The organism is Streptomyces sp. NPDC048523 (assembly GCF_043199815.1).
GTDB lineage: Bacteria > Actinomycetota > Actinomycetes > Streptomycetales > Streptomycetaceae > Streptomyces.
This window is the reverse complement of sequence record NZ_JBICWQ010000004.1, coordinates 283,694-398,078: the sequence shown is the minus strand read 5'-3', so window position 1 is coordinate 398,078 and position 114,385 is coordinate 283,694. Positions and strand designations below refer to the sequence as shown.

The window sequence follows — 114,385 nt, the reverse complement described above, 5'->3', positions numbered from 1 at the left end:
CCGCCGCCACGACGTCCGCGTCCCGGACGAGCAGCACGAAGTTGTGTTTCTTGTTCAGTCCCGCGATTGCCGACATGCGGTCATCGTGGCGGTCATGTCCCGCGTCCGCCAAGCGACTTGAGGAGCCTCAGAGGCTCAGCCCAGCTTTTTCAGCAGTTCGACGGCGAGCGGCGCGGAGGACGCCGGGTTCTGCCCGGTCACCAGGTTGCCGTCGACGATCACATGCGGAGCCCACGGCTCGGCCACCTCGACCTGCACGCCGGCCTCGGTGAGCCGGTCCTGGAGCAGCCACTTGGCCTTGTCGGCGAGGCCCGCCTGGGTCTCCTCGGCGTTGGTGAAGGCGGCCACGCGGCGCCCGGCGAACGCGTTGGAACCGTCGGCCTTCGTGGCGGCGAGCAGCGCGGCCGGGGCGTGGCAGACGACCCCGAGGGGCTTGCCGCTCTCCAGGGCGCTGCTGAGCAGTCGGCCCGAGACCGCGTCGACCGCGAGGTCCTCCATCGGCCCGTGGCCGCCGGGGTAGAACACGGCCGCGTAGTCGTCGAGGTTCACCTCGTCCAGCCGCAGCGGGGCCTGGAGTTCGGGGGCCGAGGCGAGCACCCCGGCGATACGGTCGGCGTTCTCCTGCCCACCGTTGACCTCGGCCGCGAGGCTGCCCTTGTCCACGGTCGGCACGACACCGCCCGGCGTGGCCACGACGATCTCGTGTCCCGCGGCCTTGAACGCCTCGTACGGGGCGACGGCCTCCTCGGCCCAGAAGCCGGTCGGGTGCTGGGTGCCGTCGGCCAGGGTCCAGTGGTCGGCACCGGTCATTACAAAGAGGATCTTCGACATGATGAAACCGTAGTCCTCTCGTGTCATAGAAATCCAATAGGCTCACACATATGAGGGATAGGAACACCAATGGCTCCGAGGATGCGGGCCAGACCGTCAGCACCCCGCCCGACCTGAACCTGCTGCGGACCTTCCTCACCGTGTACCGCACCGGCTCCTTCACCGCCGCGGCCCGTCTCCTCGGCCTGTCCCAGCCCACCGTCACCACCCAGATCCGCACCCTGGAACGGCAGTGGGGCCGCGAGCTGTTCGAGCGCCGGGCGCGGGGCGTGACCCCGGCACCGTACGCGGACGAGCTCGCCGCCCGGATCGTGCACCCCCTGGACTCGCTCGCCGCGGTGGCGGGACCCGCCGGGGACGCGGAGGACGCCCCGGCCGAGCCGGTGCATCTGGCCGGCCCGGCCGAGCTGCTGTCCCGCAGCGTCCTGCCCGGCGTCGCGCCCTTGGTGGACAAAGGGGTACGGCTGCGCATCACACCGGGTCTGACCGAACCGCTCCTGGACGACCTGCGCACGGGGCGGCACGACCTGGTGATCGCCACGTACCGGCCGCGCGGCCGTGCGCTCACCGCCCTGCCGCTCAACGACGAGGAGTTCGTGCTGGTCGCCTCCCCCGCCCGGGTCCAGCGGCTCGGCGCACCGGAACACCTCGCGACCGCGCTGCACGGCGTCCCGCTCGTCGCCTACGCCGAGGACCTGCCCATCGTGCGCCGCTACTGGCGGCACGTCTTCGGGCGGCGCCTGGTGCAGCAGCCGGCCGTCACCATGCCCGACCTGAACGCGGTCAAGGCCGCGGTGGTCGGCGGAGCCGGATTCACGGTGCTCCCCCGTTATCTGTGCGCCGAGGAACTGGCGTCGGGGGTGCTGGTTCTGCTCCACGACCCCGACGACCCGCCCATCAACACGGCCTACCTGGTGCAGCGCCCCGGCACCTCGGGCAATCCGCACGTGGCACTGGTCCGCGACCACCTGCTGCAGGCGGCCCGCGACTGGTAGCCCGGCGGTGCCGCCGGCCGGGTGTCGTCAGGCACACTCCTCCCATGGAGACAGCCGAGTTCATCCGGATCCTGGACCGCGAAGGCCAGTTGCTCGCGTCGGCAGCCGAGGAGGCCGGTCCCGACGCCAAGGTGCCGACCTGCCCCGAGTGGCAGGTGCGGGACCTGCTGCGGCACACCGGCGCGGTGCATCGCTGGGCGACGGCGTTCGTGGCCGAGGAGCAGACCGCCTTCCGCCCCCTCGACGACGAACCCGCCCTGGACGGTGAGGAGTTGCTGGCCTGGTTCCGCAACGGTCACCGCCGTCTGGTCGAGACGCTGGGCTCCGCCGCACCCGACGTCCGCTGCTGGCACTTCCTGCCGGCCCCCTCACCGCTCGCCTTCTGGGCCCGGCGGCAGGCGCACGAGACGGCCGTGCACCGCTTCGACGCGGAGGCGGCCCGAGGCGGTACACCCGGGGAATTCGGGCGGGACTTCGCGGCCGACGGCATCGACGAGTTGCTCCGCGGCTTCCACGCCCGCGACAAGAGCCGGGTCCGCAGCGCCGAGCCCCGGGTGCTGCGGGTGCGGGCGAGCGACACGGACGGCGCCGTGTGGACCGTACGACTCACCGAGGAGCCGCCCGCAGCCGAGTACGGCGAGGCGGGGGACGTCGACTGCGAGGTGTCCGGGCCCGCCGCGCGACTGTATCCGGCCCTGTGGAACCGGCTGCCGTTCCCGCGGGTGACCGGGGACGTGTCGGTAGCCGAGCTGTGGCGGGGGAAGTCCGCCGTGGGCTAGGAGGGTTCCAACATCCGTGTGAGGACCGCGCGTTGCACCGGCAGGGCGTCACGGTGCAGCGCGCGCCCCTTGGAGGTGAGTGAGACGCGTACGCCCCGCCGGTCCTCCGCGCACATCCCGCGCTCGACGAGCCCGTCCTTCTCCAGCCGGGCGACCAGCCGTGACAGCGCGCTCTGGCTCAGGTGGACCCGCTCGGAGATCTCCTGCACGCGGTAGTCGCAGCCGCCGTGGGCCAGGACGTCCAGCACCTCGAAGTCACTTGCGCACAGGCCGTGTTGATGAAGAGCGCGGTCCAGTTCGCACTGCGTGCGCGCGTGCAGCGCCAGGATGTCCCGCCATTGCTCCGCGAGTGCCTGCTCGGGCTTCTTCGCCACCATGCGCGGCACCGTAGCAGAGAAGACGGATTATTGCATCGGAATTAAATGCGTTTGCATTCGATGCATGCGCATGTAGTGTCTTCGCCATGACCTCTCCGCTCACCACCCCCGCGGACCCGTCCTCAGCGGTCCGCTGGACACCCAGGCTCTGGGGCACCCTGCTGGTGCTGTGCGCCGCGATGTTCCTGGACGCCCTGGACGTGTCCATGGTCGGCGTCGCGCTCCCGTCCATCGGCGCCGACCTGGGCCTTTCCACCTCGACGCTGCAATGGATCGTCAGCGGCTACATCCTCGGCTACGGCGGCCTGCTGCTCCTGGGCGGTCGCGCCGCCGACCTGCTGGGCCGGCGCCAGGTCTTCCTGGTGGCCCTCGGTGTCTTCGCGGTCGCCTCCCTCCTGGGCGGCCTCGTCGACTCGGGCCCGCTGCTGATCGCCAGCCGGTTCATCAAGGGCCTGAGCGCGGCCTTCACCGCGCCCGCGGGCCTGTCCATCATCACCACGACGTTCCCGGAGGGCCCGCTGCGCAACCGCGCGCTCTCCATCTACACCACCTGCGCCGCCACCGGCTTCTCCATGGGCCTGGTCCTGTCCGGCCTGCTCACCGAGGCCAGTTGGCGGCTGACCATGCTGCTGCCCGCACCCATCGCCCTGATCGCGCTCGTCGCCGGTCTCAGGCTGCTGCCGCGCAGCGCCCGCGAGAAGGACCACAACGGCTACGACATCCCCGGCGCCGTTCTCGGCACCGCCTCGATGCTGCTGCTGGTCTTCACCGTCGTCCAGGCTCCGGAGTCCGGCTGGACTTCGGCCCGCACCCTGCTCTCCTTCCTCGCCGTGGCCGTACTGCTGACGGTGTTCGTCCTGGTCGAGCGACGTTCGCCGGGCCCGCTGGTCCGGCTGGGCGTGCTGCGCTCCGGCACCCAGATCCGCGCCCAGCTGGGTGCCATGGCCTTCTTCGGTTCGTACGTGGGCTTCCAGTTCCTCGTGACCCTGTACATGCAGTCGCTGCTCGGCTGGTCGGCGCTGCACACCGCGCTCGCCTTCCTGCCCGCGGGCGCGCTGGTGGCGGTGTCCTCGACGAAGGTCGGCTCGATCGTCGACCGGTTCGGGACCCAGCGGTTGATCCCGGCGGGCTTCGCCCTGATGGTCGTCGGATACGCGCTGTTCCTGGGGGTCGACCTGCACCCCGGTTACGCCGCCGCGATCCTGCCGTCGATGCTGCTCATCGGCGCCGCCTGCGCACTGGTCTTCCCGTCGCTCAACATCCAGGCCACCAACGGCGTCGAGGACCACGAGCAGGGCATGGTGTCCGGACTGCTCAACACCTCGGTCCAGGTCGGCGGTGCGATCTTCCTGGCCGTCGTGACCGCCGTGGTGACCGCGGGCGCTCCCGAGAACGCCACCCCGCAGGCCGTCCTCGACAGCTACCGCCCCGGCCTCGTCGTGGTCACGGCCATCGCCGCGGCCGGGCTGCTGATCACCCTCACGGGACTGCGCACCCCGCGCCGCCCGCAGCGGTCCGTCGTGGTCGCCAAGTCCCGTGTCCAGGAGGCGGAACGCGTCACCGTACGCGACTAGGGGGACGCCTCCGACACCGTGTGCCCGGCCGAGCTGCTTGCTCCGCCGGGCACACGGCTGTGAGACTCGGGGAGTGGAGACTTACGGGGGACGCCGCAACCAGGCGGAGCGGGACGCCATCACCGTCGAGATCGGATACGCGCTGTGCAGTGCGCTGTTCGCGGCGGCGGTGCTGTTCGGGGCGGTGGCCGGACCGGCGCTGCTGTTCGAACTGCCGGGAACCGTGGAGACGTTGCTGTTGCGCATCGGGCTCACGATCGCGCCGGTGGTCTTCGTCGCCCGGGTGATCAGTGTGCTCGTGCGCTTCCGGCAGCAGCGCCCTCAGCCCAGCCAGCCCGGCCGCACCAACCCCGACTCGTAGGCCAGCACCACCAGTTGGGCGCGGTCGCGGGCGCCGAGCTTGACCATCGTGCGGCTGACGTGGGTCTTGGCGGTGAGCGGGCTGACGACCAGGCGGCGGGCGATCTCCTCGTTGGACAGACCGATCCCGACCAGAGCCATCACCTCCCGTTCCCGCTCGGTGAGCCCGGCGAGGGCGCCTTCGGCCGCGGGCTCCTTGGAGCGGGCCGCGAACTCGGCGATGAGACGGCGGGTCACGCCGGGCGAGAGGAGCGCGTCGCCGTCGACGACCGCCCTTACCGCGCGCAGGAGTTCCTCCGGTTCGGTGTCCTTGACCAGGAAGCCGGAGGCGCCGGAACGGATCGCCTCGAAGACGTACTCGTCGAGTTCGAAGGTGGTGAGCATGACCACCTTCACGTCCCTCAGAGCGGTGTCCTCGGTGATGCGCCGGGTCGCGGCGAGACCGTCGAGCAGCGGCATCCGGATGTCCATCAGGACGATGTCCGGCCGCAGTTCGCGCACCTTGCGCAGCGCCTCCTCACCGTCCGGGGCCTCACCGGCCACCTCGATGTCCGGCTGCGCGTCGAGCAGGGCCCGGAAACCGGCCCGCACGAGTGACTGGTCGTCGGCGAGCAGTACGCGGATCACCGGTCGTCCTCCTCGGCCTTCACCTCGAGCGGCAGTACGGCGAGCACCCGGAACCCTCCGTCGGGACGCGGGCCCGCCTCGATCGTGCCACCGAGTGCGGCGGCCCGCTCCCGCATTCCGGCCAGACCGTTGCCGCTGCCGCCCGCGTCGGTGCCGGTCGCGGGCCCGTCGTCGTCGATGCGCAGCCGTAGCGCGTCCCCGCCGTGATCGAGCCGTACGCGCGCGTGCCGCGATCCCGAGTGCCGTACGACATTGGTGAGCGCCTCCTGGACGATACGGAAGGCGGCGAGGTCCGCGCCGGGCGGCAGGGCCGGCGCCGCCCCCTCGACCTCGACGGTGAGGCCCGCGTCGGCCGCCTGGGACACCAGCTCGGGCAGGCGGTCGAGGCCCGGTGCGGGGGCGCGCGGCGCGTCGCCGGGGGTGCGCAGCGTGTCGAGCACCTGGCGCACCTCGCCGAGCGCCTCCTTGCTGGCGGCCTTGATGGTGGTGAGGGCGGTGCGGGCCTGCTCGGGGTCGGTGTCGAGGAGGGCGAGGCCGACGCCGGCCTGGACGTTGATGACGGAGATGCTGTGCGCGAGGACGTCGTGCAGTTCGCGGGCGATCCGCAGCCGCTCCTCGTCGGCGCGGCGCCGAGCGGCCCGGGCCCGCTCGGCCCGCTCCCGGGCCCACTGTTCCCGGCGGGTCCGGGCCAGCTCCGAGACGGCGACGATGGCGACGACCCAGGCGGCGATCACGCCCTCCTGCCCCCAGGGCGCGGCCGGGTCTCCGGCCGGGGGCAGCCACCGGTAGAGCCAGTGGGCCACCAGGACGTGCCCGGCCCAGAGCATGCCGAGCGCGGTCCAGGCGGCCTTGCGGTGTCCGGCCACGACCGCGCTGAAGCAGGCGAGGGCGACGGTGAGGAACACCGGCCCGTACGGATACCCGGCCCCGAGATACAGCATCGCGGCAGCCGCCGTGCCGAAGACGACGAGCACCGGCTGCCGATGCCGCCACAGCAGCAGCCCGGAGCCGGTCACCAGGAGCACCCGTGCGAACACATCGAGCGCGGCCCGGTCACCGACCTGCTGATGGGCCGCGTAGTTCGACCCTCCGAGCACGAAGAAGGTGAGCAGCAGAGTGGACGGCCACGGCCACCGGGCGCCCTGCCCGCCGTCGCCGGCTCCGCGCCACCACGACGGCCCGTGCCGCCACCACCGCGGCGGACCGCCCCCGCGCACGCCCTGCTCACCGTCCATGACAGCCACGCTAGACGCCGCCGCCCGGCCGGGGCGTCAGCCGAGCGTGGTGATCACGGATACTCCCGGCGGCGTACGCCCGCTCCCGTCCCGGCCGGTCATCGGAGGCCCACGTCCCGTGCGAGCCGGGTGACGGCGTGCCGGAAGAACGTCTCCCGGTCCGCCACGATCCGGTTGAACTGACCGAACAGCTCGAATCCGACCAGGCCGAACAGCTGGGCCCAGGCGGCCACCAGCGCGGTCACCGCCTCGGCCGGGAGGTCGGGGGCGATGTCGGCGTTCATGCGCTCGGCCTCGGGGCGCAGCTCGGGGGGCAGTGCGGGCAACGACAGACCGGGGCCCGTGTGCGCGTCGCGTGCGATGCCGATGAGAAGCAGGCCCACCCGGGACGCGGCGGGAATGGTCGTGGCGGGGGCGGTGTAGCCCGGGACCGGGGATCCGTAGATCAGCGCGTACTCGTGGCTGTTCCCCAGCGCCCACCGACGCACCGCCTCGCACACCGCCACCCAGCGCTCCACGGGGGCCGCGTCACGGACCGCGTCGTGCGCCCGCTCCGCGCTCTCGCCCAGCGAGTCGTAGGCGTCGATGATGAGAGCGGTCAGGAGGTCGTCGCGGCTGGCGAAGTAGCGGTACAGCGCGGAGGAGACCATGCCGAGCTCACGGGCCACGGCCCGCAGCGAGAGCTTGGCGGCGCCCTCGGCGGCGAGCTGTCTGCGCGCCTCGTCCTTGATGGTGGCGGTGACCTCGATCCGGGCCCGGGCGCGGGCGCCTTGTGCGGTACTCATGGGCCTCAGTCTCCCATGAAATGAGAGCGGTGCACACAAACGAGAGCACCGCTCTTGCCCCGACGCCCCGGCCGTGCCAGACTGAACACCGGAAGAGAGCGGTGCTCACAAAAGAGAGCGACGCTCTCCCGAATCCTGGGGGTCACATGTCCACGCACGTACAGAAGCCCGGCTGGTTCACGGTCAACATCCTCAACCGCTCGGTGGCCTTTCTGACCCGCCGCGGCTTCAGCGTCTGGGGCTCACGGGTCCTGGCCGTCCGGGGACGCAAGAGCGGCGAGTGGCGCACCACCCCGGTGAACGTGCTGACGGTGGACGGCGAACAGTATCTGGTCGCCCCACGCGGCCACGTCCAGTGGACCCACAACATGCGTGCGGCCGGCGGCGGCGAACTGCACCTGGGCAAGAAGTCGGAGGCCTTCACCGCCACCGAGGTGACCGGCGAGGAGAAGGTCCCGCTCCTGCGCGCCTACCTCAAGCGCTGGAAGGCCGAGGTCGGCGTGTTCTTCAAGGGTGTCGGTCCCGACTCCCCCGACGCCGACCTGCTGCGCATCGCCCCCGACCACCCCGTCTTCCGCGTCACGCTCACGAAGTGACTCCGTCGTCCGCGGCGCGCTCGGCCGGACGCGGGTCCAGCGCGGCCAGCGCCCGCTGGGCCATCGGCCGGCCCCGGACCAGCTCGCCCAGTGAGGTCGCGCCCTGGGTGATGTCCTTGAACGCGTTCCACGCGGGCCGGAAACCCGTCAGCGCCGCGTGGAACAGTCCGGGCCGGCGCTCGAACGCGGTCAGCATCCGCTTGCCGACGCTCATCTCGACGCCGAGGCCCGCCTTGACGGCGAACGCGTAGTTCAGCGCCTGGCGCCGGGCGTCCACCGCGTCGTGGGCCTCGGCGATCCTGACCGCCCACTCCCCCGCGAGCCGCCCGGAGCGCAGCGCGAAGGAGATGCCCTCGCGGGTCCACGGCTCCAGGAGCCCCGCCGCGTCACCGCACACCAGCACCCGCCCGCGCGAGAGCGGCGAGTCGTCGGCCCGGCAGCGGGTCAGGTGGCCGGAGGAGATGCTCGGTTCGAACCCGGCCAGGCCGAGCCGCCCGATGAAGTCCTCCAGGTACCGCTTGGTGGCCGCGCCTTCGCCGCGCGCGGAGATCACGCCGACCGTCAGGGTGTCCCCCTTGGGGAAGACCCAGCCGTAACTGCCGGGCATCGGGCCCCAGTCGATGAGCACCCGCCCCTTCCAGTCCTCGGCGACGGTCTCCGGCACCGGGATCTCCGCCTCCAGGCCGAGGTCCACCTGGTCGAGCTTCACCCCGACATGTGCGCCTATCCGGCTGGCGCTGCCGTCGGCTCCGACGACCGCCCGCGCGAGGAGCGTCTCGCCGCCCTGGAGGACCACGGCGACGGTACGCCGGTCGGGCACCGCCGAGCCGTGCTGCTCGACGCGCTGCACGGTGACGCCCGTGCGCAGCTCGGCGCCCGCCTTCTGCGCGTGCTCGACGAGCTGCTGGTCGAACTCGGGCCGGTTGATCAGCCCGAACAGCATCTGCTTGGAGCGCCGGGTCCGCGTGAAGCGGCCGTTGTTCGAGAACGTGACCGCGTGCACCCGGTCCCGGAACGGCAGCTCGAAGCCGGGCGGCAGCGAGTCCCGGGAGGGGCCGATGATCCCGCCGCCGCACGTCTTGTACCGCGGCAGCTCGGCCTTCTCCAGCAGCAGCACGCGCCGCCCTGCCACCGCCGCCGCGTAGGCGGCCGAGGCCCCCGCGGGACCCGCGCCCACGACGACGACGTCCCACACCCGCTGTCCGTCGTCCCGCACGCCGTCCGCCGAAGAGTCGTCCGCCGGGGAGTCGTCCGTCGAGGGGTCGTCCGCCGAAGGGTCGCCCGCCGAAGTGTTCTCGCTGCTCACGATGGTCTGCTGCTCCCGATCAAGCCATTGCCGCACCTGTCTCCCGCATCCTACGGCGGGCCCGCCCACAGGCCACTGTGGGAGGATCTACGGCACTCACAGGTACAACGTCGCACCCACAAGGAGCGTGCCCATGTCGTCGAATCCGGTCGCCGAGACCGTCGCCTCGCTGATGCCCAGGGCGCGGGCGGAGCTCAGCGAACTGGTGGCGTTCAGGTCGGTGGCGGACTTCGACCAGTTCCCGAAGAGCGAGAGCGAGGCCGCCGCCCGCTGGGTCGCGGACGCGCTCGCCGCCGAGGGATTCCAGGACGTGGCACTGCTCGACACCCCGGACGGGACCCAGTCCGTCTACGGCTACCTGCCCGGCCCGGCGGGCGCGAAGACCGTCCTCCTGTACGCCCACTACGACGTGCAGCCGCCGCTGGACGAGGCCGGCTGGACGACCCCGCCCTTCGAACTGACCGAGCGCGACGGCCGCTGGTACGGGCGCGGGGCCGCCGACTGCAAGGGCGGCGTGCTCATGCACCTGCTCGCGCTGCGCGCCCTCAAGGCCGACGGCGGGGTCCCGGTCCACGTCAAGTTCATCGCCGAGGGCTCGGAGGAGCAGGGCACGGGCGGCCTGGAGCGGTACGCCGAGGAACATCCCGCGCTCCTGGAGGCGGACACCATCGTCATCGGCGACGCGGGCAACTTCCGCGTCGGTCTGCCGACGGTCACCGCCACCCTGCGCGGCATGACCATGATGCGCGTCCGGGTCGACACCCTGGAGGGCAACCTGCACTCGGGCCAGTTCGGCGGCGCCGCTCCCGACGCGCTGGCCGCGCTGATCCGCGTACTGGACTCGCTGCGCGGGAAGGACGGCACGACGAGGATCGACGGGCTCACGCCGGACGCGTCCTGGGACGGCCTGCAGTACGACGAGGAGCAGTTCCGGGCGGACGCCAAGGTCCTGGACGGCGTCGAGCTGATCGGTGACGGCACGGTCGCCGACCGCCTCTGGGCGCGCCCGGCCGTGACGGTCCTCGGCATCGACTGCCCGCCGGTCGTCGGCGCCACCCCGTCGGTGCAGGCGAGCGCCCGCGCCCTGATCAGCCTGCGGGTGCCGCCGGGCATCGACACCGACGAGGCGACCAGGCTGCTCGAGGCCCACCTGGAGGCGCACACCCCGTGGGGCGCGCGGGTGAGCACCGAGCGGATCGGCCACGGCCAGCCGTTCAGCGCGGACACCACCAGCCCGGCGTACGCGGCGATGGCGGAGGCGATGGCGGTGGCCTACCCGGGCCAGGAGATGCAGTACGCCGGACATGGCGGCTCCATCCCCCTGTGCAACACCCTCGCGGCGCTCTACCCGCACGCCGAGATCCTGCTCATCGGCCTGAGCGAGCCGGAGGCCAAGATCCACGCCGTGAACGAGAGCGTCTCCCCCGAGGAACTGGAGCGCCTGTCGGTGGCGGAGGCCCTGTTCCTGCGCAACTACGCGGCGAGCTGACCCGACGGCTCTGCTGCCGGCAGAAGGCCCTCGTCCACGGACGGGGGCCTTTCTACGGTCGTCCCATGGACGTCATCGAGCTGTTTCCGCACCTCCACCTCCTGCGCTTCCCCGTCGGCCAGGCCTACCTCTGGCGCGACGGCGACGCGTCGACGCTGATCGACGCCGGCCCTGCGGGTTCCGCCGCGCCGATCGCCGCCCGCCTCCAAGGACCCCTACGACGGATCGTGCTCACCCACTTCCACGAGGACCATGTGGGCGGGGCGGCCGAGTTGGCCGCGGTGACCGGCGCCGAGGTACTGGCGCACCGGCTCGACGCCCCCGCCGTACGGGGTGAAGTGGCGGGCCCGCCACCGGTGTTCGAGGACTGGGAGCGCCCCCTGCACGCGGAAGCTCTACGGCACCTGCCGCAGGGCGGGTTCGCGAGGCCGCCGAAGCTCACCGAGCTGTCCGAGGGTGATGTCCTCGACTTCGGCGGCGGAGCCCGGGTCGTCCACGTCCCCGGCCACACCCCCGGCAGCATCGCGCTCCATCTCCCTGCGCACGGGGTGCTGTTCACCGGGGACGCGGTGGCCGCGTCCCCGTTCGACGGAAAGGTGATGCTCGGCGTGTTCAACGTCGACCGGGCCCAGGCCGTGGACTCCTTCGCGAAGTTGGCGGCACTCGACGCGAACATCGCCTGCTTCGGGCACGGGGACCCGACCATGGGGCCATGGACACCCTCCCCCGTCTCCGCACCCACGCCGACACCGCCACCTCCCTCGCCCTCCTGAGCGACCGGGAGCTCACCGACCTCGTGGCGTCGGGCACCCCCGCGGGCACCGGGATCGGTGGCCGGGCGACCCTGCTGGAGGTGGACGGCGTACGGGTCTTCGTGAAGCAGGTGCCACTCACCGACACCGAGCTCCACCCGGACCACGTCCGCTCCACCGCGAACCTCTTCGGCCTGCCCGCCCACTGCCACTACGGCATCGGCGAGATCGGCAGCCCCGGCTTCGGTGCCTGGCGCGAGCTGGCCGTCCACGAGATGACGACCAACTGGGTGCGCTCGGACCGCTTCCCGGGCTTTCCCTTGCTGCACCACTGGCGGGTGCTGCCCGACACCCCGCAGCCGCTGCCCGAGGCGCTCGCCGACGTGGGGCGGGCCGTGACCTACTGGGGAGGTTCACCAGGCCTCAGGGAGCGCATCGAGGCCCTGCGCACCGCGTCCGCGAGCCTGACCCTGTTCCTGGAGTACGTGCCGCACACCCTCCACGACTGGCTCTCCGCCCGACTGCGCACGCCTGACACCGACTCGGCGTGCGCCCTCGTGGAGCGGGGCCTGGAAGCCGTCACCGGTTTCCTTGGCGCACAACAACTCGTCCACTTCGACGCCCACTTCGGCAACATCCTCACCGACGGGCACCGGCTCTACCTCACCGACTACGGACTGTCCCTGTCCAGCCGCTTCCAACTCACCGCCCGGGAACGCGAATTCCAGGTCCGCCACAGCGGCTACGACCGCGCCTACGCCCTCTCCTACCTGGTGCACTGGCTGGTCGTGGACCAGTACGGCCTCCCCAGGGACGAACGCGAGGACTTCATCCGCGCCTGCGCCGACGGCAGGCGCCCCGAGGGCATCCCCGGGGCGGCCGCCGCGCTCATCTCACGTCATGCCCGACTGGCGACCGTGGTCGGTGACTTCAACCGGCGGTTGGTACAGCAGAGCAGGCTCACCCCCTACCCTCACGACGAAGTCGACGCGCTGTCCCCCGACGCGGTCAGCGCCGGGTCGAGCACGATGTCCTCGTCCCGGGCCCCGACGCTCGGTTCCTCGGGGAAGTGACAGGCGGTCAGGTGGTCCTCGGCGTTGCCCGTCAGACGCACCAGGGGCGGCTCCTCCGTCGCGCACCGGTCCTGCGCCTTCCAGCACCGGGTACGGAAACGGCAGCCGGAGGGAGGGTCGACCGGGGACGGGACGTCCCCGGCGAGCCGGATGCGCTCGCGGCGCCGGGTGCCGTCCGGGTCGGCCTCGGGGACCGCGGACAGCAGTGCGTGGGTGTAGGGGTGCCGGGGCCTCGTGTACAGCGTCTGCCGGTCGGCCACCTCGACGATCTTGCCGAGGTACATCACCGCGACCCGCTCGCAGAAGTGCCGTACCACGGCGAGGTCGTGGGCGATGAAGACGAACGCGATGCCGAACTCCCGCTGGAGGTCCTGGAGCAGATTGACGATCTGCGCCTGGATGGACACGTCCAGCGCCGACACCGGCTCGTCGGCCACGATGAGCTTGGGCCGCAGCGCGAGGGCGCGGGCGATCCCGATGCGCTGGCGCTGGCCCCCGGAGAACTCGTTCGGATAGCGGTTGTAGTGCTCGGGGTTGAGTCCGACCGTCTCCAGCAGTTCCTGGGCGCGCTTCTTGTGACCCTGCGGCGGGTTGATGCCGTTGAGCCGCATCGGTGTCTCGACGATCGTGCCGACCGTGTGCCGGGGGTTCAGCGAGGAGTACGGGTCCTGGAAGATCATCTGGAGGTTGCGGCGGGCCTCCTTCATCCGGTTCTCCGGGGTGTGGGTGATGTCCTCGCCGTCGAAGACCACCTTTCCGGCCGTGGGTTCCAGCAGCCGGGTGACCAGCCGGCCCGTGGTCGACTTGCCGCAGCCTGACTCGCCGACCAGGCCGAGCGCCTGACCCGCGCCGACCGTGAAGTCGATGCCGTCGACGGCGTGCACGGCCCCGATCTGCCGCTGGAAGACGATGCCGTGGCGGATCGGGAAGTGCTTGGTGAGGCCGCTGACCTCGAGCAGGTGCTCCCCGGCGGCGGGCTGTGTGGTGCTCACGGCATGCTCCTGTTCGTCCGCCGCCCTCACTGCGCGGCCCCGGCGGCCGTACGACCGCGGATCTCTGTTCTGGTCTCCGGGGTGAGGTGACAGGCGGCGAGGTGCCGGCCGGTTCCGGCGACGGCCACCAGTTCGGGCCGTTCCGCCGCACAACGCCCGCCGGTCACCCAGCCCTTGTAGGTGCAGCGGGGGTGGAAGGCGCAGCCGGAGGGAGGGTTGATGAGGCTCGGCGGGGAGCCCGCGATGGGGTTCAGCCGCCGCTCGACGTCCCCGGTGATCTGCGGCATCGACTCCAACAGGCCCCAGGTGTAAGGGTGCTGGGGCTCCTTGAGCACATCGTGCACGGTGCCGTACTCGATGCGGCGGCCGCCGTACATCACCAGGATGTCGTCGGCGATGTCGGCCACCACACCGAGGTCGTGGGTGATGAGGATGACCGCGGAGCCGAACTCCTCCTGGAGATCGCGGATCAGGTCGAGGATCTGCGCCTGGACGGTGACGTCCAGGGCTGTCGTGGGCTCGTCGGCGATGAGCAGTTCGGGGTCGCACACCAGCGCCATGGCGATCATCGCGCGCTGGCGCATGCCGCCGGAGAACTGGTGCGGGTAGTCCCGCTCCCGGCGTTCGGGCTGCGGGATGCCGACCCGTTTCAGCATCTCCACGGCGCGCTCCCGCGCGTCCTTCTTCGAGACCTTGTGATGGACCCGGTAGGCCTCGGCGATCTGGGCGCCGACGGTGAAGTACGGGTGCAGGGCGGACAGCGGGTCCTGGAAGATCATGGAGACCGTACGGCCGCGCAGTGCGCGCATGTCGCGCTCGGGAAGGGAGACCAACTCCCGCCCATCCAGCCGGATCTCGCCCGAGACGTCGGCGCGCGTGCCCTTGTGCAGTCCGAGCAGGGCCAGCGAGGTGACCGACTTCCCCGAGCCGGACTCGCCGACGATGCCGAGGGTGCTGCCCTTCTCCAGGGTGAAGGAGACGCCGTCGACGGACTTGACGATGCCGTCCTCGGTCGGGAAGTGCACCCGCAGGTCCCGTACGTCGAGGAAGGGCGCGGCCGCGGGATCGGCGGCCGCCGGTTGCGGTGAGGTCTGGAGGGACACGGCGTTTCCTTGCTGCGGTGAGGGGCTCAGGCGAGGCGGACACGGGGGTCGACGAGGCCGTAGACCACGTCGACGACCACGTTGGCGAGCACGACGAAGGTGGCCGCGAAGAGCGTGGTGCCGAGGATGACCGGCAGGTCGGAGTTCTGCACCGAGTCGACCGCGAGCTTGCCGATGCCGTTGATGCCGAACACCGACTCGGTGATGACCGCGGAGCCGCCGATCAGGGAGCCGACGTCCATGCCGAAGATGGTGATGATCGGGGTGATCGCGGCCCGCAGGCCGTGCTTGAGGACGACCCGGCCGGTGGACAGGCCCTTGGCCCGGGCGGTGCGCATGTAGTCCTCGGCGAAGACCTCCAGCATGGAGGAGCGGGTGAGCCGGGTGTACAGGGCGAGGTAGACGATGACCAGGGTGGCCCACGGCAGGATCAGACCCTGGAACCAGGCGCTGGGGTCCTGGGTGATCGGGGTGTAGCCGGAGGCGGGCAGGATCTGCCACTTGTCGACGAACAGGTAGAGCAGCAGCAGGCCGACGAAGTAGATCTGCACCGAGACGCCGAGCAGGGCGAGTCCCACCGCCGCCTTGTCGGCCGCCCTGCCCCGGCGGACCGCGGCGAGGGTGCCGAGGCCGACGCCCAGGATCAGGAAGAACACCGCGGCGCCGAGACCCAGCGACAGGTCCGCGGGGAAGTCGCCCAGCAGGGTCGACAGGACGGGGGTGTCGGTCTGGAAGGAGATGCCGAGGCAGGGCGCGCCGCAGTGCACGCGCACACTCTGGTCGCCGAAGTCCCGGCCGGCGAAGAGTCCCTTGAAGAACTCCCAGAACTGGGTGAGGAAGCTCTGGTCGAGCCCGAGCGAATGCTTGATCTCGACCAGCCGGGAGGGCGAGCAGGTCTTGCCGCAGGCCAGGAGCGCGGGGTCGGACGGCAGCGCGAAGAAGATCACGAAGGTGATCACGGTGATCACCAGCAGGATCGCGGCCGCTGCCAGCAGGCGCCGGATGAGGTAACGAAGCATGTCGTGCTGGACCCTGACGTGAGAGGGGGTGTGCCCGCCGGCCGGGGCCGCCGGCGGGACTGGGAGGGCTGCGTCGGCTCCTGACGCGTCAGCTCTTGACGTAGGCGTGGACCAGGCTGGGCTCGGCGAGGATGGGGTCGGAGATGACCCCACCGACCTTGGAGCCCGCCAGCTCGCTGAAGTTCATGTACATCAGCGGGACCACGGCGGCGTCCTTCATGATCTGCTCGTCCAGGGCGCCGTAGGCCGCGTCGGCCTGCTTGACGTCGGTCATCTTGGCGATCTTGTCGATCTGCGTGTTGACCGCGGGGTCGTTCAGGTACGACAGGTCCTGGTTGGACTGCGGAAGCTTCGCGATCTGCCGTCCGTCGAAGAGCACGGGCAGCACGGTGGAGGCGTTCGGCCAGTCCGCGATCCAGTCGCCCCACGTGAGGTCGTACTGGTTCTTCACGTTGTCGATGGTGCTGAAGTAGTTCGCCGCGTCGATCGGCGTGATGTTCACCGTGATGCCGATCGCGCCGAGCGAGGTCTTCACGGCGTCGGCGAAGTGCTCCTCGGTGGTGGTGTTCTCGACCGCCAGCGACATGGTGAGCCTGGGGTTGCCGGCCTGCTTCATCAGCGTCTTGGCCTTGGTGGCGTCCCCGGCGGGGTTGGTGCTGTAGAGGTTGAACTTCTGGTAGCCGCCGATACCGGGGCTGAGCATGGTGCTCGCGTAGCCGCCGTACGCCGAGCCGCCGAACGCGCCGCGCACGGTGGTCTTGTCGATCGCGTCCTCGATGGCCTGACGGACCTTCAGGTCCTTGACCCGGGTGGTGTTGATGGCGAGGTAGTTGATGCCCGGGGCCGGGATGTTGTAGAGGCGGGACTTCAGGGACGGGTCACCGGAGATCGTCGTCAGGTCGGAGCCCGCGATCGGCCACTGCATGATCGAGGTCTGGGCGGTACCGGCGTCGGACTTGATCTGCTGGTCGATCGCCGACTGGTCCTGACCGAGCTTCACGTCGATCTCGTTGACGTTCTGCTGCCGGATCGGGTCGGTCGACTGCTTCCAGGCGGTGTTCCTGACGAGGACGAGTTCCTTGTTCTTGGTGTACGACTTGATCATGTACGGTCCGTCGGACCAGACGTGCGTGTCGTACGTGGCACCCGTGTCGTGGGCCTTGGGCACCGCCGACCAGCCGGGCATGGCGGTCGTCTGGTTGAAGTCCGCGACGGGCTGGCCCAGATGGAACACGATCGTGGACGCGTCCGGTGTCTGGATCGAGGCGAGTTCCTTGCCCGAGTAGGGCCCCTTGTAGGAGGAGCCGCCCACCAGCCACTGACTGGCGTACGGGGGACCGCCGTTGATGTCGGGCGAGAAGGTCCGCTCGACGCCGTACTTGACGTCCTGCGCGGTGACCGCCTTGCCGTCCTGCCAGGTGACCCCCTTGCGCAGGTGGAAGGTCCACACCGTGTCGTCCTTGCTGGGCGTTCCGGTGTCGGTGGCCAGGTCGCCGACGAGCCTGGGCCGGGAGCCGGTCTCGTCCCACCCGGTCAGGGTGCGCACGAGCTCCTGGTCCATGCTCGACCCCTCGGTGGTGTAGACGCGCTGGGGGTCGAGGTGGTCGAAGTCGGCGTGGTCGAGGACGGTCAGCGTGCCGCCCTTGGCCGGGGAGCCGCTCCCGGTGGTGCTGGAGGAGCCCCCGCATGCGGTGGCCCCCAGTGCGATCGCCACGGCGGTGGCCGCGAGCGCGATCGAGCGCCTTCTGCGCGTCATGAGGTAACACTCCGTTCTTCTACGGGCTCGGCGGTGACCCAAGTGGGGCCGTGTACGCCGGTGTTGAGAGAGGACCGCGTCAGCCGCGGGCCGCGCGGGGATCCAGGGCGTCCCGGACGCCGTCACCGAGGAGGTTCAGCGCCAGGACGAGCATCAGCAGCAGGACTCCGGGGACGAACAGGTACATGGGGTCCTGGAGGAAGAACTGCGAGGCGTCCGACAGCAGCGCCCCCCAGTCCGGGTTGGGCGGGATGACGCCCACGCCGAGGTAGGACAGGGCCGCCTCGGTGGTGATGTTCTGCGGGACGGCCAGCGCGAAGGAGATCAGCACCGGCGCCCACAGGTTGGGCAGCAGTTGCCGGAACAGGATGTGCCACCGTCCGGCGCTCATGATCCGCGCGGCGTCGACGAACTCGCGCTCGCGCAGGGACAGGACCTGTCCGCGCACCAGCCGGGCGGTGTAGGCCCAGGCGAACACCGCGATGTTCAGGACGAGGACCAGCAGCCGGAGGTTCTCGTCGGTGCCGCCGTGGCTGTTGGTCTGCATCGCGTTCTGGATGACCGGGGTCAGCGCGATGATGAACAGCAGCTGCGGGAAGGCCAGCATCACGTCCATGATCCGCGACAGCACGGAGTCCACCCAGCCGCCGGAGTACCCCGCCGCGAGACCGGCCACGACACCGACGACGGTGGACAGCACGGCCGAGGCGAAGCCGACGAACAGCGAGGTGCGCAGTCCGTAGACGATCCGGGCGAACAGGTCGTAACCCGTGCCCGGTTCGACGCCCAGCAGGTGGGTGAGGCCGATGCCGCCCAGCGCCCCGCGCGGGAAGTTGCCGGTGTCCGGGTCGATCGCCCTGCCGTCGGGGGTGATCGGCCCCCAGCCGGTGACCGCCGTCAGGACCGGGGCCAGCAGCGCGATCAGGATGAAGAGCACCGTGATCACGAACGCGGCCATGGTGACCTTGTCCCGTCTGATGCGCCGCCAGGCCATCCGGGCGGGCGAGCGCCCGGTGATGACCGTGCCGTCGCTCCGCGGGTCCGGCGAGGGTTCACCGGCTTGCGTGGTGCCGGTGTCGGCGGACATCGGCTGCTGTTGCGTCGTCATCGTGCGGACGTCCCGGGTATGTGCTGGGGCTGGCGCGGAGTTTTCGCCGTCGCCAACGGACAGGGTCTCGTCATGGGGTGTTCCCTGAGGGGAAAGACGTCGGTCGCCGGCCGTTGTCGGCGCCGTGAGACTGAGCGGACTGTCGCAACCCGCCAAGAGGCCGGTCAAGGCGGAAAATGACCGGAAAGGGGATTGTTTGCGCTCCTTGCCAAGAGTTGACGAGGGTGGGACGTTTCGTTAGCTCTGACATGGAGGTATCGCGACGATTTACTTGACGGGCTCTCGCACCCCGCTTGCCTGAATCGAACGTGCCTCGAACATGACGAAGCCCCGTCGGCGGTGCGTACCGACGGGGCTCATCCGGAGGTCAACCGACCGGCACCCCGGCTTCCAGGTACAGCGCCGCCCCGCGCTCCCGGGCCCGCAGCGCCCACCTGAGCCGCTCGTAGCGCACCGGCGGCAGCAGCTCCGCGGCCTCCTCCTCGCTGGCGAAACACCAGCCGCGCAGTTCGGGACCGGGCAGCAGAACACCTCGCGCCAGGGTGGGGTCGAGCCGCCCGCCGTCGAAGAGGAGGCGCAGTCCGCCGTATCCGGGAGGGGCGGGCGGTTCCCAGTCGACGACCAGGAGACGCGGTACGTCGTCCAGTCGGATGCCGGTCTCCTCGGCGACCTCGCGCATCCCGGCCCGCGCGGGCGCCTCGCCTCGCTCGACGACGCCGCCGGGGAACTCCCAGCCCGCCTTGTAGGTGGGGTCGACGAGCAGCACCCTGTCCTGTTCGTCGAAGAGGAGGACACCGGCGGCCACGGTCTCGGCGGTGGGCTCGGGGGTCTGCACGATGTCGCACACGGGCACGGCCCCGGCGCCGAGGTCCTCGGTGATGCGGGCGGCCGTCTCGTACGGGGTGAGTGCGCTGGTGTCGACCGGATGGGCGTCGGCGGCGAGCCAGGAGGCGAGGGCGGCCCGGTAGGGCTCGATGTGGTCGTACGCCCAGTGCCCCTGCCCCACCCCGCCGAGCGGAAGGGTCGGCGGGGTCTCCCGCCCGGCTATTCGTTCACGCAGGATCGTTTCCGCCGGAGCCAGGAGAATGTGGTGGACAGCGATCCGGCGGGCGGCGAGCCCGCCGAAGATCTCGTCGCGGTACTCCTGGCGCAGCAGGGTCATGGGGACCACGAGGGTCCCGCCGAGTTCGGCGAGCATCGCGGCCGCCGTGTCGATCACCAGTCGTCGCCAGATCGGCAGGTCCTGGAAGTCGCCGACCTCGGCGAGGTGCTTGGCCGGCAGCAGCCGCACGACCGCCGCGCCGATGTCCTCGGGGTCGAAGAGCGTGCTGTTCGGGATCAGTTCGATCAGTTCCCGTGCGGTGGTGGTCTTCCCCGCACCGAACGCGCCGTTGATCCAGACGATCACGGACTCCCCCTCTTCTGTTTGGCCCCCTGAGGCTTGCCCGTTCCACCCTGCCACGGAAACCAGCCGCAGATGAGGGCACACAAAAGCGGCACCGGGGCCCTCGTGCCGAGAGCCCCGGTGCCGCGGTCCGTGCGGTCGCCCGCCGCCCTTGTCAGCCGCTCTGCCCGAGGACGGTCCCGTCCAGGCCGTCCAGGCTCTCGTCGGCGACGGTCTGATCGAGACTGCTGAGGCTCTTGTCGACGTCGAGGTGATCGAGTTCCTCGCCCAAGGCGTGCGAGGGGGTGATCGCCGCGACGACGAAACCGGTGGCGAGGGAGGCGATGGCGAGCATGCTGCGCTTCTTCATGGCCTGATCAACGGCACCGGACGGAATGAGTCACGCTGCCGTACGCCGCGCCGCTCCCTTCCACCAGAGTCCAACACGTCCTAACGTAAACGCCCACGACATGACGCGTACATGCCGTCATGACACCTTCCGCTGGTTCGGAGGAACGTAACGATGCGTAACCTTCACATCCGCACGACCCGCCGAAGGATGGTCACCGCGCTCACGGTGCTGCTGTTCGCGGCGGCCGGGGCGGCTCCCGCCGTCGCGGCCGAGGAGGGCAGCACGGGCTCCCCCGGCTCCCCCGCCCTGGCCGACGGCCTTGCCCTCACCCCTCCCATGGGCTTCAACAACTGGAACTCCACCCACTGCCGGGCCGAGTTCAACGAGTCCATGGTCAAGGGGATCGCGGACATCTTCGTCGACAAGGGCCTCAAGGACGCCGGGTACCAGTACGTCAACCTCGACGACTGCTGGGCCCTGCCGGACCGGGACACCGACGGCAGACTCGTCCCGGACCCGGCCCGCTTCCCGAACGGCATCAAGGCCGTCGCCGACTATGTGCACTCCAAGGGGCTCAAGCTCGGCATCTACACCAGCGCGGGCACGAAGACGTGCAGCAGCTCCGGTTTCCCGGGCGCGCTGGGCCATGAGTACAGCGACGCCCAGCAGTTCGCCGACTGGGGCGTCGACTACCTGAAGTACGACAACTGCAACAACCAGGGCGTGGACGCCGAGCTGCGTTACACGACCATGCGCGACGCCCTGAAGGCGACCGGCAGACCGATCGTCTACAGCATCTGCGAATGGGGCCAGAACAAGCCCTGGGAGTGGGCCGCCGACGTCGGACACCTGTGGCGCACCACCGGCGACATCAGCGACACCTGGGGCTCGATGCTCTCGATCCTCAAGCAGAACCTGCCGCTGGCGCCCTACGCGGGCCCCGGGCACTGGAACGACCCCGACATGCTGGAGATCGGCAACGGCGGCATGACGGCGACCGAGTACCGCTCGCACTTCTCGATGTGGTCGGTCATGGCCGCGCCCCTGCTCATCGGCAGCGACCTGCGCTCGGCCTCCGCGGAGACCCTCGAGATCCTCGGCAACAAGGAGGTCATCGCCGTCGACCAGGACCCGCTGGGCAAGCAGGGCAGCGTGGTCTCCTCCGGGGGCGGGCGCTGGGTCGTCGCCAAGGAGATGAAGGACGGCAGCCGCACGGTCGCCCTGTTCAACGAGTCGGGCAGCCCCCAGCGCATCGCCACGACCGCCGCGGCCGTCGGCCTGCCCGCCGCCGACGCGTACACCCTGCGCGACCTGTGGCAGCACCGGAGCTACAACACCGCGGGCACCATCTCGGCGACGGTCCCGGCGCACGGGACGGTTCTCGTACGGGTCTTCGCCGACCGCAGGTGGCACCAGCACCCGCCCGCCGTCGAACTCGGCCTCGACGGCGACACCTTGGTCCAGGCGGGCACGCCCGCCGCGCTGACGACGACGGTCACCGACCTGGGACGCACCCCGGCCACGCGGGTCTCCGTACGGCTGTCCGGTCCCGAGGGCTGGGCCGTGCGGGCCACCTCACCGACCTCCACCGCCGCCCTGCCCACGGGCCGTTCGCTGCGCACGAAGTGGTCGGTCACCGCGCCGCCGGGGACGCCGACGGGGTCGTACGACCTGACGCTCAGGGCGACTTACCGCTCACCGTCCGGCGTCCGGGCCGACAGCACCCTGTCCTTCGCCGCGACCGTTGTGGTCCCGCCGCCTTCGGGCACCTCGGGCCTCGGTGATCTGCCCTGGCTGTCGGCCGCCAACGGCTACGGTCCCGTCGAACGCAACACCAGCAACGGGGAGAGCGCCGCGGGCGACGGTCATCCGATCACCATCGGCGGGGTGGTGTACGCCAAGGGGCTCGGGGTGCATGCCGAGAGCTCGGTCGAGTACTACACGGGCACGGCCTGCGAGACGGTCACCGCGCAGGTCGGCGTGGACGACGAGAAGGGCGCGAACGGCACGGTTGCCTTCGAGGTGTGGGCGGACGGCACCAAGGTGGCGTCCACCGGCGTCCTGACCAACGCCATGCCGGCCCAGCCACTCACCGCGGACGTCACCGGCGCCCGGCTGGTCCGGCTGGTCGTCACCGACGGCGGCGACGGCATCGACTCCGACCACGCCGACTGGGCCGACGCGCAGTTGAGCTGCTGAGAGCTGCCGTAGGCACCTGACGGCCGGGCCCGTCCTCGGACCCGGCCGCCAGGTGAACGTTTCTCCAGACCCAGTCGGCCCGGAACCCCGGTGTCAGACCACGGCGGCCGTGTCGGTCCGCTTCGCCAGCGCCGCCGCGGCCGCGCCGACCAACCCGGCGTCCGTGCCCATCTGTGCGGGCACGATCGTCAGGCGCTGGACGAAGGACAGGGTCGCGTAGTCGCCCAGCGCCTTGCGGAGCGGTTCGAACAGGACGTCGCCCGCCTTGCCGACCCCGCCGCCGATGACCGCGATGTCGATCTCCACGAGGGTCGCGGTGGCCGCGATGCCGGCGGCCAGCGCCTGGGCCGCCCGGGCGAACGAGGCCACGGCGACCGGATCGCCGCCCCGGGCCGCGTCGGCCACCGCGGCGGCGGAGGTGTCGCCGTCGGGACCGGGCCGCCAGCCGTTCTCCAGCGCGCGCCGGGCGATGTTCGGGCCGCTGGCTATGCGTTCCACACAGCCGCGCGCGCCGCACGGGCACGGGTCACCGTCGAGATCGACACTGATGTGCCCGATGTGACCGGCGTTCCCGGTGGGTCCGGCGTGCAGTTGGCCGTTCAGCACCAGACCGCCTCCCACCCCGGTCGACACGACCATGCACAGCGCGTTGTCGTGGCCGCGCGCGGCCCCCTGCCAGTGTTCCGCCGCCGTGATGGCCACACCGTCGCCGATCAGCTCGACGGGAAGCCCGCCGGCCGCCTCCCGGACCCTGCGGACCAGCGGATAGTCGCGCCAGCCCGGCACGTTCACCGGGCTCACGGTGCCGGTGGAGGCGTCCACCGGGCCCGCGCTGCCGATGCCGAGAGCGCCTGCGCGCCCCCACAGCGGCGAGTCGGTGAGCTCGCCGAGGGTCTCCTCGACGGCCCGCATCACGCTCTCGCCGTCCTCCTGCGCGGGCGTGGCCCGCTGTGCGCGGAGCAGGATCCGGCCGTGGCCGTCCACCAGCGCTCCGGCGATCTTGGTGCCGCCGATGTCGAGCGCAGCCACGAGGTCGGTGTGCATCAGTGTCAGTTCTCCCCGGTCAACCGTGAGGGATGGACAGGCCGGTCTCGCGGTGGGGGCGCCGGCCGACAGATTGCGGTGGACAGTGTCTCCCGCATCTGACAACGTTGTCCAGGCTCTATGCTCGACGCCACATCCTCATACAAAATCATGGACCAGCGCATCCCCGTCGACGACAGGACAGGACGCCGTATCGTGCCCGACACCCACAGCCGAGCAGACCGCCTCGCCACGACCCGGTACGGCAACCGGCCGACCATGAAGGACGTGGCCGCGCGAGCCGGCGTCGGACTCAAGACGGTCTCGCGTGTGGTGAACGGCGAAGCGGGTGTCACACCGGAGACGGAACACCGGGTCCGGGAGGCCATCGAGGCCCTCGGCTTCCGCCGCAACGACAGCGCGCGCGTGCTGCGCAAGGGCCGTACCGCCAGCATCGGCCTGGTCCTGGAGGACCTCGCCGACCCGTTCTACGGCCCGCTCAGCCGCGCGGTGGAGGAGATCGCCCGGGCCAACGGCGCCCTGCTCATCAACGGTTCCAGTGCCGAGGACCCGGAGCGCGAGCAGGAGCTGGTGCTGGCGCTGTGCGCCCGGCGGGTGGATGGCCTGGTGGTCATTCCGGCCGGTGACGACCACCGCTATCTGGAGCCGGAGCTCAAGGCGGGCGTGGCCACGGTGTTCGTGGACCGTCCGGCGGGCCGGATCGACGCCGACGTCGTCCTCTCCGACAACTTCGGCGGCGCCCGCGACGCCGTGGCCCACCTCATCGCCCACGGCCACCGGCGGATCGGCTTCATCGGCGACATGCCCCGCATCCACACGGCCGCTGAGCGGCTGCGCGGATACCGGGCCGCCATGGAGGACGCGGGTATCGAGGTGGCGGACGCCTGGACGTCGCTGGGCGTCACCGACCCGCAGCGGGTGCGCCGGGCGGCGGAGGGGATGCTCACCGGCCCCTCCCCCGTCACCGCGATCTTCACCGGCAACAACCGCGTGACGGTCACCGTGATCCGGGTGCTCGCCGAACACACCCGCCGGGTCGCCCTCGTCGGCTTCGACGACATCGAACTCGCCGATCTGCTGCAGCCGGCCGTCACGGTCGTCGCCCAGGACGCGGCGACGCTGGGGCGTACGGCCGCGGAGCGGCTGTTCCGCCAGCTGGACGGCACGCTGCTGACGCCGGAGCGGATCGAACTGCCGACCCGACTGATCACCCGGGGCTCGGGCGAGCTCCCGCCGGCGGATTGAGCGGCCATGGAGAACTTCACCCTCGAGGCACTCGGCCTGGCCGAGGCTCCCCGCGAGCATCCGCTCCTCTATCCCGGCTCCTGGCCGGCGGACTCCGCGCTGCTCGACGGTGACCGGTTGGTCCCTCTTCCCCGTGACGGGAGGTGGCACGAGGAGCGCGCCCCCGTCCTCGCGGTCGGCTCCAACGCCAGTCCGGCACAACTACGCCACAAGATGGCGGAGTTCGGGATCACCTCGCCGATCCCGATGGTGAAGGCACGGGTGACCGGCGTCGGCGTGGGTGTCTCCGCGCACGTGAGCCGCATGGGATACGTGTCCGCGTCGCCCTTCGAAGCGCCGGACGCGGTGCGGGAGTTGTTCGTCCTGTGGCTGGACGCCGAGCAACTGGCGATCATCGACGCGAGCGAGGGGGTGCCCCTGGCGCACGGCAACTACGGGCGGGCCTGGCTGCCCGCACCCGAGGTGCGCATCGAGCTGCCCGGCGGCGTCACGCTGCCGGGCGTCCACTCCTACGTCAATCGCCACGGCGTCCTGCACGACGGCACCGGCGTCCCGCGCACCCACCCCGGCCAGCGGGAGCTGCTGACCGAACTCCTCGTGGGATCGGCCCGGTTGCGGGAGCTGTTCGGGGTCAACCCGGAGGAGTTCGTGGCACGGGCCCGCGCCGACCGGCAGCTGTGTGCGGCGGGCACCCGGTTGTTCGCCGACGAGAAGCGGGTCACGGAGTCCGGCCTGGAGCGGTACGTGACGGCTCAGCAGACCGGGAGTCCGGGCACCGGCTCGTCGTTGTTGCCGCCCTTGAGGTAGACGTCGCTGACGTAGACGCCGGTATTGCCGCTGTCGTCGTCCGTCTTCGCCCACCACACGTTGGTCCACTGGCCGGACGTCTCACGGCGGCCCAGGTTCGACTGGCAGAAGAAATAGTTGGTGCCCGCGTAGAGGACGCCGGCCTCGGCGCCGGAGGCGGTGTAGGACTTGGCGGTCTTCCAGACGGTGCAGTTGTACTTGCCCCCGCCGATGGCCGTGCAGGCCGGTGCCGGGGCCGGGGTGCCGGTGTCGTCGTCGCCGGTCGTACCGCCGTCCCCGGAGTCGCTGCCGCCGGCATCGTCGCCGGCCGAGCCGCCGCCCGAATGGTGCCCCGGGGAGGACGTGGAGGCACGGCTCGTGGGTTCGGCGCTGTCGTCCTCTCCCGACGTCTTCTTCGCGCCCGGGGTCTTCTTGGCCTGCCCGTCCGTCAGCGCGGCGTTGCCCGCATGGTCGCCGTCGGTCCGCGCGGAGGCGGAGGCCGAGGCCGACTCATTCGTGCCGGAGGCGGTCGGCCGGGCGTCGGCCTCGGTCGTGCCCGAGTTGTTCATGAACGCGACGGCCGTGCCGGCCACCGCGAGAACGACCACGACGGCCGCGGCGGCGAGCAGGACGCGCCGGTTGCGACGGGGCGCACGGGAGGGGTCCATGGGGCGCGTGTCGCGAAGGACGGGCGTCTCGTGGCTGTGCGCCAAGGGTGCCGCCGGTCCCGGAACAGGGCCCTGGGGTACCGCGGACGTCGCCGAGCCAGGTGCCGGAGCACCGCCTTGGGAGGCGGGTCCGAAGCCCTGCACCGGAGGGCCGGCCTGTCCCCCCGCATCGCCCTGAGCAGCGGACCCCACCCACCAAGGCGCCGGGGCCTCGACCTGGCCCGTGGCACCCACGGCAGGAGTCCCGGGCCCGGTCGGCTGGCTGACCGCCGGTCCCGGTGCCGCTGCGGGTCCTGCCGTCTCGTGCCGCCCAGCCGGCTCGGCCTCATCCCTCGCCGGCGATCCGGATCCCGGCGCCGCCGGGACGTCGGGTGCCGTCCCGGCCTGCCCCGCCGCGCCCGCCGTACTCCGCAAGGTCGTCGTGGCACTGTCCGCCCGGGTCTCGGCGCCGTCCGCCACCGCCTGCAGCAGCACGCGCGCCTCCTCGGCCCCCGGGCGGGCCTCGGGCCGCTTGTCCAGCAGCCGCTGGAGGACGGGTCCGAGGGGACCGGCACGGTGGGACTCGGGGAGCGGTTCGCCGACGATCGCGGTGAGCGTGGAGAACGTCGACGTACGACGGAACGGCGAGGCGCCCTCGATCGCCGCGTACAGCGTGGCGCCCAGGCCCCACACGTCGGAGGCCGGTCCCGGATCGGCGCCCTGGGCACGCTCGGGGGCCATGTAGTCCAGGGAACCGACGAGATGCCCGGTGCGGGTCAGGCTGGTGGCCGAGCCGTCGCCCGGGTCCTCCATGGTGGCGATGCCGAAGTCGGTGAGCAGGACACGCCCGGAGGGGTCGAGCAGGATGTTGCCGGGCTTGACGTCCCGGTGCAGTACGCCGACCGCGTGGGCGGCGGCCAGCGCGTCCATGACCTTGGCGCCGATCGCGGCCGCCTCACGCGGGTCGAGGGGGCCGCGGCTGCGCAGCACGGCGTCCAGGGACGGGCCGTCGACCAGCTCCATGACGATCAGGGGACGCCCGTCGACCTCGGCCACGTCGTGCACCGCGACGACGCCGGGATGCCGGACCCGGGCCGCCGCTCGGGCCTCGCGCTGCATCCGCAGCCGCAAATCGGCGAGTTCGGGGCCGTCGGCGTCGGTGTAGGTGCGCAGTTCCTTGACGGCGACCTCGCGGCCGAGGACCTCGTCGACCGCCCGCCAGACCACGCCCATACCGCCGCGCCCGAGCTGGGCCACGACACGATAACGCCCGGCCAGGAGCCGACCCGCCTCGTCCTGGCCCTTTCCGTTGGTCTCCCCCGAAGACACCGCTGCCCCGTTTCTGTGACCCGTCAATGCGTGCGAGACAGCCTACGGGGCAGGAGTGACAACTCCAGCCGCTGGTTGCGTCTGTGACAGGTCCGCTACGTCTTCCCCTACTTCGTGGAGGCCGTCAGATCACCGCGCCGGGGCGCCGCGTAGCCCTGCAGATCGGCCCGGGTCAGGCCGGTCAGCCGCGCGACCTCGCCGATGTCGAGGGCGCCGCAGTCGAGACCGCGCAGCAGATAGCCGCTGAGCGCCTTGGCGGTGGCGGGCTCGTCCATGACGTCACCGCCGAGACGGCCCGCGTACCGGGCGAGACGGCCGGCGGCCTGCTCGAAGCCCTCGCGGTAGAAGGCGAACACGGCCGCGTACCGGGTCGGGAGGTGGCCGGGGTGCATGTCCCAGCCCTGGTAGTAGGCGCGGGCCAGGGCGCGGCGGGTGAGGCCGTAGTGCAGCCGCCAGGCGTCGTGGACCTTCGCGGTCGGCCCGACCGGCAGGACGTTGGTGGAGCCGTCCGAGACGCGTACGCCGGTGCCCGCGGCCGCGACCTGCATGACGGCCTTGGCGTGGTCGGCGGCAGGGTGGTCACTGGCCTGGTGGGCGGCGGAGACGCCGAGGCAGGCGCTGTAGTCGAAGGTGCCGTAGTGCAGTCCGGTGGCGCGGCCCTCGGCGGCCTGGATCATCCGGGCGACCGTGGCGGTGCCGTCGGTGGCGAGGATGGACTGGCTGGTCTCGATCTGGATCTCGAAGCCGAGCCGGCCGGAGTCCAGGCCGTGCGCCTTCTCGAAGGCCTCCAGGAGCCGGGCGAACGCGCTGACCTGCTCGGCGTACGTCACCTTCGGCAGGGTGAGCACCAGCCCCTCGGGCAGGCCGCCCGCCGCCATCAGGCCGGTGAGGAAGACGTCGAGGGTGCGGATGCCCCGGTCCCGGACTGACGCCTCCATGCACTTCATGCGGATGCCCATGTACGGCGCCGCCGTGCCGTTCTCGTACGCCTCGGCGATCAGCCGGGCCGCGCGGGCCGCCGTCTCGTCCTCCTCGGCGTCCGGGCGCGGGCCGTACCCGTCCTCGAAGTCGACGCGCAGGTCCTCGATCGGCTCGCGCTCCAGCTTGGCGCGCACGCGCGCGTGGACGGGCTCGGCGAGTTCCTCGGACAGCCCGAGGACGGCGGCGAGGGAGGCGGCGTCCGGGGCGTGTTCGTCGAGGGCGGCGAGGGCCTTGTCGCCCCAGGAACGGACGGTGTCGGCGGTGAAGGCGTCAGCGGGGACGTAGACGGTGTGCACGGGCTGGCGGGTGCCGGGGTCTCCGGGGTAGCGGCGCTCCAGTTCGGCGTCGACCGGCGCGAGGGAGGCGCTGATCTCCTCGCTGACGGCACCCGCGAGGCTCGTCGCCACCTGCTCCTGCTGGCCCTGACCCATCCCACAGCCTCCTAGTTTCCGCGATACGGAATCAACAATCCGTAGAACGAAGTTATCCGCGAAGCTTCCCGACGGTCAACACCCCGTCCACAGCATGAGCCACCCGGTTCATTCAAGGTGCCGAGAACCTCTACGCCCTCTACCGCACTCCGGTTCCAACATTCATCCTGTCCCGTCGGGAGGGAACAACATGTCGGACACCCACAGAATGACGCGTCGCATGGGCCTGAGAACCGCCCTGGCCGCCGCCGTCACCGTGCCGCTGATGGGCACGCTGCCGGCCTCTGCCGCCAGGCCGTACCACCGCCGACTCGATGTCATGACGTTCAATCTGCGCTTCGCCAGCACCTTGGAACCCAACAGCTGGACCGCCCGCCGCCCGGTGATGCGCCGCCTGCTGCGCCAGGAGGCCCCCACCCTGATGGGCACCCAGGAAGGCCTCTACCAGCAACTGCTCGACATCCACGCCGACCTCGGAGCGCACTACGACTGGATCGGCACCGGCCGCGAGGGCGGCAGCCACGACGAGTCCACGGCGGTCTTCTACGACACCCGGCGCCTGGCCCCCGTCGAGCACGACACGTACTGGCTCTCCGACACTCCCAGGGTCATCGGCTCGAACACCTGGGGCGCCGCGCTCCCCCGGATCGTCACTTGGGTCCGCTTTCGCGACCGGGCCGCCGGCGGACGGGAGTTCCACGTCCTCAACACCCATTTCGACCATGTGGGCCAGTACGCGCGAGCGGTCCGCACAGTTCCTCGCCCAGAAGATCGCCGCGTTCGACCCGGCCCTGCCGGTCGTCGTGACCGGCGACTTCAACGCCGCGGCCCACGACAACCAGGCGTACGACACCCTGCTCACCACGGGGCTGGTCGACACCTGGGACGCGGCCGCCGAACGCAGCGCGCTGTACGCCACCTTCCACGGATACCGACCCCTCGTCCCCGACGGCGACCGCATCGACTGGATCCTGGCCACGCCCGGCACGACCGTGCACCGGGCCGCCGTCAACACCTATGAGAAGAACGGGCAGTTCCCGAGCGACCACCTGCCGGTGCAGGCCACACTCACCCTGGGATGAGCCGAGGCCCCCGCGACCGCGTCGGCGGTCACGGGGGCCTCGTACGCCCGGAGCGGGATCAGCCCTTGCGGGTCTTGACCTCCTCGGTGAGGGCGGGGACGACGTCGAAGAGGTCGCCGACGACGCCGTAGTCGACGAGGTCGAAGATCGGGGCCTCGGCGTCCTTGTTGATGGCCACGATCGTCTTCGAGGTCTGCATGCCCGCGCGGTGCTGGATCGCGCCGGAGATGCCGGAGGCGATGTACAGCTGCGGCGAGACGGACTTGCCGGTCTGGCCGACCTGGTTGGTGTGCGGGTACCAGCCCGCGTCCACCGCGGCACGCGAGGCGCCGACGGCCGCGCCGAGGGAGTCGGCGAGGGCCTCGATGATCGCGAAGTTCTCGGCGCCGTTGACACCACGGCCACCCGAGACCACGATCGCGGCCTCGGTCAGCTCCGGACGCCCGGTCGACTCACGCGGGGTACGGCCGGTGACCTTGGTGCCGGTCGCCTGGGCGGAGAAGGTCACGCTCAGCTCCGAGACCTCGCCGGCGGCCGGGGCGGCCTCGACGGCGGCGGAGTTGGGCTTGACGGTGATGACCGGGGTGCCCTTGGCGACACGGGACTTGGTGGTGAAGGAGGCGGCGAACACCGACTGGGTGGCCACCGGGCCCTCGTCGCCGGCCTCCAGGTCGACGGCGTCGGTGATGATGCCGGAGCCGATGCGCAGCGCCAGACGGGCGGCGACCTCCTTGGCCTCGGCGGAGGACGGCACCAGCACGGCGGCCGGGGAGACGGCCTCCACGGCGGCCTGGAGGGCGTCGACCTTGGGTACGACCAGGTAGTCGGCGTACTCGGCGGCGTCGTGGGTGAGGACCTTGACGGCGCCGTGCTCGGCGAGGGTGACGGCGGTGTCGGCGGCACCGGCACCGAGCGCGACGGCGACCGGCTCGCCGATGCGGCGGGCCAGGGTCAGCAGCTCCAGGGTGGGCTTGCGGACGGCGCCGTCCACGTGGTCGACGTAGACGAGAACTTCAGCCATGGGAATGCTCTCCTGCGGATTGCGAAGGCTTAAGGGGCGGTAAGGGGGGTGAGCCTCAGCGGGCCAGTGACCCTCAGATGAACTTCTGGCTCGCGAGGAACTCGGCGAGCTGCTTGCCGCCCTCGCCCTCGTCCTTGACGATCGTGCCGGCCGTGCGGGCCGGACGCTCCGCGGCGGAGTCGACCGTGGTGTAGGAGCCCTCCAGGCCGACCTGACCGGCCTCCAGGTCCAGGTCGGACAGGTCCCAGGACTCCACCGGCTTCTTCTTGGCCGCCATGATGCCCTTGAAGGAGGGGTAACGCGCCTCGCCCGACTGGTCGGTGACCGAGACGACGGCCGGGAGGGAGGCCTCCAGCTGCTCGGAGGCGGCGTCGCCGTCCCGGCGGCCCTTGACGGTGCCGTCCTCGACGGAGACCTCGGAGAGCAGGGTGACCTGCGGGACGCCCAGGCGCTCGGCCAGCAGGGCCGGGACGACGCCCATGGTGCCGTCGGTGGAGGCCAGGCCGGAGATCACCAGGTCGTAGCCGGCCTTCTCGATGGCCTTGGCCAGCACCAGGGAGGTGCCGATGACGTCGGTGCCGTGCAGGTCGTCGTCCTCGACGTGGATGGCCTTGTCGGCACCCATGGACAGCGCCTTGCGCAGCGCGTCCTTGGCGTCCTCGGGGCCGACGGTCAGGACCGTGACCTCGACGTCGTCGTCGGAGTTCTCCGAGATCTGCAGCGCCTGCTCGACCGCGTACTCATCCAGCTCGGAGAGCAGACCGTCCACGTCGTCACGGTCGACGGTCAGGTCATCGGCGAAGTGCCGGTCGCCGGTGGCGTCGGGCACGTACTTCACAGTGACAACGATCCTCAAGCTCACGCCGGCTCTCCTACTGCATCGTCATTTCTCGGCTGCCTCTTGCAGGCAGCATAGGCGCCCCAAGCGGCCGATCCCGGTCGGGGCGGGCTCTGCTCCGACCGCAATATTACTCACCAGTACATCCAGTTCCTGCCCGCTAAGCAAGCGCTTTGAACTGTGACCTTCGCAACGCAGCGTAATCGGAACTCGACGGCCCCGCACACCGGCGGAAGGGATGGATGAGCCGATCAGTCGCGCAGGCTGTTGAACCGGCCCTGGTGGTAGAGCAGCGGCCGGCCGGCGCCCTCGGGGTCGCCGAGCCGCACCTCCGCCAGCACGATGCGGTGATCACCGGCGGGCACGCGTGCGTGCACCCGGCACACCAGCCAGGCGAGCACGCCGTCGAGGAGGGGGACGCCCTCGGGCCCCTCGCGCCAGACGGTGGGGGCGCCGAAGCGGTCGGCGCCGCTGCGGGCGAAGGTGGCGGCCAGCTCCTCCTGGTGCTCGCCGAGTATGTGCACGCCGACATGGTCGGCCCGGGATATCGCGGGCCAACTGGAGGCGGTGGTGCCGATCCCGAAGGACAGCATGGGGGGTTCGGCGGAGACCGAGGCGAGAGAGGTGGCGGTGAAGCCGACCGGGCCGGCGTCACCGCTCGCGGTGATCACGGCGACTCCGGCCGCGTGCCGCCGGAAGACGGAGCGCAGGAGGTCGGGAGAGGCGAGGCGAGGGCTGCCGAGGTCGGGCGTGGCCGTCATGCGGTGTTCCTTCTGCGAGGAGTGTCGAGCTGGACCGTGGCTGCTCAACAGGCCGGACAGCGCGCGCTCGCGGTGCGGGCGAGGTCGACGTGGACCCGCCCGAACAGAAGGAGTTCCGTAGGCATACGGTCAGGCTGACGATAGGTGTGGTGCACAGTCAAGTGGGTCCCGGCATATGGGAGATGCCTCACCGCGGGCGCGTGGGGCGTCACACCGCCTCTCCGATCGCCGCGATGACGTCCGCCTTGCGCGGCTGGCCGGTGGCACGCCGTACGACCCTGCCGTCGGCGTCGAGGACCAGCACGGTCGGCGTCTTGAGGATGTCCAGTTCGCGGACCAGATCGAGGTTCTTCTCGGCGTCGATCTCGACGTGGGCCACACCCGGGACCATGTCGGCGACCTCACCCAGCACCCGCCGGGTCGCCCGGCAGGGCGCGCAGAAGGCGCTGGAGAACTGGACGAGGGTGGCGCGCTCACCGAGGTCCTCCCCCAACTCGGCCGCGCCGAGCCTCTTGCCGTCGTCGCGCCCACGCACCCGCACTCTCCCGCTCCGCCGCCGTTGCAGCACCCCATAGGCGCTCGCCACCGCGAGCACCACCACGCACACCACGAGTCCGGTCATCACCCGCGTAAGCATTCACGAGACTGCAAAGATTCCCGTCTCCCCACAGTCTTTCCGTTGCGGAATGCTTGATTCATGGACATTGATGCAAGGGGGCCGCGTTTCGGCGCGGCCGTGACGACGGTCGTGCTGGCGGCCGTTCTGATCACGGGCAACGTCTGGCTGCTGGCCTGGCAGACGCTGGCGTTCGCGCTGGGCGCGGCGGGCGGGGTGGGCCGCTCGCCGTACGGCTGGCTGTTCCGCAGAGTCGTCCGCCTGCGGATCGGGCCGCCGACCGAGTTCGAGGCCCCGGAGCCGCCGCGGTTCGCGCAGGCCGTGGGCCTCGCCTTCGCGGCCCTCGGACTCGTGGGATACGGGCTCGGGCCGGAGTGGCTCGGGCTCGCCGCCACCGGCGCGGCGCTCGCCGCGGCGTTCCTCAACGCCACGTTCGGATACTGCCTGGGATGCGAGATGTACCTGCTCGTGCGGCGGGTGACGGTACGCACGGAGTAAAGGTGACTTAAAACGCCGAGGTGGATCACCGGACGGACGTGACGAGAATCTCGCGCCGAGCGGGCACCAGGGCTGGCTCCCCGTCCGTTCTTGGGGCACGATCTGCGAGATGCCGTAAACCTACGGCTGCGTAACTTACCGCCGGGATCCCCCTTCCCGGGCAGAGCAGGAAAGGGCCCACCCCGCCCATGGCAGAGCTTGTCTACCGTCCCGTCATCGGATTCGCGCAGGCCTTGTTCAAGGCCTGGGATCTCAAGATCGACCTCAAGGGTTCGGAGAACATCCCGCGCTCGGGCGGCGCCGTGCTGGTGAGCAACCACATCAGCTACCTGGACTTCGTCTTCAACGGCCTGGCAGCTCTCCCGCAGAAGCGTCTTGTGCGGTTCATGGCGAAGGAGTCCGTCTTCCGCCACAAGGTCTCGGGTCCGCTGATGCGCGGGATGAAGCACATTCCGGTCGACCGCGAGCAGGGCGAGACGGCCTACGCGCACGCTCTGGAGTCGCTGCGGTCGGGCGAGATCGTCGGGGTCTTCCCGGAGGCGACGATCTCGCAGTCCTTCACGCTGAAGAGCTTCAAGTCGGGTGCGGCGCGGATGGCCCAGGAGGCGGGTGTCCCCCTGATCCCGATGGCCCTCTGGGGCACGCAGCGACTGTGGACCAAGGGGCACCCCCGCAACTTCAAGCGCAGCCACATCCCGGTCACGATCCGGGTCGGGGAGGCGATCGAGGCGTCCCGGGACAAGTACGCGGGGGCGATCACCCGACAGGTGCGGGAGCGGGTCAACGAGTTGCTGGAAGCCGCCCAGCGCGCCTACCCGGTGCGCCCCAAGGGACCGGACGACACGTGGTGGATGCCGGCGCATCTCGGGGGTACGGCGCCCACGCCCGAGCAGGTCCGCGAGGCCGAGGCCCGCTAGCGTTACTGAACGGCCGCCGTGATCCGCGCTCCCGGACTGAACTTCTCCAGCAGCTCGGCCAGTTCGGCGGCCGCCTTCTCCACGTCCGCCACCGGCATCGGCGCGAGGCTCTCCAGCAGGAAGATCCCCGAGACCGTCTCCTCGGTGAGCCTGGTGCGAGGACCCTGCCGCCAGTTCCAGCGGCGGCAGGTCACGCCTGCGTCGTCGCGCCATACGACCTCCCCCGCGTCGGGATGCTCGACGACCTCCTCGCCACCGGCCACCGTCACGAAGTCCTCGTCGCCGGTGGCCCTCACGAGGCGCATCCCGCCCCGGACGCGGTCGAGGTCCTCGCCGCCGACGGGGATGAGGTGCGCGACGCTGATCGCGTTGTAGAGGTCGACCAGGAGGTTGATGCGGGGCAGGCCCGCGTCCGACAGGGCCCTCTTCGCGAGCGCCTCCGCCGAGTTGCGGGTGCGTGAGGGCTTCGAGCCGAACGCCGTGTAGACCTCCCGCCAGGCCGCCATGTGCGGGTCCTCGTGCGGGGCACGCCCGTCCAGCCGTACGGCGAGACGGCGGGCCGCGTCGTCGAGCAGCGCGGAACTGGCTTCCGTGCTGGGCCCGTTGACGAGTCCGTGGGCCTCGATGGCGAGGTGCGTGAAGCCGGGCGCAAGAGCGCGCACCTCGTCGGACACGGTCAGGGAGAGGGTCATCGGGTGCCTCAGAGTGCGGTGGGGAGCGTTTTCCAGAGGTACGGCCGGTCGGGGGCGGCCTTGAGGACGCTCAGGACGGCCGGGTGCGGTTCAGCGTACAGGACCGGGTAGTCCATCTCGTTGGACTCCGGATCGGGCGTGAAGGCCAGCTGCTCGCCGTCCAGGGAGAACTGGGCGTCCACACCGGGCTTGTTGCCGCGGGGATCCTGGCGGTGCCAGGCGCCGTTGAACCGCACCGCGACCAGGCCGTGCACCACGTCGAACTTCTGATAACAGAGCGCGGTCGGAATGTCCTCGGCACGCAGCAGGGCGGCCAGCGCGTGGGCCTTGGCGTAACAGATGCCGGTGCCCTGCTCCAGGACGTCGGAGGCCCGCCAGGTGACGCGGAGGTCGCCGGAGTCCTGGGAGTGCGGGATCGCGTCGCGGACGAATTCGAAGGCGAGCCGCGCATAGGCATACGAGTCGTCCGCCTCCCTGGCGAGCCGTGCGGCCGTCTCCCTGATGACCGGGTGGTCATGGTCGATGGCCTCATCGGCGGCTAGGTAGGCGGAAAGGTCGGGGGTTTTCTGGATCAGCTCCATGCCCGCAGAGCATAGGAAGACGATCACCCCGCAGTCAATTATTTTACGTCACTTAGTATATTTATGCAGCATGGGGATCCCGTGCCCTCTCACCTGCGGGGCGACGAACAACCGGCCGATCACCGCGGCCGGTTCCCTGTTCGTGCCGTTGCGCTCGCTCCACAAAACGGGGGCCCCGTCGTTTTCGCCGGCGCGGGACAGGCTGACGTGGCCCGCCGGGGCATGCCGGCACAGGCAGCGTCCGGCCCGGTGGGCGCCTAGCGCGCCATCTCCTCCTTGAGCGCCGCCACGAAGGCGTCCACGTCGTCCTCCGTGGTGTCGAAGGCGCACATCCAGCGGACCACGCCCGCGGCCTCGTCCCAGAAGTAGAAACGGAAGCGCTTCTGGAGCCTCTCGCTCACGTCGTGCGGGAGCTTGGCGAAGACGCCGTTGGCCTGGACCGGGTAGAGGATCTCGACACCGTGGACGGCACGGACGCCCTCGGCCAGGCGCTGGGCCATCTCGTTGGAGTGGCGGGCGTTGCGCAGCCACAGGTCCTTGGCGAGCAGGGCCTCCAACTGCACCGACACGAAACGCATCTTGGAGGCGAGCTGCATGGACAGCTTGCGCAGATGCTTCATGTGGGAGACCGCGTCCTGGTTGATCACCACGACCGCCTCGCCGAACAGCGCGCCGTTCTTCGTCCCGCCGAGCGAGAGGATGTCGACGCCGACCGCGTTGGTGAACGTCCGCATCGGGACGTCCAGGGAAGCGGCCGCGTTGGCTATGCGCGAGCCGTCCAGGTGGACCTTCATGCCGTGCGCGTGGGCGTGCTCGCAGATCGCGCGGATCTCGTCGGGCGTGTAGAGGGTGCCGAGCTCCGTGGACTGGGTGATCGAGACGACCTGCGGCATCGCGCGGTGCTCGTCGTCCCAGCCGTAGGCCTGCTGGTCGATCAGCTCGGGGGTGAGCTTCCCGTCCGGGGTGGGGACGGTGAGCAGCTTGAGACCGCCCATCCGCTCCGGGGCGCCGCCCTCGTCCACGTTGATGTGCGCGCTCTCGGCGCAGATCACCGCGCCCCAGCGGTCGGTGACCGCCTGGAGCGCGACGACGTTGGCGCCGGTGCCGTTGAAGACGGGGAACGCCTCGGCCGTGGCCCCGAAGTGGCTGCGGATGATCCTCTGGAGGTTCTCGGTGTAGTCGTCCTCGCCGTAGGCGACCTGGTGCCCGCCGTTGGCGAGGGCCAGGGCGGCGAGCACCTCCGGGTGGGCCCCGGCGTAGTTGTCGCTGGCGAAGCCGCGAACCTGCGGGTCGTGGTGGCGACGAGCGTCGGTCTTCGGAGGGTTCACGGCTTCTCGGTCAGCCACAGACGGTTTCCGTTCACTTCGGCGGCGGGCTTGTCCCAGACACCGGCGATGGCCTCGGCCAGGTCCTTGACGTCGGTGAAGCCCGCGAACTTCGCGTTGGGGCGGTCGGCGCGCATGGCCTCGTGCACCAGTGCCTTGACCACCAGGATCGTAGCCGCGGACGTCGGCCCGTCGGCGCCCCCGGCCTTGCGGAAGGCGTCGGCGAGAGCGAGCGTCCAGACCTCCGCGGCGGCCTTGGCGGCGGCGTACGCGGCGTTGCCCGCGCTGGGCTTCGTGGCTCCGGAGGCGCTGATCAGCACGTACCGGCCGCGCTCGCTGCGCTGGAGGGCCTCGAAGAAGGCGAGCGAGGTGTGCTGCACGGTCTTGATGAGCAGCAGCTCCAGGAAGTCCCAGTCGTCCAGGCTGGTCTTGATGAACGCCTCGCTGCCCCGCCAGCCGCCGACGAGGTGGACCACGCCGTCGACCCGGCCGAAGTCCTTCTCGACGCGCAGCGCCCAGTCCCGGGTCGAGTTCAGGTCGAGCAGGTCGACGGGCTCACCGATGACGGAAGCGCCACCGGCCCCGTACCGGGCCGCGTCGACGGCCTCCGCCAGACGCTCCGGGTCGTTGTCCGCGCCGACGACGGTCGCGCCGGCCTCGGCGAGCCTGAGCAGCGTCGCCCGGCCCGCGGGTCCGCCCGCGCCGGCCACCGCGATCACCGCACCGCTGAGAGCCCCGTTCCCCATGTTCTTCGCCTCCTGAGCAGTGTTCTCGGTACGCGGCTCGCTCACGCGGCGATCCGCTCGGCGCTGTCCGCCGTGATGCCCCTGGTGGAGGCGATCACGTGCTTCAGCTTCTTGGACAGGGCCTCATAGAACATGCTCAGCGGAAACTCGTCCGGAAGCACGTCGTCGACGAGTTTGCGGGGCGGCAGCGACAGGTCGAGGGCGTCGGGGCCCTTGGCCCACTTGGAGCCCGGGTGCGGGGCGAGGTAGGTGGAGACCAGCTCGTAGCCGGCGAACCAGTGGACGAGCTTGGGGCGGTCGATGCCGTCGCGGTAGAGCTGCTCGATGTCTGCGCACAGCTGGTTGGTGACCTGGGGGGCGCGCTGCCAGTCGATGAACAGCTTGTTGTCGGTCCAGCGGACGACGTCGTGCTTGTGCAGGTAGGCGAAGAGGAGCTGGCCGCCGAGGCCGTCGTAGTTGCGCACGCGCTCGCCGGTGACCGGGAAGCGGAACATGCGGTCGAAGAGGACCGCGTACTGCACGTCACGGGCCTGCGGGACGCCGTCGGCCTCCAGCTTCACCGCCTCCTTGAAGGCGGTGAGGTCGCAGCGCAGCTCTTCGAGGCCGTACATCCAGAACGGCTGGCGCTGCTTGATCATGAAGGGGTCGAAGGGCAGGTCGCCGTGGCTGTGGGTGCGGTCGTGGACCATGTCCCACAGCACGAAGGCCTCCTCGCAGCGCTTCTGGTCGTGGACCATGGCGGCGATGTCCTCGGGCAGCTCCAGGCCCAGGATGTCGACGGCCGCGTCGGTGACCCGGCGAAAGCGGGCGGCCTCGCGGTCGCAGAAGATCCCGCCCCAAGAGAAACGTTCCGGCGCCTCGCGCACGGCGATCGTCTCGGGGAAGAGAACGGCCGAGTTGGTGTCGTAGCCGGCCGTGAAGTCCTCGAACTTGATGCCGCAGAACAGCGGGTTGTCGTAGCGGGTGCGCTCCAGCTCGGCCAGCCACTCGGGCCAGACCATGCGCAGCACGACCGCCTCGAGATTGCGGTCCGGGTTGCCGTTCTGCGTGTACATCGGGAAGACGACCAGGTGCTGGAGGCCGTCCGCGCGGTTCGCGGCGGGCTGGAAGGCCAGCAGGGAGTCGAGGAAGTCGGGCACCTCGAAGCCGCCCTCGGACCAGCGCAGGAGGTCCTTGGCGAGGGCCGCGTGGTAGTCGGCGTCGTGCGGCAGCAGCGTCGAGAGCTCCTGCACGGCCTCGACGACACGCCGTACGGCGGCCTCGGCGTCGGCGCGCGCGGGGGCGCCCTCGGCCTCGAAGTCGATCGCCCCGTCCTTGGACTGCCATGGCCGGATCCGCTCCACGGCATCCTTGAGCACAGGCCATGCCGGGTGCTCCACCACCCTGGTCACGGGAGAAACCTGGTCCCCCGACGCCGCCTGTTCAAGAATTTCCGTCATGTCCCATCCTCCACGGGAGAAGCTCTCGTACGGAGACCGTATATGTACGAGCTTCCGTCCAGCAAGAGCGGTCACGGGAAGTTATCCCGCCCGGCTCCATGGTCACAGAATTTTTTCCTGTCGCGGCCCATGAACACCGCCATTCCGGGTAAGCGAGATCACTTCCCCGCACCTCGCCACGTTCCCTCGTGTACGTACGGGTCCATCACACGGCGTAGCCATTAGGCTGCGGCTCTGCACCGAGCCGCCGTCGACGGAAGCGAGTTGAACCTTGAACTTCCTTACCATCGGTCATCGCGGAGTCATGGGTACCGAACCCGAGAACACCCTCCGTTCCTTCGTCGCCGCCCAGCAGGCCGGCCTCGACGTCATCGAACTCGATCTGCATCTGAGCAAGGACGGCGCCCTCGTCGTCATGCACGACACCGACGTGGACCGCACGACCGACGGCACCGGCCCGATCGCCGAGAAGACCCTCACCGAACTGCGCGCCCTGGACGCGGGCCGCGGAGAACGTGTCCCGGTGTTCGAGGAGGTCCTGGACGCCGTACGGTCGCCGCTCCAGGCCGAGATCAAGGACATCGCGGCGGCTCGCGCGCTGGCCGAGGTGATGCTCCGGCGGGACCTGGTCTCCCGGGTCGAGGTGTCCTCGTTCCACGACGAGGCGATCACCGAGATCGGCCGCCTCGTGCCCGGAGTACGGACCGCGCTGATCGGCAGCCGGTTCGGCCCCGACATCGTGGAGCGCGCCGTCGAGGCCGGGGCGGGGACGGTCTGTCTGAACATCCGCCGGCTGACCCTGGAGGTCGTGGAAGCGGCCCGCAAGGCGGACCTGAAGATCATCGGCTGGGTGGTGAACACCCAGGACCATCTGAAGCTGGTGCGGGCCCTGGAGCTGGACGGCGCGACGACCGACTACCCGCAGATCAAACGCACCGGCCGCTTCACCGCGTGAGACGGGGCAGGAACGTCACACCAGCGACTTGACCAGCAGCTCGAACTGCAGATCGTCACGCTGCGGAACGCCGAAGCGCTCGTCGCCGTACGGGAAGGGCGTCATCTCTCCCGTACGGCGGTAGCCGCGCCGCTCGTACCAGGCGATGAGGTCGTCGCGCACGGAGATCACGGTCATGTGCATCTCGGTCACGCCCCAGGTCTCCTGCGCGATCCGCTCCGCCTCCGCGATGATCACCTTGCCGAGGCCGCCGCCCTGGAGCGTGGGGCTGACCGCGAACATCCCGAAGTAGGCGTGGCTGCCCCGGTGTTCGAGCTGGCAGCAGGCGACCATCTGGCCGTCCCGCTCCACCGTGAGCAGCCGGCTGTCGGGCGACCTGATGACCGCGAGCACGCCCTCCGGGTCCGTCCGCTGCCCCTCGAGGATGTCCGCCTCGGTGGTCCACCCGGCCCGGCTGTCGTCCCCGCGGTACGCCGACTCGATGAGCGCGACCAGCGCGTCCACGTCGGCGTCGGTGGCGTCACGGAAGGCGAGGCCGGCGGTGGTCTCCATGGGGTGCGTCTCCACTTCAGGGGCACGATTCGGGCACGGTCGAGACTAGCGCCCCGGATAGGCTCGCCCGCATGGTGCACGTGCTGAGCGGCCGCGTCCTGCTGCGGCCCACGGATCCGGAACGTTCCCGGGTCTTCTACGGCGACCAGCTGGGCCTCGCGGTGTACCGCGAGTTCGGTACGGGGCCGGAGCGGGGCACCGTCCACTTCCTCGGCGGCGGGTTCCTGGAGCTGTCGGGACGCTCCGAGGCCCCGCCGGCTGCGGACGTCCGGCTGTGGCTCCAGGTCCCGGACGTGCCCGCGGCACACGAGGAACTGCTGGCCAAGGGTGTCGAGATCGTACGGCCGCCGGTGAAGGAGCCGTGGGGGCTGGTCGAGATGTGGGTCGCGGACCCGGACGGCATCCCGATCGTGCTGGTGGAGGTGCCGGCGGACCATCCCGTCCGGTACCGGCCGGGCATCTGAGCCCCGCACCACACACGCACGATGCCGGTCGTTCCGACGACTTGGATATGCTCCGCCGACCGCCGTGGCCCGAGGGCGCCGAGCAGTGGAGGAGCACATGAGCGTGGACCTGAACGCCGCGGCCTGGCGCAGTCAGCGATGGGCTGCCCGGACCTCCCTGGCGGCGGCCGCCCTCGCGGTGCTGCTCCCGCTCGGGTACGGCGGTCTCGGCGGCGTTCTGCTGCTGGCGGCCGGGCTCGCGGGCGCGGCCGGCACGGCGGCGGCGGTGTGGTGGACGCTGACCCGGCGCGGGCCGGAGCGCTGGCTGGCCGCGGGGCTCGCGGTCGTCACCCCCGCCCTCGTCCTGGTCCTCTTCGTGGTCACCCTGGGATGGGTGCTCGTGCTGGCGCCGGTGCTGTGGAGCGTGGCCGTGTGGAGCGGGCGGTACGCGCTGCGCAGCACCGGCACCCGCCCCAAGCGCATGAAGGAGCACCGGGCGCGGTCCGTGCGGCAGCCCGTCCTGATCATGAACCCCCGCTCCGGGGGCGGGAAGGTCGAGCAGTTCCGGCTGCGGGAGAGGGCCGAACACCTCGGCGCACGGGTCGTGCTGCTCGACCCGGAGGGGTACCAGGACGTGACCGCGCTGGCGCGGGCGGCCGTGGCGGAGGGCGCGGACCTGCTCGGGGTCGCGGGCGGCGACGGCACCCAGGCGCTGGTCGCCGCCGTCGCCGCGGCACACGACCTGCCGTTCCTCGTCGTCTGCGCCGGTACCCGCAACCACTTCGCGATGGACCTCGGCCTCGACCGCACCGACCCCGCGACCTGCCTCGACGCGCTCACCGACGGCGTCGAACTCCGCGTGGATCTCGGCTTCGTGGCGGACCATCCGTTCGTCAACAACGCCTCCTTCGGCGCGTACGCGGCGGTCGTCCAGAGTCCCGCCTACCGCGACGACAAGATCGGCACAACTCTGGAGCTCCTGCCCGATCTGCTCACCCGTCAGCGCGGCCCGCATCTGATCGCGCGGATCGAGGCCACCACGATCGACGGCCCGCAAGCCCTGCTGGTGAGCAACAACGCCTACCGCACCGGTGACCCCGTGGGCCTCGGCCGCCGCGAACGGCTCGACTCCGGGCTGCTCGGCATCCTGGGCGTCAGGGTGGACAGTGCGGCCGAGGCCGCCGCGCTGTTGCTCGATCCCGCCCCGGAGGGGCTGGCGGTCCTGTCCGCGCGGGAGGTGGTCGTCGACGCCGACCATCCGGAGATCGAGGTCGGCGTCGACGGCGAAGCCCTGGTCCTGCCGACCCCGGTGCACTGCCGCATCGCACCCGGGGCACTGCGCGTCCGCGTCCCGCGGAAACGGCCCGGGGTACCGACGGCACAACCTCGCCTGAACTGGCGCCGGTTGCGCAAGCTGGCGGCGCCCGCCGGGCGGGCCTGAGCCGGAGCGGCCCGCGCTCCCGGACCGTCGCCGGCGGGTCAGGCAGGTGCCTCCTCCGGGGCGAGCGGCGTCACCGTGACCTGGTCGATGACGGGGGCGTAGGCGGAGCGCCGGCCGAACTCGTTCGTGGTGTCGCCGGCGAAGTCGGGGAGCTCGTCGGCGGTGAGGGTGAGCGTGTTGAGCCCCGGGCGCAGAGTGACGGGTACGGACAGGTTCCAGAAGTTGTTGAAGTGGAAGGTGGTGGGGAACAGGACGCGGTGGGCAGGGGCGCCGTTGACGGAGACGTCGGCGTGACGGCAGACCGGGTCCGGGTTGTAGTGGGTGGAAGGGGGCTGCTCGCCGTTGGAGTAGCGGATCGTCAGCGCGTGGCGTCCGGCGCGGTCCGCCGTGACGGTCAGGGTGAGCGCGTTCGCGGGCCCGGCGCCGACGCCGTCGACCGCCTTGCCGCCCGTGGCGTACGGATATCCGGTGACCCTTGCCGCGCCGGTCAGGACGCCTTCCTCGGCGGCGTACGCGGTGGTGGGCAGGAGGCCGCGGGAAGGGGCGACCCGCAGCCGGTCGACGATCAGCCGGTCCGAAGTCCCGGTGACCGTGATCTTGTTGACGCCCCCGGCCAGGAAGAGGGGTGCGGCGCCACGCTCGATGCTCCCGGTCTCCTCGCCGTTGACGCTCAACAGGCCCTCTCCGGGCCCGAGCACGTCGACGGTCACGGAGGCCTCGCCGTCGTCGGCCGCGTACACCCAGAAGGTGACGGTGCCGGCCCTCGGGAGCACGGCGACCCCGGGTCCCGAGGCGCCGCGGTGGGCGTGGCTGACCCGGGCCCCGCCGCCGAGGTCCGCGAACTCGGCGTCGTACAGGGCGGTTTCCTCCTTCTCCCGCAGCACGACGTCCAGCTTGTCGATGACGGCGTCGCCCTTGGTGACCCCGAGGTCGCGGTCCTGGGCGGCGAGGGTGATCCGGTGGCGGCCCTCGGTGAGCTCGACCCGGGTGTCGGTGTGGCCCCACACCGCCCACTTGTAGCCGAGCGGCAGCCGCAGCTCGCGCGGGTCCTCGCCGTCCACGCGCAGGAAGACGTTGGTGGGACCCTGTTCGCGCACCAGTTCGGCGAGGTTGTGCGAGCCGGCGAACACCACGAGGTCATAGGTCCCGTCCTCGGGGACCTCGACGTCGAAGGCGAGCACACCGTCGGAGCCGGTGCGCAGGCCACCCACGTGGTAGCCGCCGGACGTGGCGAACCGGTCGACGGCGGACGGGGATCCCTCGGGCCCGTTCTTCGAGTAACCGCCGCCCGTGTAGCTCGCATCCTCGGCCTCGTAGGTCCGCCTCCAGCGCACCACGGGCGGCAGGGACACGGCTCCGTTGCCGCCCGGCGACAGGATCACCTGGTAGGCGGACATCTCGTCGAGGTCGGCCAGGCTCAGCGTCATCTTGCCGTCCGCGACCGGAAGTTCCTGGTCCAGCAGCCGCAAGGGCTGTGCGCCGGAGCCCACTTGGCCCGTCCAGGGGATTTCCACCAGACGTGCATGGACCACGGTGCCGAACACCTCCACGTCCACGCCCTCGAACACGATGTCCACCGCGCCGCCCGCACCCCCGAACACCGCCCTGGCCTGGCGCTTGTCCCGGTCGAGGGTGGCGACGCCCTGCAGGGTGTACTGCGCGTCGGGGTGCGGGGCGAGGACCCGGACGGTGTTCCCGGTCAGCTGTCCGTAGGCGTTGTACAGCCACCACTGGCCGTTGGCCTTGTTCGCCTCCACCGCCGAGTCGTTGAGATTGCCGGCGATGTTCCAGTACGCGAGGTCGGCGTCGACCTTCGACTCCTCGATCGCGGCGATCCACTGGATCATCTGGCCGGGGACGGAGACGTGGTAGTTGTGCGCGTACTCGTTGATGTTGACGGGCAGCGGGCCGATGCCCAACTCCCGCTCCAGTTCCCGGTACTCGGCTATGTTGGTGCGGACCTCGGCGGGCGAGGACAGCTCGTGCCAGGTGACGATGTCGGGCAGCACGTCGTGCGACTTCGCGAACTCCAGGAAGTCCCTGACCTCGGGGTACAGAATGCAGGTGTTCGGTCCGGCCACCCGGGCGTCCGGGTCGAGTTCCTTGATGAGGCGGTACGCGGTTTCCCAGGCGGCGAAGTAGTGGTCCGGCCGGGTCCGCCAGGAGACCCCGTCGTAGCTCCACTCGCCCTCACCGAACATGTTGCCCTCGGGCTCGTTGAACGGCACGTACACGACGTGGGACTTCAACTCCCCCAGGGTCAGGACGTGTTGGACCTGGCGGCGGATCACCCCCAGGTGCCCGGCGAGCCGCTCCTCACCGGTGGCACCCGGCCACTCGTACGGAAACCCCCGGTAGAAGTCGGGCAGGTAGACGTAGACGTCCTTGCCGCCCGCCGCGACGAACGGCGGCAGGATCTCCAGGGCGTCGCCGCCGGGATGCTGGGTACCGTCCTGGGCCTTGGTCGTCACCGTGCGCGGGTACATGCCCTCGACCACGGTGCGGCTGGGCACGCCGTCGCCGTAGAGGCCGTAGAGCGTGCCGCTCGCTCCCCCGTGGAAGGGGCCGGTCTCGGTGCCGAGGTCGATGGTGAGCTTCTCGGGGGCGGGACCTTCGGCTGCCACGGCATCCATCCTTCGTTCGACACTCCGTACGACAGTCGATGATCCGCACCGACCTGGTCGAACGTAGGAAGCGCGGGTGGACCGCGTCAACAGGCAGCGGGCTTCGAAACTTCCGAAACCGCAGGTCGGAGGGTCAGACGCGCAGCACTCCCAGGCTGCCCTCCAGGCGGCCGAGCAGCTCCCCGAGCCGCGCGGCGAGTTCGTCCCGCGCCTCGGGCGTCAGCACCGACAGTACGGCCGTCTCGTACGCCAGTTGCTCGGGCAGGATCCCGTCGACCAGCTCACGGCCGGCCTCGGTGAGACGGACGTGGGCCACACGGCGGTCGCGGGTGTCGCTCCGGCGCTCCACCAGGCCCCGTTCGGTCAGCTGTTTGACGCGCTTGGTGACGGCGGCGCCGGAGGAGAAGGTCTCGCGGGCCAGGTCGCCGGGGGTGAGTTCGTGGCCGGTGCGGCGCAGCGCGCCGAGCAGGTCGAACTCGGGGCGGCTGAGCCCGGCCCGGCGCAGGGGGGCGTCCTCGGCCTGCTGGAGGAGGGCGGCACAGCGGTTGACGCGGCCGATGATCTCCATGGGACCGGTGTCGAGGCCGGGATGGACGGTCTGCCACTGCCGGACGACGGCGGCGACGGTGTCGTTTCTCGTCGGGTCCGCCGGTCGGCCGTTCGGTGCCGTCATGGACGTACGCCCTCCGTTCTGTGGTGCCGGATCGTCGCGGCGAGCGTACGGTGTGCGGCCTGCTCGACGCGCACGACCCTCTCCTGGGGCAGGGCGCGTTGCCACCATTCGCCGGACGCGGCCTCGACGGTGGCCCGCAGGTCGACCAGGGCGGTGGCGAGGGTGCGGCGGGCCAGGTCGAGGGCGCCGGGGGCAGGGTGCGGCTCGGCCAGGAGGCGGGCCGTGCGGTCACGGGCGCCCTCCACCGCGGCCAGCGACCGCTCGACCCGGTCGCCCGCGCGCCGGTTGGTGACCGCTATGGCGGCGACGAATCCGACCAGCGCCCCGACGAAGGTGTCCACGACCCGTTCGGTGATCAGCCGGCCCGGCTCCTGGCGACCGGCGAACTCGGTGATGAGCAGGGCCATCGGGGTCACGCAGACGCTGCCGAGCCAGTAGTTGCGGGCGATGAGCGCCTCGGCGCCGAAGTTGAAGGCCAGGCAGCACAGGACGAGCGCGGCGGGCCCGAGATGGGCGAGCGGGACGACGGCGGCGAACACCAGCACCCCGACGAGGTTGCCGACGACCCGCTGGACGCCCCGGCTCCAGGTGAGGGTGATGTTGGCCTGGTAGAGGGAGGCCGCGGTGACCAGGGCCCAGTAGGGGCGGCCGATGCCGAGAGCGAGGGAGGCGTACCCGGCGAGGGCGCAGCCCAGGGCGGTGCGTACGGCGATCGGGGCGAGCATGCGCCACACCGGGTGGGCCGGGGCGGCGAGTTCGATGTCCACGCCGAGGAGTTCGTCGTCGTCCGGCGCCTGCGGGACGGGGGCTGTGCCGCGCAGGTCGCCGGCCCAGGCGCGCAGACGGTCCGGGTCCGCGTCGGCGGGGGCGGCGAGGGCGACCTCGGCGCGGACGACGAGGCGTTCGAGGGCGCGCCGGGTTGCGGAGCGGGCTCCGGCCGACAGGAGGGTCTGCCAGGCGGCCTGCACGGCGGCGTGGGCGGTTCCGCTCGCATGGGAGCGCGGGTTTTCCGCGTACGCGGCAGCCGCGTCCAGGGCGCGGGCGGTGGCCCGTCGCTCCGGACCGTGCGGCCGCAGCAGGCCGGGGGCCATGCCGATCAGCCAGGCCCAGGCACCCGCCGCGAGGGCCAGGGCGAGATGGCCGGGAACCTGGGCGAGGGTCTGCGGGGCGAACAGGGAGGCGGAGCTGATGAAGGTGAGGACCACATGGCCGGGCGGGCCGATCCGGGTGGCGTCGCAGAGGGTCTTCTGCACGGCGGCCACCAGCGCCCCGACGGTGACCAGCACCACCGCGCTGCCGGTGAGCGAGGCGGCGACCAGGCCGACGCCGAGGCCGGCGACCATGCCGAGCACCACCCAGGCCAGGGTGCGGGCGCGGGCGGCGTAGGGCCGGTTGTGGGCGTACAGCGCGCACAGGGACCCGGCCATGGTGTACATCGCCAGGTCGAGACGGCCGAGGGCCAGCAGGACCAGGTTGGACGGGGCGACCGCGACCACGACGCTCAGGGCGGGCTTGAACCAGATGTCGGAGGGCCTGCCGACGCGAAGCACGCCGGCCAGCGGGAGACGGCGTACGCGCGGGGTGTCGGTGTGGGGGGTCGCACTGCTCATGAGTCAATACTTTAACAGGTGTTTTACCTGTGAACGATGTCAGGAACATCACCCTGACCTGCCGTGCTCCGCCGCACGCTCCCCGCGTACACCCTTGCGCTCGATTGCGCACCGCGTGGCCCGGGCATTCCTTGACCGACCGTCGAGCGGGGAGGTGGGCGTGCACGGACCGGCTTCGCCCGGCTGGCTGCTGGTCGCGCTCTGCGCGGCGACCGGGGTGTACTGCCTGCTGCGGATGCGCAGCAGCGTCGAGGAGCAGCGCCGGGCCGCGGGCGGTGAGGCGCTGATGGGCTTCGGGATGGCCGCGATGGCCGTACCGGCGGCCGTGTTCACGCCACCGGCGTGGGTCTGGCCGCTGTGCACGGCTGTGTTCGGCGGGGCCGCGCTGCGCGCGCTGTGGGCGGCGCGCACGAGCACTCATCATCTGCATCACCTGGTGGGGGCGGGGGCCATGGTCTACATGGCGGTGGTGATGGCGGCCTCCCCCGGCCACCACGGCGCTTCGGGAGTCCCCGTGGTGACGGGCGTACTGCTCCTCTACTTCGCGGGATACGTCCTGCTGTCCGGCGCCCGTCTGATACCGGTGACCGCCGCCGGCGGCAGCGTCGGCTGGGGCGACCGCCCCGAACTCGCGCGGGCGTGCCGCCTGTCGATGGGCATCGCGATGGTGGCCATGCTGCTGACGCTCTGACGTACGCGGCGACGCGCCCCCCTACGCGAACACCGACCACTGGGACAGCGACAGGCGGCGTGGCATACACCCACGGATCCCGGGGAACCCGGCACGACCATGCCCCCCAACGCGAGCAGCCGGCCATGACCGCGGCCCCGGACCACGGACCGTCCGGCCCACCCGCGCCCCGGAATTCGCCCCCCACCGCACAGGTCGGCGAGGATCGCAGTATGCACACCCAGTCCGTCGACTCCCCGCCCCGTCCCCCGGAGCACCGGACCGCCGCCCGCGCGAGCGGTGTCCTCGCCCTGTGCTCGGTGCTGCTGCTCGTCCTGGTCGTGGCCAAGTGGCATCCGCTGCTCACCGTGGACGGCGACATCGCCGACACCACCCACCGCTGGGCGGTCGACGAACCGGGGCTCACGCATGCCTTCCGCATCCTCACGGACTGGGTCTGGGACCCGTGGGCGATGCGCATCCTGGCAGCGGTCGCGGCGATCTGGCTGGTGTGGCGACGCAATGCCCGCTGGACCGCCGTATGGCTGGTGGCCACATGTGCGCTGGGCACACTGCTCCAGCAGGTCCTGAAGGCCGCGGTCGGCCGCGAACGCCCCGTCTGGCCCGACCCTGTCGACACCGCGCACTTCGCGGCCTACCCGTCGGGCCACGCGCTGACGGCCACGGTCGTGTGCGGCCTCCTCCTGTGGCTCCTCCATCACTACGGCGTCGGCCGCGCCCTGTGGCTCACGGGCCTGACCCTCGCCGTGATCTCCGTCGTGGGCGTCGGCCTGACACGCATCTGGCTGGGCGTCCACTGGCCCTCCGACGTCCTCGGCGGGTGGTTCCTGGGCGCCCTGCTCGTGACCCTGGCGGTGATGGTCCACCGGCGCTGTCGGCCGTGAGGTACAGCCCCGGGCGGGTCTGCGGCCCTCGGGACCCGTCCGCGCCGAGCCGTAAGATCACCGTATGACTGCCGTCCTGTTCGACTTCTCGGGAACCCTCTTCCGGATCGAGTCCACCGACTCCTGGCTGAGGGCTGTCCTCGACGAGGCGGGACCGACCCTCACCGACGCCGAGTTGAGGCGGGCCGCGCGGGAGCTGGAGAACGTGGGGGCGTTGCCCGGCGGGGTGGCACCGCGGGTGCCGATGCCGGACGAGCTCGCCGCCCTGTGGGCGATCCGGGACGAGAGCGCCGAGCTGCACCGGGCCGCGTACACCGGGCTTTCGCGGCTCGTCACGCTGCCGGATCCCGCACTGCACGAGGCGCTGTACGACCGGCACATGCTCCCCGCCGCCTGGCAGCCGTATCCCGATGCCGCCGAGGTGCTGCGCGCGCTGCGCGAGCGCGGGATCAAAGTGGGCGTGGTCAGCAACATCGGCTGGGACCTGCGTCCGGTCTTCCGCGCGCACGGACTCGATCCGTTCGTCGACGTGTATGTGCTGTCGTACGAACACGGCATCCAGAAGCCGGACCCCCGGCTGTTCAAAACGGCCTGCACGGCGCTCGGTGTCGAGCCCCGGGACGTCCTCATGGTCGGCGACGACCGGCGGGCGGACGGCGGTGCCGCGGCCCTCGGCTGCGCAGTGCACTTCGTGGATCATCTGCCGGCCGCACAGCGGCCCGACGCACTGCGGTCCGTCCTCGGCCTGGTGGGCTGACGGGCGGGATCGACGCCCGCGACCGGCACCGGAAAAAAGTGGCCGAAAACCGGGTGGCCACCCCGCCGAGAAGGTCGCCTGAGCACACCATTGGGTCGTATGCTCGCCCACCCTGGACGATCCCCCGCGTCGCCCAGAGCAGGCGGCAGCCCCGACCATGCCTTTTTCGGGCCGGTCCGGACGCACTGAGTATAGTTGGCTGATAGCCAGTCAACGCAGGAGTTACAGCATGTCCCCGCGCAGCGCCTCGGTCAATGAAGAGCTGCGCCGTCGTTCCCGGGAGCGGCTCCTGCAGGCGGCGGTCGAACTGGTCTCCGAGCGCGGTTACGAGGCGACGACCCTCGGCGACATCGCGGACCGGGCCGGTTCGGCGCGCGGTCTGGTGTCGTACTACTTCCCCGGCAAGCGCCAACTCGTGCAGTCCGCAGTGCACCGGCTCATGCACCGCACGCTGGAGGAGGCGCTGGAGCGCGAGCCGCGCACCGAGGACGGCCGGGAGCGGATGGCCCGGGCCATCGACGCGGTCCTGGGTCTGGCCCGGGACCGGACGGTGCTGATGCGCCAGCACATGGCGGGTCTGCTGGACACCGAGGGCTTCGTGGAGTGCCCGGAGCAGCAGCGCCTCGCCGAACTGCTGCGGGACACGATGGAGCGGCACGGTTCGCAGACGGTCGGGACCGACTATCCGATGCTGCGCTCGCAGCTCATGGGCGCGGTCTACGCGATGGTCCTGCCGAACGTTCCGATGTCGCTCACGACCCTGCGCGCCGAGCTGTTCTCGCGTTACCGGCTCGACTGGGAGCAGGGCGTCCCGCCGGGCACCGGGGCACCCGACGGGACGTACGGCACGGACCTGTCGCGTTTCTTCGAGACGGGCGCGGAGCCCGTGGATCAGTCGAAGTAGTCCGGCTGCGTCTGGACGTTGAGCTCGCCGAGCCGCACCTTCCTGGCCGGGTCCGTGCGCTTGTCGCTGAGCTTCAGGACGTCGAAACCCTTGGCGATGTCGTTCGAGTAGATGTAGCCGTTGTAGTAGTACGCCGACCAGGAGCCGCCCACCGTGAGCGCGCCGGTGGTCAGCGGGCCGCGCTCGAAGTACGCGATCTCCTTGGGCTTCGAGGAGTTGGTGAAGTCCCAGACGGAGACGCCGCCCTGGTACCAGGCCTGGACCATGAGGTCCTTGCCCTTGACCGGGATCAGCGAGCCGTTGTGGGCCACGCAGTTCTCGGTGCCGGCCTGGTGGCGCGGGATCTTGTAGTAGCTGCGGAAGACGAGCTTGCGCTTGTCGCCCTTGCCGACGATGTCGTAGATGCCGTCGGCGCCGCGGTTCGGACCGATCTCCGCGTTGCAGGTGGCCGCACCGCCGCCGCCCAACTCGTCGGTGAAGACGACCTTGTTCGCCTTCTGGTTGAAGGTCGCCGAGTGCCAGAACGCGAAGTTCACGTTGTCCTGCACCCGGTCGATGACCTTCGGGTGCTCGGGGTCCTTGATCGAGAACAGGATGCCGTCACCCATGCAGGCGCCCGCTGCCAGGTCCTTGTCCGGGAGCACCGTGATGTCGTGGCAGCCGGTGGTCTTGGAGACACCCGGGTTGGTGGGCGAACCGGGGTTGCCGCCGCCGTCGGGGCCCTCGCCGGGGAAGAGCACCGGGAAGTTGACGACCGCCGCCTTCTCGGGGGCGTTGCGCGGCACCTTGATGACGGAGATGCCGTCATGCGGCGGTTGGCAGTCGGGATAGGCCGCGTTCGGCGAGTACGAGGAGACGTAGAGGTAGACGTTTTTGCGCTCGGGCACCAGGGTGTGGGTGTGCGAGCCGCAGGCGGTCTCCACGGCGGCGACGTATTTCGGGTTGCTCTTGTCGCTGATGTCGAAGACCTTCATGCCCTCCCACGACGACTTCTCGGTCGCGGGCTGGGTGGTGCTGCTGCAACTGCTGTCACTGCGCGAGGAGTCGGTGGACAGGAACAGCAGGTTCCCGGAGACGGAGATGTCGTTCTGCGATCCGGGGCACAGCACCTGGGCGATCGTCTTCGGCGCCTTCGGGTTGCTGATGTCGAAGACGCGGAAGCCGTCGTAGTTGCCGGCGAAGGCGTACCGGCCCTGGAAGGCCAGGTCCGAATTGATGCCGGGCAGGGCGTCCTTGGGGATGTTGACGAGGTGCTCGATGTTGTCGGAGTGGACGATCTCGTCCTGGCCGGGTATCTCGCCGTCGGCGATCGCCGCCTTCACCTCGGCCTCGGTGCTCTTGGAGACCTCCTTGCCCGCCGCCGGGCCGTCCCCGGGGTCGGGGGTCGCGGCGGCCGGGCCCGCGGTCAGCAACGCGGCCAGGAGACCCACGGCCGCCGTGGCAACTCCCAGTCGTCTGTGCCGGGTTCGGGACTCTTTCAACAGGATCACTGTTTCCTCCCTGTGCCGTTCATGTGGAACGGTTCACACGTCCCCGCAGTATCGTCTTCACCATGCACAGATCAACAGAGGGCAACGAACCTGTAATGAAGGGACCATGGGTGGCCACTGTGCTCCTCGGCCGCGCTCCGTACGCGACGGCCGCTCTGGCCGCTCTCGCAGCCCTGGCCCTCGGGGGCTGCGACTCGGGCGCGGACCCGAAGTCCGCCCCGGCGACCGGGCCTTCGGTGCTGGTGCCCGGCAAGCCCGGTGAGGCGAACCGCACTCTGTCCGCCGAGGACGCACAGGAGCAGCGGGCCGACGACGACACGCCCAACTCGGCGGACGTCTCGTATGTGCGGATGATGATCGCGCACCACGCCCAGGCCCTGGAGCTGACCGAACTGGCCCCGCGGCGGGCCGAGTCGGCCAAGCTCAAGGCCCTCGCCGAGCGGATCTCGGCCGCACAGGGACCGGAGATCAGCGCGATGAGGGCCTGGCTGAAGGAGTACGGCCAGTCCGAGAAGAGCGACGGCCACGCGCACGCCACGATGCCCGGCATGGCGACCGAGGCGCAGGTCAAGAAGTTGCGCGCGGCGAAGGGGAAGGCCTTCGACGAGCTCTTCCTCACCCTGATGATCACTCACCACGAGGGGGCGATCACCATGGCGACGGACGTGAAGGGGCAGGGCAACAACGTCCGGATCGAGGAGATGGCCGACGACGTGGTGGCCCAGCAGACGAGCGAGATCAACCGGATGCGGGACCTGCTCTGAACGGCGTGCTCCGGTGAACTCGGCAGTTCAGCGCCGTGCGTGACGTGGTGTCAGGAACCCCGCGTCGCGCGCCTGGGAGATGAGCCGGAGTGACTTGCGGCGGCTGTGCCCGGTCGCGCACATCACGGCGAGGACCGGGTCGACGCCGTCCTCCTGGGCGGCCCGGTACTCCTCGGCGATCAGCCGGCACCCTTCCATGCCACGCGGCCAGGCGGGCCGGGCACGGCTGCCCAACTGCTCCGCGGTGCCGGGAGGCACGACTCCACAGGCCTCGAACAGCGGGCCCTCGATCCAGTCGCCGAGGGCGCCCAGGTCCTCGAGCGACAGCGCCGGCTGCGCCCGTACGTCCTCCAGGGACACGCCGCCTTCGGCCACCACCGCGAGCGTGTCCACCCGGGCACCGTCGGCGAAGGCGAGCCGGACGTGGAACCACGCCATCGCGCCCCCGTCCTCCCGCACTTCCCACGCGGGCCATACGGACACGCTGCCGTCCGTCGGACAACGATCAGAAAGATTAAGAAAGGATGCTTCTAGCACACACGCAACGTAACCGCATGATCGCACCCCCTATGAACGGACACGCGTACGCGTGCCGCGCGCAGCACCCTGTCAGCGGAGCGGTGGCGGTGCGATCCTGGAAACATGCGTGTCGCCGTCGTCGGCTCCGGGCCCAGCGGGTGCTACACCGCCCAGAGCCTCGTCCAGCAGGACCCGGACGTGCTCGTCGACGTCCTGGACCGGCTGCCGTGCCCGTACGGCCTGGTGCGCTACGGCGTGGCACCTGACCACGAGAAGATCAAATCGCTCCAGAACAACCTGCGGGCCGTCCTGGAGCACGAGCGGGTGCGGTTCCTCGGCGGTGTGGAGATCGGCCCCGGCGGGGTGCCTGCCGCGCGGCTGCGCGAGCTGTACCACGCCGTCGTGTACTGCGTGGGCGCCGCGACCGACCGGCATCTCGGGATCCCTGGCGAGGAGCTGCCGGGCAGCTGGTCGGCGACGGAGTTCGTGTCCTGGTACAGCGCGCATCCCGACTCCACGGCCGACGGTTTCGTGGCCGGCGCCCGGTCGGCGGTCGTCATCGGTGTGGGCAACGTCGCCGTGGACGTGACGCGGATGCTGGCGCGCGGGACGACCGAGCTCAGCCCGACCGACATCCCGCATCCGGCGCTCACCGCGCTGGCGGCCAGCCGGGTGACGCAGGTCCACATGGTGGGCCGGCGGGGCCCTTCCCAGGCCCGCTTCACCACCAAGGAGCTGCGCGAGCTGGGTTCACTGCCGGACACCGAAGTGGTCGTCCAGCCGGAGGAGTTGGCGCTGGACCCGGCGTTCCTCGATCCCGCCCCCCTGCCGGCACCGCAGCGCCGCAACGTGGAGGTGCTGCGCGGCTGGGCGGCCGCGGAGTCACGGCCGTCCGCCCGCAGGATCTCGCTGCGCTTCTTCCTGCGTCCGGTCGAACTCCTCGCCGACGGCGGCCGCGTGGGCGCGGTCCGCTTCGAAAGGACGGTGCCGGACGGGCGTGGCGGTGTGCGCGGCACGGGGGAATTCGAGGAGATCGAGGCGCAGTTGGTGCTGCGCTCGGTGGGCTACCGGGGAATGCCGGTGCAGGGGCTGCCGTTCGACGCGGAGAGCGGCACGGTGCCCAACGTCGACGGCCGTGTCGTGCAGGGCGGTTCCGCGGTCCCGGGAGAGTACGTGGCCGGCTGGATCAAGCGCGGCCCGACAGGCGTGATCGGCACCAACCGCCCGGACGCCAAGGAGACGGTGACCTCGCTGCTCGAGGACGTCCCCACGCTCGTACACAAAGAACTGCGCGGGGACCCGCTCGACGCACTGCGGACAGCCGGGGCCGAAGTGGTGGAGTGGGCGGGCTGGTGCGCCATCGAGCAAGCCGAGGCGCAGCTCGGTGCGTCACTGGGCCGGGGCGTGGTGAAGCTCCCGGACTGGCAGTCCCTGATGAACGCGGTGCACGGCAGTGCTTCTTAGGGGCGCGTGCACCCCTTTGCCCGCACCGGGCAACCAACCGGCAACACCCCGGAAATCAACAAACTGTTCAACGCCCTTACGGTTTCGGACATGGCCCCAACCACTCCTGTGCATCCCGTGGACGAAGTACCCCCGGTACGGCAGCTCGCCGCCTTCGGCCTCCAGCACGTCCTCGCGATGTACGCGGGCGCCGTGGCCGTTCCCCTGATCGTCGGCGGCGCGATGAAGCTGTCACCGGCGGACCTGGCATATCTGATCACCGCCGATCTGCTGGTGTGCGGCATCGCCACCCTCATCCAGTGCGTCGGCTTCTGGCGCTTCGGCGTACGGCTCCCGATCATGCAGGGCTGCACCTTCGCGGCCGTGTCCCCGATGGTCCTGATCGGCACGACGGGCGGCGGACTCCCGGCGATCTACGGCTCGGTGATCGTCGCGGGTCTCGCGATCATGCTGCTCGCACCGGTCTTCGGCAGGCTGCTCCGCTTCTTCCCGCCGCTGGTCACGGGCACGGTGATTCTGATCATCGGCATCTCCCTGCTGCCGGTCGCGGGCAACTGGGTGGCGGGCGGCGTCGGGTCGGCCGACTTCGGCGCGCCGAAGAACATCGCGCTGGCCGTGTTCGTCCTGGCGGTGGTGCTGGGGGTGCAGCGGTTCGCGCCGGCGTTCCTGAGCCGGATCGCGGTACTGATCGGCATCGTGGTGGGCCTGGTGGTGGCCGTTCCCTTCGGGTTCACGGACTTCGACGGTGTCGGGGACGCGGACTGGGTCGGGATCAGCACGCCGTTCCACTTCGGGGCGCCCACCTTCGAGTTCTCGGCGATCGTGTCGATGCTGGTCGTGGCGCTGGTGACGATGACCGAGACGACCGGCGACCTGATCGCGGTCGGCGAGATGACGGACCGCGGGGTCGAGCCGCGCTCCCTCTCGGACGGTCTGCGCGCCGACGGCCTGTCGACCGTGCTCGGCGGCGTCTTCAACACCTTCCCCTACACCGCGTACGCCCAGAACGTGGGCCTCGTCGGCATGACCCGGGTGCGCAGCCGCTGGGTCGTCGCCACGGCCGGCGGCATCCTGGTCCTGCTGGGCCTGCTGCCCAAGCTGGGCGCGGTGGTCGCGGCGGTACCCGCGCCGGTGCTCGGTGGGGCGGGCCTGGTGATGTTCGGTACGGTCGCGGCGAGCGGTCTGCGGACCCTCACCCAGGTGGACTTCAAGGGCAACCACAACCTGACGGTGGTGGCCGTCTCGGTGGCCATGGGCGTGCTGCCGGTCGGCGTGCCGACGATCTACGAGAAGTTCCCCGACTGGTTCCAGACGGTGATGAACAGCGGCATCAGCGCGGGCTGTCTGACGGCGATCGTGCTGAACCTGCTCTTCAACCACCTGCCCTCGAAGACCGCGTCAGGCGCTCCCGACCCGGACGGCCTGGCGGGCGGCGGCGTCGAGGAGGGTGTCGAGAAGCCCCGGGAAGAGATCGTCTAGGTCGTCCCGGCGCAGACCGTTCATCTTGGCCGTGCCCCGGTAGATCTGCCGGATCACCCCGCTCTCGCGCAGCACCCGGAAGTGGTGGGTGGTCGTCGACTTGGTGACGGGCAGGTCGAAGTGCGAACAGGAGAGCTCGTCGCCGACCGCGGCGAGCTCTCGCACGATCCGCAGGCGCATCGGGTCGGAGAGGGCGTGCAGGATGCCCTCCAGCCGGATCTCGCCGCGCTCCGGGTGCGGAAGGGTACGACTGCTGACGGCGGGGGAGGTCACGGCGGCTCCACTTCTCCAGAGTTCCCGGGGCTCTGCTCACTTGGGGACCGGCCCCCGGAGACCCCCATTGTACGAGACCTCTCGTAGTTTGACATCCGACGTACTACGATGCCTATCGTACGAGTCGACCAGCACCGGTCCCGTGACGATTGGAGCCCGCCGTGAGCGCACTCTTCGAGCCCTTCACCCTCCGCGACGTGACGATCCCGAACCGGGTGTGGATGCCGCCGATGTGCCAGTACTCGGCCGCTCCGGACGGCCCCGGGATCGGCGCCCCGGACGACTGGCACTTCGCGCACTACGCGGCCCGCGCGACCGGCGGGACGGGCCTGATCATCGTCGAGGCCACCGGCGTCAGCCCCGAGGGCCGCATCTCCCCCTACGACCTCGGCATCTGGAACGACACCCAGGTCGAGGCGTTCCGCCGCATCACCCGCTTCCTGGTCTCGCAGGGCACGGTCCCGGGAATCCAGCTCGCCCATGCGGGCCGCAAGGCGTCCACCGACCAGCCGTGGAAGGGCGGCGCGCCGCTCGCCCCGGACGCGGGGGGCTGGCAGCCGCTGGGCCCGAGCGCGCTGGCCTACGACGAGAACCACCCGGTCCCCACAGAGCTGACGTCCGATCAGATAGCCGGGGTGGTCGGTCAGTTCGCGGACGCGGCCCGCCGCGCGCTCGCCGCCGGTTTCGAAGTCGCCGAGATCCACGGCGCCCACGGCTATCTCATCGGCAACTTCCTCTCCCCGCACAGCAATCACCGCACCGACGAGTACGGCGGCTCGTACGAGAACCGCACCCGCTTCGCGCTCGAGGTCGTCGACGCGGTGCGCGAGGTCTGGCCCGACGACAAGCCCCTCTTCTTCCGCATCTCGGCGACCGACTGGCTGGAGGAGGGCGGCTGGACCCCGGACGACACCGTCCGCTTCGCCCACGACCTCCAGGCCCACGGCGTCGACCTCCTGGACGTCTCCACCGGCGGCAACGCGTCGGGCGTCCGCATCCCGGCCGAACCCGGATACCAGGTCCCCTTCGCCGCCCGCGTCAAGGCGGAGACCACCCTCCCGGTCGCCGCGGTCGGCCTCATCACGGACACCGAACAGGCCGAGAAGATCCTCTCCAACGGCGAGGCGGACGCCGTACTGCTGGGCCGCGAGCTGCTGCGGAACCCGTCCTGGGCACGGCATGCGGCACGCGAGCTGGGCGGAGAGGTGCGGGTGCCGGACCAGTACCACCGGTCCGTGTGACGCCGTTTCCGTAGGGGAATGGGTCCGGCGTCCCATTCGGGCGCGTCCGCCGAGCGGATCGACGGCGCGTCAATCGCGACAACTTCGGCCTGCACGCCGGCAGGGCCTCAGTTGATCACCGTCGGTTCAGGGTGGTCGGCCTGAGACACCCTGCCATCCTGCCTGCGGCTCGCGCTCGGTTCGATCGCCCTCCCTCTCGGAGGAGGCCCCGAGCGTGGAGCCGCGAATCGTCCTGGACATTCGGGCGCGGCAAGCGCCACGCCGTCCGGCGGGACGCCCGCGCACTGCGCCGGACCGCCCCGCCGGAGGACCGCGATGGCCGGTGAGTCCTCAACTCGACGTGCAGGTCGCTCCGTTGAGAGTGAAGCCACCCGGAGCCGCGCTGTTCCCGCTGTGGTTCGCCTGATAGCCGATGCTGACACTCGCGTTCGGTGCGATCGTGCCGTTGTACGTCGCGTTCGTCGCCGTCACCGCCCCGGAGGACGGGGTGTAGGTGGCGCCCCAGCCGTTGGTGATGGTCTGTCCGGCGGGGAGGGAGAAGGCCAGCTTCCAGCCGTTGACCGTCGTCGTGCCCGTGTTGGTGACGGTGACCGATGCGGTCAGGCCGGTGTTCCAGGCGTTCGTCGTGGCCGTCACCTTGCAGGCGCCGGGTTGGGGCTGGGGCTCGGGCGCGGGGCCGCCGGCGTTCAGGCCGAAGAAGGTCAGGGCGCGGTCGGCCATGCCCCAGCTGTACAGGTTGTGGCCGACGCCCTGGAGGCTGATCGCCTCGACGGGGGCGCGGTCACCGGTGGCGCCGTAGCGGGTGCGGGTCCAGCCGGAGACGGGCGAGTCGGTGGCGGCGGGCGTCTGGCTGACGCCGAGGACGTTCGTCCACTCCTTGATCTCCTCGCCGAAGTTCGGGTAGCGCAGCACGTCGTCCTCGGTGCCGTGCCACACCTGCATGCGCGGCCGGGTGCCGGTGTAGCCGGGGTAGGCGGCGCGGACCAGGTCGCCCCATTGCTGCGGGGTGTGGGTGACGGTGCCGCCCGAGCAGGCACTGTTCCACTCGGAACCGTCCGTCGTCGCGAAGCAGCCGAAGGGGACGCCGGAGAACGCCGCGCCCGCCGCGAACACGTCCGGGTAGTCGCCGAGCAGGACGTTCGTCATCATCGCGCCGGAGGAGATGCCGGTGGCGTAGATCCTGCCGGTGTCGGCGGAGTAGGTGTTCACGGTCCAGTCGATCATCGACTTGATGCCGACGGGGTCGCTGCCGCCGCCCCTCCTGAGGGCCTGCGGCGAGGACACGTCGAAGCACTTGCTGGACCGGGTGACCGAGGGGTAGATCACCACGAAGCCGTAGGTGTCGGCCAGTTGAGCCCACTCGGTGCCGTTGTACATGGCCGGTCCAGAGCCGGTGCAGTAGTGCACGGGGACGACGACCGCCGGGTGCGCGGTGACGTTCTCCGGCACGTACAGGTACATCTGGAGGTTGCTGGGATTGGCACCGAAGCCGGTGACCTCGGTGAGGGTCGCCGTGGGGACGGCCTCCGTGCGGGCCGATGCGGTGGGAACGGCGGCGAAGAGCGCCGCCGCGAGTAAGGCCAGCAGGGTCGGCAGTACGGAACTCAGCGGTCTCCTGAGGGTGGTGGACACGTCCTTGCCCCTCTCTTTCGGAAGGATCGGCAGGATGAGTTGATCAGGGTCAACAGGGCGATTCGCCACGGCAGTTGGGGGTACCTGAGACAGCTCGACGTGTCGGGAGATCGTGCCGACCGAGCACAACCGCTTCGACCCGTTCGAGGTGAGCCACGTGTACCGCGCCGCCGGGACCGGCAGTTGCCTGACGCTGGTGGAGGCCCTGGCCACCGGCTCCGACCGGCGCCGCCGGCGCCGCTGGTTCCGCGCCTGGACCGCGGCTTCTTGCGCGCGATGGGGAAGACCGGGGGCACGGCCGCGTACCGGTCGCCGATGTCCGGGCAAGTGCCCAAGGGGGTCAGGGACGCCTCGGCCGCCTGCCACCAGCCGACGAGGCTCGTGTGGGCGAGGCCCCGCGCGCCGGCGGTGTCCGCGGTCGTCGTGTGGACGTGCCGGCGACTCCTGTACCGGAAGACAGCCGGGCCCTTCACGGAGACGATCGGCCGGTCGGCGTCCGGCTCCGGGCCGTTCAGCGGGTCGGCGGAGATCCAGCCGAAGAACTCCGGCAGCGGGTCGGCCCGGTCGTCCGCGGCTGCCGGTCCGTTGGCGAGCGACATGAGTCCCGGGGCGAGCAAGGTGAGCACCGGGCCGCCGACAGACGTACGCATGCGTGGAGTCGCCACCGACTCACCCCCTCGGAAGCTCTCGGAGGACCTCGGAAATCTCGCGGAAGGCAAGCGTCCGGCGAGCATCGTGGCATGCACATGGCCGCCATGGAAGCGCTCCCACACGTCGAAAGAATTCGCTCGCCCTCGCCGCCCCCTCCCCCACCTGGGCGACCGAATGTCTTCTGCGCAAAGCGTTGACCAGAAAGCGCTTACCCTCTACGTTCCGTTCAGCGATGTGATCGACCCTCCCCACCTGGGTCCCCCATTGCCGCACTGCACTGCGTACACGGTTCAGCATGGCGAACTATTTTCACGTACATGACCACCAGGCGTCAGGCAGGCGCCACGAAGGGACGCACCCCGCATGCGTACTCGCCCCCCACGTACACAAGCGCAAAGATCCGCTCTGGCCGCCGGTACGGTCGCGCTCGCGACGGCGGCCGCCCTGGCCGCCCCTCAGTCGGCCGCGGCCGCCGAGACCTCCCCCATCGGTTTCGGCGCCGGAACGACCGGCGGCGGCAGCGCCTCCGCGGTCACCGTCTCCACGCTGAGCGCCTTCAAGACGGCCGTCACCGGCAGCACGGCGAAGGTCGTCAAGGTCAACGGTCTGATCTCGCTGAGCGGCTCGGTCGATGTCGGCTCCAACACCACGGTGCTGGGCGTCGGTTCGTCGTCCGGGTTCACCGGCGGCGGGCTGCGGCTGAAGAAGGTCACGAACGTCGTGGTCCGCAACCTGAACATCAGCAAGCCGCTCGCGCCGGCCGACGGCATCGAGGTGCAGGCCTCGACGAAGGTGTGGATCGACCACAACTCCTTCTCGGCGGACCGCGATCACGACAAGGACTACTACGACGGGCTGCTGGACATCAACCACGGCTCCGACAACGTCACGGTGTCCTGGAACACCTTCAAGGACCACTTCAAGGGCTCGCTCGTCGGCCACAGCGACAACAACGCGAGCCAGGACACCGGCCACTTGAAGGTGACGTACCACCACAACTGGTTCAACAACGTCAACTCGCGCATCCCCAGTCTGCGCTTCGGCACCGGGCACTTCTACGACAACTACGTCGTCGGCGCCGAGACCGCGGTGCACTCGCGCATGGGCGCCCAGATGCTCGTGGAGAACAACGTCTTCCGGAGCACCGGAGTCGCTGTCACCACGAACCGGAACAGTGACGTGGACGGCTACGCCAACCTGCGCGGCAACGACCTCGGTGGAGCCGCCACCGAGATCTCCCAGGTCGGCACCTTCACCACCGCTCCGTACAGCTACACCGCCGAGCCCGCCTCCTCCGTCGTCACCTCGGTGACGGGCGGCGCGGGCGCCGGAAAGCTCTGACACCCCCACACATCCACCCCCAGCAAGGAAGAAGGATTCGGGACATGACTTCTTCGGCACGTCCACGCGCGCGCAGGCGCGCGCTGACCGGAGCCATGGCCGCACTCGGCCTCTCGGTTGGCATGATCATGACACTCAATGCACCGACGGCGACCGCGGCCACCTGGCCCACGGCCAACGGCAGCCAGGCGGTCTCCTCGACCATCGAGCTGTCCGGCACCAAGGACTACGGGATGAAGCGCCTGTACGGCACGGGCGACCTGGGCAGCGACAGCCAGGACGAGGACCAGGGGCCGATCCTGAACCTGGCCGCGGGCACCGTCCTGAAGAACGTCATCATCGGGGCTCCCGCCGCCGACGGCATCCACTGCGCGGGCAGCTGCACGCTCCAGAACGTGTGGTGGGAGGACGTCGGCGAGGACGCGGCGACCTTCCGCGGCTCCTCGTCGTCGAACGTGTACACCGTCTCCGGCGGTGGCGCGAAGTCGGCGAGCGACAAGGTGTTCCAGTTCAACGGCGCCGGCACGCTCAACGTCTCCAACTTCGCGGTGCAGGGCTTCGGCACCTTCGTCCGCTCCTGCGGCAACTGCTCGACGCAGTACAAGCGGACGATCAACCTCAACACCATCGAGGCGACCTACTCGGGCAACAAGCTCGTCGGCATCAACACCAACTACGGCGACAGCGCGACCCTGAAGAAGATCACGATCGTGGGCGACACCAGCAAGAAGATCATCCCGTGCCAGAAGTACATCGGGAACAACTCGGGCAAGGAGCCGACCACGAACGGCTCCGGACCTGACGGTACGTACTGCAAGTACGCGGCCTCGGACATCACCTACAAGTAGCCGCTCGGCTGCTGAAGGCGGCCGTACGAAGCGTCCCCGCACGGCGCTTCGCACGGCCGCCGTGTCATGTGCGGAGCTGGTGCTGGGGCACGGTGTCCGCCAGTTCCCGCTGATAGGCCGCGTACGCGGAGCGCAATCGCGCGCCCGGCCAGTCGGGCGGCAGGAGGCCGGGCGGCAGCACCGGATCGGTCAGCAGCTGCCGTACGACCGCCGCGAAGCCGGTGAGCCGGTCCGCGGGCCGGTCCGCGCGGGCGACATGGACGAGCAGCGCCCGGGAGTCGGCCGCCCAGCCGTCGAGGGGCCACAACGCGGCGGCCAGCTCGGGGCCGGAACCGTCCGGGCGGGCCGTGTAGCGCTGGGCGACCCCGTCGAGGCCGTCCGGGAGCGGTCGCAGCAGGTTGGCGGGGCGCAGCCAGACGCCCTCGCGGAGTTCGGCGAGCCGCAGGGCGGTCAGCCGGGCGCGCAGCTCGGCGCGTTCGGCCGGTCCACGGCCCGTCGCGGTGATCACGACCATCTCCCAGTCGCCGTTCCACGCGCGCGTGCGAGGGTGCACGGAGTCGTCCTGACGGCGCTGACGGGCCAGCAGCCGGTCACTGAGGCCGTAGACGGTGTCGGCGCGCCGCAGGTCGCCGGCGCTGACCATCCGGCTGAGCGCGGCACGCAGCGTGGACCCGCCCACCCCGAACGGCTCCACCGCGCGGACCAGGTCCTTCACCGCCATCTCCGGCGGATGCGCGCCGAGCAGCAGGCTCAGCACGACCGACCGGGCGGACAGCGGCCGCAGGTCGATCTCGCCGGGCTCCTCCGACACGTTCCTCCGCATGGTCACGTACTGTACGACCGCCTTCTTCTTGTTGCACTATTGCTACGATTGAAGGCGAAGTGCAACATGGACTCCATGGTCTCCCTCCCCGCGCCCGGTCACGCCGCCGCGACCCACGCCGTCACCAACCAGCCCCCTCCCCTGGCCCCCTACGACGCCTCCGACGACCCCGTCCTGCTGGAGGGGCTGCGCCGCGAGGGCGCCGACTGGGCCGAGGAGGGGCTGAGGCGGCTCGGTCTGCGGGCCGGCAGTGCCGAGGCCCAGGAGTGGGCGGACCAGGCCAACCGGCACGAGCCGGTGCTGCGCACGCACGACCGGTACGGCAATCGGGTCGACGAGGTCGACTTCCATCCGAGCTGGCACCACCTGATGCGGACCGCCGTCGCCGAGGGCCTGGCCGGCACACCGTGGGCGGAGGACCGTACCGGCGCCCATGTCGCACGCACGGCGGGCGGCCTGGTGTGGGGACACACGGACGCGGGCCACGGCTGTCCGACATCGATGACGTACGCGGCGATCCCGGCGCTGCGCAGGGAGCCCGAGCTGGCGAAGGTCTACGAGCCGCTGCTGACCGGCCGCGAGTACGAGCCGGAGCTCAGGGTGCCGACCGAGAAGCGGGGCCTGCTCGCCGGCATGGGGATGACCGAGAAGCAGGGCGGCTCCGACGTCCGGACGAACACCACGACGGCCACCCCCACCGCGGAGCCCGGCGTGTACACGCTGCGCGGGCACAAGTGGTTCACGTCGGCGCCGATATGCGATGTGTTCCTGGTGCTGGCGCAGGCGCCCGGCGGGCTGTCGTGCTTCCTCGTCCCGCGCGTCCTGCCGGACGGCAGCCGCAACACCTTCCGCATCCAGCGCCTCAAGGACAAGCTCGGCAACCGGTCGAACGCCTCCTCCGAGCCCGAGTTCGACGGGACGGTGGCCTGGCTGGTCGGACCCGAGGGCCAGGGCGTCAAGACGATCATCGAGATGGTCAACTGCACGAGGCTGGACTGCGTGATGATGTCGGCGACCCTGATGCGCAGGACCCTCGTCGAGGCGGGTCACCACGCCCGGCACCGCAGCGCGTTCGGCGCCCGGCTGATCGACCAGCCGCTGATGCGCAACGTCCTGGCCGACCTGGCACTGGAGTCCGAGGCCGCCACCACCCTCACGCTACGGCTGGCGGGCGCCGCCGACCGGGCCGTGCGCGGGGACACCGGCGAGCAGGCGTTCCGCCGTATCGCCACCGCGGTCGGCAAGTACTGGGTCACCAAGCGGGGTCCGGCCTTCACGGCCGAGGCCCTGGAGTGCCTCGGCGGCAACGGCTACGTGGAGGACTCCGGCATGCCCCGGCACTACCGGGAGGCACCCCTGCTGTCGATCTGGGAGGGGTCCGGGAACGTCAACGCCCTCGACGTCCTGCGGGCGTTGCGCCGGGAGCCGGACACCGCTCAGGCGCTGTTCGGCGAACTCGCCCTGGCCCAGGGGGCGGACGCCCGCCTGGACACGGCCGTCACCCGCCTCAAGGACCTGCTGGTAACGGCGTCCGAGGCGGGTGCGCGCCGACTGGTGGAGTACATGGCCCTGACACTCCAAGCATCCCTCCTGGTCCGGCACGCCCCGCCGGCGGTCGCCGACGCGTTCTGCGCGAGCCGGCTCGGCGGCGACTGGGGGCACGCCTTCGGCACGCTGCCCGACGCCGCGGACCTGGACGCGATCCTCGGGAGGGCGCTGCCCGGCGGCGACTGAGGCCGTGCCGGGGCGGTTCTGCTCGCGCTGATGGTGAGCGGGCAGGTCGCGGACCGATCCCCGACGAACCGGCCCGTCTGCCAGGCCTGTTGCGGGAGCGCTGCGCACCGGAGCGGGACGACCGGGTCCTTGACATCCTGACCGAGAGCCTGGGCCCTTTTTCGTACGGCGGTACCCCGAGAGCCTGGGCCTTTTCGTACGGCGGTACCCCGGGCACGCGTCCGGGGGGCTGGAGTTGCCGACGGCACTGAGCACCGCGCCGTAACGTCGTTCGCTCCACGCGGCCCCGCCCGCCGGTGCTACCTCCCGTCGGCGCGCCTCCCGCCCCACAACGGGCCGAAGTGCGCCCAGTCCGTGTCCCACTGGTCGAGGCGGCGGCGCTCCATGCGACCGCGGAGGACGCGGCCACCCACGAAGGGGACGGCCGCGGTACTGAGGCCCACCAGCGCGCCGATCATCCCGGCGCGGATCCGGGCCTGGCCCTCGGTGGCGGGCTGGGTCATCAGGCGGCCATGGGCATCGGTCCAGACGGTGACCGGAGTGCCCTGGGCACTGCCGGGATCGACGCGTACCTGCCCCTTGTGCGGCGAGCCGTCGGCCCCGGTCCAGGCCACCTCGCCCCACACCCGTTCACCGCTCGACGTGCCCGGATCGGCCGTGCCCGGCGCCTGGTCGGCGAGGCGGGCCACGACGGGCCGCCACTCGACGCGCTCCAGCGCCAACTGGTGCTCGACCGCCCGGCTCACCCCCAGACCGGCGAGCACCCCGGCCACCACGGTGAGCAGCCAGGCACCGAGCACGACCCACGCCTCGAGGGCGTCGGCGCGGCGTCGGAGCGGATTGCGCCGCCAGCGCCACAGCCAGACCTTCGGACCACGGAACGCCATCGAAGGCATCCTCCTCATGAGCGACGGGCGCACGAACATGCCGGACCGACCTCCCATACGGGAGATCCCCCGTCGATGCTCACGGCTCACGGCGAGTTCTCCGTCACGACGGTTCCACCAGCCTCCCCTCGCCGCCGGCATCTTGCCGAAAGCCGCCCGTCAATCGCCGGGGCCGGTTACCATCCCGGCCCTGACCTGCGGTGAAGCCTTTTCCGGAGGTGACTGTCAGTGGCGGGGTGCAGACTGGCCGGTGTCTGGGACAAAGACGTCACGGAGGTGATCGGTATGGCCGAGAAGCTGCTTGCCGTAGGGACGCGCAAGGGCCTGTTCATCGGGCGCGAGCGCGGCGGCACCTGGGAGTTCGACGAGAGCCCGTACTTCAACGCGCAGGCCGTGTACTCGGTGGCGATCGACACCCGGGGTGAGCGTCCGCGGTTGCTGGCCGGCGGTGACAGCGCGCACTGGGGGCCGTCGGTGTTCCACTCCGACGACCTGGGCCGCACCTGGGCGGAGCCGGCCCAGCCCGCTGTGAAGTTCCCGAAGGACACCGGGGCCTCCCTGGAGCGGGTCTGGCAGCTGCACCCGGCGGCGGCCGAGCCGGACGTGGTGTACGCGGGCACGGAACCGGCCGCGTTGTACCGCTCCGAGGACCGCGGGGAGAGTTTCGAGCTGGTCCGGCCCCTGTGGGAGCATCCGACCCGCTCGAAGTGGGTCCCGGGCGGCGGCGGTGAGGGTCTGCACACCGTGCTGACCGACAAGCGGGACCCGCGTGCGGTGACGGTGGCCGTCTCCACGGCGGGGGTGTTCCGCACCAGGGACGGCGGCGCGAGCTGGGAGCCGTCCAACTCCGGTGTCTCCGCGGTGTTCCTGCCCGACCCGAACCCGGAGTTCGGCCAGTGCGTGCACAAGGTCGCACGGGACGCGGCCGACCCCGACCGGCTGTACCTCCAGAACCACTGGGGTGTGTACAGAAGCGACGACGCGGGGGCGCACTGGACGGACATCGGCGAGGGGCTGCCGTCCACCTTCGGCTTCGCGGCGGTCGCCCATCCCCACCGCGGTGAGACGGCGTATGTGTTCCCGATCAACGCCGACGCGGACCGCGTCCCGGCCGGTCGCCGATGCCGGGTCTACCGCACGGCGGACGCGGGCAGGAGCTGGGAACCGCTCACTTCGGGTCTGCCGCAGGAGGACCATTACGGCACCGTGCTGCGGGACGCGATGTGCACGGACGACGCGGACCCGGCCGGCGTCTACTTCGGCAACCGCAACGGCGAGGTGTACGCCTCGGCCGACGACGGCGACAGCTGGCGGCAGCTGGCCTCACATCTGCCGGACGTGCTGTGCGTGCGGGCGGCGGTGGTCGGATGAGCCAACAGACCTTGGGGAGGTAGGGGGACCGATTGTCGGAACCCGTCCCCCAACCCCTTCCCGACAGGGTCTGCAGCGCCGAGGTCACGGCGGCGGCCATCGCGTGGCGCATCGCGTGCGAGCCGCCGACCGCGACAGCCAGTGCGCCGATCCCGGTGGCGGACACGAACTCGCGCGCCTGGTCGGGGTCCGTCCGTGCGTGTCGGGGGCGTGTGCACTCCGTCCTTTCCGCCGATCTCGCCGAGTTCCGCCTCCACCCACAGATTCTGGGTGTTCTCCCACTGCGCCGCCGCAGCGCGCCGAGGGCCCGTCCGTCCCGGCGGGCGAAGTTCTCCACCGCCGGTGGTGCGAAAAGTGCAGAGCATTGCTTGTTTGACGGTCATAAAACACCCAATCAAGCACTGTGGTTTCATGGTGCTGCGCACATCGCGGCGCATCCCACCGACAGGGAGTTGTGAGACATGGCGGCACCGCAGGCCCGGTGGAGCGCGCTGCTGGAGATGCTGACGCGCGACGGGCGGATCGAAGTCGAGCCGGCTGCCGAGGAGTTGGGTGTCTCCGCCGCGACCATCAGGCGTGACCTCGACGAGCTGGCCCGCCAGCAGATGGTCACTCGCACACACGGCGGAGCCGTGCTCAACGCGGTCGCCTACGACCTGCCGCTGCGCTACAAGGCCGCGCGCAACGCTCCCGAGAAGGAACGGATCGCGCACGCGGCCGCCGCCCTGGTGAAGGCCGGTGCCGTGGTGGGGCTGAACGGCGGCACCACGACCACCGAGGTCGCGCGGGCGCTGGCCACCCGCGCGGACCTGAGTTCCGGCGGCGCGGAGACGGCGGTCACCGTGGTGACCAACGCGCTGAACATCGCCAACGAGCTGGTCGTACGGCGCCACGTCAAGCTGGTGGTGACCGGCGGGGTGGCACGGCCGGCGTCCTACGAGCTGATCGGACCGCTGGCCACGGAACTGCTCGCGGAGATCGCGCTGGACCAGGTCTTCATCGGCGTGGACGCCATCGATGTGGCCCACGGGGCGACCGCCCACCACGAGGGCGAGGCCAGCATCAACCGGGCCCTGGCCCGCCGCGCGCAGCAGGTCGTCGCGGTCGCCGACTCCACCAAACTGAACAAACGGGCCTTCGCCCGGATCTGCCCGGTGACCGACATCGACGTCCTGGTGACCGACAAGGCCGCCTCCGACGAACTGACCGAGTCGTTCACGTCGGCCGGCGTGGAGGTCATCCGCGCCTGACACCGCGCCGCTCCCGTACCGGCCCCCCGCGACGGCCCCGGCCGCGACGCCGATCCCGGCGTCACCCCCGCACACCGCCCGCTGTCAGGCCGGCGACGAGGTAGCGCTCCACGAAGACGAACAGCACCACGACGGGCACGATCGCGACGATCGAGGTGGCGAACAGGTACTGCCACTGCTCGTGGTACGAGGTGACGAAGCCGGGGATCGCCCTGGTCAGGGTCATCCGGTTGCCGGACGAGGTGATCGTGAGCGCCACCACGTACTCGTTCCACGCGCCGATGAAGGTGTAGACGAGCGCGGTCACCACGCCGGGCATCGCGAGCGGCAGGATGACACGGGTGAGGGCGCCGAACCGCCCGGTGCCGTCGAGCCAGGCCGCCTCCTCCAGTTCCTTGGGGATGCTCGCGAAGTACGCGTTGAGGATCCACACGCAGAACGGCAGGTTGAACGCCGCGTTCACCAGGATGAGTCCCTCGGCGGTGTCGGTCAGGTCGAGGCTGACCATCTCCCGGTAGATGCCGACCAGGAGCGCGGTCGGCGCGAACATCTGGGTGACGAGGACGAGGATCAGGAAGGCGCCGCGCCCACGGAAGCGGTGCCGTGCGGTGTAGTACGCGGCGGGCAGTCCGACGGCCAGGGCGAGCAGGGTCGACGCCCCGGCGACGTACAGCGAGAACAGCAGCGCGTCCCCGACGCGCGGGTCGGCGAGCGACCAGATCTGCGTGAAGTTCGACCACTGCCAGTGCGAGGGCAGATAGGACGGCGGGGACTCCATCAGTTCGGGCGTCGGTTTGAGCGCCGTCAGCAGCATTTCCGCGTAGGGCGCGAGAAACGCGAGCGCCACCAGCCAGCCGGCGGCGGTGAGCAGGACGGTGCGCAGTTTCATCGGTCGTGGCCGCCTCCTGGGCGGCGTGGAGGTGCGGGGACTGACGGCGGTTCTGCTCACGCGGTGTCCTCCTGTCGGCGGACGACGCGCAGATAGACCAGCACCACGGCGAGGACCAGCCCGAAGTTGACGACGGCCATGGCGGCCGACTCCCCCACCGACTGGTTGTCGAAGGCGAGTTTGTACAGGTAGGTGGTGGTCGTGTCGGTGCTGAAGCCGGGGCCGCCGCGCGTCATGGCCCAGATGATGGGGAACGAGTTGAACACGTTGATGACGTTGATGATCGCGGCGACCACCAGCGAGGGCCGCAGCAGCGGCAGGGTGATGCTCCGGTAGGCGCGGACCGGTCCGGCGCCGTCCACCCGCGCCGCCTCGTAGACCTCGCCGGGGATGCTCTGCACACCGGCCAGCAGGACGAACGAGGTGAACGGCAGCGAGACGAACACCGCCACGCCCATCATCGCCGCGAGTGCCTGCCCGGGATGGGCCAGCCAGTTGACGGGGGCGTCGAGCAGCCCGATGTCCATGAGCAGCCGGTTGATCACGCCGTAGAAGTTGTTGAGCATCCAGCGCCAGATGAGCGCCGTCATCAGCACGGACGAGGCCCAGGGCACGATCATCGCCCACCGCACCAGCCGGCGCCCGGGGAAGCTCGCGTTGAGCAGTTGGGCCAGGCCGAGGGAGACCAGGATCGTGACCGCGACGACCCCGATGACCCACACGACGGTGCGCAGCAGCACTCCGGGCAGGTCGCCCTCGGCGAACAGGTCGGTGTAGTTGCGAAGGCCGGCGAATCCCTCGGACAGGCCTGTGGAGCTCACCTTCGTCAGGGACGTCCGGATCATCTCGATGATCGGCCAGACGACCATGGTCAGGATGAGGAGGGTCGCGGGCCCGAGCCACAACAGGGGCTCGAGCGCGCGCCATGACCTGCGACGGCGGCGCGGCGGGGGCGGCGCCGGCGCCACCGGGGCCGGGTCTTCCGTCCCGGTGGCGCTTGCGGTGACATCGTGTACGGCCACCGACGTCAGTCGCCCTTCTGCGCGGTCTTCTGGATCTCGCCCAGGACCTTCGCCGGGTCACCGCCCGCCACCCCGCTGCCGATGCGCTGTTTCACCGCGCCGTCGACCGCGGCCCAGGCCGGATCGTCGGTGGGAGCGAACTCGGCGCTGGAGAGGGCGTCGACGAACGGCTTGTAGTAGGCGGCGTTCCGGCTGTCGGAGCTGAGCACCTGACCGGCCGACGCGGTGACCGACAGGAACCCCTCGGTGGAGATGAACTCGGCGGCGTTCTCCTTCTGGTAGAAGAAGTCGAGGAACTTCTTCACCGCCGCCTTGTTCGAGCCGTCGCTCTTCTTGAACGCGACGAGGTAGTCCTGCACGCCGAGCGTCTTGTGGGTGCTGCCGTCCTTGCTGGGCAGCGCCGCGACGCCGTAGTTGAGTTTGGCGTCGACCGGGTCGATGAAGCCCTTCCGCATGAAGACCGCGCCGTTGAGCATGCCGATCTTGCCCTGGGCGAACTGGTTGAAGACGTCTTTGCGGTTGGTGGCCTCCGGGTTGGGCTGGGTGACCTTTTCCTTCGTCAGTTTCCGCAGATAGCTGAGCGTGTCGACGTTGGCCTGCTGGTCGATCGCCCACTTGCCCGAAGTGTCGGTCCAGCCACCGCCGTTGTTCATCGCCCAGATCTGGAACTCGGCCTGCGCCTCCTCGGGGCCCAGGGGCAGCCCGAGGCCGATGTAACCGGTCTTCTTGATCTTCTTGGCGTCGGCCTCGACCTCGGCCCACGTGGACGGCGGCTCGGCTATGCCCGCCTTGGCGAAGATGTCCTTGTTGTAGAAGAACAGGCGCGCGCTGGAGATGAACGGCAGGCCGTACTGGGCCCCCTTGTACTGCGCCTTCTGCCGGAACAGCGGAAGGAAGTCGGCCAGCACCTTGGGGGAGACGACGTCCTGTGCCTTGTGGACCAGGCCGTCGCGGGCGAAGTCGGAGAACTTGTTGTAGTTGAGGATGTCGGGTTCCTGCTTGGTCTGGACGTACGTCTTGACCTTGGAGTCCATCTGCTCCCAGTCGACGACTTCGAGGTTCACCCGGTAGCCGGGGTTGGCCTTTTCGAAGTCCTTGATCAGCGCGGTCCTAGGCCCGGGTGTCGTCGTCGTACTTCGCCGCGACGAACCTGATCGTCCTGCCGTCGGATCCACCGCTGTCCGAGGAGCTGCCCTTGCCGCAGCCGGTGAGGGCCAGTGCCAGGGACGTGACCCCGGCGAGGCCCGCGAGGTGCCGTTTCACGGAGTACCTCTCCGCACGCATGGCGTGCTTGGTCAAGCGCGTGCTCGCCTGATTGCGCGCCCGCTTGCTTGTTTATGCTCGATTATTGGTGCTATCAATCATCGAACGTCATGATGCTCAATCAAACGCGCACGCTGTCAAGGGCCGTCGCATCACGTATCTGTCACGCCGTGCGCCCGAGAGGGGAGTCCCCGATGAGTCGGACCGACATCGAGATCGCCACCCAGCCCGACTGCTGGCGGCAGGCCGTGGCGCTGGCCCGGAGGCCCGACGGTCCCGTCTCCACCTCGCTGCCCAGGCCCGGCGAGCGGGTGGCCGTCGTCGGCTGCGGGACGTCCTGGTTCATCGCCCAGGCATACGCGGCACTGCGGGAATCGGGCAGCCACGGCGAGACCGACGCCTTCCCCGCCTCCGAGATGCCGACCGGGCGGACCTACGACCGGGTGGTCGCGCTGACCCGGTCCGGCACCACGACCGAAGTGCTGGAGCTGCTCGACCGACTGCGCGGGCACACCCCCACGACCGCGGTGACCGCGGTGCCTCAGTCGCCGGTGACGGGGCCGGCGGACGCCGTCGTCGTCCTCGACTTCGCCGACGAGACCTCGGTCGTGCAGACCCGGTTCGCCAGCACCGAACTGGTGCTCCTGCGAGCCCACTTGGGCGAGGACCTGGACCATCTGCCGCAGCAAGGGCGCTCCGCGCTGGACGAACCGCTGCCGGCCGGGGTGCTGGAGGCCGAGCAGTGCACCTTCCTGGGGCAGGGCTGGGCCTACGGGATCGCCCAGGAGGCGGCGCTGAAGATGCGCGAGGCGGCGGGCGCCTGGACCGAGGCGTACCCGGTGATGGAATACCGGCACGGCCCGATCAGCGTCACCGCTCCCGGCCGCGTGGCGTGGTGGTTCGGAGACCCGGCGGACCTACCGTCCGGCCTCGCCGACGACATCGCGGAAACCGGCGGGCAGTTGGTGGCACTCGGCCGGGATCCGCTGGCGGATCTCGTCGTGGTGCACCGGCTGGCCTCCGCCCTCGCCTCGGCACGCGGGCTGGACCCGGACAATCCGCGCCATCTGACCCGTTCCGTGATCCTGGCCTGACCGGGCGTTCCCCGCGAGGATCCCGGAAGTCGCAGAATTTACCCGCCTGTTACAAGCGGTTTTCGGGTCCGCCGAGGCCGGTCGGCGGGCTCCGGGACCGACCGCCACCAGGGACAACAGCCGCTCCACGACAGCCCTCGGGGCACCCGGGGCGCCCGGTGCCCCGCCTGTTGACAGCTGGCGATTCCCGCAAGAGCATGTGCGAAATCCATCTGAATCTTGCATCTGTACGCAGAGTCAAGCAGACCTCAACCTGGCGGGCACCGCGTCATTCCGTGACTGTGCGCTCCGCACGCCACCGGCACCACGCACCGCCACTCCTGAGCCACCGTCCTGTCCGACAGGAGGACACGAGTGCACGCCCGATCGAGCAGTCCCGGCGGCCTGTTGCTCGCTGCCGCACTGACCGCCGCCATGCTGATGGCGCCCGTCACCGGTTCCACCGCAGCGGCAACGGCCTCCGCCCGCCCCAGCACCGCCACCATCACCGGCGGACCGAAGGTCGTCGCCACCGCGCACGCCGTCACGGTCTCCGTGCCGGCCTCCGCCGGCGCCCCCGGCTACGCCCTCGACGTGGCCACCGACGAACTCGCCCTGACCACGCGCAGCGCCGGGAAGACCGTGCTCGCCACCACCTCCGGCGACACCGGCGCCCTGCGCTTCGCGACGGCCGACGGCACCTGGCAGCACGCGACCGGCGTCACCGACTGGACGTGGAAGAACGGCGTCCTCACCGTCACCGCCGACAGCACGCTCGCCGGCGCCACGGTGGAGGCCCGGATCATCCCCGGCGCCGACCGCTACCAGCTCGACTGGGACGTCCGAGGCGGCGCTCCGAAGCAGCTGGGACTCACCTACGACCTGTCGTCGGCCGGCCATTGGTACGGCCACGGCGAGGCCGAGACCCCACAGGGCGGTCCCGGCACCGACCAGCCCTGGCCGCTGGACGCCGGCGAGGTCGACCACAAGACCTTCGGCCCGGCGTCGTACCACATGATCGACCCGTTCTGGTACACCTCCAGGTCGACCGGTCTGCGCGTCGACACCGGGAACGTCATGGACGTGGCGCTCAACAAGGGCAAGGACGGCCTCGGCAGCTTCGTCGTCGAGTCGCCCGACACCTACAAGGCCACCGTGTTCGTCGAGTCGACCCCCCTGGCGGTCTACCGCGACTACATCGGCATCGTCGGCAAGCCCACCAAGTCGGACGCCCCGTACGAGCAGTACGCCAAGCCGCTGTGGAATTCCTGGGCGCAGTTCTACACCAAGGTCGACCAGGAGAAACTGCTCGACTACGCCACCGACCTCCACGACAACGGGCTCGACGGGCACACCATCCAGCTCGACGACAAGTGGGAGTCGAACTACGGCAATCTGACCTGGGATCCCAAGACCTTCCCCGACCCCAAGGGCCTCTCCAAGAAGATCCACGACATGGGGTTCGACTTCGGCGTCTGGGTCACCCTGTGGATCAACCTGGACTCCGCCAACTACCAGTACGCGGTCGACCACGGCTATCTGCTCATGGACGCCGAGGACAAGACCAAGCCGTGCGACGTGACCTGGTGGAACGGCGAGGCGGGGATCATCGACCTGGCCAACCCCGAGGCCAAGGCGTGGTACGAGGGCAATCTCAAGTCGCTCATGGACACGTACGACATCGACGGGCTGAAGTTCGACACGCGCTTCTTCGACGAGAGGTGCGCACCGCGCGAGGGATCCCAGGTCACGGACTACCAGAAGCTGGGCACTCAGCTCGCCGACGAGTTCGACCTCCAGGGCGCCGGCATCCGCGTGCACTGGAACAAGACGGCCCACGAGGCCGGCTTCGTCACCCGTCAGGTCGACAAGGGCACCGGCTGGGACTCGTTGCGCGCCTCCGCCTCCCAGAACCTGGCGATCTCCACCATCGGCTACCCGTTCGTCGAGTCCGACATGATCGGCGGCTCCGGCGGCCAGCCCGCACCGACGAAGGACGTGCTGGTGCGGTGGGCGCAGTCCGCCTCGCTGATGCCGCTGATGTACGCCTCGACCTCCCCGGTGGACACCAACGACACCACCACCGGGCAGAAGGTGGACTACGACCAGGAGACGGTGGACCTCTACCGGCAGGCGATCAAGACGCACGAGAAGCTCGCCCCCTACATCTGGGACCAGGTGCAGAGCACCCTGAAGACCGGCGATCCGATCATGCGGCCCCTGTTCTTCGACTTCCCGAAGGACGAGGCGAGTTACACGGTCGCCGACGAGTGGATGCTCGGCCCGGCCGTGCTGGCGGCGCCGAAGCTGAGCACCGGCGCCACCCGTTCCGTCCATCTGCCGCCGGGCACCTGGTACGACGCGAACCAGGGCACGGTGATCCGCGGACCCAAGACCCTCAAGGGGTACGCGGCGCCGCTCGGTGTCACCCCGGCCTTCGTCAACCTCAAGGCCAAGGGTGCCGTCAAGGCCATCAAGGCGCTCAAGCGCGACGACGCGCCGGCCGCATCCGTCCTGATCACCCCGGACGCCCCGGCCACCGACGCGGGCAAGCCGTTCGAGGTGACCACCGAGGTGACCAACTGGAGCACGGGGACCATCAAGAGCGTCAAGGCGGCCCTGAACCTTCCCGAGGGCTGGAGCGCCAAGGTGACCGGCCCGACCACCGCGAAGTCCCTCAGGAACGGCGCCACCCTCACCACCACCTGGACGGTGACCCCGGCCGAGGACGCCCGTTGGGGCAGCCACACCCTCACCGGCACCGCCACCTACACCGGATCCAAGGGCTCGACGAAGGTGTCCGACACCGTGCAGGCGCAGGTAAAGGCCGCTCCGGGCAGCGTGCAAGCGCCGTACCTGACGGCCGACACCACCTCCGAGGAGCCTCAATACGCCCAGGCCGGCGACCAGTTCGCCATCTGGGCGGGCGGTCAGGACCTGTCCGGCTGGAAGGACGAGAAGGGCGTCATCTACCGCGACGACGCGGCCGGCGAAAAAGCCACCGTGCAGGCCCGGTTGGTCTCCCAGAACAGCGCCTCACCGGTCGGCAAGGCGGGCATCGCCCTCGCCAACGACCTCACCGCACCGGAGAAGGGCGGTTACGCGGTGCTGATCATGACCCAGAGCTACGGACTGGAGTTCATGACCGACAGCAACGGTGACGGGAAGCTCGACACCTGGGCGGGCGGCGGCGCCACTTACCACCCGGCGTATCTCAAGCTGACACGGGACGGCACCACCTACACCGCGTACGCCGGCAAGGACGGCCAGACCTGGTCGCAGGTCGGCACCGCCGAGGTGCCGTCGGCCGCAGGCACCGAGGACGCCGGGATGGTCGCCAGTGCGGCCAACGTCAACTATCCCGGCCAGGACATCGAAGCCGTCTTCAGCGGATTCACCGTCACCTCCTGACCCACCGGTATCACCCTCCCGGTTTCCCGGCAGGCCCTTCCTCCCCTGAGGCCCTGCCGGGGGCCACTCCCCGCACCTCCGTGAGAGAGGGACCCCACCCCCATGGCACGTACGTCCTCACTCGCCGCCGGCTTCGTCGCCGGCGTCGTCGTGGCCGCGAGCACCACCGCGATCGCCGTCACCGGTGCGGCGACCACCAGCACCGACCTCAACTCCAAGGCCACCACCACCTGGCTGACCGTCAAGGTCGCCGACGCCATGGGCACCAAGGACACCATCACCTGGGTTCCCACCGGCTCCTTCGCCGGCTCCGCGGAGGAGCGGGTCCCGCGCTATCCGATGACTCCCATCCAGGGCAAGGACACCAAGGAGCTCAAGCTCTCCGCCGTGCGCAACGAGCAGATCTCGGCGCAGCTGGCGATCGCCTCGGGCAAGAACCTCGACGACGTCAAGGCCGTGGTCGGTGATCTCACCGGGCCCGGCGGGGCGAAGCTGTCCGGCGGCGACACCCAGGTCCGGTTCGTGAAGTACGTGCCGGTGCAGCGTTCCAAGAGCGAGGTCGACTGGTCCGCCACCATCGACCAGGTCAGCTCCGGCAGGGAGGTGTCCGGCGACCGAAACCCGGACGTGGTCGGCGACCCGCTGGAGGACCGGGACGCGGTGGACGTGCCCGCGTACGCGGCGCAGCCGCTGTGGTTCACCTTCCACATCCCCAAGACGGCCAAACCGGGCACCTACACCGGCACGGTCAAGGTCAACGCCGACGGCCGCACCCAGAGCACGTACCCGCTGACCATCGAGGTCGCGGACGCGAGTGTGCCCGACCCGAAGGACTACAGCTTCTTCCTCGACGTATGGGCCCAGCCGGAGACGATCGCCAAGAACCACGGCGTCAAGCTCTGGTCGGACGAGCACTGGAAGCTGATCGACACGTACGACCGCGACCTGGCCTCGCGCGGCCAGAAGGTCATCAACACCACCATCGTCGACAACCCGTGGCACCACCAGTGGTCGCTCGGCACCCGGGAGTCGCAGACCGCGACGCCGTACACCAGCATGGTGGGCTGGGCCTGGAACGGAAAGACGTTCTCCTTCGACTTCAGCCGCTGGGACAAGTACGTCCGGACCGCCAGGCGCGCCGGGCTCGGGCCCGACATCGGCGCCTTCTCCATGCTGGCCTTCCAGGACCAGGAACACCTCACCTACACCGACACCACCACCGGAAAGACGGTCTACCAGAACGTCGATCTGGGCGGCGCCCGCTGGCGTCAGGCGTGGGGAGCCTTCCTCCCCGCCTTCGAGAAGCACGTGAAGGCGAAGGGCTGGCTGAACCACACCTGGCTGTCCTTCGACGAGCGGCCCATCGACACCATGACGGTCGTCAAGAACTTCGTCCACGAGGTCGCGCCGGCCTTCGACGACCGCATCTCCGTGGCAGGTTCGATCAACACCGAAGGCGTCGCGTCCAACCTGTCCGTCGACTGGGGCGGCATCGACGCGATGACGAAGGAGAAGGTCGAGGAGCGGCGCAAGGCCGGCAAGATCACGACCTTCTACGTGTACGGCTCGCCGGCCCACCCGAACACGCTGTCCTACTCCCCCGCCGTCGAGTCGCGGATGCTGCCCTGGATCTCCGCCCAGCGGGATCTGGACGGCTTCCTGCGCTGGTCGTACAACAGCTGGACCAGCGATCCCTTCAAGCAGCCGGTGCACATCTTCACGCAGGGCGACGAGTACCTGGTCTACCCGGGCAAGGACGGCCCGATGTCCAGCATCCGCTGGGAGCAGCTGAAGGAGGGCATCGAGGACTACGAACTCATCGCCCAGCTGCGGAAGAAGGACGGCGGCACCGACAGCGACGCGCTGACCGAGGCGCTCACGACGGCGACGAGGAACCTCGACGGCCGGACGAAGGACGTGGGCGACATCGAGACCGCGCGGGCGGCAGTCGTGAAGGGGCTGACGTCATGAGGGTGAAGTGGAAGGCATTGCTGCTCGCCACGGCCCTGACTGTCATGCCTCTGACCGGCACAGCGATCGCCGCGGCACCGGTCCAGGCAGAGCCGGAGGCAGCCGAGGCCCCGCACACCGTCACCTACGACCAGTACTCCGTGCGGGTCGACGGCAAGCCCCTCTACCTCTGGGGCGCCGAGTTCCACTACTTCCGGCTGCCCAGCCCCGACGCGTGGCGCGACGTCCTGCAGAAGATCAAGGCGGGCGGATTCAACGCGGTCTCGCTCTACTTCGACTGGGGTTACCACTCCTCCAAGCCGGGCTCGTACGACTTCACCGGGACCCGTGACGTGGAGCGGCTGCTCGACGAGGCCGAGCGCGCGGGCCTGTATGTGATCGCCCGGCCGGGCCCGTACATCAACGCGGAGGTCTCCGGCGGCGGCATGCCCGCCTGGCGGTCGACCCAGGCCGGCGTGAACCGCACCTCCGAGCCGGAGTACCTGAAGGCGGCCCGGGAGTGGATGAGCCGGATCAACCCGATCATCGCGCGCCACCAACTCACGCGCGGCACAGGCTCGGTGATTCTGTATCAGGTCGAGAACGAGTACCAGGGCGGCCGCCATGACGCCGACTACATGCAGACCCTGATCGACTGGGCGAAGGAGGACGGCATCGATGTGCCCACCTTCGTCAACGACGGCGGCGCGAACCAGAACTGGGTGAGCGGCAAGGGCGCCCCGGACATCTACGGCTTCGACGCCTACCCACAGGGCTTCGACTGCAAGGACCCCGACACCTGGAAGAACCTGCCCGACTATTCGTACGTCAACGACTGGAAGCCCCAGTCCCCGCTGATCATCCCGGAGGCACAGGGCGGCGCCTTCGACCCCTGGGGCGGCACCGGATACCAGGACTGCGCGAAGCTCACCGGCGCCGACTTCACCCGGGTGTTCAGCAAGATGAACATCGCGGCCGGGGTGAGCGGCCAGTCCTTCTACATGACGTACGGCGGCACCAACTGGGGCTGGCTCGCCGACCCCAACGCGGTCTACACGTCGTACGACTACGGGGCTCCGATCAACGAGTCCCGCCAACCGACCGACAAGTACCAGGAGTTCAAGCGCCTCGGGTACATGGTCGACTCGGTGACCTCACTGGCGCGCACCGACAAGGCCGAGGCGCCCACTCCTTCCGACGACGCCCTGCGCATCGACCGGCGCGTCAACCCCGACGACGGCACACAGTTCTTCACCGTGCGGCATGCCGACACCCGCGCGAAGGACAAGGACGAGACAACCATGTCGCTGAAGGGTGCGGACGGTGACTACCCGCGCGTACCCCAGCAGGGCGCCATCACCGTCGACGGCCGGGACGCCAAACTCCTCGTCGCGGGTTATGACTTGGGTGAGAACCAGCGGCTCGTCTACTCCACCTCGGAGATCATGACGCACGCCGAGATCGGCGGCCGGGAGGTGGCGCTGCTCTACGGGCGTGCGGGCGAGGCCGGCGAGACCGTGCTGCGGTACGCCGAGCGGCCCGAGATCAAGGTCCTCGACGGAGATGTCACCACCGCCTGGGACGCCGCACGCGGTGACCTGCGCCTGAACTACACGCACAAGGGCCTGGCCCGGGTGCTGGTGAACGGCATGGAACTGCTGATCGCCGACACCGCCGAGACAGCCCACTGGTGGCGGCAGGACACCGCGGCGGGCCCGGTCCTGGTACGGGGGCCGTCCCTGGTCCGTACGGCCGAACAGGCGGGCCGCACGCTGAAGTTGACCGGCGACTCCACCAAGGCCGCGAAGATCGAGGTCATCGCGGACGCCAAGAAGATCACCTGGAACGGGAGCAAGGTCGCCGTCACCCAGGCACCGCGCCCGGTCCGGCTGCCCGCACTGACGACGTGGAAGTACAGGGAGGAGGCACCGGAGGCCACTCCCGGCTTCGACGACTCCGCCTGGACCACCGCCGATCACCTGACCGCCAACAACGCAGCGCTCGAAGGGTCGTTGCCGGTCCTCGCGATGGACGAGTACGGCTTCCATCACGGCAACGTCTGGTACCGCGGCCGGTTCAGGAGCACGGGTGCAGCCACCGCGCTCGCGCTCGACGCCAAGACCGGCAACACGGGCCAGTACGCGGTCTGGCTCAACGGCCACTACCTCGGCAGCTCCGGCGACGGCGCGCACTCCTTCGACATCCCGGCGAACACCCTGAAGGCCGACGGGGACAACGTCCTCTCCGTCCTCGTGGAGAACGCGGGCCACAACGAGGAATGGGGACACGACTACTCCAAGGAGCCGCGCGGTCTGCTCTCCGCCGAGGTGATCGGCGGGGCCTCCACCCTCACGTGGAAGATCCAGGGCAACCGGGGCGGCGAGGACCCGGTGGACCGCGCACGGGGGCCGTACAACAACGGCGGGTTGTACGGGGAGCGGGCCGGCTGGTCGCTGCCGGGCTACCCCGACGGCGGCTGGAAGAGCACCACCCTCTCGCAGCAGACCAAGAACACCGGTCCCGGCGTGCGCTGGTACCGCACCTCCGCCCGGCTCGACCTCCCGCAGGACCAGGACAACGCGCTCGCACTGGACCTGGCCGAACCCCCAGGCGGCAGCACCGGCTATCGCGCCGAGATCTTCGTGAACGGCTGGCTGATCGGCCGCTACCTGCCGGACACCGGACCCCAGACACGGTTCGTCATCCCCAGGGGCCTCCTGCGCGAGCAGGGCAGCAACACGATCGCCCTGGCCGTGTGGTCCACCGAGGCCGGCGCGGGCCCGGGCTCGGCGAAGCTCGTCGACCTGGGCGCGGCGGCGGGCGGGATCAAGGTCGGTACGGTGGTGGCGCCCTCGTACGACGCCAAGACCTACGCGATGCCGACCTCGGGTGCCCGGGTCACCGTCGACGCCGAGCCGTTCCTGGCCACCGGCACCGCGACCAAGGTTCCCGTCACCCTCAGCGTGCCGAAGAACGCGCCGACGGCCTCGAATGTCGAGCTTGCGCTGAAGGTTCCGGACGGCTGGACCGCGACCACCGACGACAGGACCCGTTTCGGCCGGGTCCGGCCCGGCGACACGGTGACAGCGGACTACACCGTGACCCCGCCCGGCGATCCCGTCCACTACGCCGTCCTGTCCGCGACCGCCCAGCTCACCCAGCCGGGCCGTCCGGCCACGGTCACCGGTGTACGGGCCGTGCAGGTGCCGCCGCCGGGACTGTCCGCCGAGGCCTATGTCAGCGACTTGACCCTGGTCAAGGCGGTCAACGGCTGGGGTCCGGTGGAGAAGGACACCTCCAACGGGGAGGACGCGGCGGGTGACGGTCGTCCCCTCGGCATCGGCGGCACCACCTACACCAAGGGCCTCGGCGTGCACGCGAACAGCCAGGTCCGGGTCTATCTCGGCGGTGGCTGCACCCGCTTCACCGCGACCGCCGGGGTGGACGACGAGGTCGGCGACGGCGGCAGCGTCTCCTTCCGGGTGGTCGCCGACGGCCGTTCGCTCGCCACAACTCCTGTTGTGCGCGGCTCCGACGGCGGCACCGGCATCGACGTGGACGTGACCGGCGCCCGGTGGCTGGACCTGTCGGTCGACGGGGACGGCGATGTCTCCTCGGACCACGCCGACTGGGCCGACGCCAGGCTGAGCTGCGGTGGCGGTGCGTGATGGTCCCTACGTGGAGACGAACTCTCAATCGCGGCTCGACGGCGCTGGTGCCGGCCATCCGGCTGCTCGGTACGACATCGGTGCCCGCCGACTCAGCGGCGGTCGCCTTCGCGACACCCGCTGACCAACTGCGCATCGCCACGGACCGGTTGGCCGTCAGGTCACCCTCAGCACCCGTGACGGCAACACGTTGCGCGTCACCGCCGCGACCGACCTGCCGGGTGCGCACCGGCGCGGAACAGTAGGGGGCGTCAGATGCACGGGACACGCGGCAGGCCGGCGGCTCTGCTCCTGGCGGTCTCGGCCGTCGTGGCCGGGACGGTGGCACCCGCCGAGGCCGGTCAGCAGGGGGGCGGGCGGGGCTGGACGGGGACCTGGGCGACGGCGGCCAGTGAGCACTACGAGGTCTCGGGAATGTCCGAGGTGACGGTACGGATGCCGGTGCGCACCAGCGTCGGCGGCTCGGCCGTACGCATCCGGCTGACCAACGCCTACGCCACCGACCCGGTGACGATCGGGCACGCGACCGTGGGCCTGCGCGATGGCGGCTCCGCCGTGGCCCGCCCGTACGACCTGCGGTTCGATGGGAAGCGCGCGGTCACCGTCCCGGCGGGTGGCCAGGCCGTCAGCGACCCGGTCCGGCTCGCCGTGCCTGCCCTGGCCGACCTGGTCGTCAGTCTGCATCTGCCCGGCCAGGTCACGCACATCACCGATCACTGGTGGGCGCAGCAGACCGTGTACTGGACGGACTACGGGGCGGGCGACCACGCCGCCGACACCTCCGGTGACGCCTACACCTGGACCACGACGAGCTGGCCGTTCCTCAGCGGTGTCGAGGTGACCGCGCCGAGGGCCGGGGCGGTGGTGGCGCTCGGCGACTCGATCACCGACGGGTCCTACTCGACGGCCGACACCAACCGGCGCTGGCCCGACCTGCTGTCCGCCCGCCTCAACGCCTGCCGGCCCGGCGCCGGAGTGCTCAACGCGGGTATCACCGGCAACCGGATCACCGCCGGGACCGGGACCAACCCCTCGGCGCTCGACCGGCTCGAACGGGATGTGCTCTCCCAGCCGGGCGCGCGGACCCTGATCCTCTTCGAGGGCATCAACGACCTCGGCGGGGCGAGCGCCGAGCAGATCATCGCCGGGATGACGGAGATCGCCGCCCGGGCGCACCGGCGCGGGATGCGGGTCGTCGGCGCCACGATCACGCCGTACAAGGACTTCACGTGGGGCGGCTGGAGCGCGGAGACGGAGGCGCGGAGACAGCAGGTCAACGCGTTCGTCCGGGATTCCGGCCGGGTCTTCGACAACTACGCCGACTTCGACCGGGCGGTCCGGGATCCGGCTGATCCGCAGCGGCTGGGCGCGGCGTACGACTCCGGTGACCATCTGCATCCCAATGACGCCGGGATGAAGGCATTCGCCGACTCCATCGATCTGACGTCGCTCGGCCTCGGCCGCGGCTGTTCCTGAGGAGGAACCGTGTCCGGACGGCTCGAACACTGGTGGGGGCATCGAAGATTCGCTGTCCTGGCCACGGCGTTGGTGGGCATTGTTGCTGCCCTGCTTCCGGCGGTGCCGGTCGCGGCCGAGACCACACAGCAGGGTTGGACGGGGACTTGGGCGGCCGCCCAGCACACCGCGTACGACCCGGGCACCTCGGAGGTGACGGTGCGGATACCGGTGCGGGTGAGCGCCGGCGGGTCGAGCATACGCATCCGCCTGACCAACGGCTTCACCACTGAGCCGGTGACGATCGGGCACGCGACCGTGGGCCTTCGCGATGGCGGCTCCACCGTCACGAGACCGCGGCAGGTGCGGTTCGGCGGAAAGCCCGAGGTGACGATCCCTGCTGGTGGTCAGGTGGCCGGCGATCGGGTCCGGCTCACCGTGCCCGCCCGCAGCGACTTGGTCGTCAGCCTGTACTTCCCCGGCCGGCTCACCCATGTCAGCCAGCACTGGATGGGCCTGCAGACGGTCTACTGGACGCCCGACGGAGGCGGCGACCACGCCTCGGACGCCGACGGGGACGCCTTCACCAGGACCGACTCCACCTTCCCGTTCCTGACCGGTGTCGACGTACGGGGCGGCAGCGCGGCGGGCTCTGTGGTGGCGCTCGGCGACTCCATCACCGACGGCGCGGCCTCCACCTCGGACGCCGACCGGCGCTGGCCCGACTACCTGGCGGGGCGCCTGTCGGCCTGCTCGACCACGGCCGGAGTGCTGAACGAGGGCATCAGCGGCAACCGGATCACGGCCGGCGTCGACGGCAACCCGTCCGCGCTGGACCGGCTGGAGCGCGATGTGCTCTCGCAGCCGGGCGCCCGGACCGTGGTCCTGTTCGAGGGCGTCAACGACCTCAGCTGGGGCGGTGCCACGGGCGATCAGGTGATCGACGGCATGAAGGAGATCGTGCGCCGCGCCCACGCCCGCGGGCTGCGCGTGATCGGCGCGACCGTCGTGCCGTATCGCGGCTGGGGCGACTGGTGGACCGAGGCCAAGGAGGCGGACCGGCAGCGGGTCAACACGTTCGTCCGCGACGGCGGCGTCTTCGACGGCTACGCCGACTTCGACAAGGCCGTAAGGGACCCGGACGATCCGACCCGCTACGCCGCCGCGTTCGACTCCGGTGACCATCTGCACCCCAACGACACCGGGATGAAGGCGTTCGCCGACGCGATCGACCTCGCCGGGCTGCGGGTGGCCCGCGGCTGCCCCTCGGCCCGCGTCCGGCTCACGCCGTATCGGCCGATGCTGCAAGCGGGCGGCGAGGGCACGGAGATCACGTCGACCGTCACCAACGCCGGCCCCAGGGCGGTCACTCGGGTCAGCACCCGCCTCGACCTCCCCGACGGCTGGTCCGCCGAACCGGTCGGCGGCACGCGCACCCGCTCCCTCGCCCCGGGCGACAGCGCCACCGTCACCTGGACGGTGACCCCCGCGGCCGACACCACTTGGGGCACCCACGAGATCGGCGTACGTACCTCCTTCGTCCAGGACGGCCGTACCCGGCGCGACTCCGACAGCGTCGACGCGACGGTGACCCCCGCTCCGTCCGAGGTCCGGGCGCCGTACCTGACGACCGCCACCACCACCGAGAAGGCCCAATACGCCCAGAACGGGGACCAGTTCGCCATCTGGGCGGGCGGCCAGGACCTGTCCGGCTGGAAGGACGAGAAGGCGGCGGTCTACCTCGCGGACGCGGCGCCGCCGTCCGGCACGGTGACCGCCCGGGTCGTCGGTCAGACCGGCAGCGGCCCGTCCGCCAAGGCGGGGATCGCCGTCGCCAACGACCTCACCGCCCCGGAGGCGGGCGGTTACGCGGTGCTCACCATGTCCGCGCAGTACGGCCTGGAGTTCCTGACCGACAGTGACGGCGACGGGAAGCTCGACACCTGGGCCGGGGGCGGCAGTTCGTACCACCCCGCTTGGCTCAAGCTCACCCGCGACGGCACCGCCTACACCGCGTACGCCAGTTCCGACGGCACCGCCTGGCAGCAGGTCGCCACCGCCACCGTGCCGTCCGCGAGCGGCACCGGTGACGCAGGTCTGGTCGCGAGCGCGGTCAACCTCGACTACCCCGGCCAGATCACCACAGCACTCTTCGACTCCTTCTCCACGCACGGCTGAGAGGCACCTCCATGGCAGTCGACCGCAGACACTTCATGACCACCGCGGCCGCCCTGGGCGGCGCGGTGCTGCTCGCCCCGCCCGGCACGGCCCAGGCGCTCACGCAGGGCGCCGTGTCCGGCACGCCGGGCGTCCCCGACTACCGGCCCACCAAGGCCTCCCTCGACACCCACCCGGTGCCGCGCTGGTACAAGGACGCCAAGTTCGGCATCTTCGTCCACTGGGGCATCTACTCGGTGATCGGCGGCGCGACATCGAGAAGCGCCTCCGAGTGGTACCTGTGGTACCAGAGCACCAAGGACACCGCCGAGTGGAAGTACCACCGCGACACCTACGGTGAGAACGTCACCTACGACGACCTCATCCCCCAGTTCAAGGCCGAGAAGTACGACCCCGACGCCTGGGTGAGGCTGTTCGAGCAGGCGGGCGCCGAGTACTTCGCGCTGACCAGCAAGCACCACGACGGATTCGCCCTCTACCCGAGCCAGGTGACGGACCGTCACTCCGTGGCGTATGGCCCGAAGCGTGACCTCGTCGGCGAGCTGATGACCGCGGCCCGCAAGCGCGGCACCGTGCGGCCCGGGTTGTACTACTCGCTCGGCGAGTTCTTCAACCCGGCGATCGGCCGGCCGATGCGCAACTTCTACACCGACCAGGAGATCCCGATGACCGGCTACAAGCCGGTGCAGGACTACGTCGGCGACTACGAGCTCAAGCAGCTGTACGAGATCGTCGACCGCTACGACCCGGAGCTGCTGTGGGCCGACGGACAGTGGTTCCGGCCCACCGGCAACCCGCCGTGGCGCAGCGAGGAACCCATGGCCCACTACTACAACCGGGCCAAGAACCGTAGGCACCCCAAGGGTGTCGTGATCAACGACCGGTTCGACACCCACTTCGACTTCGCGACGTACGAGCAGCGCACCAACCCCACGATGGACCCGCAGAAGTGGGAGTGCTGCATGACCATCGGCTACTCCTGGGGCTACAACAAGCACGAGCCGGACGAGGACTACAAGACGTCCGAGTTCCTGATCCAGCTGCTCGCCGACGTGGTCAGCAAGAACGGCAACCTGCTGCTCAACATCGGCCCCAGGCCGGACGGCACGATCCCCGAGATCATGCAGGAGCGGCTGCGCGACATCGGCGCCTGGCTGAAGGTCAACGGCCCCGCGATCTACGGGTCGACGCCCTGGGTGCGGGCGGAGGAGGAGGGCAGCCCGCTCGGCATCCGCTACACCGTCTCCCCGGGCAAGTTCAACATCATCGTGCTGGGCAGGCCCAGCGGTACCCTCTCGGTGCCCGGCGACATCCCCATCAGCGCCACGTCCCGGGTCCGGCTGCTCGGCACGAGCGGCAGTCTGCGGTGGACCCGCCGTGACGGGAAGATCAACATCACGGTCCCGTCCTCCCTGCCCAGCGACATCGCCAACGTCTTCACCGTCGACTGGGCCCGGTGACTGGCATGGGAATCAGCAACGGTACCCAGTTCGACGCCCTGGGCCCCACCCTCACCGTCACCACGCAGCCGGCCGAGCCGGCCGGTGGTGACACGGTCACCGCCACCGCGGTCCTCACCAACGACTGTCCCTTCCCGCTCCGCAACGCCGTGCTCCATCTGATCAACCCCCGCACCGCTTCGCCTTCAACGACACCAACGAGGGTTACACAGGCGCCTACCGCGACTCGGACGCGGGCCGGGCAGATCACGGTGGAGGGCACCAGTCCCGCCGTGCTGCTCACGGGCCTGCACACCTACCTGCGACGGACCGCGCACGCCTCCGTCTCCTGGACCCGCGTTGTTGTCCGCGCCCTCGGGCATCGCGGCGATACCGGCGAGCGAACTGTCGTTCTTATCACGCCACTTGGGGTACTGCTCCACCCAGTCCGGGGCGTTGGCGCCGATCGGGGTGTGGCCGCCGAAGTTCCAGCGGCGACGATCGACTGGTTCGCCCTGGAGGACCGCTGGGCGCACGCGCACGAGACACACCCGACCAGTCCTCACGGCTCCCCGTACGCCCTGGCCCGCAGGGTGCGCGATCTGCTCGCCGCCACTCCCTACCAGGCGGCCCTCACGGCGGGTGTCGACCGGGGAGCGGTAGCCGAAGGCACGCCCGCGACGGTGACGGTCACTTTCACCAACAGGAACGGGTTCACGGCTTCACGCGGCGTGACCCTCTCCGTCACCGCTCCCGAGGGCTTGGCGGTGAAGGCGCTCGATCCGGTGAGCAAGGCGTCGGTGGCGTCCGGCGCAACGTTCGCCGCTCGCTTCGAGGTCTCGCTGGCGGGTGCGCCTAAGGAACTGGTCGGCCAGGTCGTCGCGGCGGCGGCGTACGCGGGGGGCGGGAAGGCGGTGGCGCCGGTACGGCTGATGGCCGCGGCCGGGGTCGGCGACCCGTATCGCACGGTCTCCTACAACGACGCGGTGTTCGGCCAGGCCGGCGACGAGATCGCCATCGAGGGCGCGGGCGCCGACCTGTGGGGCGGCACCAACGAGTTCGGGGCGGTGTACCGGGCGGGCGGTTACCAGGACGGAACGGTGGGCCAGGTCACGGTCACGTCCCAGGACGCCACCGGAGGGTGGGCACGGGCGGGCCTCATCGTCCGCAACGACCTCGGTACGCAGGGGAGCGCGGGCTATGTGAACCTGGCGATCACACCGTCCAACGGCTGCGCGCTGAGCTGGGACGCGGACGGTGACGGCCGTTTCGACTCGATCGAACTGTCGGGCTCCTTCACCGCCCCGGTGCGGCTGCGGCTGACCCGGTCCGGCGCCTCGTACACCGGTGAGGCCAGCACGGACGGCGTCACCTGGACGACGGTGGGCACGGCCACGCCGTCAGGCGCGGCCGCCGCACAGGACGTCGGGGTCTTCATGACCGCGGCCAACGGCTGGACCGACGGACGGGGCATCGCCACGTTCGACGGATTCACGGTGACCTGATCCCGGTCGGCGGCCCGGCCCTCTCCGCCGCGCGGTGGAGGGGGCCTGCCCGGGGCCTACGGCAGTCGCCAGTCCACCGGCTGGGCACCTTGCTGCAGCAGCAGGTCGTTGGCCCGGCTGAACGGACGCGAGCCGAAGAATCCGCGGTCCGCCGACATCGGCGAGGGATGAGCGGACTCAATGGCCGGAAGGTCTCCCAGGAGCGGCCGCAGATTACGCGCGTCACGCCCCCACAGGATCGACACCAGCGGCTTGCCACGCCCCGCGAGTGCACGTATCGCCTGCTCGGTGACCTCCTCCCAGCCCTGGCCGCGGTGCGCGCCGGGCTTGCGCGGGGCCGTCGTCAGCGCCCTGTTGAGCAGCAGCACGCCCTGCTCGGTCCACGGCGTCAGATCGCCGTTCGAGGGCCGGGGCAGCCCCAGGTCGGAATGCATCTCCCGGAAGATGTTCTCGAGGCTGCCCGGCAGAGAACGCACCTCGGGCGAGACCGCGAAACTCAGACCGATCGCCATCCCCGGTGTCGGGTAGGGGTCCTGACCGACGATCAGGACGCGGACGTCGTCGAAGGGCTGCTGGAAGGCCCGCAGGACATTCGCCCCGGCCGGCAGATAGGTCCGGCCCGCCGCTATCTCGGCCCGGAGGAAGTCCCCCATGGCGGCAATGCGTTCGGCCGCGGGCTCGAGAGCCTTCGCCCAGCCTGCTTCGACAAGTTCGTGCAAGGGTCGTGGTGCCACGGCGCGTCACTCTACTGGCACCCACTGACACCCCGCATGCCCAGGCAAGCCTCCCCGCGCGGGCGGCCCCACGGGCGTTACCCTTCCTCCCCGTCGAGACCTTCGAGCCGCTCGGGCAGAGCACGCGGCCGGTCATCGGGAAGGCGGGGAGCTTGTCACTTCACGGGACCGGTACGGGAGGCGGGTTCCTCGCCGTCGACTCCGGCGGCTCCGGCCTGCGGGTCGTCGTCGGCGCCCCCGGCCGGGGGACCACGGCGCCGCGGGAGTCGCGGGTGCCGGTCCGGACGGGGCCGCGCGGTATCGATCCGGGGCATCTGATGGAGCAACTGGTGCCCATGGTGCGCGCGTTGCTGCCCGAAGCGGGGGTGAGCGGGCTCGGCACCGCCGTCGTCGGGGCGGCCGGTATGGCGACCCTGGGCGATGCCCTGCGGGCCGAGCTTCCCACCGCGCTGGAGCGGGAGTTCGGGGTGCGGACCGTCGCGCTCGTCGCGGACGCGGTGACCGCCTACACCGGCGCTCTCGGATCGCGTCCGGGTGCGGTCGTCGCCGCCGGTACCGGTCTCATCGCGATCGGCACCGACCTCACGTCCTGGCGGCGGGCGGACGGCTGGGGTCATCTGCTGGGCGACTGCGGGAGCGGCGCGTGGATCGGGCGGGCCGGTCTGGAGGCCGCCCTGCGCGCCCACGACGGGCGGCCCGGGGGCTCGGCGGTGCTGCTGGCCCGGGCCGAGGAGGCGTTCGGACCGGTGCGGGAGCTGCCCGGCCGGCTCTATCCGCGCACCGACCGGCCCGCCGTACTCGCCTCCTTCGCGCCCCAAGTGGCGGCCTGCGCCGACAGCGACCCGGTGGCCGGGCGGATCCTGCGCGAGGCGGCCCGGCACATGGCCGAGTCCGCGGCCGCGGTCTGTCCGGCGCGGGGCGAGGCGCATATCAGCCTCACCGGTGGCTTGTTCGCGATGGGTGCCGCCCTCGTCGTACCACTGGAAGAGGAGCTGGAACGGCGGTTGCCGCACGCGCGGCGGGTCCCGGCGGCGGGCGGACCGTTGGAGGGATCCGTACAGATCGCCACAGAACTGGCGCGAAGTTCGCTCACCCTGCCGGGTGATGAGGCGATGCTGTACGTCGTGACCCCAAAGAGGGGCTGAAGCGGACGTAACTCATCAGACAAAACCGGACGGATACCGCTCACCTGCACCCTCCCCGAACAGGGAAGCCCAGGAAGCCAGTAACATGCGTCGCCATGAGCTCCCCCACTGGACCCGCGTCCGGCCTGCCAGTACGAATGCCGCGACCTCGCCAGCCCGGGCGGCACCGCCGACCCGAGCCGCTGGCGGCTCCCGAGGGCGCGCCCGCGCTCGTCCTCGCGGTGCCGGGCACGCCAGGCCCGGCCACGCGCAGCCTCGCCGAGGAGGTCGTGAGCATCGCCCGCTCCGAGCTGCCCGGCCTCGACGCGCGGATCGGGTACCTGGACGGTGACGACTCGGAGTTCCCCACGCTCCAGGCCGTGCTGGCCCACACCGCCGGTGAGCGCACCGCGCGTTACGAGCAGGCCAAGGCCGCCGGCGTGGACGTCAGGGAGCCCGAGGGCCCCGTCGCCGTCGTCGTACCGCTGCTCGCCGGGCCGGACAGCTCGCTGCTGCGCCGGATCCGCCAGGCCGTCATGGACAGCCGGATCGCCTCCGACCTCACCGATGTGCTGGGCCCGCACCCGCTGCTCGCCGAGGCGCTGCACGTGCGTCTGTCGGAGGCCGGGCTGGCCCGCGCCGACCGCGCTCGGCTGTTCGCCGTGACGACCGCCGCGGACGGCATCATCCTCGGCGCGGTGGGTGGCGAGGAGGCCGTGCAGGCGGCCGGGATCACCGGCATGCTGCTCGCCGCGCGGCTGGCCGTGCCGGTCATGGCGGCAGCGCTCGACCAGGACGGCTCGATCGCGTCCATCGCCGATCAGCTGCGGTCCTCCGGTTCGCAGCAGCTGGCACTCGCGCCGTATCTGATAGGACCGGAGATCGACCCCGCGGTGATCGAGGAGGCCGCCAAGGAGGCCGGCTGTTCCGCCGCCGAGCCGCTCGGCCCCTACCCGGCGATCGGCAAGCTCGTCCTCGCCAAGTACACGACCGCACTGGGCATCGCCCCGCAGCAGGTCCAGGGCGCCCCGGTGCGCTGAGCGCGCGCACCGCGACCGCGACACCGAAAGGGCCCGCTCCGTTCCTCGGAGCGGGCCCTTCGGCGTGGCGGCCCGGATCAGCCGAAGATCACGCAGGACGCGGCCGGTACCTCGATCGAGCCCTCGTACCGGGGCAGGCCGGTCGCCGGATCCACGGCGAACCAGGTCACCTCGCCGGAGCGCTCGTTGGCGACGTACAGGAATCCGCCGGACTCCGCGAGGGCGCGGGGCCAGCGGCCGCCGCAGATGACCGTGCCGACCAGGCGCAGGTCGTCGCCCTCGACGGCGAACGTGGACAGGACGTCCTCGCCGCGGGTGGCGGTCCACACGAACCGGCCGTCGGGGGACGTGACAACACCTGACGGGTACGCGTCGCCCGCGGGGGCGCCCGCCAGTACATGGGTCTCGCTCAGGGGCTTCAGCGAGCCGTCCTCGGCGTCCCAGCGGCACACGGTGAGGGTCGGGGTGAGCTCGTTGAGGATGTAGGCACGGGTGCCGTCCGGGTGGAAGGCCAGGTGGCGCGGTCCCGAGCCGGGGCGCAGGGCGATCTCGCGGTGCACGTCGAGCGTGCCGTCCGTCAGGGTGCACACGCGCACGGAGTCCGTGCCGAGGTCGACGCTGACGATCCAGCGCCCGCTCGGGTCGGGCTGCACCTGGTGGGCGTGCGGGCCCTGCTGGCGGGGTGCGTGCGGGCCCGAGCCGGTGTGCCGGAGCACGCCGGAGGGGGCGCCCGCGAGGGAGCCGTCGGGGCGCAGCGGCACGGTGGTGACGCTGCCGGAGCCGTAGTTGGCGGTCAGGACGTGTCCGGCGTGCACGGCGAGGTGCGTGGGCGTGTTCCCGTCCACCGTCACCGGCGGGCCGGCCGGCTCGGGCCGGTCGCCGGTCACCCGGTACGCGGCCACCGCGCCCTCGGCCGTCTCACTGACCGCGTACAGCACGTCCCCGTCGGCCGACAGGGCCAGATACGACGGATCGGGTACGCCGTTCAGGCCGCTCAGCACCTTCAGCGCGCCCGTGTCCGCGGTCACCGCCGCCGTCACGATGCCGGGGCCTCCCGCCGCCGTGAACGACCCGATGTAGGCCCGTCGCCGCCCGCCGCCGTCTGCCACAGTCGTCCCCTCTCGGTCTGTGCCGTTCGGGGCGACGGTAGCAGTCGATCACTACCGGTCTAGACCAACCCGGTGAAATTCACGGGCTCGTCACGGACATGGGGGGCGGGTGGGCCGACTCCTGTGGGTTCAGGCTCCTGTGGGTTCAGGCTCCGACCAGCGGCGAGCCGGTCGGCGTCCGCAGGGGCGCCGCCAGCTCCGCGAGCGCCCGTTCCAGTCCGTACAGATGGGCCAGTGCAGGTTCCTCGGCGGCAGGACGGTCCGCCACCGGGAAGTCCCGGCCGCCCGTGAGTGCCTCCACAGCGGCCTCCACCCGTCGGCACGCGGTGGTCAGGCGGGTGTCGTGCGAGGCCTCCGGGTCTGCGGCGACGGTGACCAGGCCCCGGATCTCCCGGGCGCAGTCGTCGAGGAGGACGAGGACACGGCGGGCGCGGCGCTTGCGGGCCGGCATGGGGTTGAGGGGGTGGACCAGCGGGGCCACCGAAAGGCGGACCCTGCCGAGCAGGTGCTCCAGTTCCGTCACCCGGCCGCCCGGGTCGGCGCCCGGCACTCCCGCGAGGCGGGCCGCGGCCTCGGCGGTGCAGGCGTGGACGCAGCGCAGGGCGCGCTGGATCCAGGCGTCGGTGACGCTGTGGGTGGTGATCGGCAGGACGAACAGCACGGCCAGGACCGCCCCGACCGCGCCCACGCCGGTCTCCGCGAGCCGAAGCGCCAGCAGGCCGGGGTTCAGAACGCCGAGGAGGCCGTAGAGGAGTTCGGCGAGGAGGGTGACCCAGAGCATCATCCAGGTGTACGAGACGGCGGCCGTGTAGAAGATGCCGAAGACACAGACGGCGACCAGGGCGGCCGTGGGCGTCGGCGCTCCGTGCAGGGGTACGGCGACGAGCAGGCCGAGGCCGATGCCGATCACCGTGCCGAGGACACGGCGGAAGCCGCGCACCAGGGTCTCGCCGCGCGAGGCGGTGTTCACGAAGATCCACCAGGTGGCTCCGACGGCCCAGTACCAGCGCTGCCCGGAGACGAGCTGGCCGACGACGAGGGCGAAGCCGGCACCCGCCATGGCCTGGACCGCCTGGCGGGTGGTCGCGCGGGCGAGGCCGGTGCCGGCGGGCTGTGCGGGTACGGGGGCCGGGGGCAGCCGGCGCTCGTAGCACCACAGGCCGAAGCGGACCGTGGCGGCGGTGAGCACGGACAGCAGGAGGGCGGCGTACAGCTCGGGCAGCCGGTCGGTCCTCGCGTGCAGGAACTGCGCCACGAAGAAGGTCATGAACGCGAAGACGCCGAGACTGTGGCCGCGCGGTCCCCAGCGCCGGGCGTACACGCCCGCGCCGACCACGGCGAGGAAGGTGAGGTCGCGGGCGACGGGGTGGTCGTGCAGCCCGGCCGCGGCGGTGAGGACCGGGAGGCCGACGGCGGGCAGCAGGGCGGTGGTGAGCGCCTGCCCCCGGACGGTGGCGTCCGTGACGGTGAACAGGGCGAGCAGTGCGGCGAGGCCGCCGGTGACGGCACCGGCGAGCGAGTGGCCCGCGAGGCCGCACACCACGACGGCGAGACCGATGCCGAGCACCGCCCGCGCGGCGAAGCGCAACCGGACCCGGCCCGGGTCCGGCGCCATGAACACCCTCTTCAGCACGTACCGCCCCCTGCAATCCTCGGACGCCGACTGGACACCGGCATGGAAAAGGCGCCGCGGGGTCCGCAGCGCCATCGACGGGACCATTGCAGCATCCACGCCACTGTCGGCTCAAGCGCGGCCGATTATGCTGGGCCATTGGTACAGCAGCGAGAGTCCTGGAGCGTCCGGCGGCGGGCCAAAGGACCAGGCACGAGGAGGTCGTACGTCATGGCCGTGGACGAGCTCGACACCCGTATCCTGCGGCTGCTGCTGGAGCGGCCACGGACGAGTGTGCGGGAGTACGCGCGGGTCCTCGGGATCGCCCGGGGCACCCTGCAGGCGCGCCTTGACCGGCTGGAGCGGGACGGGGTGATCACCGGCACGGGGCCCTCCCTGTCGCCCGCCGCGCTCGGTCATCCGGTGCTCGCGTTCGTGCACATCGAGGTGACCCAGGGGCGGCTCGACGACGTGGGGGACGCGTTGGCGGCGGTGCCGGAGATCGTCGAGGCGTTCTCGATCGCGGGCGGCGGGGATCTGCTGACGCGGGTCGTGGCCCGGGACAACGCGCACCTGGAGGACGTGATCCAGAAGGTGATCAGTGTGCCCGGAGTGGTGCGGACGCGTACCGAGGTGGCGCTGCGGGAGCGGGTCGCCCACCGGCTGCTGCCCCTGGTCGAGTCGGTCGGGCGCACTGCCCGGAGTTGATCCTTGACATCCTGGAAGCCATGAGCAGGCTCAGCGGCATATCGGTCGTCTTCGATCTCGACGGAACGCTCGTGGACAGCGAGCCGAACTACTACGAGGCGGGTCGGCAGACCCTCGCCGCGCACGGCGTCCCGGACTTCACCTGGACCGACCACGAGCGGTACGTCGGGATCAGCACGCGGGAGACGGTCACGCGGTGGAAGTCGCTGTACGGACTGCGGGCGTCCGTGCCGGAACTCCTCGCGGACAAGAACCGGCGCTATCTGGAGCTGGCCCGCACGGCCACGCGCACGTACCCGGAGATGCGGAAGTTCGTGGAGCTGCTGGCCGCTGAGAACGTGCCGATGGCGGTCGCCTCGGGGTCCTCCCCGGAGGCCATCGACGCGATCCTCGCCGGGACGGGCCTCGACGCGTATCTCCGTACGACCGTCTCGGCCGACGAGGTCGCCCACGGCAAGCCCGCGCCGGACGTCTTCCTGGAGGCGGCCCGTCGGCTCGGCGCCGAGCCGGCCCGCTGCGTGGTCCTGGAGGACGCCACCCCGGGCGCGGCCGCGGCCCACGCCGCCGGGATGCGCTGCATCGCGATCCCGTACGTCCCGGCGCAGGCCGACGCACCGGAGTTCACCCGCGCCGCTCTGCTCCTGCGGGGAGGCCAGGAGGAGTTCACGGCCCGGGCGGCTCTGGACTGGCTGGTGCGGAACGGGAGTTGAACGGTGCCGCACACGTCCGCGGCCGCTCGGAGGGGCACGCCCTACGGCCTCGGTGCCGTTGGACGCCCTCCCGGGTCCCCCCGCCGGAGTTCGCCCATTCGGGACGCAGGGGCCTTCGGGACGCAGGGGCCTTCGGGAGGGACGGGCCTGCAACCACGGCCCGTCCCGCGGCTCACCCGGCGTCCGTCACCTTGGCGACGAAGGCGGCGAGGTTCGTCACCGTCCGCCGGATCTTCTCGTCCGGGGTGAGCGTCTCGTGCAGTCGCGCGCCGGCACCCACGGCCCTCTTCCCGCGCACGTACAGCGAACAGGCCAGGTCGTCGCACATGTACGCCCCGACCGAGTTGCCCTGCTGTCCGGCCCTGCCCGCCTTCGGGGCGACCATCAGGGAGACGCCGCCGGAGTGGGTGGTCAGGCACATCGAGCACATGCTGCGCCGCGCCTGCCGGTAGCCGGCGGCCGCGCCGCGCAGCGCGAGTCCCGTCGGACGGCCGTCCAGGACGGTCACCAGATAGGCGCGGTCAGGGGCCTGCGGATCGCGCCAGCCGAGGTAGTCCAGGTCTTCCCACGGCCGGTCGGCCAGGTCGCGCGGCACGGCCAGCCGCTTCGCCTCGCCCTTGGTGCAGTTCACGAAGGCGGCGCGGATCTCTTTCTCGGTCAACGGTTCCATAAGTCCACGCTAGGTTGCCTAAAAGCTTTAGGCAAATGCATAATCGGTTCTGGCAAACGAGAGGGCGGCTATGGCACGAGTAGGGCTGACGACGGAGCGGCTGGTCCGGGCGGGCGCGGAGCTGGCCGACGAGGTGGGCTTCGAGCAGGTGACCGTCTCGGAGCTCGCCCGGCGGTTCGACGTCAAGGTGGCGAGCCTGTACTCGCACGTGAAGAACTCGCAGGACCTCAAGACCAGGATCGCCCTGTTCGCCCTGGAGGAGCTGGCCGACCTCTCCGCCGACGCGGTGGCCGGGCGGGCCGCCAAGGACGCCCTGACCGCCTTCGCGAACGTCTACCGCGACTACGCCCACGCCCACCCGGGCCGTGCCGCGGCGGCCCGGCTGAGGCTCGACCCGGAGACCGCGGCCGCCAGCGCGGGGGTACGGCACGCGCAGATGATGCGGGCCCTCCTGCGCGGCTACGACCTGCCCGAACCCGAGCAGACCCACGCCGTACGGCTGCTGGGCAGCACCTTTCACGGCTACGCGAGCCTGGAGGGGGCAGGCGGGTTCAGCCACAGCTCCCCCGACTCCGAGGAGTCCTGGACGCGGATCCTGGACGCCCTCGACACGCTCCTGCGCAACTGGCCCACCCGCTGACCGACAGGCTGAGGACATGCCCGACTGGATCACCACCACCGTCACCGCCGAGCTGCTGCGCGGCGCCCTCGATGTGGAGCACACCGAGCACGGGCTGCTGCCGCACCGACTGCCGCCCCGGGCCCGCGCCCAGAACACCGACGACCAGCTGGCCATGGCCGAGTCCCAGCCCGCCGGCGTACGACTGGCCTTCCGCACCCGGGCCACCGCGCTGGAGCTGGACACCCTGCCGACCAAGCGGGCCTACGTCGGCGCCCCGCCCCGGCCGAACGGCGTGTACGACCTGGTGGTCGACGGCCGGCAGGCCGGTCAGGGCAGCGTCCTCGGCGGCAACGTCATCACCGTCGACATGACCACGGGAACGTCCGAGGTCCGGCCCGGATCCCCCGGGACCGTCCGTTTCGACGGGCTGTCGGGCGAGGTCAAGGACGTCGAGATATGGCTGCCGCACAACGAGACCACCGAGCTGATCGCGCTGCGCACCGACGCACCCGTCGAGCCCGCGCCCCGGGGTGAGCGCCCGGTGTGGCTGCACCACGGCAGCTCCATCAGCCACGGCTCGGACGCGGCGAGCCCCACGGGTGTCTGGCCCGCGGTCGCCGCGGCACTGGGCGGCGTGGAGCTGATCAACCTGGGCCTCGCCGGGAGCGCCCTCCTCGATCCGTTCACCGCGCGGGCCGTACGGGACACGGCCGCCGACCTGATCAGCGTCAAGATCGGTATCAACATCGTCAACCACGATGTGATGCGGCTGCGCGCCTTCGGTCCCGCGGTCCACGGCTTCCTCGACACGATCCGCGAGGGCCACCCGGACACGCCCCTGCTGGTCGTCTCGCCCATCCTGTGCCCGATCCACGAGGACACACCGGGGCCCTGCTTCCCGGACATCGGCGAGCTCGGCGAGGGCCGGCTGCGGTTCAGGACACTGGGTGACCCGGCGGAACGCGCGAGCGGGAAGCTGACCCTCCAGGTGATCCGCGAGGAACTGGCCCGGATCGTGAAGCAGCGCGCCGCCGACGACCCGAACCTGCACTACCTCGACGGACGCGAGCTGTACGGCGAGAACGACTCGGCCGAGCTGCCCCTGCCGGACGACCTGCACCCGGACGCGACGACCCACCGGCTGATCGGAGAACGGTTCGCGGGGCTGGTCTTCGGGGCCGACGGGGTGTTCGGCACGGACTGAGCCGCGCTCGCCGGGTGCCGTTGGGCGGACGGGACGGTGGGGCGGGGGGCCGGGGGGGAGGAGAGGGGGCCGGAGGTGGGTAAGGCGCCGGCACCCAGCGAGTCCTACCCCTTGCGCCTCGGCTTCCCCCGTCGCGCGCCCGTGCCCTTCGACCCCCCACCAGTCCCGCCGCGGGAACCCCTGGACGCGCCGGAAGTCCCCTTCGCCGTGCCCTTCCCTGGGGTAGGGGCCTTGGCGCCGCTCTTACCCCTGCCCTTCTTGGGTTCCGGTTCCGGCTGCGTCCGCCCCCGTGTGCTGTTGACCGTCCGGCCGCGGACGATGCCGATGAAGTCCTCGACCAGGTCCGTCGTCGCGTCCTCGCGCCAGGACAGGGCGATGTCGGACTGCGGGGCGTCGGTAACGGGGCGGTAGGTGAGGTCGCGGCGGTGGTGGAGGCGGGCCAGGGACTGGGGGACGACGAGAACGCCGATGTTCGCCGCCACGAGCTCGATCGCGTCCTCCGTGGTGGCCGGGCGTTCGAAAGCCGCTTCGCCGGGCGGCCGGTCCCAGCCGAGGACGTCGTCGAGGGGGTGGAGGACGACCTCGTCGGCGAGATCCTCCAGGGTGACCTCCTCGGCCGCCGTCACCACGTGGTCCTTGGGGACCACCACGACCGTCGCCTCGGTGTAGAGGGGGATCGCGCTGAACACCGTACGGTCGACCGGCAGTCGTACGAACCCCGCGTCCGCGGCCCCGTCGCGCAACCTGTCGGAAACCTCCGCGGCGGTCACCTGGAGGAGCTCCAGGGGGACGTCCGGCAGGCGCTCGTGCCAGATCCGCACCCACTTGGCGGGCGTCACCCCGGGGACGTACGCGAGCCGGAAGGAGCGGGGTTCTGGCGAGTCTGTCACGCGGCAAGGTTACCCACTGTGGTCAGGGGTCCCGTGCGCGGCCGATACCCTGGACCGCATGACGTCGCACCAGAACACCCAGACGATGAAGCCCGCCACCGCGGCGAAGAAGCTGGGTGTGTACCTCCCTGCCACCCCCGCCGAGTTCCAGGAGGGTGTCGTCTCGCGCGCCGAGCTCAACGAACTCCAGGCGAACCCGCCCCAGTGGTTGCAGGACCTGCGACGCAACGGCCCGCACCCCCGCCCGGTCGTCGCCGCGCGGCTGGGCGTCTCCATCGCCGGTCTCGCGCGCGGCGGGGTCACCGAGCCGCTCACCACCGAGCAGATCGAGGCGCTGCGGGACGAGAGCCCCGAGTGGCTGGAGAAGGAGCGCGCCACGCAGGCGGAGGTCCGCAAGGAGGCGGCGCGCATCAAGGAGAAGAAGCAGGACCAGGAGTCCTGACCCCGGGGCCCGCGAAGGCCCGCGGCCCCGAAAACTCCGGTGCGCCGGGTCGAACACCTCTGCGACCATTCCGGCATGGTCCACCGTCTGGAATCCCTGGTCGTTCGGCATGCCCTCCGGCTGCCCGCTCCCGCGGGCCCCGCCGGCGAGGGCGACGTCGCGGCGCGGCAGTTCGACGCCGCGCTGATGTCCGTCGGCTTCAAGTTGTCGGCCGACGCGCTGAGGACGTTGTCGGGGCTGTCCGAGAGCACGGTCCTCGACATCGCCGTGCCCACGCTCGCCACCGTCCGTGAGATGGCCGGCGACCATGTGCGGCACAACGTCTACTTCAAGGACTTCCCGGCGAACGTCCCGGACACCTTCGAGTTCTGGATGCGCTGCGTGCGCGAGGCCCTGGAGGACGGCAAGGCCCGCCCCGGCGTCCTCGCCCAGCTGCGCAAGGGCGTGGTCAACCTGCTCACGCTGCCGTCGTACGGCACCTACCGGCACACGTACGACGAGATGCTCGCCGCGCACGACGAGCTGACGGCCGCGGTCGGCGACCGGATGACCGTCCTGCACCTGGGCGGCGCCCTGGAGGACGAGGTCACCGCCCTGTACCTGGCGCTGGCCGGCAGCAGCACGCCGCTCGGCGACGAACACCTGGCCGATCTCAAGGTGCTGGCCGAGCACTGCGTGGACGGTCCCCAGCCGCAGGCGATCCCGGTGCGGGAGAACCGTGCCGTCGTCAACGAGGCCCGGCTGAGGGCGGGTTCGGGCCTGCTGCTGGACACCGTGACCGATGTGCTGCGGCTGGCCTGCGCGCTGTCGGGCGGGGATGTGTCCCTCCAGGAGCCGACCCGCTTCCGTGCGCTGTCGCGGCCGGTCCGCCGGGCGCTGCTCGCGGGTCTCGACTCGGTCGTGACGGCGGCCCCGGCCAAGCTCGCCGACGTCCTCGCGCACCGTGAGGCCTTCAAGCGGCTCGGCGAGCGCCTGCACCCGCACGAGTACCCGCGGTGGCCGCGTGCCGCCGAGGTGTTCGCCGTCGCCCGGGGCGAGCAGAAGGCGTACCCCTTCGACGCCCGCGTCGAGGCCCTGCTCGGGGCGGACGACGTCACCGGGGCCGCGGAGCTGCTCAGGTCCGCGCCCGGCAGGCTTTTCCGTGCGCTGGACCGGCTGCTGCGCACCGCGCGCACGCAGGAGGAGCGGGACGCCGTGGTGGCCACCGTCGAGCAGACCGCCCCGGAGGTCTCCGGGCGGGTCGTGCTGTCGGTGCGCGAGTACCTGCACAACCGGGCCGAAGAGGCGGGCAGGCAGCGGGTGTTCATCAACCGTCTCGGCCGCGCGCACGTCGCCGACGACACGCGTGCGGCCGTACCGGAGGCGGACCGTGAGCGGCTGATCGCCGCGCTGGACGCGGAGATCGGTCGCCGACTCCCGTCCCCGCAGCGTCTGTTGGTCGACCCCGACATCCTCGACGTGGCGCTTCCGCTCAGCGGTCGGGCGACCTCGGCGGGACTCGGTGTGCTGCCCCGCGGTTCCGTCTCGCGGGTCGACGGGGAGCTGCTGCGGTTCTTCGTGTACTGGAAGCAGAAGGCGCGCGTCACCGACTACGACCTGTCGGCGCTGCTGCTGGACGCGCAGTACGACACGGTGTCGTGGCTGTCGTACACGAATCTCCGCGAGGTGGAGGGCGAGCACTCGGGTGACATCACCAACGCCCCCGACGGCGCTTCGGAGTTCATCAACCTGCGGCTGGGGGCGGTGCGGGGCACGTACATCGTGCCCCAGGTCAACATCTTCTCCGGGGAGCAGTTCGAGGAGGCCGAGGAGTCGTTCTTCGGATTCATGCTGCGCGAGGCCGAGCAGAAGGGGCAGCCCTTCGAGGCGCGGACCGTGCGCATGAAGTCGGAGCTGCGCGGGCCCGGCCGGGTGGCGCTGCCGCTGGCGTTCCGGCGTGCGGACGACGGGAGTTGGCACGCCAAGTGGCTGCACCTGTATCTGAAGGGTCGTCCGGCGTACAACCGCGTCGAGGGCAACCAGGCGTCGGTGGCGACGCTGCTGCGCGCCATCGTGGAGCGGGAGCAGCTGACGGTCGGGTATCTGACCGGGCTGATGGCGAACGGCGGTACGGACGTGGCGCCTTGGGACGCCGAGTCGGTGCCGGACGTGCCCGTGACGTACATCGGCCTGGAGCGTCCCGAGGGGCTGCACCCGGACTCGGTGGTCATCACCCCGGAAAATCTGCGCGACTTGATCCCCGAGTGACTGTTAGCGTGTGTCGTGGCGAGGCCATGAAGGGGCTTCCTTCTCACCGGTTTCATCACCGGGCCTCCAAAGCTCCAGCCCTTTCGCTTTCCTCGCCGCCGACATCGCACCGGGCGGCATCCGCGGGTCACCGCGGCCGTGGCGCCCGGGGCGAGGCCATGAGGAAGCTTCCTTCTCAGCGACTGCCCCTCGGGGCGTGACATCAGCTCCCTCGCTTTCCTCGCCTGCGATGTCACAGGCTCAGGCGGCCCGGACCGGTGCACTCACCGTTCCAGGGCCGCCTTCGCCGTGCTGAGGGCTTGTTCGGCGTATCCCCGCCCGAACAGCACGGCGTGCACCAGCAGCGGGAAGAGCTGGTGGAGCCCGGTGCGGTCGGACCAGCCTTCGGCGAGCGGTGCCACCTGCTCGTAGCCGCGCAGCACCTCGTCCAGGTGCGGGCAGCCGAAGAGGTGGAGCATCGCGAGGTCGGTCTCGCGGTGGCCGCCGTGCGCGGCCGGGTCGATCAGCCGGGCGTGGCCGTCGGCGCCCCACAGCACGTTGCCGTTCCACAGGTCGCCGTGCAGCCGGGCCGGGGGTTCGGCGGGGCCCGCGAGACCGGGCAGCCGTGCGCAGAACCGCTCGATCACCTCGGCCTCCGCGACCGTGATCGTGCCGCCGTCCACCGCGCGCCGCAGATAGGGCAGCACCCGGTGCTCGGCGTACCACTCCGGCCACTCGGCGCCTTCGGCGTTCCGCATCGGGGCTCGCCCGATGTAGGCCTCCCGGGGACCACCGGGCGGCGCGGAGCCGAAGGCGGGCGCCCCGGCGAGGTGCAGCCCGGCCAGCGCCCGGCCCAGAGCGAGCGCCGCCTCCCGGTTCGGCCGACCCCGCTCGATCAGGTCGGTCACCAGCCAGGGGCCGTCCTGACCGTGCAGGGTCGGCACCCTGACCGTGCCGGCCTCGGCCAGCCAGCGCAGCCCCGCCACCTCCGCCCGCGCCTCCTCAGGACTGTCGGCTCGCTTCACCATCACCGACCGGCCGTCGTCGAGGGCCACTTCGGTCAGCGCGCCGGACAGCGGGCCCTCATCCGTCGTCGTACGGCCGGTGAGCCGCGCCGCCACCGCACCCGGGCTCTCGCCTCGGTCGTCCATCCGCGCCTCCTCGACCACTCGCGCCACTGTCTCCACACCAGCGTGCCCCGATGGGCCCTTGCACAGCCTCTGTGAAGACTCCCAGCCATGTCTTGACATATGGAAGAAACAATCCGTAACTTGGCCGATCATTTAGATGCGTGAAGAGAGTTCACGTATATGAATGGCCATGAACAGGAACGGAGAGTGTCCATGGGCGATCGCCGACGACGACGCCGCCTGGCCGCGGCGGCCACCGTCGCGGGAATGATGTTCGCAACGGCCGCCTGTGGTTCCGGCTCCGACAGCGCGGGCAGCAGCGATCCGAACACGCTGGAGGTCTGGACCCGGAGCAATCCGGACTCGGCCGCCACCTACGACCGGGTCTTCGCCGCCTTCACCAAGAAGACCGGCATCAAGATCGACTACCAGCCGGTCATCAACTTCGACCAGCAGCTCCAGAGCCGGGCCTCCACCAAGGACCTGCCGGACGTCATGATCAACGACACGGCGTTGATGGGCAGTTACCAGAGCCAGGGCCTGCTCAAGCCCATCGACCCCGCGTCGGTCGCGGGCGGCGACGAGATCACCGCCAAGTCCTGGTCCTTCACCGTGGGCATCGACGGCAAGCACTACGGCATCCCCTACTCCCGTCAGGCCCAGGCCCTGATGATCAGGACCGACTGGCTGAAGAAGCTGGGGCTGAAGGCGCCGACGACCTGGCAGCAGATGCTCTCCGTCGCCAAGGCCTTCGCCACCGAGGACCCCGACGGCGACGGCAAGGCCGACACGTACGGCATGGTCGCGCCGGCCAGCGCCCAGAACGGCTACGCGGCCTGGTGGGGCGCGAGCTTCCTGTGGCAGGGCGGCGCGAAGATCATCGAGCCGGACGGCAAGGGGAAGTACACCCCGGCCATGGACTCGGCCGCCGCGGTGAACGCCGTGACCTGGATGAAGGACAACCTCTTCTGCGGCAGCAAGGGTGTCGTCCAGCCCGGCGCGATCACCGCCGTGACGGCGACGGCCACCAACTTCCAGGACGGCAACGCCGGAATGTACATGACCGGCCCGTACAACATCACCACCTTCGACACCACGCCCGGCAAGGAAACCTACGAGGTCGTCCCCGCCCCGGCGGGCCCGGCCGGCGGTGATGTGCTGGCCGACGGCGAGAACGTCTACCTCGGCGCCAAGACCGGCAAGGACCGGCAGGAGCTGGCGCTGGCCTCGTTCCTGGTCTCGCCCGAGGGCCAGAAGATCGCCATGACCAGCGTCGACGGCCACCAGCCGGTCGTCCGCATCCCCGTCAACTCCACGCTGGACGCGGCGAAGGTCAGGAACGACGCCCGCTGGAGTGTCGTACAGAAGGCCTACGAGGACGCCTCCGAGCAGTTCCCGAACGCGCCGGACTTCGCCCCGATCAAGCAGGACACCGCCGACGCGCTGAACTCGATGTTCACGTACTGCGGCGGTGACGTCCGCTCCCAGCTCAAGGAGCTCAACGACACGCTCGCCGGTGACCTCAAGGACCAGGACCTGCTGAAATGACCGCTACCGTCCCCGCCGCACGGAGCGGCTTCACCAAGAAGACCGTCAACAAGAGGGCCGTCGTGCCCTGGCTCTTCCTGGCTCCGGGGCTGCTGCTCGCCCTGGTCTTCAAGTTCTGGCCGATGGCCAAGGGCATCTGGCTCAGCTTCTTCGACGTCAGGCCCTTCCTCGGTGACAGGTGGATCGGCCTCGACAACTACACGAGGGTCCTGACCGACCACCGCTTCCAGGACGCGATCGGGCACACCCTGATCCTGGGCATCGGCCAGGCGGTCGGTGCGATCCTGCTCGGGTTCGCCCTCGCGCTGCTGCTGGAGGGCCAGGCCCGCTCGCTGAAGTTCCTCCGCACCGCCGTCTTCCTGCCCGCCGTCACGGCCACCGCGGTGGTCGGCGAGCTGTGGCGGCTGATGTACTACCCGACCTCCGACGGCCTCCTCAACAGCGGCCTGCACCTCCTCGGGCTCGGGCCGGTCCAGTACCTCGACAACCCGGACATCGCCCTGTACTCGACGATGGTGATGGGCATCTGGATCTGGGCCCCCTACAACATGGTGATCTTCCTGGCCGGTCTCGCGGGTGTGGACCGCTCGCTGTACGAGGCCGCGGCGATGGACGGCGTCTCGCTGTGGCAGCGGCTGCGCTTCGTCACGCTTCCCGCGATCCGTCCGGCACTCATGATCGTGCTCACGCTCGCCACCATCCGCGGACTGCGGGTGTTCACCGAGGTCTACGTCCTCACCGGCGGCGGCCCCGCCGGGTCCACCGACGTCTGGATGACCCGCGCCTACACCCTCGGCTTCACCCGCAACGACATCGGCGGCGCCTCCGCGGCCTCGGTCGTGCTGCTCTGCGTGACCCTCCTGCTCACCGTCATGGTCAACCACCTCCGCACGAGGGGAGAAGCGCGATGAGCGCCCCCGTCATCGACTCCGTCCGGCCGGCGGCCCCTGACACCCCGGCCGGACGGACCACCAGGACGCAGCGGACCACCCCGGCCCGCTTCGACACCGCCCTCGGCTGGAACGACAGGCCCGGACTCGCGTGGGGTCTCAGGATCCTGCTCTGCGCGATCGCCCTGGCGGTCTTCGCGGCGCCGTTCCTCACCATCTTCTCGGGCGCCTTCACCACCAACCCCAGCGGCTCCTCGCTGTCGTTCCTGCCGCACGACAGCACACTGCTCAACTTCAGGGTGGCGGGCGAGCGCGGCATCTGGGACTACCTCGGCAACTCGCTCGTCATAGCGGGCGGCGGGCTGCTGCTCCAGCTCGCGGTGTGCACGCTGGCCGCGTACGCGCTGGCCCGGCACCGGTTCCGCGGCCAGGCGCTGATCATGATGCTGTTCATGATGACGCTGATGCTCCCCGAGGAGGTCATCGCGATCCCGCTGTCCCTGGTCCTCGGTGACGTGCCCGTGGTCCACGTGGACCTCAAGGGCACGGTCTGGGGCGTCATCCTGCCGCTGGGTGCCTGGGGCTTCTCGGTGATGATGCTGACCGAGTTCATGCGGGACATCCCCGCCGAGATAGAGGAGGCGGCACGCCTCGACGGCGTCGGCGAACTGCGGATGCTGTGGCAGATCGTCCTGCCGTTGTGCAAGCCCGCGCTCGGCGTGGCGGGCGTCCTCGGCTTCATCATGATCTGGGACCAGTACCTGCTGCCGCTGATCGCCTCCAAGGACCCCACCGACTACACGGTCACCGTCGCCCTGTCCATCCTGCGCACCGACCCCGAGGTCGGCTCCGGGGTGGTGCTGGCCGGTGCGGTCATCGCCCTGATCCCCAGTCTGATCGTCTATCTGCTCCTCCAGCGCTCCCTGGTCACCGGCATCGCCGCCGGTGCCACGAAGGGCTGACCCGACCCCCCACGTTTGAGGGAGACATGAAGTTCCAAGGAGTGCTGTTCTTCCCGGTGACGCCGTTCACCGCGGACGGCTCGCTGGACGAGGAACGGCTCGCCCAGCACATCGCCGGCGGCGTCGCGGCCGGTGCGGGCGGTGTGTTCGTCGCCTGCGGCACCGGTGAGTTCCACGCGCTGACGCCCGACGAGATCGAGCGGGCCACCCGGGTCGCGGTCGAGACGACCGCCGGCCGGGTGCCGGTCCTGGCCGCGGCGGGCGGCCCCACCCCGGTCGCCCGCGACCACGCGGCCCGTGTCGCCCGCGCGGGCGCCGACGGCATCCTGCTGCTCCCGCCCTATCTGGTGACGGCCCCGCAGCAGGGCCTGGTCCGTTACGTGGCGGAGGTCACCGCCGCGAGCGACCTGCCCGTCGTCTTCTACCAGCGCGGCACCGCCCGCCTCACCGCGGAGACGGCCGCCCAGATCGCCGCACTGCCCAAGGTCGTCGGCCTGAAGGACGGCCTCGGCGACATCGAGCGGATGCACCGCATCGTGCGCGCGGTACGGGCCGTACCGGGCACGGAGGACTTCCAGTTCTTCAACGGCCTGCCCACGGCGGAGATGACCGCGCCCGCGTATCGGGGCATCGGCGTCCCGCTGTACTCCTCCGCCGTGTTCGCCTTCGCACCCGAGATCGCGCTCGCCTTCCACCGGGCGCTCGCCTCCGACGACGCGGCTCTGGTCAACACGCTCCTCGACGAGTTCTACGGCCCCCTCGTCCGGCTCCGCGACGAGGTACCGGGGTACGCCGTGGCGTTGGTCAAGGCAGGAGTGGCCCTGCGTGGCCTGGACGTGGGTGGCGTACGGGCGCCCCTGGTCGACCCCACCCCGGAGCACGTCGCACGGCTGTCCAAGCTCATCGACCACGGCCTGGAGGTGGTCGGCGCATGAGCGACCCGACTCGGATCAGGGAGTTGATCGTCACGCCGATCGCCTTCCGCGACCCGCCGCTGCTCAACTCCAACGGCGTGCACGAGCCCCTCGCCCTGCGGATCATCCTCCAACTGGTGCTGGAGGACGGCACGGTAGGCCTCGGCGAGTCACCGGGCGGTATCGCCCGCCTGGAGCGACTCGAGGCCGCCGCGAAGGTCGTCGTCGGCATGGACGTCTTCGACACGACCGCCGTCGGCGCCGCGATCGACGCCGCCCTGCTGCCGACGGTGCCTTCGAGCCACGAACGCGGCTGGACGACCTCCGCCGTGGAGGTGGCCTGCCTCGACGCCCAGGGCAAGCTGATCGGCCGCCCGGTCAGCGACCTGCTCGGCGGGACGGTCCGGGATTCGGTGCCGTTCGCCGCGTACCTCTTCTACAAGTGGGCCGAGCACCCGGCCCTCGACGGCCGCGCCGCCGTCGGCGACGACTGGGGCGCGGCCCTGGACCCGGCCGGAATCGTGGAGCAGGCCCGGCTGATGCAACAGCGGTACGGATTCAGATCGTTCAAGCTCAAGGGCGGTGTCTTCCCGCCCGACGAGGAGATCGCCGCGATCAGGGCGCTCGCGGAGGCCTTCCCGGGGCAGCCGCTGCGCCTGGACCCCAACACGGCCTGGACGGTGGAGACGTCGAAGTACGTCGCCCGTGAACTCGACGGTGTCCTGGAGTACTTGGAGGACCCGACCAAGGGCATCGAGGGCATGGCCGCGGTGGCACAGGACGCGCCGATGCCGCTGGGCACCAACATGTGCGTGATCGCCTGGGAGCACCTGAAGCCGGCGATCGAGCAGAACGCGATCCAGGTCCTCCTCACCGACCACCACTACTGGGGCGGCCTGCGCCGCACCCGCGAACTGGCCGCGGTCTGCGAGGTGTTCGGCCTCGCCCTCTCGATGCACTCCAACTCGCACCTGGGCATCAGCCTCGCCGCCATGACCCACGTGGCCGCGGCGATCCCGAACCTCGACCACTCCTGCGACACGCACTACCCGTGGAACTCGGCGGACGACGTCATCCTCCCCGGTGTCCTGGAGTTCCGCGACGGCGAGGTCAAGGTACCGACGGGCCCCGGCCTCGGTGTGGAACTCGACCACGAGGCCCTGGACCGGCTGCACCGCCTCTACATCGACTCGGGCGTACGCAGCCGCGACGACACCGGATACATGCGGCGATTCCAGCCGGACTACGAACTCCGGCTGCCTCGTTGGTGACAGGGCCCTCTTGAGGCAGGGCGCCCGGCGAACCCCGGGTGCCCTGCCCACCGCCGCTGATGCGGACCAGGCGGGCAGTACAGGTGTGCGCCACCCCCGCACAGGCTCAGGTGAGGCCGCCCCAGTTCTGCGTTCCCCAGTGCAGGACCGCAGGGCGACGCTCGCGAGAAGGTCTCCTGCAACCATGCGATGGACCAGGCGTACGCCGCGGTGTACCGCTGGTGGATGGAGTGATCCGCCGAGCCCAACCACCTCCCGCTGAAGATCCGCCGGTGCTTCAATGTCACCCCCTGGGTGGAGGAGCGAGGGCATGGGCGGAGTCCTGGTGACCGGTGGCAGCGGTTTCGTCGGCAGCCATCTGGTACGGCGGCTGCTGGAGCGGGGTTACGAGGTGCACGCCACCGTGCGCAGTTTCGCGAACTCGGCGAAGGTGCGCCCGCTGCGGGACATGCAGGGCCAATTCCCCGGCAGGCTCACGCTGTTCGAGGCGGACCTCCTCAAGGAGGGCTCCTTCGACGAGGCCATGGCGGGCTGCCGCGTGGTCTTCCATGTGGCCTCGCCGTTCTTCATGCCGGAGAAGATCAAGGACGGCCGGAAGGACATGGTCGACCCGGCCCTGACCGGCACCCGCAACGTCCTGGCCGGCATCGAACGGACGCCGTCGGTGGAGCGACTGGTCCTCACCTCCACGGTCGGTGCGATCTTCGGCGACTACTCCGACGTACGGGACATGGACGGGCAGATCCTGTCCGAGGAGTACTTCAACACCAGCAGCACGGTGGAGAACAACCCGTACCACTACGCCAAGACGGTCGCCGAGCGCGCGGCCTGGGACGCGGAGGCCGCGCAGGACCGCTGGCGCATGGTGTCCGTCAACCCCGGCCTGATCCTGGGCCCTTCCCTCGCACCCGCCTCCGAGTCCGGCAGCCTCTTCCTCCTGGAGGAGCTCTTCAAGGGCTACTTCTTCTACGGCGCCCCCGACTTCAGCTTCACCACGGTCGACGTCCGTGACGTGGCCGACGCGCACATCGCGGCGGCGGAGAAGCCCGACGCGAAGGGCCGTTACATCCTGGCCGCGGAGACGATGACGTCTTTCCACGAGATGTCCCGCATCATCCGCACCCGGTACCCCCGCGGCCTGCGCATCCCGCGCACCGCGCTCCCCCACTGGCCGGTACGCGTCCTGGGCCCCGCCTTCGGGCTCACCCAGGACTACATCCAAAAGCACCTCGGCATCCGCTTCCGCGTGGACAACAGCCGCAGCGTGCACGAACTGGGCATCGTCTACCGCCCGGTCGAGGAGACGGTCCTCGACCACTACGAAGCATGGCGTGCACAACGCGGCAAGCACTGATCCTCACCGGGAGCAGCGGCTCCTACGCGACGAAGGTCACAGTTACATCTCACACTTTTCACACTTCAATCTTCACGTGAGCCTCACAAGTTGGCTAAGTTGACGGCGACCAGCACGACGGAAGGGGCATGACTTTCATGGCGCCGGATCGAACTTCGCGCAATGGAGGGTCCAGCCTCCCGGCCAAGCGCAACTCCGCCCTCGCCACGGCGGCGATGGCCTCCGCGGCCCTTCTCTCGCAGACCGGGAACGCCGCCGCCGACGAGGGACCGAGCCGTGACGAGGTGAGCCGACGGGTCACCAACCTCTACGACCGCGCCGAGAACGACTCCGGTACCTACAACGCCACACGCGCGGCCGGCACGGCGTCCAGCACCCGTGGCCGCACCGGTTCGACGACCGACGGCGGGCGCAAGGCCGAGCGTGATCCCGCCCTCGACGACATCGCCAAGCAGTGGTACGGCATGGCCCGCGCGAAGACGGGCCCGATCATCGCGGCGACCCTGCCCTCCGACCGGGTCGCCGCCCGCCGTGCCGAGCCGCGGCGCCAGCGCCCGGCGGACGCGCCCACGGCACGCGAACCGAAGCCGGCCGAGCGGTCCCTGCCGGAACTGACCGCCACACCCGTGCGCGCCCTGCCGAGCGCACCCGAGCCCACAGCGGCCGCCCTCACCGGCGCCCCGGTCCAGTCACCCGCGTGGGCACCGGAACCGACACCGCAGAACCTCACCGCCACCGGCGAGATCCCCACCGTGGGCGGTACTTCGCGATTCGTCACCGGGGTGCCGGAGTACACCCAGAACCTTGTCACCGAGGTCCCGGAGTACACCCCGCGACCGGTCGCCGGTGTTCCCGAGTACGCACCTCAACTCGTCACCGGAGTGCCGGAGTACACCCCGCAGCTCGTCGCCGGCGTTCCCGAGTACACCCCGCAGACCGATACCGCGTTCCCGACGTACACCGCACAACCCGAGACCGGTTTCCCGCAGTACACAGCTCAGGCAGGCACCGGCTTCCCCGAGTACAGCCCGCAGGCCGGCACGGGGTACCCCGACCACACCGGGCAGCTCAGCACCGCCCTGCCCGAGTACACCGGACCCACCACCACCGGCTACTCGGACTACAGCGCGCAACTCGGCACCGGGCTGCCGGAGTACGCCGCCCCAACCGCCACAGGTTTCCCCGAGTACTCCGCACAAACGACCAGCGGGTTCCCCGAGTACGCGGCCCAGACCACGACGGGATACCCCGCATACTCCGCCCTCACCGCCCCCCTCGCGGCAATCGCACCCCCGCCGGTCGACACCACCCGCACGGCCCCGCCCGTCGCGACCGCCCCCGCCGCGACACAGAGCATTCCGGCCATCCCGGCCCCCCGCGCCCCAGAGCCGGCCTGGCAGACACCCCAGTCGGCCCCGGCCGCCGCCAACCCCTTGGCGCCGGCCCCCGAACCTGATGCGGACCTCCCCACCCCCGACCCCGGTTATGACTCGAAGGTCATCCAGGTGCTCGCCTTCGCCCGTTCCCAGATCGGCAAGCCGTGTGTCTGGGGCGCGGCGGGCCCGGGGTCGTACGACAACTCCGGTCTCACCCAGGCCGCCTGGAAGGTCGCCGGTGTCTCCCTCCCCCGTACCTCCCTCGGGCAGGCGAGCACCGGCACGGCGGTGCCGCTGTACGCCATGCAACCCGGTGACCTCGTCTTCTTCCACGACGACTTCAGCCACGTGGGCCTGTGCACCGGCAACGGCATGATGATCCACGCGCCGGGCCCGGGGGCGTCCATCCGCGAGGAGTCGATCTACCCGACCGGCGAGTCGATCATCCGCGGCGCGATACGGCCCGTCTGACACCCCGCGAGCCACGGAACGAGAACGCGACACGGCACTCCCCCTCACGCATCCCCTGCGCACTCCCTCCGCGCACACCCCTGGACGCCCCCCGAACCCCTCACCTAGGGTTCCGGAGAAAGCGCTTTCTGGCCTGCCCATGCCAACCAGGGGGAGCGTCTCGTGCCGCACCACCAGTGGACCCGCAAGTCCTTCCTCCGGGGAATGGCCGCCGTCGGCGCGGCCCCCTTCCTCCCCGGTCTGATCCCGGCGAGCGCCCACGCGGCCTCGTCGGGCCGCCCCGACTTCCCGCTGGCGGCGGGAGGCGCGGCCGTCGGCATCTTCGTGGACGCGGCGGACGACCCCGCCGTCGTCCGCGCCGCGGGCGACCTCCAGTCGGACGTCGAACGGGTCTCGGGGACGAGACCCGACCTGCTGCGCACGCTCCCGCGAAGCGCCCCCCTGCTCGTCCTGGTGGGCACCCTCGGCGCGAGCCCCGCCATCGACGGGCTCGCCGCCAAGGGCCGCCTGGACGTCTCCCGTGTCAGGGGCCGCTGGGAGGCGTCCGTGACCCAGGTGATCGAGCGTCCCCTGCCCGGCGTCGACCGTGCCCTGGTGATCGCGGGCAGCGACCGGCGCGGAACCGTCTACGGGATCTACGACACCTCGGAGCGCATCGGCGTCTCCCCCTGGTACTGGTGGGCCGACGTCCCCGTCGAGCGCCGCGACACGGTGACCGTCCCCGCGGGGCCCTTCACCCGCCACGAACCGTCGGTCCGTTACCGCGGCATCTTCATCAACGACGAGCAGAACCTGACCACGTGGTCGCACCGCACCCAGAAGACCGACAAGAACATCGGCCCCGAGACGTACAAGCGCGTCTTCGAGCTGTTGCTGCGCCTCAAGGCCAACTACCTGTGGCCGGCGATGCATCCGTACTCCGACTTCTTCAACAAGTACCGGGAGAACCCCGAACTCGCCGACCGCTACGGCATCGTCGTCGGCTCCAGTCACCCCGAGGCCCTGCTGCGCAACGGAGTCCACGAGTGGGAGCCGTGGATCGCCGAGCACCCGAACGCCGACGGCAGCGCGCCGGTGTACGACTACACGGTCAATCCCGCTGTCATCTCCGACTACTGGAGAGCCCGGGCGCGACAGAACGCCGCCTACGAGAGCAGCTGGACCCTCGGCATGCGGGGTCTGCACGACTCCGCGCTGGAGACGAAGTACGCCACCACGATCCCGGAGAAGGTCGCGGTGATGAACGACATCATCGCCGACCAGCGCCGGATCCTCGCCGAAGAGGTCGGCACCGCGGCCGAGCCGCAGATCTTCATCCCGTACAAGGAGGTCCTGGACCTGTACAACGCGGGCGTCCGGGTCCCCGACGACGTCACGCTGATCTGGCCGGACGACAACCACGGCAACATGCGCCAGCTGCCGAACGAGACGGAGCGGGCGCGGCCGGGCGGCAACGGGATCTACTACCACCTCTCCTACTGGGGCCGCCCGAAGAGCTATCTGTGGCTGGACACGACCCAGGTGGCCAAGGTGTGGCAGGAGCTGCGGCGGGTGTACGAGCACGGCACCGACCGCATGTGGATCTTCAACGTGGGTGACGTCAAGTCGATCGAGACCGGCCTGTCCTTCGCGATGGACATGGCCTGGGACGTGGACCGCTGGGAGGCCGACGAGGTCGAGGGCTTCCTCGCCGAGTGGGCCGGGAGACAGTTCGGGCGGCGCCATGCCCACGAGATCGCCGCGATCCGTACGGAGTACTACCGGCTCGCCGGGGAGCTGCGGCCGGAGTTCATCGCGGCGGGCCTCGTCTCCGTCGTCCACCACGGTGACGAGGCGGGGCGCCGGATGGCGGCGTACGACCACCTCCTCGCGCGGGTCCGGGCGGTGGGCGCCGAACTCCCCGAGGCGTACCGGGACGCCTTCTACGAGCTGGTCGAATACCCCGTGCACGGCGCCTACTTGATGAACCTGAAGTACTACTGGGCGGACCGCAACGCCCTGGCGGTCCGGCAGGGCCGGGGTGCCGGTGCGAACCGTTTCGCGGACCTCGCGCTGGCCGCGCACACGGCTGAGGCCGCGCTCACCAGCCGGTACAACACGGAGGTGGCGGGCGGGAAATGGGACGGGTTCATCAATCCGTATCCGTCGCAGATCCCGAAGGCGCCGGGCCGCCCGGCCGTCACCCGGGTCACCCGGCAGGAGACCTCGGGGCTCGGAGTGGCCGCCGAGGGGAACGAGACCGGGGCGGCCCGGCCGCTGTCGTTCTCCTCGTACACCCGCGACCGGCGCTTCGTCGATGTCTTCAACACCGGGTTCCTGCCCCTGGAGTGGGCGGCCGAGACCAGTCACCCCTGGGTGGTGCTCAGCGTCACCGGAGGCTCGCTGACCGAGCAGCGGCGGGTGTGGGTGGAGATCGACTGGGAGCGTGTTCCCGAGGGGGCGCAGGAGGCCACGGTCGTCCTCACGGGCGCCGGGCAGCGCTTCGAGGTGCCCCTGCGGGTGGTCAACGGCCGCAGAAGGGCTCGTGGTTTCGTCGAGGCCCACGGTTACGTG

The 114,385-nt window shown here is 70.8% G+C and carries 100 protein-coding genes and 1 pseudogene (2 of these 101 cut by a window edge); 54 read left to right on the top strand and 47 right to left on the bottom strand.

The window, feature by feature from the left end:
* A protein-coding gene (locus ACGFWE_RS22660; protein ID WP_352386480.1) for a hypothetical protein crosses the window boundary here: on the bottom strand, positions 1–76 show its beginning. 260 nt of this gene lie to the left of the window's left edge; 76 of the gene's 336 nt are visible here — the first part of the coding sequence; it begins with the start codon at positions 74–76; the stop codon falls past the left edge of the window.
* Between the two features lie 59 nt (positions 77–135).
* Positions 136–831 (bottom strand): type 1 glutamine amidotransferase domain-containing protein, encoded by a 696-nt coding sequence (locus tag ACGFWE_RS22655; RefSeq protein WP_393601249.1) that lies wholly within the window; start codon positions 829–831, stop codon positions 136–138.
* Positions 832–881: 50 nt separating this feature from the next.
* Between ACGFWE_RS22655 and ACGFWE_RS22650 the strand changes: the two genes are divergently transcribed.
* The gene (locus ACGFWE_RS22650; RefSeq protein WP_393601247.1) at positions 882–1,826 is read left to right on the top strand and encodes a LysR family transcriptional regulator; all 945 of its coding nucleotides are present in this window, start codon (positions 882–884) and stop codon (positions 1,824–1,826) included.
* 44 nt (positions 1,827–1,870) lie between these two features.
* The gene (locus tag ACGFWE_RS22645) at positions 1,871–2,605 is read left to right on the top strand and encodes a maleylpyruvate isomerase family mycothiol-dependent enzyme (protein WP_352386485.1); all 735 of its coding nucleotides are present in this window, start codon (positions 1,871–1,873) and stop codon (positions 2,603–2,605) included.
* Here the strand turns inward: ACGFWE_RS22645 and ACGFWE_RS22640 are convergent.
* Positions 2,602–2,982, bottom strand: a complete 381-nt coding sequence (locus ACGFWE_RS22640; RefSeq protein ID WP_352386487.1) for a MarR family transcriptional regulator — start codon at positions 2,980–2,982, stop codon at positions 2,602–2,604. The genes ACGFWE_RS22645 and ACGFWE_RS22640 overlap by 4 nt on opposite strands.
* An 86-nt stretch (positions 2,983–3,068) precedes the next feature.
* On the opposite strand from ACGFWE_RS22640, the gene ACGFWE_RS22635 reads away from it, so the two are divergent.
* Positions 3,069–4,556, top strand: coding sequence for an MFS transporter (locus ACGFWE_RS22635; RefSeq protein WP_393601244.1), 1,488 nt, complete (start codon positions 3,069–3,071; stop codon positions 4,554–4,556).
* A 73-nt stretch (positions 4,557–4,629) separates the two neighbouring features.
* A complete protein-coding gene (locus ACGFWE_RS22630; RefSeq protein ID WP_352386491.1) occupies positions 4,630–4,917 on the top strand; it encodes a DUF6332 family protein in 288 nt (95 codons plus the stop codon).
* On the opposite strand, the gene ACGFWE_RS22625 is transcribed toward ACGFWE_RS22630, so the two are convergent.
* The 3 genes from ACGFWE_RS22625 to ACGFWE_RS22615 all read right to left on the bottom strand — a co-directional run bounded on the left by ACGFWE_RS22625 (position 4,878) and on the right by ACGFWE_RS22615 (position 7,563).
* A complete protein-coding gene (locus ACGFWE_RS22625) occupies positions 4,878–5,543 on the bottom strand; it encodes a response regulator transcription factor (protein ID WP_352386493.1) in 666 nt (221 codons plus the stop codon). The genes ACGFWE_RS22630 and ACGFWE_RS22625 overlap by 40 nt on opposite strands.
* Positions 5,540–6,778, bottom strand: coding sequence for a sensor histidine kinase (locus tag ACGFWE_RS22620; RefSeq protein WP_393601241.1), 1,239 nt, complete (start codon positions 6,776–6,778; stop codon positions 5,540–5,542). Before ACGFWE_RS22620 ends, ACGFWE_RS22625 begins: the two co-directional genes overlap by 4 nt.
* Before the next feature lie 98 nt (positions 6,779–6,876).
* On the bottom strand, positions 6,877–7,563 hold the full coding sequence (locus ACGFWE_RS22615) for a TetR/AcrR family transcriptional regulator (protein WP_393601239.1): 687 nt from the start codon (positions 7,561–7,563) through the stop codon (positions 6,877–6,879).
* A gap of 146 nt (positions 7,564–7,709) precedes the next feature.
* Here ACGFWE_RS22615 and ACGFWE_RS22610 point away from each other — a divergent pair, with 146 nt between their 5' ends.
* A complete protein-coding gene (locus tag ACGFWE_RS22610; protein ID WP_352386499.1) occupies positions 7,710–8,159 on the top strand; it encodes a nitroreductase family deazaflavin-dependent oxidoreductase in 450 nt (149 codons plus the stop codon).
* Here the strand turns inward: ACGFWE_RS22610 and ACGFWE_RS22605 are convergent.
* Positions 8,149–9,501, bottom strand: a complete 1,353-nt coding sequence (locus ACGFWE_RS22605; RefSeq protein ID WP_352386501.1) for a geranylgeranyl reductase family protein — start codon at positions 9,499–9,501, stop codon at positions 8,149–8,151. The two genes, ACGFWE_RS22610 and ACGFWE_RS22605, sit on opposite strands and share 11 nt — an antisense overlap.
* A gap of 97 nt (positions 9,502–9,598) precedes the next feature.
* Here ACGFWE_RS22605 and ACGFWE_RS22600 point away from each other — a divergent pair, with 97 nt between their 5' ends.
* The 3 genes from ACGFWE_RS22600 to ACGFWE_RS22590 all read left to right on the top strand — a co-directional run bounded on the left by ACGFWE_RS22600 (position 9,599) and on the right by ACGFWE_RS22590 (position 12,779).
* Positions 9,599–10,954: a dipeptidase gene (locus ACGFWE_RS22600; RefSeq protein WP_352386503.1), complete on the top strand. Its 1,356-nt coding sequence runs from the start codon at positions 9,599–9,601 to the stop codon at positions 10,952–10,954.
* 65 nt (positions 10,955–11,019) lie between these two features.
* Positions 11,020–11,727, top strand: coding sequence for an MBL fold metallo-hydrolase (locus ACGFWE_RS22595; protein WP_352386505.1), 708 nt, complete (start codon positions 11,020–11,022; stop codon positions 11,725–11,727).
* Positions 11,667–12,779: a protein kinase family protein gene (locus ACGFWE_RS22590; protein ID WP_393601236.1), complete on the top strand. Its 1,113-nt coding sequence runs from the start codon at positions 11,667–11,669 to the stop codon at positions 12,777–12,779. The genes ACGFWE_RS22595 and ACGFWE_RS22590 overlap by 61 nt, the downstream gene beginning before the upstream one ends.
* On the opposite strand, the gene ACGFWE_RS22585 is transcribed toward ACGFWE_RS22590, so the two are convergent.
* The 7 genes from ACGFWE_RS22585 to ACGFWE_RS22555 all read right to left on the bottom strand — a co-directional run bounded on the left by ACGFWE_RS22585 (position 12,680) and on the right by ACGFWE_RS22555 (position 20,511).
* The gene (locus tag ACGFWE_RS22585) at positions 12,680–13,801 is read right to left on the bottom strand and encodes an ABC transporter ATP-binding protein (protein ID WP_393601234.1); all 1,122 of its coding nucleotides are present in this window, start codon (positions 13,799–13,801) and stop codon (positions 12,680–12,682) included. The two genes, ACGFWE_RS22590 and ACGFWE_RS22585, sit on opposite strands and share 100 nt — an antisense overlap.
* Positions 13,798–14,874, bottom strand: coding sequence for an ABC transporter ATP-binding protein (locus ACGFWE_RS22580; protein ID WP_352386511.1), 1,077 nt, complete (start codon positions 14,872–14,874; stop codon positions 13,798–13,800). The genes ACGFWE_RS22585 and ACGFWE_RS22580 overlap by 4 nt, the downstream gene beginning before the upstream one ends.
* Positions 14,875–14,900: 26 nt before the next feature.
* A complete protein-coding gene (locus ACGFWE_RS22575) occupies positions 14,901–15,893 on the bottom strand; it encodes an ABC transporter permease (RefSeq protein WP_352386513.1) in 993 nt (330 codons plus the stop codon).
* An 88-nt stretch (positions 15,894–15,981) separates the two neighbouring features.
* On the bottom strand, positions 15,982–17,649 hold the full coding sequence (locus ACGFWE_RS22570; protein WP_393601231.1) for an ABC transporter substrate-binding protein: 1,668 nt from the start codon (positions 17,647–17,649) through the stop codon (positions 15,982–15,984).
* Between the two features lie 79 nt (positions 17,650–17,728).
* Positions 17,729–18,757, bottom strand: a complete 1,029-nt coding sequence (locus ACGFWE_RS22565) for an ABC transporter permease (RefSeq protein ID WP_352386517.1) — start codon at positions 18,755–18,757, stop codon at positions 17,729–17,731.
* Between the two features lie 367 nt (positions 18,758–19,124).
* Positions 19,125–20,165: an NUDIX domain-containing protein gene (locus ACGFWE_RS22560; protein ID WP_352386519.1), complete on the bottom strand. Its 1,041-nt coding sequence runs from the start codon at positions 20,163–20,165 to the stop codon at positions 19,125–19,127.
* A gap of 151 nt (positions 20,166–20,316) precedes the next feature.
* On the bottom strand, positions 20,317–20,511 hold the full coding sequence (locus ACGFWE_RS22555) for a hypothetical protein (protein WP_352386521.1): 195 nt from the start codon (positions 20,509–20,511) through the stop codon (positions 20,317–20,319).
* Between the two features lie 153 nt (positions 20,512–20,664).
* Between ACGFWE_RS22555 and ACGFWE_RS22550 the strand changes: the two genes are divergently transcribed.
* Positions 20,665–22,692, top strand: a complete 2,028-nt coding sequence (locus ACGFWE_RS22550; RefSeq protein ID WP_393601228.1) for an NPCBM/NEW2 domain-containing protein — start codon at positions 20,665–20,667, stop codon at positions 22,690–22,692.
* 93 nt (positions 22,693–22,785) lie between these two features.
* Here ACGFWE_RS22550 and ACGFWE_RS22545 read toward each other — a convergent pair whose 3' ends face one another.
* Entirely contained in the window at positions 22,786–23,736 is a 951-nt protein-coding gene (locus ACGFWE_RS22545) for an ROK family protein (protein WP_352386525.1), read from the bottom strand.
* Between the two features lie 195 nt (positions 23,737–23,931).
* Here ACGFWE_RS22545 and ACGFWE_RS22540 point away from each other — a divergent pair, with 195 nt between their 5' ends.
* The gene (locus tag ACGFWE_RS22540) at positions 23,932–24,981 is read left to right on the top strand and encodes a LacI family DNA-binding transcriptional regulator (RefSeq protein WP_352387120.1); all 1,050 of its coding nucleotides are present in this window, start codon (positions 23,932–23,934) and stop codon (positions 24,979–24,981) included.
* 6 nt (positions 24,982–24,987) lie between these two features.
* A complete protein-coding gene (locus ACGFWE_RS22535; protein WP_393601226.1) occupies positions 24,988–25,788 on the top strand; it encodes a hypothetical protein in 801 nt (266 codons plus the stop codon).
* Here the strand turns inward: ACGFWE_RS22535 and ACGFWE_RS22530 are convergent.
* Positions 25,734–27,743 carry a protein kinase gene (locus ACGFWE_RS22530; RefSeq protein ID WP_393601224.1) on the bottom strand — a complete coding sequence of 670 codons (2,010 nt, stop codon included), beginning with the start codon at positions 27,741–27,743 and terminating at the stop codon, positions 25,734–25,736. The genes ACGFWE_RS22535 and ACGFWE_RS22530 overlap by 55 nt on opposite strands.
* 107 nt (positions 27,744–27,850) lie before the next feature.
* Positions 27,851–29,155 carry a DUF6986 family protein gene (locus ACGFWE_RS22525; RefSeq protein ID WP_393601222.1) on the bottom strand — a complete coding sequence of 435 codons (1,305 nt, stop codon included), beginning with the start codon at positions 29,153–29,155 and terminating at the stop codon, positions 27,851–27,853.
* 713 nt (positions 29,156–29,868) lie between these two features.
* Between ACGFWE_RS22525 and ACGFWE_RS22520 the strand changes: the two genes are divergently transcribed.
* Complete coding sequence (locus ACGFWE_RS22520) at positions 29,869–30,237, top strand: endonuclease/exonuclease/phosphatase family protein (protein WP_393601960.1); 369 nt, start codon at positions 29,869–29,871, stop codon at positions 30,235–30,237.
* Between the two features lie 58 nt (positions 30,238–30,295).
* Here ACGFWE_RS22520 and ACGFWE_RS22515 read toward each other — a convergent pair whose 3' ends face one another.
* From ACGFWE_RS22515 to ACGFWE_RS22500, 4 genes are all read right to left on the bottom strand, one after another.
* Complete coding sequence (locus tag ACGFWE_RS22515; RefSeq protein WP_393601220.1) at positions 30,296–31,258, bottom strand: electron transfer flavoprotein subunit alpha/FixB family protein; 963 nt, start codon at positions 31,256–31,258, stop codon at positions 30,296–30,298.
* A gap of 73 nt (positions 31,259–31,331) precedes the next feature.
* The gene (locus ACGFWE_RS22510; protein WP_393601218.1) at positions 31,332–32,120 is read right to left on the bottom strand and encodes an electron transfer flavoprotein subunit beta/FixA family protein; all 789 of its coding nucleotides are present in this window, start codon (positions 32,118–32,120) and stop codon (positions 31,332–31,334) included.
* 227 nt (positions 32,121–32,347) lie between these two features.
* Positions 32,348–32,857, bottom strand: a complete 510-nt coding sequence (locus tag ACGFWE_RS22505; protein WP_352386539.1) for a flavin reductase family protein — start codon at positions 32,855–32,857, stop codon at positions 32,348–32,350.
* Positions 32,858–33,065: 208 nt separating this feature from the next.
* Entirely contained in the window at positions 33,066–33,479 is a 414-nt protein-coding gene (locus ACGFWE_RS22500) for a TlpA family protein disulfide reductase (protein ID WP_393601216.1), read from the bottom strand.
* Between the two features lie 75 nt (positions 33,480–33,554).
* On the opposite strand from ACGFWE_RS22500, the gene ACGFWE_RS22495 reads away from it, so the two are divergent.
* Both ACGFWE_RS22495 and ACGFWE_RS22490 read left to right on the top strand, forming a co-directional pair.
* The gene (locus ACGFWE_RS22495) at positions 33,555–33,971 is read left to right on the top strand and encodes a DUF4395 domain-containing protein (RefSeq protein WP_393601214.1); all 417 of its coding nucleotides are present in this window, start codon (positions 33,555–33,557) and stop codon (positions 33,969–33,971) included.
* 188 nt (positions 33,972–34,159) lie between these two features.
* Positions 34,160–34,888, top strand: a complete 729-nt coding sequence (locus tag ACGFWE_RS22490; protein ID WP_352386544.1) for a lysophospholipid acyltransferase family protein — start codon at positions 34,160–34,162, stop codon at positions 34,886–34,888.
* Positions 34,889–34,890: 2 nt separating this feature from the next.
* On the opposite strand, the gene ACGFWE_RS22485 is transcribed toward ACGFWE_RS22490, so the two are convergent.
* The 5 genes from ACGFWE_RS22485 to ACGFWE_RS22465 all read right to left on the bottom strand — a co-directional run bounded on the left by ACGFWE_RS22485 (position 34,891) and on the right by ACGFWE_RS22465 (position 39,671).
* On the bottom strand, positions 34,891–35,580 hold the full coding sequence (locus ACGFWE_RS22485) for a phenylalanine--tRNA ligase beta subunit-related protein (RefSeq protein WP_352386546.1): 690 nt from the start codon (positions 35,578–35,580) through the stop codon (positions 34,891–34,893).
* 8 nt (positions 35,581–35,588) lie between these two features.
* Positions 35,589–36,161, bottom strand: a complete 573-nt coding sequence (locus ACGFWE_RS22480; RefSeq protein WP_352386547.1) for a transglutaminase family protein — start codon at positions 36,159–36,161, stop codon at positions 35,589–35,591.
* Between the two features lie 257 nt (positions 36,162–36,418).
* Positions 36,419–37,489 (bottom strand): threonine aldolase family protein, encoded by a 1,071-nt coding sequence (locus tag ACGFWE_RS22475; protein ID WP_393601211.1) that lies wholly within the window; start codon positions 37,487–37,489, stop codon positions 36,419–36,421.
* Positions 37,486–38,232, bottom strand: a complete 747-nt coding sequence (locus tag ACGFWE_RS22470) for an SDR family oxidoreductase (RefSeq protein ID WP_352387122.1) — start codon at positions 38,230–38,232, stop codon at positions 37,486–37,488. The genes ACGFWE_RS22475 and ACGFWE_RS22470 overlap by 4 nt, the downstream gene beginning before the upstream one ends.
* Positions 38,233–38,273: 41 nt before the next feature.
* The gene (locus tag ACGFWE_RS22465; RefSeq protein WP_393601209.1) at positions 38,274–39,671 is read right to left on the bottom strand and encodes a DUF6421 family protein; all 1,398 of its coding nucleotides are present in this window, start codon (positions 39,669–39,671) and stop codon (positions 38,274–38,276) included.
* Between the two features lie 271 nt (positions 39,672–39,942).
* On the opposite strand from ACGFWE_RS22465, the gene ACGFWE_RS22460 reads away from it, so the two are divergent.
* On the top strand, positions 39,943–40,626 hold the full coding sequence (locus tag ACGFWE_RS22460) for a glycerophosphodiester phosphodiesterase family protein (protein WP_352386552.1): 684 nt from the start codon (positions 39,943–39,945) through the stop codon (positions 40,624–40,626).
* Between the two features lie 15 nt (positions 40,627–40,641).
* Here ACGFWE_RS22460 and ACGFWE_RS22455 read toward each other — a convergent pair whose 3' ends face one another.
* Positions 40,642–41,178, bottom strand: coding sequence for a GNAT family N-acetyltransferase (locus ACGFWE_RS22455; RefSeq protein ID WP_352386554.1), 537 nt, complete (start codon positions 41,176–41,178; stop codon positions 40,642–40,644).
* A 71-nt stretch (positions 41,179–41,249) separates the two neighbouring features.
* Between ACGFWE_RS22455 and ACGFWE_RS22450 the strand changes: the two genes are divergently transcribed.
* On the top strand, positions 41,250–41,642 hold the full coding sequence (locus tag ACGFWE_RS22450; RefSeq protein WP_393601206.1) for a VOC family protein: 393 nt from the start codon (positions 41,250–41,252) through the stop codon (positions 41,640–41,642).
* Positions 41,643–41,739: 97 nt separating this feature from the next.
* Positions 41,740–43,062: a diacylglycerol/lipid kinase family protein gene (locus ACGFWE_RS22445; RefSeq protein WP_393601204.1), complete on the top strand. Its 1,323-nt coding sequence runs from the start codon at positions 41,740–41,742 to the stop codon at positions 43,060–43,062.
* A gap of 38 nt (positions 43,063–43,100) precedes the next feature.
* On the opposite strand, the gene ACGFWE_RS22440 is transcribed toward ACGFWE_RS22445, so the two are convergent.
* From ACGFWE_RS22440 to ACGFWE_RS22430, 3 genes are all read right to left on the bottom strand, one after another.
* Positions 43,101–45,695, bottom strand: coding sequence for a cellulosome protein (locus tag ACGFWE_RS22440; RefSeq protein ID WP_393601202.1), 2,595 nt, complete (start codon positions 45,693–45,695; stop codon positions 43,101–43,103).
* 124 nt (positions 45,696–45,819) lie between these two features.
* Complete coding sequence (locus ACGFWE_RS22435; protein ID WP_352386560.1) at positions 45,820–46,359, bottom strand: MarR family transcriptional regulator; 540 nt, start codon at positions 46,357–46,359, stop codon at positions 45,820–45,822.
* Complete coding sequence (locus tag ACGFWE_RS22430; RefSeq protein WP_393601200.1) at positions 46,356–47,969, bottom strand: FUSC family protein; 1,614 nt, start codon at positions 47,967–47,969, stop codon at positions 46,356–46,358. Before ACGFWE_RS22430 ends, ACGFWE_RS22435 begins: the two co-directional genes overlap by 4 nt.
* Before the next feature lie 160 nt (positions 47,970–48,129).
* Here ACGFWE_RS22430 and ACGFWE_RS22425 point away from each other — a divergent pair, with 160 nt between their 5' ends.
* The 4 genes from ACGFWE_RS22425 (at position 48,130) to ACGFWE_RS22410 (ending at position 51,205) form a co-directional block, all read left to right on the top strand.
* On the top strand, positions 48,130–48,660 hold the full coding sequence (locus ACGFWE_RS22425) for a DUF5134 domain-containing protein (RefSeq protein WP_352386564.1): 531 nt from the start codon (positions 48,130–48,132) through the stop codon (positions 48,658–48,660).
* 212 nt (positions 48,661–48,872) lie between these two features.
* Positions 48,873–49,544: a phosphatase PAP2 family protein gene (locus tag ACGFWE_RS22420; protein WP_352386566.1), complete on the top strand. Its 672-nt coding sequence runs from the start codon at positions 48,873–48,875 to the stop codon at positions 49,542–49,544.
* Positions 49,545–49,608: 64 nt separating this feature from the next.
* Entirely contained in the window at positions 49,609–50,301 is a 693-nt protein-coding gene (locus tag ACGFWE_RS22415; RefSeq protein ID WP_393601197.1) for an HAD family hydrolase, read from the top strand.
* Positions 50,302–50,530: 229 nt separating this feature from the next.
* Complete coding sequence (locus tag ACGFWE_RS22410; protein ID WP_352386570.1) at positions 50,531–51,205, top strand: helix-turn-helix domain-containing protein; 675 nt, start codon at positions 50,531–50,533, stop codon at positions 51,203–51,205.
* On the opposite strand, the gene ACGFWE_RS22405 is transcribed toward ACGFWE_RS22410, so the two are convergent.
* Complete coding sequence (locus ACGFWE_RS22405; RefSeq protein ID WP_393601195.1) at positions 51,193–52,695, bottom strand: LVIVD repeat-containing protein; 1,503 nt, start codon at positions 52,693–52,695, stop codon at positions 51,193–51,195. The genes ACGFWE_RS22410 and ACGFWE_RS22405 overlap by 13 nt on opposite strands.
* A 95-nt stretch (positions 52,696–52,790) precedes the next feature.
* On the opposite strand from ACGFWE_RS22405, the gene ACGFWE_RS22400 reads away from it, so the two are divergent.
* The gene (locus ACGFWE_RS22400; protein WP_393601958.1) at positions 52,791–53,459 is read left to right on the top strand and encodes a DUF305 domain-containing protein; all 669 of its coding nucleotides are present in this window, start codon (positions 52,791–52,793) and stop codon (positions 53,457–53,459) included.
* Positions 53,460–53,486: 27 nt separating this feature from the next.
* Here ACGFWE_RS22400 and ACGFWE_RS22395 read toward each other — a convergent pair whose 3' ends face one another.
* Entirely contained in the window at positions 53,487–53,942 is a 456-nt protein-coding gene (locus ACGFWE_RS22395) for a DUF6214 family protein (RefSeq protein WP_352386573.1), read from the bottom strand.
* 159 nt (positions 53,943–54,101) lie between these two features.
* Between ACGFWE_RS22395 and ACGFWE_RS22390 the strand changes: the two genes are divergently transcribed.
* Complete coding sequence (locus ACGFWE_RS22390; RefSeq protein ID WP_352386575.1) at positions 54,102–55,442, top strand: FAD-dependent oxidoreductase; 1,341 nt, start codon at positions 54,102–54,104, stop codon at positions 55,440–55,442.
* A gap of 90 nt (positions 55,443–55,532) precedes the next feature.
* On the top strand, positions 55,533–56,921 hold the full coding sequence (locus ACGFWE_RS22385; RefSeq protein WP_393601193.1) for a nucleobase:cation symporter-2 family protein: 1,389 nt from the start codon (positions 55,533–55,535) through the stop codon (positions 56,919–56,921).
* Here the strand turns inward: ACGFWE_RS22385 and ACGFWE_RS22380 are convergent.
* The gene (locus tag ACGFWE_RS22380; RefSeq protein ID WP_352386578.1) at positions 56,841–57,194 is read right to left on the bottom strand and encodes a helix-turn-helix transcriptional regulator; all 354 of its coding nucleotides are present in this window, start codon (positions 57,192–57,194) and stop codon (positions 56,841–56,843) included. The genes ACGFWE_RS22385 and ACGFWE_RS22380 overlap by 81 nt on opposite strands.
* 161 nt (positions 57,195–57,355) lie before the next feature.
* Between ACGFWE_RS22380 and ACGFWE_RS22375 the strand changes: the two genes are divergently transcribed.
* Complete coding sequence (locus ACGFWE_RS22375; protein WP_393601190.1) at positions 57,356–58,435, top strand: NADH:flavin oxidoreductase/NADH oxidase; 1,080 nt, start codon at positions 57,356–57,358, stop codon at positions 58,433–58,435.
* Positions 58,436–58,765: 330 nt separating this feature from the next.
* Here ACGFWE_RS22375 and ACGFWE_RS22370 read toward each other — a convergent pair whose 3' ends face one another.
* Positions 58,766–60,067 carry a PHB depolymerase family esterase gene (locus ACGFWE_RS22370; RefSeq protein WP_393601188.1) on the bottom strand — a complete coding sequence of 434 codons (1,302 nt, stop codon included), beginning with the start codon at positions 60,065–60,067 and terminating at the stop codon, positions 58,766–58,768.
* 1,014 nt (positions 60,068–61,081) lie between these two features.
* Between ACGFWE_RS22370 and ACGFWE_RS22365 the strand changes: the two genes are divergently transcribed.
* Together ACGFWE_RS22365 and ACGFWE_RS22360 are read left to right on the top strand one after the other, a co-directional pair.
* Positions 61,082–62,059 (top strand): polysaccharide lyase family 1 protein, encoded by a 978-nt coding sequence (locus tag ACGFWE_RS22365; protein ID WP_393601186.1) that lies wholly within the window; start codon positions 61,082–61,084, stop codon positions 62,057–62,059.
* A 44-nt stretch (positions 62,060–62,103) separates the two neighbouring features.
* Entirely contained in the window at positions 62,104–62,907 is an 804-nt protein-coding gene (locus ACGFWE_RS22360; protein ID WP_352386588.1) for a pectate lyase, read from the top strand.
* 64 nt (positions 62,908–62,971) lie between these two features.
* Here the strand turns inward: ACGFWE_RS22360 and ACGFWE_RS22355 are convergent, their stop codons facing one another.
* Positions 62,972–63,730 (bottom strand): PaaX family transcriptional regulator C-terminal domain-containing protein, encoded by a 759-nt coding sequence (locus ACGFWE_RS22355; protein ID WP_393601184.1) that lies wholly within the window; start codon positions 63,728–63,730, stop codon positions 62,972–62,974.
* A 75-nt stretch (positions 63,731–63,805) separates the two neighbouring features.
* Here ACGFWE_RS22355 and ACGFWE_RS22350 point away from each other — a divergent pair, with 75 nt between their 5' ends.
* On the top strand, positions 63,806–65,464 hold the full coding sequence (locus ACGFWE_RS22350; protein WP_393601956.1) for an acyl-CoA dehydrogenase family protein: 1,659 nt from the start codon (positions 63,806–63,808) through the stop codon (positions 65,462–65,464).
* A gap of 299 nt (positions 65,465–65,763) precedes the next feature.
* Here ACGFWE_RS22350 and ACGFWE_RS22345 read toward each other — a convergent pair whose 3' ends face one another.
* Positions 65,764–66,351 (bottom strand): hypothetical protein, encoded by a 588-nt coding sequence (locus ACGFWE_RS22345; protein WP_393601182.1) that lies wholly within the window; start codon positions 66,349–66,351, stop codon positions 65,764–65,766.
* A 228-nt stretch (positions 66,352–66,579) separates the two neighbouring features.
* On the opposite strand from ACGFWE_RS22345, the gene ACGFWE_RS22340 reads away from it, so the two are divergent.
* Complete coding sequence (locus ACGFWE_RS22340) at positions 66,580–67,722, top strand: WD40/YVTN/BNR-like repeat-containing protein (protein WP_393601180.1); 1,143 nt, start codon at positions 66,580–66,582, stop codon at positions 67,720–67,722.
* Positions 67,723–67,831: 109 nt separating this feature from the next.
* On the opposite strand, the pseudogene ACGFWE_RS22335 reads toward ACGFWE_RS22340, so the two are convergent.
* Positions 67,832–67,985, bottom strand: a pseudogene (locus tag ACGFWE_RS22335) (class II fructose-bisphosphate aldolase); the annotation flags it as partial.
* A 198-nt stretch (positions 67,986–68,183) separates the two neighbouring features.
* Here ACGFWE_RS22335 and ACGFWE_RS22330 point away from each other — a divergent pair.
* A complete protein-coding gene (locus ACGFWE_RS22330) occupies positions 68,184–68,972 on the top strand; it encodes a DeoR/GlpR family DNA-binding transcription regulator (protein WP_352386595.1) in 789 nt (262 codons plus the stop codon).
* A gap of 61 nt (positions 68,973–69,033) precedes the next feature.
* Here the strand turns inward: ACGFWE_RS22330 and ACGFWE_RS22325 are convergent, their stop codons facing one another.
* The 4 genes from ACGFWE_RS22325 to ACGFWE_RS22310 are packed head-to-tail and all read right to left on the bottom strand — an operon-like array spanning position 69,034 to position 72,167.
* Entirely contained in the window at positions 69,034–69,861 is an 828-nt protein-coding gene (locus ACGFWE_RS22325; RefSeq protein ID WP_393601178.1) for a carbohydrate ABC transporter permease, read from the bottom strand.
* Positions 69,862–69,917: 56 nt separating this feature from the next.
* Positions 69,918–70,883, bottom strand: a complete 966-nt coding sequence (locus ACGFWE_RS22320; protein WP_393601176.1) for a carbohydrate ABC transporter permease — start codon at positions 70,881–70,883, stop codon at positions 69,918–69,920.
* Positions 70,884–70,888: 5 nt separating this feature from the next.
* Entirely contained in the window at positions 70,889–71,947 is a 1,059-nt protein-coding gene (locus tag ACGFWE_RS22315) for an extracellular solute-binding protein (protein ID WP_393601174.1), read from the bottom strand.
* Between the two features lie 46 nt (positions 71,948–71,993).
* Positions 71,994–72,167 carry a hypothetical protein gene (locus ACGFWE_RS22310; protein WP_393601172.1) on the bottom strand — a complete coding sequence of 58 codons (174 nt, stop codon included), beginning with the start codon at positions 72,165–72,167 and terminating at the stop codon, positions 71,994–71,996.
* Between the two features lie 173 nt (positions 72,168–72,340).
* Between ACGFWE_RS22310 and ACGFWE_RS22305 the strand changes: the two genes are divergently transcribed.
* The 8 genes from ACGFWE_RS22305 to ACGFWE_RS22270 all read left to right on the top strand — a co-directional run bounded on the left by ACGFWE_RS22305 (position 72,341) and on the right by ACGFWE_RS22270 (position 88,825).
* The gene (locus ACGFWE_RS22305; protein WP_393601170.1) at positions 72,341–73,240 is read left to right on the top strand and encodes an SIS domain-containing protein; all 900 of its coding nucleotides are present in this window, start codon (positions 72,341–72,343) and stop codon (positions 73,238–73,240) included.
* A gap of 414 nt (positions 73,241–73,654) precedes the next feature.
* Complete coding sequence (locus ACGFWE_RS22300) at positions 73,655–76,630, top strand: TIM-barrel domain-containing protein (protein WP_393601954.1); 2,976 nt, start codon at positions 73,655–73,657, stop codon at positions 76,628–76,630.
* A 102-nt stretch (positions 76,631–76,732) separates the two neighbouring features.
* The gene (locus ACGFWE_RS22295) at positions 76,733–78,601 is read left to right on the top strand and encodes a glycoside hydrolase domain-containing protein (protein WP_393601168.1); all 1,869 of its coding nucleotides are present in this window, start codon (positions 76,733–76,735) and stop codon (positions 78,599–78,601) included.
* Positions 78,598–82,248 (top strand): beta-galactosidase, encoded by a 3,651-nt coding sequence (locus ACGFWE_RS22290; RefSeq protein ID WP_393601166.1) that lies wholly within the window; start codon positions 78,598–78,600, stop codon positions 82,246–82,248. Before ACGFWE_RS22295 ends, ACGFWE_RS22290 begins: the two co-directional genes overlap by 4 nt.
* A gap of 255 nt (positions 82,249–82,503) precedes the next feature.
* Complete coding sequence (locus ACGFWE_RS22285) at positions 82,504–83,724, top strand: SGNH/GDSL hydrolase family protein (protein WP_393601164.1); 1,221 nt, start codon at positions 82,504–82,506, stop codon at positions 83,722–83,724.
* 9 nt (positions 83,725–83,733) lie between these two features.
* Complete coding sequence (locus tag ACGFWE_RS22280) at positions 83,734–85,881, top strand: GDSL-type esterase/lipase family protein (protein WP_393601162.1); 2,148 nt, start codon at positions 83,734–83,736, stop codon at positions 85,879–85,881.
* A gap of 11 nt (positions 85,882–85,892) precedes the next feature.
* Positions 85,893–87,341 (top strand): alpha-L-fucosidase, encoded by a 1,449-nt coding sequence (locus tag ACGFWE_RS22275; RefSeq protein WP_393601160.1) that lies wholly within the window; start codon positions 85,893–85,895, stop codon positions 87,339–87,341.
* 5 nt (positions 87,342–87,346) lie between these two features.
* A complete protein-coding gene (locus ACGFWE_RS22270) occupies positions 87,347–88,825 on the top strand; it encodes an alpha-N-acetylglucosaminidase N-terminal domain-containing protein (protein WP_393601158.1) in 1,479 nt (492 codons plus the stop codon).
* Positions 88,826–88,881: 56 nt separating this feature from the next.
* Here the strand turns inward: ACGFWE_RS22270 and ACGFWE_RS22265 are convergent, their stop codons facing one another.
* Positions 88,882–89,559 carry a uracil-DNA glycosylase gene (locus ACGFWE_RS22265; protein WP_352386617.1) on the bottom strand — a complete coding sequence of 226 codons (678 nt, stop codon included), beginning with the start codon at positions 89,557–89,559 and terminating at the stop codon, positions 88,882–88,884.
* Between the two features lie 152 nt (positions 89,560–89,711).
* On the opposite strand from ACGFWE_RS22265, the gene ACGFWE_RS22260 reads away from it, so the two are divergent.
* On the top strand, positions 89,712–90,704 hold the full coding sequence (locus ACGFWE_RS22260) for an N-acetylglucosamine kinase (RefSeq protein WP_393601155.1): 993 nt from the start codon (positions 89,712–89,714) through the stop codon (positions 90,702–90,704).
* A gap of 95 nt (positions 90,705–90,799) precedes the next feature.
* On the top strand, positions 90,800–91,723 hold the full coding sequence (locus tag ACGFWE_RS22255; RefSeq protein WP_352386621.1) for a hypothetical protein: 924 nt from the start codon (positions 90,800–90,802) through the stop codon (positions 91,721–91,723).
* A 77-nt stretch (positions 91,724–91,800) separates the two neighbouring features.
* On the opposite strand, the gene ACGFWE_RS22250 is transcribed toward ACGFWE_RS22255, so the two are convergent.
* Both ACGFWE_RS22250 and ACGFWE_RS22245 read right to left on the bottom strand, forming a co-directional pair.
* Positions 91,801–92,832 carry a lactonase family protein gene (locus ACGFWE_RS22250; RefSeq protein WP_393601153.1) on the bottom strand — a complete coding sequence of 344 codons (1,032 nt, stop codon included), beginning with the start codon at positions 92,830–92,832 and terminating at the stop codon, positions 91,801–91,803.
* Positions 92,833–92,977: 145 nt separating this feature from the next.
* Positions 92,978–94,465 carry an FUSC family protein gene (locus ACGFWE_RS22245; RefSeq protein ID WP_393601151.1) on the bottom strand — a complete coding sequence of 496 codons (1,488 nt, stop codon included), beginning with the start codon at positions 94,463–94,465 and terminating at the stop codon, positions 92,978–92,980.
* Positions 94,466–94,675: 210 nt separating this feature from the next.
* Here ACGFWE_RS22245 and ACGFWE_RS22240 point away from each other — a divergent pair, with 210 nt between their 5' ends.
* Positions 94,676–95,152: an Lrp/AsnC family transcriptional regulator gene (locus tag ACGFWE_RS22240; RefSeq protein WP_352386627.1), complete on the top strand. Its 477-nt coding sequence runs from the start codon at positions 94,676–94,678 to the stop codon at positions 95,150–95,152.
* Between the two features lie 20 nt (positions 95,153–95,172).
* On the top strand, positions 95,173–95,862 hold the full coding sequence (locus tag ACGFWE_RS22235; RefSeq protein WP_393601149.1) for an HAD family hydrolase: 690 nt from the start codon (positions 95,173–95,175) through the stop codon (positions 95,860–95,862).
* A 172-nt stretch (positions 95,863–96,034) separates the two neighbouring features.
* Here ACGFWE_RS22235 and ACGFWE_RS22230 read toward each other — a convergent pair whose 3' ends face one another.
* Entirely contained in the window at positions 96,035–96,532 is a 498-nt protein-coding gene (locus ACGFWE_RS22230; RefSeq protein WP_393601147.1) for an FBP domain-containing protein, read from the bottom strand.
* Between the two features lie 70 nt (positions 96,533–96,602).
* Between ACGFWE_RS22230 and ACGFWE_RS22225 the strand changes: the two genes are divergently transcribed.
* Both ACGFWE_RS22225 and ACGFWE_RS22220 read left to right on the top strand, forming a co-directional pair.
* Entirely contained in the window at positions 96,603–97,172 is a 570-nt protein-coding gene (locus ACGFWE_RS22225; protein ID WP_393601145.1) for a TetR/AcrR family transcriptional regulator, read from the top strand.
* A gap of 16 nt (positions 97,173–97,188) precedes the next feature.
* Positions 97,189–98,358, top strand: coding sequence for a GDSL-type esterase/lipase family protein (locus ACGFWE_RS22220; protein WP_393601143.1), 1,170 nt, complete (start codon positions 97,189–97,191; stop codon positions 98,356–98,358).
* Positions 98,359–98,462: 104 nt separating this feature from the next.
* Here the strand turns inward: ACGFWE_RS22220 and ACGFWE_RS22215 are convergent, their stop codons facing one another.
* Entirely contained in the window at positions 98,463–99,248 is a 786-nt protein-coding gene (locus ACGFWE_RS22215; RefSeq protein WP_393601141.1) for a LysR substrate-binding domain-containing protein, read from the bottom strand.
* A 58-nt stretch (positions 99,249–99,306) separates the two neighbouring features.
* Between ACGFWE_RS22215 and ACGFWE_RS22210 the strand changes: the two genes are divergently transcribed.
* Positions 99,307–99,690: a DUF5997 family protein gene (locus ACGFWE_RS22210; RefSeq protein ID WP_352386639.1), complete on the top strand. Its 384-nt coding sequence runs from the start codon at positions 99,307–99,309 to the stop codon at positions 99,688–99,690.
* A gap of 75 nt (positions 99,691–99,765) precedes the next feature.
* Complete coding sequence (locus ACGFWE_RS22205) at positions 99,766–101,937, top strand: hypothetical protein (RefSeq protein ID WP_393601139.1); 2,172 nt, start codon at positions 99,766–99,768, stop codon at positions 101,935–101,937.
* 263 nt (positions 101,938–102,200) lie between these two features.
* Here ACGFWE_RS22205 and ACGFWE_RS22200 read toward each other — a convergent pair whose 3' ends face one another.
* Complete coding sequence (locus tag ACGFWE_RS22200) at positions 102,201–103,067, bottom strand: fructosamine kinase family protein (RefSeq protein ID WP_393601137.1); 867 nt, start codon at positions 103,065–103,067, stop codon at positions 102,201–102,203.
* 192 nt (positions 103,068–103,259) lie between these two features.
* On the opposite strand from ACGFWE_RS22200, the gene ACGFWE_RS22195 reads away from it, so the two are divergent.
* The 8 genes from ACGFWE_RS22195 to ACGFWE_RS22160 all read left to right on the top strand — a co-directional run.
* Positions 103,260–104,594 (top strand): ABC transporter substrate-binding protein, encoded by a 1,335-nt coding sequence (locus tag ACGFWE_RS22195; protein WP_393601135.1) that lies wholly within the window; start codon positions 103,260–103,262, stop codon positions 104,592–104,594.
* Positions 104,591–105,505, top strand: coding sequence for a carbohydrate ABC transporter permease (locus tag ACGFWE_RS22190; protein ID WP_393601133.1), 915 nt, complete (start codon positions 104,591–104,593; stop codon positions 105,503–105,505). The genes ACGFWE_RS22195 and ACGFWE_RS22190 overlap by 4 nt, the downstream gene beginning before the upstream one ends.
* Complete coding sequence (locus ACGFWE_RS22185) at positions 105,502–106,446, top strand: carbohydrate ABC transporter permease (RefSeq protein ID WP_393601131.1); 945 nt, start codon at positions 105,502–105,504, stop codon at positions 106,444–106,446. Before ACGFWE_RS22190 ends, ACGFWE_RS22185 begins: the two co-directional genes overlap by 4 nt.
* Before the next feature lie 26 nt (positions 106,447–106,472).
* Entirely contained in the window at positions 106,473–107,381 is a 909-nt protein-coding gene (locus tag ACGFWE_RS22180; RefSeq protein ID WP_393601129.1) for a 5-dehydro-4-deoxyglucarate dehydratase, read from the top strand.
* Positions 107,378–108,631 (top strand): glucarate dehydratase family protein, encoded by a 1,254-nt coding sequence (locus ACGFWE_RS22175; RefSeq protein ID WP_393601127.1) that lies wholly within the window; start codon positions 107,378–107,380, stop codon positions 108,629–108,631. The genes ACGFWE_RS22180 and ACGFWE_RS22175 overlap by 4 nt, the downstream gene beginning before the upstream one ends.
* Positions 108,632–108,941: 310 nt before the next feature.
* Positions 108,942–109,985, top strand: a complete 1,044-nt coding sequence (locus ACGFWE_RS22170; RefSeq protein ID WP_352386655.1) for an NAD-dependent epimerase/dehydratase family protein — start codon at positions 108,942–108,944, stop codon at positions 109,983–109,985.
* A gap of 137 nt (positions 109,986–110,122) precedes the next feature.
* The gene (locus tag ACGFWE_RS22165) at positions 110,123–111,832 is read left to right on the top strand and encodes an NlpC/P60 family protein (protein ID WP_393601124.1); all 1,710 of its coding nucleotides are present in this window, start codon (positions 110,123–110,125) and stop codon (positions 111,830–111,832) included.
* A gap of 204 nt (positions 111,833–112,036) precedes the next feature.
* On the top strand, positions 112,037–114,385 hold the 5' portion of the coding sequence (locus tag ACGFWE_RS22160) for a glycosyl hydrolase 115 family protein (RefSeq protein WP_393601952.1). It continues 555 nt past the right edge of the window; 2,349 of the gene's 2,904 nt are visible here — the first part of the coding sequence; its start codon is at positions 112,037–112,039; its stop codon lies beyond the right edge, outside the window.

Excerpts from the sequence above, each read along its gene's own strand:
- ACGFWE_RS22655 (WP_393601249.1), bottom strand. The coding sequence starts at position 831 with ATGTCGAAGATCCTCTTTGTAATGACCGGTGCCGACCACTGGACCCTG.
- ACGFWE_RS22650 (WP_393601247.1), top strand. The coding sequence starts at position 882 with ATGAGGGATAGGAACACCAATGGCTCCGAGGATGCGGGCCAGACCGTC.
- ACGFWE_RS22645 (WP_352386485.1), top strand. The coding sequence starts at position 1,871 with ATGGAGACAGCCGAGTTCATCCGGATCCTGGACCGCGAAGGCCAGTTG.
- ACGFWE_RS22640 (WP_352386487.1), bottom strand. The coding sequence starts at position 2,982 with ATGGTGGCGAAGAAGCCCGAGCAGGCACTCGCGGAGCAATGGCGGGAC.
- ACGFWE_RS22635 (WP_393601244.1), top strand. The coding sequence starts at position 3,069 with ATGACCTCTCCGCTCACCACCCCCGCGGACCCGTCCTCAGCGGTCCGC.
- ACGFWE_RS22620 (WP_393601241.1), bottom strand. The coding sequence starts at position 6,778 with ATGGACGGTGAGCAGGGCGTGCGCGGGGGCGGTCCGCCGCGGTGGTGG.
- ACGFWE_RS22615 (WP_393601239.1), bottom strand. The coding sequence starts at position 7,563 with ATGAGTACCGCACAAGGCGCCCGCGCCCGGGCCCGGATCGAGGTCACC.
- ACGFWE_RS22610 (WP_352386499.1), top strand. The coding sequence starts at position 7,710 with ATGTCCACGCACGTACAGAAGCCCGGCTGGTTCACGGTCAACATCCTC.
- ACGFWE_RS22600 (WP_352386503.1), top strand. The coding sequence starts at position 9,599 with ATGTCGTCGAATCCGGTCGCCGAGACCGTCGCCTCGCTGATGCCCAGG.
- ACGFWE_RS22595 (WP_352386505.1), top strand. The coding sequence starts at position 11,020 with ATGGACGTCATCGAGCTGTTTCCGCACCTCCACCTCCTGCGCTTCCCC.
- ACGFWE_RS22590 (WP_393601236.1), top strand. The coding sequence starts at position 11,667 with ATGGACACCCTCCCCCGTCTCCGCACCCACGCCGACACCGCCACCTCC.
- ACGFWE_RS22575 (WP_352386513.1), bottom strand. The coding sequence starts at position 15,893 with ATGCTTCGTTACCTCATCCGGCGCCTGCTGGCAGCGGCCGCGATCCTG.
- ACGFWE_RS22570 (WP_393601231.1), bottom strand. The coding sequence starts at position 17,649 with ATGACGCGCAGAAGGCGCTCGATCGCGCTCGCGGCCACCGCCGTGGCG.
- ACGFWE_RS22565 (WP_352386517.1), bottom strand. The coding sequence starts at position 18,757 with ATGACGACGCAACAGCAGCCGATGTCCGCCGACACCGGCACCACGCAA.
- ACGFWE_RS22555 (WP_352386521.1), bottom strand. The coding sequence starts at position 20,511 with ATGAAGAAGCGCAGCATGCTCGCCATCGCCTCCCTCGCCACCGGTTTC.
- ACGFWE_RS22550 (WP_393601228.1), top strand. The coding sequence starts at position 20,665 with ATGCGTAACCTTCACATCCGCACGACCCGCCGAAGGATGGTCACCGCG.
- ACGFWE_RS22545 (WP_352386525.1), bottom strand. The coding sequence starts at position 23,736 with ATGCACACCGACCTCGTGGCTGCGCTCGACATCGGCGGCACCAAGATC.
- ACGFWE_RS22535 (WP_393601226.1), top strand. The coding sequence starts at position 24,988 with ATGGAGAACTTCACCCTCGAGGCACTCGGCCTGGCCGAGGCTCCCCGC.
- ACGFWE_RS22525 (WP_393601222.1), bottom strand. The coding sequence starts at position 29,155 with ATGGGTCAGGGCCAGCAGGAGCAGGTGGCGACGAGCCTCGCGGGTGCC.
- ACGFWE_RS22515 (WP_393601220.1), bottom strand. The coding sequence starts at position 31,258 with ATGGCTGAAGTTCTCGTCTACGTCGACCACGTGGACGGCGCCGTCCGC.
- ACGFWE_RS22505 (WP_352386539.1), bottom strand. The coding sequence starts at position 32,857 with ATGACGGCCACGCCCGACCTCGGCAGCCCTCGCCTCGCCTCTCCCGAC.
- ACGFWE_RS22500 (WP_393601216.1), bottom strand. The coding sequence starts at position 33,479 with ATGACCGGACTCGTGGTGTGCGTGGTGGTGCTCGCGGTGGCGAGCGCC.
- ACGFWE_RS22495 (WP_393601214.1), top strand. The coding sequence starts at position 33,555 with ATGGACATTGATGCAAGGGGGCCGCGTTTCGGCGCGGCCGTGACGACG.
- ACGFWE_RS22490 (WP_352386544.1), top strand. The coding sequence starts at position 34,160 with ATGGCAGAGCTTGTCTACCGTCCCGTCATCGGATTCGCGCAGGCCTTG.
- ACGFWE_RS22485 (WP_352386546.1), bottom strand. The coding sequence starts at position 35,580 with ATGACCCTCTCCCTGACCGTGTCCGACGAGGTGCGCGCTCTTGCGCCC.
- ACGFWE_RS22480 (WP_352386547.1), bottom strand. The coding sequence starts at position 36,161 with ATGGAGCTGATCCAGAAAACCCCCGACCTTTCCGCCTACCTAGCCGCC.
- ACGFWE_RS22470 (WP_352387122.1), bottom strand. The coding sequence starts at position 38,232 with ATGGGGAACGGGGCTCTCAGCGGTGCGGTGATCGCGGTGGCCGGCGCG.
- ACGFWE_RS22465 (WP_393601209.1), bottom strand. The coding sequence starts at position 39,671 with ATGACGGAAATTCTTGAACAGGCGGCGTCGGGGGACCAGGTTTCTCCC.
- ACGFWE_RS22455 (WP_352386554.1), bottom strand. The coding sequence starts at position 41,178 with ATGGAGACCACCGCCGGCCTCGCCTTCCGTGACGCCACCGACGCCGAC.
- ACGFWE_RS22450 (WP_393601206.1), top strand. The coding sequence starts at position 41,250 with ATGGTGCACGTGCTGAGCGGCCGCGTCCTGCTGCGGCCCACGGATCCG.
- ACGFWE_RS22445 (WP_393601204.1), top strand. The coding sequence starts at position 41,740 with ATGAGCGTGGACCTGAACGCCGCGGCCTGGCGCAGTCAGCGATGGGCT.
- ACGFWE_RS22440 (WP_393601202.1), bottom strand. The coding sequence starts at position 45,695 with ATGGATGCCGTGGCAGCCGAAGGTCCCGCCCCCGAGAAGCTCACCATC.
- ACGFWE_RS22435 (WP_352386560.1), bottom strand. The coding sequence starts at position 46,359 with ATGACGGCACCGAACGGCCGACCGGCGGACCCGACGAGAAACGACACC.
- ACGFWE_RS22430 (WP_393601200.1), bottom strand. The coding sequence starts at position 47,969 with ATGAGCAGTGCGACCCCCCACACCGACACCCCGCGCGTACGCCGTCTC.
- ACGFWE_RS22420 (WP_352386566.1), top strand. The coding sequence starts at position 48,873 with ATGCACACCCAGTCCGTCGACTCCCCGCCCCGTCCCCCGGAGCACCGG.
- ACGFWE_RS22415 (WP_393601197.1), top strand. The coding sequence starts at position 49,609 with ATGACTGCCGTCCTGTTCGACTTCTCGGGAACCCTCTTCCGGATCGAG.
- ACGFWE_RS22410 (WP_352386570.1), top strand. The coding sequence starts at position 50,531 with ATGTCCCCGCGCAGCGCCTCGGTCAATGAAGAGCTGCGCCGTCGTTCC.
- ACGFWE_RS22400 (WP_393601958.1), top strand. The coding sequence starts at position 52,791 with ATGAAGGGACCATGGGTGGCCACTGTGCTCCTCGGCCGCGCTCCGTAC.
- ACGFWE_RS22390 (WP_352386575.1), top strand. The coding sequence starts at position 54,102 with ATGCGTGTCGCCGTCGTCGGCTCCGGGCCCAGCGGGTGCTACACCGCC.
- ACGFWE_RS22385 (WP_393601193.1), top strand. The coding sequence starts at position 55,533 with ATGGCCCCAACCACTCCTGTGCATCCCGTGGACGAAGTACCCCCGGTA.
- ACGFWE_RS22365 (WP_393601186.1), top strand. The coding sequence starts at position 61,082 with ATGCGTACTCGCCCCCCACGTACACAAGCGCAAAGATCCGCTCTGGCC.
- ACGFWE_RS22360 (WP_352386588.1), top strand. The coding sequence starts at position 62,104 with ATGACTTCTTCGGCACGTCCACGCGCGCGCAGGCGCGCGCTGACCGGA.
- ACGFWE_RS22355 (WP_393601184.1), bottom strand. The coding sequence starts at position 63,730 with ATGCGGAGGAACGTGTCGGAGGAGCCCGGCGAGATCGACCTGCGGCCG.
- ACGFWE_RS22350 (WP_393601956.1), top strand. The coding sequence starts at position 63,806 with ATGGTCTCCCTCCCCGCGCCCGGTCACGCCGCCGCGACCCACGCCGTC.
- ACGFWE_RS22345 (WP_393601182.1), bottom strand. The coding sequence starts at position 66,351 with ATGGCGTTCCGTGGTCCGAAGGTCTGGCTGTGGCGCTGGCGGCGCAAT.
- ACGFWE_RS22330 (WP_352386595.1), top strand. The coding sequence starts at position 68,184 with ATGGCGGCACCGCAGGCCCGGTGGAGCGCGCTGCTGGAGATGCTGACG.
- ACGFWE_RS22325 (WP_393601178.1), bottom strand. The coding sequence starts at position 69,861 with ATGAAACTGCGCACCGTCCTGCTCACCGCCGCCGGCTGGCTGGTGGCG.
- ACGFWE_RS22310 (WP_393601172.1), bottom strand. The coding sequence starts at position 72,167 with ATGCGTGCGGAGAGGTACTCCGTGAAACGGCACCTCGCGGGCCTCGCC.
- ACGFWE_RS22305 (WP_393601170.1), top strand. The coding sequence starts at position 72,341 with ATGAGTCGGACCGACATCGAGATCGCCACCCAGCCCGACTGCTGGCGG.
- ACGFWE_RS22300 (WP_393601954.1), top strand. The coding sequence starts at position 73,655 with ATGCTGATGGCGCCCGTCACCGGTTCCACCGCAGCGGCAACGGCCTCC.
- ACGFWE_RS22295 (WP_393601168.1), top strand. The coding sequence starts at position 76,733 with ATGGCACGTACGTCCTCACTCGCCGCCGGCTTCGTCGCCGGCGTCGTC.
- ACGFWE_RS22290 (WP_393601166.1), top strand. The coding sequence starts at position 78,598 with ATGAGGGTGAAGTGGAAGGCATTGCTGCTCGCCACGGCCCTGACTGTC.
- ACGFWE_RS22285 (WP_393601164.1), top strand. The coding sequence starts at position 82,504 with ATGCACGGGACACGCGGCAGGCCGGCGGCTCTGCTCCTGGCGGTCTCG.
- ACGFWE_RS22275 (WP_393601160.1), top strand. The coding sequence starts at position 85,893 with ATGGCAGTCGACCGCAGACACTTCATGACCACCGCGGCCGCCCTGGGC.
- ACGFWE_RS22270 (WP_393601158.1), top strand. The coding sequence starts at position 87,347 with ATGGGAATCAGCAACGGTACCCAGTTCGACGCCCTGGGCCCCACCCTC.
- ACGFWE_RS22255 (WP_352386621.1), top strand. The coding sequence starts at position 90,800 with ATGAGCTCCCCCACTGGACCCGCGTCCGGCCTGCCAGTACGAATGCCG.
- ACGFWE_RS22240 (WP_352386627.1), top strand. The coding sequence starts at position 94,676 with ATGGCCGTGGACGAGCTCGACACCCGTATCCTGCGGCTGCTGCTGGAG.
- ACGFWE_RS22235 (WP_393601149.1), top strand. The coding sequence starts at position 95,173 with ATGAGCAGGCTCAGCGGCATATCGGTCGTCTTCGATCTCGACGGAACG.
- ACGFWE_RS22230 (WP_393601147.1), bottom strand. The coding sequence starts at position 96,532 with ATGGAACCGTTGACCGAGAAAGAGATCCGCGCCGCCTTCGTGAACTGC.
- ACGFWE_RS22225 (WP_393601145.1), top strand. The coding sequence starts at position 96,603 with ATGGCACGAGTAGGGCTGACGACGGAGCGGCTGGTCCGGGCGGGCGCG.
- ACGFWE_RS22220 (WP_393601143.1), top strand. The coding sequence starts at position 97,189 with ATGCCCGACTGGATCACCACCACCGTCACCGCCGAGCTGCTGCGCGGC.
- ACGFWE_RS22210 (WP_352386639.1), top strand. The coding sequence starts at position 99,307 with ATGACGTCGCACCAGAACACCCAGACGATGAAGCCCGCCACCGCGGCG.
- ACGFWE_RS22205 (WP_393601139.1), top strand. The coding sequence starts at position 99,766 with ATGGTCCACCGTCTGGAATCCCTGGTCGTTCGGCATGCCCTCCGGCTG.
- ACGFWE_RS22200 (WP_393601137.1), bottom strand. The coding sequence starts at position 103,067 with ATGGACGACCGAGGCGAGAGCCCGGGTGCGGTGGCGGCGCGGCTCACC.
- ACGFWE_RS22195 (WP_393601135.1), top strand. The coding sequence starts at position 103,260 with ATGGGCGATCGCCGACGACGACGCCGCCTGGCCGCGGCGGCCACCGTC.
- ACGFWE_RS22190 (WP_393601133.1), top strand. The coding sequence starts at position 104,591 with ATGACCGCTACCGTCCCCGCCGCACGGAGCGGCTTCACCAAGAAGACC.
- ACGFWE_RS22185 (WP_393601131.1), top strand. The coding sequence starts at position 105,502 with ATGAGCGCCCCCGTCATCGACTCCGTCCGGCCGGCGGCCCCTGACACC.
- ACGFWE_RS22180 (WP_393601129.1), top strand. The coding sequence starts at position 106,473 with ATGAAGTTCCAAGGAGTGCTGTTCTTCCCGGTGACGCCGTTCACCGCG.
- ACGFWE_RS22175 (WP_393601127.1), top strand. The coding sequence starts at position 107,378 with ATGAGCGACCCGACTCGGATCAGGGAGTTGATCGTCACGCCGATCGCC.
- ACGFWE_RS22170 (WP_352386655.1), top strand. The coding sequence starts at position 108,942 with ATGGGCGGAGTCCTGGTGACCGGTGGCAGCGGTTTCGTCGGCAGCCAT.
- ACGFWE_RS22165 (WP_393601124.1), top strand. The coding sequence starts at position 110,123 with ATGGCGCCGGATCGAACTTCGCGCAATGGAGGGTCCAGCCTCCCGGCC.